General features: G+C 33.4%; 93 protein-coding genes (2 of these 93 cut by a window edge). 55 read left to right on the plus strand and 38 right to left on the minus strand.

Annotated elements, in window-relative coordinates; all coding sequences use genetic code 11:
* The 3 genes from ACXHHC_RS05110 to ligA form a co-directional block, all read right to left on the minus strand.
* Window positions 1-2,561 carry the beginning of an Ig-like domain-containing protein gene (locus ACXHHC_RS05110; protein ID WP_458228569.1) on the minus strand. 16,726 nt of this gene lie to the left of the window's left edge, so only the first 2,561 of its 19,287 coding nucleotides appear in the window; it begins with the start codon at window positions 2,559-2,561; its stop codon lies off the left edge, out of view.
* Between the two features lie 116 nt (window positions 2,562-2,677).
* On the minus strand, window positions 2,678-4,300 hold the full coding sequence (locus ACXHHC_RS05115) for a 7TM diverse intracellular signaling domain-containing protein (protein ID WP_458228570.1): 1,623 nt from the start codon (window positions 4,298-4,300) through the stop codon (window positions 2,678-2,680).
* Between the two features lie 9 nt (window positions 4,301-4,309).
* Window positions 4,310-6,295: an NAD-dependent DNA ligase LigA gene (gene ligA, locus ACXHHC_RS05120; RefSeq protein WP_458228571.1), complete on the minus strand. Its 1,986-nt coding sequence runs from the start codon at window positions 6,293-6,295 to the stop codon at window positions 4,310-4,312.
* Between the two features lie 105 nt (window positions 6,296-6,400).
* Between ligA and ACXHHC_RS05125 the strand changes: the two genes are divergently transcribed.
* The 3 genes from ACXHHC_RS05125 to ACXHHC_RS05135 all read left to right on the plus strand — a co-directional run bounded on the left by ACXHHC_RS05125 (window position 6,401) and on the right by ACXHHC_RS05135 (window position 9,103).
* Complete coding sequence (locus ACXHHC_RS05125; protein ID WP_458228572.1) at window positions 6,401-6,982, plus strand: Crp/Fnr family transcriptional regulator; 582 nt, start codon at window positions 6,401-6,403, stop codon at window positions 6,980-6,982.
* An 83-nt stretch (window positions 6,983-7,065) separates the two neighbouring features.
* Complete coding sequence (locus ACXHHC_RS05130; RefSeq protein ID WP_458228573.1) at window positions 7,066-7,560, plus strand: GlcG/HbpS family heme-binding protein; 495 nt, start codon at window positions 7,066-7,068, stop codon at window positions 7,558-7,560.
* 10 nt (window positions 7,561-7,570) lie between these two features.
* Window positions 7,571-9,103, plus strand: coding sequence for a Dabb family protein (locus ACXHHC_RS05135; RefSeq protein WP_458228574.1), 1,533 nt, complete (start codon window positions 7,571-7,573; stop codon window positions 9,101-9,103).
* A 61-nt stretch (window positions 9,104-9,164) separates the two neighbouring features.
* Here the strand turns inward: ACXHHC_RS05135 and ACXHHC_RS05140 are convergent, their stop codons facing one another.
* Entirely contained in the window at window positions 9,165-9,992 is an 828-nt protein-coding gene (locus ACXHHC_RS05140) for a hypothetical protein (RefSeq protein ID WP_458228575.1), read from the minus strand.
* A gap of 153 nt (window positions 9,993-10,145) precedes the next feature.
* Window positions 10,146-10,877: a helix-turn-helix domain-containing protein gene (locus ACXHHC_RS05145; RefSeq protein ID WP_458228576.1), complete on the minus strand. Its 732-nt coding sequence runs from the start codon at window positions 10,875-10,877 to the stop codon at window positions 10,146-10,148.
* Between the two features lie 210 nt (window positions 10,878-11,087).
* Here ACXHHC_RS05145 and ACXHHC_RS05150 point away from each other — a divergent pair, with 210 nt between their 5' ends.
* The 24 genes from ACXHHC_RS05150 (at window position 11,088) to ACXHHC_RS05265 (ending at window position 39,342) form a co-directional block, all read left to right on the plus strand.
* A complete protein-coding gene (locus ACXHHC_RS05150) occupies window positions 11,088-11,483 on the plus strand; it encodes a YbjN domain-containing protein (protein WP_458228577.1) in 396 nt (131 codons plus the stop codon).
* Window positions 11,484-11,610: 127 nt separating this feature from the next.
* On the plus strand, window positions 11,611-12,309 hold the full coding sequence (locus ACXHHC_RS05155) for a PspA/IM30 family protein (RefSeq protein ID WP_458228578.1): 699 nt from the start codon (window positions 11,611-11,613) through the stop codon (window positions 12,307-12,309).
* A 151-nt stretch (window positions 12,310-12,460) separates the two neighbouring features.
* Window positions 12,461-13,180, plus strand: a complete 720-nt coding sequence (locus ACXHHC_RS05160; protein ID WP_458228579.1) for a hypothetical protein — start codon at window positions 12,461-12,463, stop codon at window positions 13,178-13,180.
* 16 nt (window positions 13,181-13,196) lie between these two features.
* Window positions 13,197-15,293: a flotillin family protein gene (locus ACXHHC_RS05165; RefSeq protein ID WP_458228580.1), complete on the plus strand. Its 2,097-nt coding sequence runs from the start codon at window positions 13,197-13,199 to the stop codon at window positions 15,291-15,293.
* A 53-nt stretch (window positions 15,294-15,346) separates the two neighbouring features.
* Complete coding sequence (locus ACXHHC_RS05170; RefSeq protein WP_458228581.1) at window positions 15,347-15,931, plus strand: biotin/lipoyl-containing protein; 585 nt, start codon at window positions 15,347-15,349, stop codon at window positions 15,929-15,931.
* A gap of 25 nt (window positions 15,932-15,956) precedes the next feature.
* Window positions 15,957-16,433: a DUF2059 domain-containing protein gene (locus ACXHHC_RS05175; RefSeq protein ID WP_458228582.1), complete on the plus strand. Its 477-nt coding sequence runs from the start codon at window positions 15,957-15,959 to the stop codon at window positions 16,431-16,433.
* Window positions 16,434-16,581: 148 nt separating this feature from the next.
* Entirely contained in the window at window positions 16,582-19,521 is a 2,940-nt protein-coding gene (locus ACXHHC_RS05180; RefSeq protein WP_458228583.1) for a DUF2339 domain-containing protein, read from the plus strand.
* 86 nt (window positions 19,522-19,607) lie between these two features.
* Entirely contained in the window at window positions 19,608-24,425 is a 4,818-nt protein-coding gene (locus tag ACXHHC_RS05185; protein ID WP_458228584.1) for a DNA repair ATPase, read from the plus strand.
* The gene (locus ACXHHC_RS05190) at window positions 24,412-24,843 is read left to right on the plus strand and encodes a glycine-rich domain-containing protein (protein WP_458228585.1); all 432 of its coding nucleotides are present in this window, start codon (window positions 24,412-24,414) and stop codon (window positions 24,841-24,843) included. Before ACXHHC_RS05185 ends, ACXHHC_RS05190 begins: the two co-directional genes overlap by 14 nt.
* A gap of 8 nt (window positions 24,844-24,851) precedes the next feature.
* Complete coding sequence (locus ACXHHC_RS05195; RefSeq protein WP_458228586.1) at window positions 24,852-25,877, plus strand: hypothetical protein; 1,026 nt, start codon at window positions 24,852-24,854, stop codon at window positions 25,875-25,877.
* Window positions 25,878-25,900: 23 nt separating this feature from the next.
* Entirely contained in the window at window positions 25,901-26,452 is a 552-nt protein-coding gene (locus tag ACXHHC_RS05200) for a DUF4178 domain-containing protein (protein ID WP_458228587.1), read from the plus strand.
* 25 nt (window positions 26,453-26,477) lie between these two features.
* The gene (locus ACXHHC_RS05205) at window positions 26,478-27,269 is read left to right on the plus strand and encodes a hypothetical protein (protein WP_458228588.1); all 792 of its coding nucleotides are present in this window, start codon (window positions 26,478-26,480) and stop codon (window positions 27,267-27,269) included.
* 26 nt (window positions 27,270-27,295) lie between these two features.
* Window positions 27,296-28,165, plus strand: a complete 870-nt coding sequence (locus ACXHHC_RS05210; RefSeq protein ID WP_458228589.1) for a DUF350 domain-containing protein — start codon at window positions 27,296-27,298, stop codon at window positions 28,163-28,165.
* Between the two features lie 156 nt (window positions 28,166-28,321).
* Complete coding sequence (locus ACXHHC_RS05215) at window positions 28,322-29,869, plus strand: polyamine aminopropyltransferase (RefSeq protein ID WP_458228590.1); 1,548 nt, start codon at window positions 28,322-28,324, stop codon at window positions 29,867-29,869.
* Window positions 29,870-29,960: 91 nt separating this feature from the next.
* Window positions 29,961-30,248, plus strand: coding sequence for an S-adenosylmethionine decarboxylase family protein (locus ACXHHC_RS05220; protein ID WP_458228591.1), 288 nt, complete (start codon window positions 29,961-29,963; stop codon window positions 30,246-30,248).
* Window positions 30,245-30,961 carry a DUF3592 domain-containing protein gene (locus tag ACXHHC_RS05225; protein ID WP_458228592.1) on the plus strand — a complete coding sequence of 239 codons (717 nt, stop codon included), beginning with the start codon at window positions 30,245-30,247 and terminating at the stop codon, window positions 30,959-30,961. Before ACXHHC_RS05220 ends, ACXHHC_RS05225 begins: the two co-directional genes overlap by 4 nt.
* A 14-nt stretch (window positions 30,962-30,975) precedes the next feature.
* Window positions 30,976-31,737, plus strand: coding sequence for a DUF3592 domain-containing protein (locus ACXHHC_RS05230; protein ID WP_458228593.1), 762 nt, complete (start codon window positions 30,976-30,978; stop codon window positions 31,735-31,737).
* A complete protein-coding gene (locus ACXHHC_RS05235; protein ID WP_458228594.1) occupies window positions 31,734-32,507 on the plus strand; it encodes an ion transporter in 774 nt (257 codons plus the stop codon). Before ACXHHC_RS05230 ends, ACXHHC_RS05235 begins: the two co-directional genes overlap by 4 nt.
* The gene (locus ACXHHC_RS05240; RefSeq protein ID WP_458228595.1) at window positions 32,504-33,055 is read left to right on the plus strand and encodes a rhomboid family intramembrane serine protease; all 552 of its coding nucleotides are present in this window, start codon (window positions 32,504-32,506) and stop codon (window positions 33,053-33,055) included. Before ACXHHC_RS05235 ends, ACXHHC_RS05240 begins: the two co-directional genes overlap by 4 nt.
* 202 nt (window positions 33,056-33,257) lie before the next feature.
* Window positions 33,258-34,547: a glycoside hydrolase family 117 protein gene (locus ACXHHC_RS05245; RefSeq protein WP_458228596.1), complete on the plus strand. Its 1,290-nt coding sequence runs from the start codon at window positions 33,258-33,260 to the stop codon at window positions 34,545-34,547.
* Window positions 34,548-34,729: 182 nt separating this feature from the next.
* Window positions 34,730-36,316, plus strand: coding sequence for a peptide chain release factor 3 (locus tag ACXHHC_RS05250; RefSeq protein ID WP_458228597.1), 1,587 nt, complete (start codon window positions 34,730-34,732; stop codon window positions 36,314-36,316).
* Between the two features lie 111 nt (window positions 36,317-36,427).
* The gene (locus ACXHHC_RS05255; protein WP_458228598.1) at window positions 36,428-37,912 is read left to right on the plus strand and encodes a hypothetical protein; all 1,485 of its coding nucleotides are present in this window, start codon (window positions 36,428-36,430) and stop codon (window positions 37,910-37,912) included.
* A gap of 8 nt (window positions 37,913-37,920) precedes the next feature.
* Window positions 37,921-38,856, plus strand: coding sequence for a peptidylprolyl isomerase (locus ACXHHC_RS05260; RefSeq protein WP_458228599.1), 936 nt, complete (start codon window positions 37,921-37,923; stop codon window positions 38,854-38,856).
* Between the two features lie 81 nt (window positions 38,857-38,937).
* The gene (locus tag ACXHHC_RS05265; RefSeq protein WP_458228600.1) at window positions 38,938-39,342 is read left to right on the plus strand and encodes a hypothetical protein; all 405 of its coding nucleotides are present in this window, start codon (window positions 38,938-38,940) and stop codon (window positions 39,340-39,342) included.
* Window positions 39,343-39,540: 198 nt separating this feature from the next.
* On the opposite strand, the gene ACXHHC_RS05270 is transcribed toward ACXHHC_RS05265, so the two are convergent.
* The gene (locus ACXHHC_RS05270; protein WP_458228601.1) at window positions 39,541-40,368 is read right to left on the minus strand and encodes a hypothetical protein; all 828 of its coding nucleotides are present in this window, start codon (window positions 40,366-40,368) and stop codon (window positions 39,541-39,543) included.
* A 52-nt stretch (window positions 40,369-40,420) separates the two neighbouring features.
* On the opposite strand from ACXHHC_RS05270, the gene ACXHHC_RS05275 reads away from it, so the two are divergent.
* Both ACXHHC_RS05275 and ACXHHC_RS05280 read left to right on the plus strand, forming a co-directional pair.
* Window positions 40,421-40,852, plus strand: coding sequence for a thiol-disulfide oxidoreductase DCC family protein (locus tag ACXHHC_RS05275; protein WP_458228602.1), 432 nt, complete (start codon window positions 40,421-40,423; stop codon window positions 40,850-40,852).
* A 58-nt stretch (window positions 40,853-40,910) separates the two neighbouring features.
* Window positions 40,911-41,207, plus strand: coding sequence for a DUF6787 family protein (locus tag ACXHHC_RS05280; protein ID WP_458228603.1), 297 nt, complete (start codon window positions 40,911-40,913; stop codon window positions 41,205-41,207).
* Here the strand turns inward: ACXHHC_RS05280 and ACXHHC_RS05285 are convergent.
* On the minus strand, window positions 41,204-41,488 hold the full coding sequence (locus tag ACXHHC_RS05285) for a hypothetical protein (RefSeq protein ID WP_458228604.1): 285 nt from the start codon (window positions 41,486-41,488) through the stop codon (window positions 41,204-41,206). The genes ACXHHC_RS05280 and ACXHHC_RS05285 overlap by 4 nt on opposite strands.
* A gap of 20 nt (window positions 41,489-41,508) precedes the next feature.
* Here ACXHHC_RS05285 and ACXHHC_RS05290 point away from each other — a divergent pair, with 20 nt between their 5' ends.
* Together ACXHHC_RS05290 and ACXHHC_RS05295 are read left to right on the plus strand one after the other, a co-directional pair.
* Window positions 41,509-42,123 (plus strand): NUDIX hydrolase, encoded by a 615-nt coding sequence (locus ACXHHC_RS05290; RefSeq protein WP_458228605.1) that lies wholly within the window; start codon window positions 41,509-41,511, stop codon window positions 42,121-42,123.
* Between the two features lie 52 nt (window positions 42,124-42,175).
* Window positions 42,176-43,000: a lysophospholipid acyltransferase family protein gene (locus tag ACXHHC_RS05295; RefSeq protein WP_458228606.1), complete on the plus strand. Its 825-nt coding sequence runs from the start codon at window positions 42,176-42,178 to the stop codon at window positions 42,998-43,000.
* Between the two features lie 145 nt (window positions 43,001-43,145).
* Here ACXHHC_RS05295 and ACXHHC_RS05300 read toward each other — a convergent pair whose 3' ends face one another.
* The 8 genes from ACXHHC_RS05300 to ACXHHC_RS05335 form a co-directional block, all read right to left on the minus strand.
* Window positions 43,146-43,325: a hypothetical protein gene (locus ACXHHC_RS05300; protein WP_458228607.1), complete on the minus strand. Its 180-nt coding sequence runs from the start codon at window positions 43,323-43,325 to the stop codon at window positions 43,146-43,148.
* A 196-nt stretch (window positions 43,326-43,521) separates the two neighbouring features.
* Window positions 43,522-44,217: a hypothetical protein gene (locus tag ACXHHC_RS05305; RefSeq protein WP_458228608.1), complete on the minus strand. Its 696-nt coding sequence runs from the start codon at window positions 44,215-44,217 to the stop codon at window positions 43,522-43,524.
* Window positions 44,218-44,275: 58 nt separating this feature from the next.
* A complete protein-coding gene (locus ACXHHC_RS05310; protein WP_458228609.1) occupies window positions 44,276-46,099 on the minus strand; it encodes a hypothetical protein in 1,824 nt (607 codons plus the stop codon).
* A 6-nt stretch (window positions 46,100-46,105) separates the two neighbouring features.
* The gene (locus ACXHHC_RS05315) at window positions 46,106-47,863 is read right to left on the minus strand and encodes a RagB/SusD family nutrient uptake outer membrane protein (RefSeq protein WP_458228610.1); all 1,758 of its coding nucleotides are present in this window, start codon (window positions 47,861-47,863) and stop codon (window positions 46,106-46,108) included.
* A gap of 11 nt (window positions 47,864-47,874) precedes the next feature.
* Entirely contained in the window at window positions 47,875-50,952 is a 3,078-nt protein-coding gene (locus ACXHHC_RS05320) for a SusC/RagA family TonB-linked outer membrane protein (RefSeq protein ID WP_458228611.1), read from the minus strand.
* 369 nt (window positions 50,953-51,321) lie between these two features.
* A complete protein-coding gene (locus ACXHHC_RS05325; RefSeq protein WP_458228612.1) occupies window positions 51,322-55,455 on the minus strand; it encodes an ATP-binding protein in 4,134 nt (1,377 codons plus the stop codon).
* Between the two features lie 145 nt (window positions 55,456-55,600).
* Window positions 55,601-57,043 carry a sulfatase-like hydrolase/transferase gene (locus tag ACXHHC_RS05330; RefSeq protein ID WP_458228613.1) on the minus strand — a complete coding sequence of 481 codons (1,443 nt, stop codon included), beginning with the start codon at window positions 57,041-57,043 and terminating at the stop codon, window positions 55,601-55,603.
* A gap of 281 nt (window positions 57,044-57,324) precedes the next feature.
* Entirely contained in the window at window positions 57,325-59,343 is a 2,019-nt protein-coding gene (locus ACXHHC_RS05335) for a glycoside hydrolase family 127 protein (protein ID WP_458228614.1), read from the minus strand.
* 496 nt (window positions 59,344-59,839) lie between these two features.
* On the opposite strand from ACXHHC_RS05335, the gene ACXHHC_RS05340 reads away from it, so the two are divergent.
* Genes ACXHHC_RS05340 through ACXHHC_RS05355 form a run of 4 tightly spaced genes read left to right on the plus strand, consistent with a single transcriptional unit; the run spans window position 59,840 to window position 67,377 of the window.
* On the plus strand, window positions 59,840-62,956 hold the full coding sequence (locus tag ACXHHC_RS05340) for a SusC/RagA family TonB-linked outer membrane protein (RefSeq protein WP_458228615.1): 3,117 nt from the start codon (window positions 59,840-59,842) through the stop codon (window positions 62,954-62,956).
* Between the two features lie 12 nt (window positions 62,957-62,968).
* Window positions 62,969-64,813 carry a RagB/SusD family nutrient uptake outer membrane protein gene (locus ACXHHC_RS05345; protein WP_458228616.1) on the plus strand — a complete coding sequence of 615 codons (1,845 nt, stop codon included), beginning with the start codon at window positions 62,969-62,971 and terminating at the stop codon, window positions 64,811-64,813.
* A gap of 29 nt (window positions 64,814-64,842) precedes the next feature.
* Window positions 64,843-66,642, plus strand: coding sequence for a hypothetical protein (locus ACXHHC_RS05350; RefSeq protein WP_458228617.1), 1,800 nt, complete (start codon window positions 64,843-64,845; stop codon window positions 66,640-66,642).
* A gap of 51 nt (window positions 66,643-66,693) precedes the next feature.
* Complete coding sequence (locus tag ACXHHC_RS05355; RefSeq protein ID WP_458228618.1) at window positions 66,694-67,377, plus strand: hypothetical protein; 684 nt, start codon at window positions 66,694-66,696, stop codon at window positions 67,375-67,377.
* 79 nt (window positions 67,378-67,456) lie between these two features.
* On the opposite strand, the gene ACXHHC_RS05360 is transcribed toward ACXHHC_RS05355, so the two are convergent.
* On the minus strand, window positions 67,457-69,547 hold the full coding sequence (locus ACXHHC_RS05360; protein WP_458228619.1) for a S9 family peptidase: 2,091 nt from the start codon (window positions 69,545-69,547) through the stop codon (window positions 67,457-67,459).
* A 118-nt stretch (window positions 69,548-69,665) separates the two neighbouring features.
* Here ACXHHC_RS05360 and ACXHHC_RS05365 point away from each other — a divergent pair, with 118 nt between their 5' ends.
* The 3 genes from ACXHHC_RS05365 to ACXHHC_RS05375 all read left to right on the plus strand — a co-directional run bounded on the left by ACXHHC_RS05365 (window position 69,666) and on the right by ACXHHC_RS05375 (window position 71,691).
* Window positions 69,666-69,971 (plus strand): YbaB/EbfC family nucleoid-associated protein, encoded by a 306-nt coding sequence (locus tag ACXHHC_RS05365; protein ID WP_458228620.1) that lies wholly within the window; start codon window positions 69,666-69,668, stop codon window positions 69,969-69,971.
* 477 nt (window positions 69,972-70,448) lie between these two features.
* Complete coding sequence (locus ACXHHC_RS05370) at window positions 70,449-71,366, plus strand: arginase family protein (RefSeq protein ID WP_458228621.1); 918 nt, start codon at window positions 70,449-70,451, stop codon at window positions 71,364-71,366.
* A gap of 37 nt (window positions 71,367-71,403) precedes the next feature.
* A complete protein-coding gene (locus tag ACXHHC_RS05375; protein WP_458228622.1) occupies window positions 71,404-71,691 on the plus strand; it encodes a hypothetical protein in 288 nt (95 codons plus the stop codon).
* A gap of 56 nt (window positions 71,692-71,747) precedes the next feature.
* Here ACXHHC_RS05375 and folE read toward each other — a convergent pair whose 3' ends face one another.
* From folE to ACXHHC_RS05425, 10 genes are all read right to left on the minus strand, one after another.
* Window positions 71,748-72,413 carry a GTP cyclohydrolase I FolE gene (gene folE / locus ACXHHC_RS05380; protein WP_458229228.1) on the minus strand — a complete coding sequence of 222 codons (666 nt, stop codon included), beginning with the start codon at window positions 72,411-72,413 and terminating at the stop codon, window positions 71,748-71,750.
* A 46-nt stretch (window positions 72,414-72,459) separates the two neighbouring features.
* Entirely contained in the window at window positions 72,460-73,836 is a 1,377-nt protein-coding gene (gene hisS, locus ACXHHC_RS05385) for a histidine--tRNA ligase (protein WP_458228623.1), read from the minus strand.
* A 630-nt stretch (window positions 73,837-74,466) separates the two neighbouring features.
* Complete coding sequence (locus ACXHHC_RS05390) at window positions 74,467-75,129, minus strand: hypothetical protein (protein ID WP_458228624.1); 663 nt, start codon at window positions 75,127-75,129, stop codon at window positions 74,467-74,469.
* 266 nt (window positions 75,130-75,395) lie between these two features.
* Window positions 75,396-75,800 carry a hypothetical protein gene (locus ACXHHC_RS05395; RefSeq protein WP_458228625.1) on the minus strand — a complete coding sequence of 135 codons (405 nt, stop codon included), beginning with the start codon at window positions 75,798-75,800 and terminating at the stop codon, window positions 75,396-75,398.
* Between the two features lie 289 nt (window positions 75,801-76,089).
* Complete coding sequence (locus tag ACXHHC_RS05400; RefSeq protein WP_458228626.1) at window positions 76,090-77,055, minus strand: hypothetical protein; 966 nt, start codon at window positions 77,053-77,055, stop codon at window positions 76,090-76,092.
* Between the two features lie 332 nt (window positions 77,056-77,387).
* A complete protein-coding gene (locus ACXHHC_RS05405) occupies window positions 77,388-79,775 on the minus strand; it encodes a ribonucleoside-diphosphate reductase subunit alpha (RefSeq protein ID WP_458228627.1) in 2,388 nt (795 codons plus the stop codon).
* Between the two features lie 100 nt (window positions 79,776-79,875).
* Complete coding sequence (locus ACXHHC_RS05410) at window positions 79,876-80,847, minus strand: ribonucleotide-diphosphate reductase subunit beta (protein ID WP_458228628.1); 972 nt, start codon at window positions 80,845-80,847, stop codon at window positions 79,876-79,878.
* Window positions 80,848-81,110: 263 nt separating this feature from the next.
* Window positions 81,111-81,692, minus strand: a complete 582-nt coding sequence (locus ACXHHC_RS05415) for a DUF3109 family protein (RefSeq protein WP_458228629.1) — start codon at window positions 81,690-81,692, stop codon at window positions 81,111-81,113.
* 339 nt (window positions 81,693-82,031) lie between these two features.
* The gene (locus tag ACXHHC_RS05420; RefSeq protein WP_458228630.1) at window positions 82,032-82,781 is read right to left on the minus strand and encodes a uroporphyrinogen-III synthase; all 750 of its coding nucleotides are present in this window, start codon (window positions 82,779-82,781) and stop codon (window positions 82,032-82,034) included.
* 7 nt (window positions 82,782-82,788) lie between these two features.
* Window positions 82,789-83,397 carry a DUF4271 domain-containing protein gene (locus tag ACXHHC_RS05425; RefSeq protein WP_458229229.1) on the minus strand — a complete coding sequence of 203 codons (609 nt, stop codon included), beginning with the start codon at window positions 83,395-83,397 and terminating at the stop codon, window positions 82,789-82,791.
* Between the two features lie 131 nt (window positions 83,398-83,528).
* Here ACXHHC_RS05425 and ACXHHC_RS05430 point away from each other — a divergent pair, with 131 nt between their 5' ends.
* Genes ACXHHC_RS05430 through ACXHHC_RS05440 form a run of 3 tightly spaced genes read left to right on the plus strand, consistent with a single transcriptional unit; the run spans window position 83,529 to window position 86,056 of the window.
* Window positions 83,529-84,248 (plus strand): polyprenol monophosphomannose synthase, encoded by a 720-nt coding sequence (locus ACXHHC_RS05430; protein WP_458228631.1) that lies wholly within the window; start codon window positions 83,529-83,531, stop codon window positions 84,246-84,248.
* A 3-nt stretch (window positions 84,249-84,251) separates the two neighbouring features.
* Window positions 84,252-85,589, plus strand: a complete 1,338-nt coding sequence (locus tag ACXHHC_RS05435; RefSeq protein WP_458228632.1) for a dihydroorotase — start codon at window positions 84,252-84,254, stop codon at window positions 85,587-85,589.
* Window positions 85,590-85,591: 2 nt separating this feature from the next.
* On the plus strand, window positions 85,592-86,056 hold the full coding sequence (locus ACXHHC_RS05440) for a DUF4296 domain-containing protein (protein ID WP_458228633.1): 465 nt from the start codon (window positions 85,592-85,594) through the stop codon (window positions 86,054-86,056).
* 24 nt (window positions 86,057-86,080) lie between these two features.
* Here the strand turns inward: ACXHHC_RS05440 and ACXHHC_RS05445 are convergent, their stop codons facing one another.
* From ACXHHC_RS05445 to rseP, 6 genes are all read right to left on the minus strand, one after another.
* Window positions 86,081-86,464 (minus strand): DUF423 domain-containing protein, encoded by a 384-nt coding sequence (locus ACXHHC_RS05445; protein WP_458228634.1) that lies wholly within the window; start codon window positions 86,462-86,464, stop codon window positions 86,081-86,083.
* A gap of 3 nt (window positions 86,465-86,467) precedes the next feature.
* Window positions 86,468-87,163 (minus strand): tRNA1(Val) (adenine(37)-N6)-methyltransferase, encoded by a 696-nt coding sequence (locus ACXHHC_RS05450; RefSeq protein WP_458228635.1) that lies wholly within the window; start codon window positions 87,161-87,163, stop codon window positions 86,468-86,470.
* Window positions 87,164-87,352: 189 nt separating this feature from the next.
* A complete protein-coding gene (gene rimM, locus ACXHHC_RS05455) occupies window positions 87,353-87,880 on the minus strand; it encodes a ribosome maturation factor RimM (RefSeq protein WP_458228636.1) in 528 nt (175 codons plus the stop codon).
* A 19-nt stretch (window positions 87,881-87,899) separates the two neighbouring features.
* The gene (locus ACXHHC_RS05460; RefSeq protein ID WP_458228637.1) at window positions 87,900-88,445 is read right to left on the minus strand and encodes a 30S ribosomal protein S16; all 546 of its coding nucleotides are present in this window, start codon (window positions 88,443-88,445) and stop codon (window positions 87,900-87,902) included.
* Between the two features lie 89 nt (window positions 88,446-88,534).
* A complete protein-coding gene (locus ACXHHC_RS05465) occupies window positions 88,535-90,379 on the minus strand; it encodes a cation:proton antiporter (protein ID WP_458228638.1) in 1,845 nt (614 codons plus the stop codon).
* A 115-nt stretch (window positions 90,380-90,494) separates the two neighbouring features.
* Entirely contained in the window at window positions 90,495-91,892 is a 1,398-nt protein-coding gene (rseP, locus tag ACXHHC_RS05470; RefSeq protein ID WP_458228639.1) for an RIP metalloprotease RseP, read from the minus strand.
* Window positions 91,893-92,006: 114 nt separating this feature from the next.
* On the opposite strand from rseP, the gene ACXHHC_RS05475 reads away from it, so the two are divergent.
* Window positions 92,007-92,678: an SCO family protein gene (locus ACXHHC_RS05475; RefSeq protein WP_458228640.1), complete on the plus strand. Its 672-nt coding sequence runs from the start codon at window positions 92,007-92,009 to the stop codon at window positions 92,676-92,678.
* A 120-nt stretch (window positions 92,679-92,798) separates the two neighbouring features.
* Here the strand turns inward: ACXHHC_RS05475 and ACXHHC_RS05480 are convergent, their stop codons facing one another.
* The gene (locus ACXHHC_RS05480) at window positions 92,799-93,461 is read right to left on the minus strand and encodes an HD domain-containing protein (RefSeq protein ID WP_458228641.1); all 663 of its coding nucleotides are present in this window, start codon (window positions 93,459-93,461) and stop codon (window positions 92,799-92,801) included.
* Window positions 93,445-94,014 carry a 5-formyltetrahydrofolate cyclo-ligase gene (locus tag ACXHHC_RS05485; RefSeq protein ID WP_458228642.1) on the minus strand — a complete coding sequence of 190 codons (570 nt, stop codon included), beginning with the start codon at window positions 94,012-94,014 and terminating at the stop codon, window positions 93,445-93,447. The genes ACXHHC_RS05480 and ACXHHC_RS05485 overlap by 17 nt, the downstream gene beginning before the upstream one ends.
* A 64-nt stretch (window positions 94,015-94,078) precedes the next feature.
* Between ACXHHC_RS05485 and ACXHHC_RS05490 the strand changes: the two genes are divergently transcribed.
* Window positions 94,079-95,077, plus strand: a complete 999-nt coding sequence (locus ACXHHC_RS05490) for an NAD-dependent epimerase/dehydratase family protein (protein ID WP_458228643.1) — start codon at window positions 94,079-94,081, stop codon at window positions 95,075-95,077.
* Here ACXHHC_RS05490 and ACXHHC_RS05495 read toward each other — a convergent pair.
* Window positions 95,069-97,267, minus strand: coding sequence for an amino acid ABC transporter substrate-binding protein (locus ACXHHC_RS05495; protein WP_458228644.1), 2,199 nt, complete (start codon window positions 97,265-97,267; stop codon window positions 95,069-95,071). The genes ACXHHC_RS05490 and ACXHHC_RS05495 overlap by 9 nt on opposite strands.
* Before the next feature lie 377 nt (window positions 97,268-97,644).
* Window positions 97,645-99,177: a glutamine-hydrolyzing GMP synthase gene (guaA, locus tag ACXHHC_RS05500; RefSeq protein WP_458228645.1), complete on the minus strand. Its 1,533-nt coding sequence runs from the start codon at window positions 99,175-99,177 to the stop codon at window positions 97,645-97,647.
* Window positions 99,178-99,305: 128 nt separating this feature from the next.
* On the opposite strand from guaA, the gene nhaC reads away from it, so the two are divergent.
* Both nhaC and ACXHHC_RS05510 read left to right on the plus strand, forming a co-directional pair.
* Window positions 99,306-100,736 (plus strand): Na+/H+ antiporter NhaC, encoded by a 1,431-nt coding sequence (gene nhaC, locus ACXHHC_RS05505; protein ID WP_458228646.1) that lies wholly within the window; start codon window positions 99,306-99,308, stop codon window positions 100,734-100,736.
* Between the two features lie 67 nt (window positions 100,737-100,803).
* A complete protein-coding gene (locus tag ACXHHC_RS05510; RefSeq protein ID WP_458228647.1) occupies window positions 100,804-101,100 on the plus strand; it encodes a hypothetical protein in 297 nt (98 codons plus the stop codon).
* A gap of 1 nt (window position 101,101) precedes the next feature.
* Here ACXHHC_RS05510 and ACXHHC_RS05515 read toward each other — a convergent pair whose 3' ends face one another.
* Both ACXHHC_RS05515 and ACXHHC_RS05520 read right to left on the minus strand, forming a co-directional pair.
* The gene (locus ACXHHC_RS05515) at window positions 101,102-101,578 is read right to left on the minus strand and encodes a DUF2867 domain-containing protein (RefSeq protein WP_458228648.1); all 477 of its coding nucleotides are present in this window, start codon (window positions 101,576-101,578) and stop codon (window positions 101,102-101,104) included.
* A gap of 2 nt (window positions 101,579-101,580) precedes the next feature.
* Window positions 101,581-102,702 (minus strand): FAD-dependent monooxygenase, encoded by a 1,122-nt coding sequence (locus ACXHHC_RS05520; RefSeq protein ID WP_458228649.1) that lies wholly within the window; start codon window positions 102,700-102,702, stop codon window positions 101,581-101,583.
* An 82-nt stretch (window positions 102,703-102,784) separates the two neighbouring features.
* Between ACXHHC_RS05520 and ACXHHC_RS05525 the strand changes: the two genes are divergently transcribed.
* The 10 genes from ACXHHC_RS05525 to ACXHHC_RS05570 form a co-directional block, all read left to right on the plus strand.
* Window positions 102,785-103,435, plus strand: a complete 651-nt coding sequence (locus tag ACXHHC_RS05525; RefSeq protein WP_458228650.1) for a TetR/AcrR family transcriptional regulator — start codon at window positions 102,785-102,787, stop codon at window positions 103,433-103,435.
* 64 nt (window positions 103,436-103,499) lie between these two features.
* Complete coding sequence (gene thrS, locus ACXHHC_RS05530; RefSeq protein ID WP_458228651.1) at window positions 103,500-105,440, plus strand: threonine--tRNA ligase; 1,941 nt, start codon at window positions 103,500-103,502, stop codon at window positions 105,438-105,440.
* 93 nt (window positions 105,441-105,533) lie between these two features.
* A complete protein-coding gene (gene infC / locus ACXHHC_RS05535; protein WP_458229230.1) occupies window positions 105,534-106,052 on the plus strand; it encodes a translation initiation factor IF-3 in 519 nt (172 codons plus the stop codon).
* A gap of 125 nt (window positions 106,053-106,177) precedes the next feature.
* Entirely contained in the window at window positions 106,178-106,375 is a 198-nt protein-coding gene (rpmI, locus tag ACXHHC_RS05540) for a 50S ribosomal protein L35 (RefSeq protein WP_458228652.1), read from the plus strand.
* A gap of 151 nt (window positions 106,376-106,526) precedes the next feature.
* Complete coding sequence (gene rplT / locus ACXHHC_RS05545; protein ID WP_458228653.1) at window positions 106,527-106,871, plus strand: 50S ribosomal protein L20; 345 nt, start codon at window positions 106,527-106,529, stop codon at window positions 106,869-106,871.
* A gap of 500 nt (window positions 106,872-107,371) precedes the next feature.
* The gene (locus tag ACXHHC_RS05550; protein ID WP_458228654.1) at window positions 107,372-110,578 is read left to right on the plus strand and encodes a SusC/RagA family TonB-linked outer membrane protein; all 3,207 of its coding nucleotides are present in this window, start codon (window positions 107,372-107,374) and stop codon (window positions 110,576-110,578) included.
* A gap of 25 nt (window positions 110,579-110,603) precedes the next feature.
* Window positions 110,604-112,349 carry a RagB/SusD family nutrient uptake outer membrane protein gene (locus ACXHHC_RS05555; protein ID WP_458228655.1) on the plus strand — a complete coding sequence of 582 codons (1,746 nt, stop codon included), beginning with the start codon at window positions 110,604-110,606 and terminating at the stop codon, window positions 112,347-112,349.
* Window positions 112,350-112,590: 241 nt separating this feature from the next.
* On the plus strand, window positions 112,591-114,045 hold the full coding sequence (locus tag ACXHHC_RS05560; protein ID WP_458228656.1) for an NAD-dependent succinate-semialdehyde dehydrogenase: 1,455 nt from the start codon (window positions 112,591-112,593) through the stop codon (window positions 114,043-114,045).
* An 86-nt stretch (window positions 114,046-114,131) separates the two neighbouring features.
* Window positions 114,132-114,833: a TerC family protein gene (locus ACXHHC_RS05565; RefSeq protein WP_458228657.1), complete on the plus strand. Its 702-nt coding sequence runs from the start codon at window positions 114,132-114,134 to the stop codon at window positions 114,831-114,833.
* Window positions 114,834-114,852: 19 nt separating this feature from the next.
* Window positions 114,853-115,343: the 5' portion of a metal-dependent hydrolase gene (locus tag ACXHHC_RS05570; protein ID WP_458228658.1), read on the plus strand. 310 nt of this gene lie beyond the right edge of the window; the window shows 491 of its 801 coding nt (coding positions 1-491); the start codon lies at window positions 114,853-114,855; its stop codon lies off the right edge, out of view.

The raw sequence follows: 115,343 nt of genomic DNA on the forward strand, positions 1-115,343 counted from the left end.
GATCCCTCAAAACCTCTTCCTGCCAATAAAGTTACTTCTCTAGAGGGGCTTATTTTACGAATTTGATGATTCCCTTGGTCTGCCACATAGACATTTCCTGCAGCATCTGTAGCTACTGCCCTAGGATGATGAAATCTTGCAGTAGTTCCTCTGGCATTGGTATTGCCCGAGCTTCCTGATCCTGCAAAAGTACTTACAGTTACAGTTGCAGTTATCATGTTTAGGGTTAACCAATCAGGAAGGGTAGTTCCGGTTACCATTACTGCATACCCTTCAACATCTTCTGTGGTAATTGCATAACTGTAAGCCACTCCTTCATCAACTGTAGTAACAGGGCTTGAGGTAAAACTAGGAGCACTGTTGGATATGGTTGTAAAATTATAAGTAGTATCATCACTAATACCTTCAAAGCTATTACCCGAGGTATCTTCGATGGCTGTCGTAGCAACATTTATGGCATACATCGTTCCAAAATCCAAATCGCTGGTTGGATTGATGTAAAGTTTATTACCCACAATACTTATTGCTCCTGCGATTGGCGTGGTGGTGGCCTTTGCTGTACTGATATCATAAGTTTCCACATCCGCCCCTCCTGTAACATTTTTTAAAACAACAGTTCCTGTTCTTGCTACAATAGCTTCGTCAAAAGCCAAGACAATATCATCGTTTATAAAAATATCCGTAGCATTATCATTGGGTATAGAGTTGTCAACATCAAAAGTAGGTGCTGTAAAATCAATTGTGGTAAAATTAAAGATAGTTTCATCGTCAATCCCCGCAAAGGCATTGCCCGAGGTATCTTTGATGGCTGTCGTAGCAATTTGAATGGCATACTCATTATTACTCAACAACTCATAGGTTGGATTGATATAAAGTTTATCATCATCGATTCCCAATGCTCCTGCTGCGGGAGTGGTAGTAGCGGTTGCTGTGCTGATGTTATAGGTTTCAACATCAGCAGCTCCAGTGACATCTCTTAAAACAATAGCACCCGTTCCAGCTACAATAGCTTCGCTAAAACCTAGGACAATATCATTGGTTATAGAAGCACCTATAGCATTGTCTTGAGGAATAGAGTTTAAGGGCTTAAAAATTGGAAGAGTAATATCATTTACGGTAATGGTAAAACTCTGCGTACTTATCCCTCCATTGCCATCATTGGCTTCCAATACCACAGAATGATCACCAGCATTCCCTGAACTATCTCCTACAAGCTCGTAATTGGAAATTGTCTCTATTTTACGAATTTTATGATTGCTTTGATCGGCGACATAAATGTTGCCAAAAGCATCTATAGCCACTCCTCTAGGATTGTTAAAACTCGTGTTCGTCCCAGTTCCATTCGTACTTCCAATACTTCCTGTTCCTGCTAAAGTGGTCACATTTCCAGCCGTGTCTATTTTACGGATTTGATGGTTGCTCATATCGGCGACATAGATATTTCCAAAAGCATCTACAGCCAGCCCTCTAGGGGAGTTAAAACTTGCAGCAATACCCTTTCCATTTGCATTTCCAACACTTCCTGTTCCTGCTAAGGTGGTTACATTACCTGCCGTATCTATTTTACGAATATTATGGCTGTTTGCATCTGCTACATAAATGTTACCTGTAGCATCAATAGCAAGTGCTACGGGAGAATTAAAACTTGCATTTGTACCATTTCCATTCGCATTTCCAGCACTTCCTGTTCCTGCTAGAGTAGTCACCACTCCAGCAGGTGTTATTTTACGAATGCTATGGTTCCCTGTATCTGCTACATACACATTTCCTGCAGCATCTACAGCCACCCCATTAGGTCCCTTAAAACGAGCAGCAGTACCCGTACCATTTATATTTCCTGAGATCTCTAATCCTGCTAGAGTAGTCACCACTCCTGCGGGTGTTATTTTACAGATTCTATGATTACTTCTGTCTGCTACATAGATATTTCCTGCAGCATCTGCAGCCACCCCATAAGGATTGTTAAAATAAGCCTCAGCTCCTGTACCATTTGAAGATCCCTCAAAACCTCTTCCTGCCAATAAAGTTACTTCTCTAGAGGGGCTTATTTTACGAATTTGATGATTCCCTTGGTCTGCCACATAGACATTTCCTGCAGCATCTGTAGCTACTGCCCTAGGATGATGAAATCTTGCAGTAGTTCCTCTGGCATTGGTATTGCCCGAGCTTCCTGATCCTGCAAAAGTACTTACAGTTACAGTTGCAGTTATCATGTTTAGGGTTAACCAATCAGGAAGGGTAGTTCCGGTTACCATTACTGCATACCCTTCAACATCTTCTGTGGTAATTGCATAACTGTAAGCCACTCCTTCATCAACTGTAGTAACAGGGCTTGAGGTAAAACTAGGAGCACTGTTGGATATGGTTGTAAAATTATAAGTAGTATCATCACTAATACCTTCAAAGCTATTACCCGAGGTATCTTCGATGGCTGTCGTAGCAACATTTATGGCATTCTGAGTGAGTGTAGTGCTGTTTACCGTAACTTGAGAAAAAACTGAGTTTGCCCATAATACATAAAAAAGGAGTGCTGAAAGTTTTGAAAGTAGTTTAGTTGTCATAAAGTTGATTTTTACCAACTCCAAAACTAGGGTTCAACAACTAATTACAAAATTTTACAGGGGTTACAATTGGGGTTACAAAGGCATATTTACAGGGGTATACCCACTAAAAACTTCTATTCTCTATATTTTTTTAAATAATCGTCTAATAAAACATCTACTGGCACTTCTAGTTTTTTTCGCAAACGGTTACGAGAAGTTTTTATGGTGTTCACCTCAACCCCTCTTAAATCGGCAATCTCTTGGCGGGTTTTTCCAATAACAATCAACGTAGCTATTTCTATATCGGTTTTGGTGAGTTTAGGGTGTTTTTGCGTCAATCTTTCTTTAAAGCCCAGAGTATCTTTAAATGATTCTCTTATAGTCTTAATTCTTTGTTCCTCTTTAGCATTGGCTTGTATGCCTGAAATCACCTTATCTATTTCACTTTTTTTACCCTCTATTTTTTTTAATGATTTTGTTAATGCTTCTTTTTCTTCAATTCTAGTTACAGTTTCTAACTCTAATGACAAAACTTTATTTTTCTGATCTCCCAGCTCCCTAGAAAGCGACAATATTTGTTGCTGAACATTTCTTTGTACATAATGGTTTACGACGGTTTGAACTAATAGATAAATCAAAGACAGATAAGAGCCTATAAAAAAAGTCTGAATTATATACGATGCATGTAAAACATTATTCACCAAACAAAGCAATACAACAAATACACTTATCAATAACAATTTAGCATGTTTCTCTTTTTTATATACTGCTAAACCTAAAAACCAAAAACAAAATACAATTTGGGCTACTATAAAAAGTCTCATAAATGCTGCCCACTGGGTTACACGGTAAGTATTAAGTAACAAACACACAACAATTCCAACACTCTGGACAGTAATAAAAAACAAAAATGTTTTTTTATTAATTTGCTTCGGAATGAATTCTCTATAAAAAAGAAGAACACTTATACACACAACATGAATAGAAATATATCTTAATATTTGAACTATCGAAAATGGAATACTCGGGATAAAATCATACATAATACTCTGCTTAACAACAATGGTTCGCAGGTTAAATCCAATACAAATGAAAGCCATATAGATATATTTTCTCTCTTTGTGTAAAGCGTACAAATACCATTGATACAACATTAAAAACAAAAGAAATACAAAAGCTATATAATCGCTAATACTCTCCTCTTTTGCATGTTTTAACATCGCTTCTTCAACCAATAGTTTTGGTTTACGATTAATACCTCCCCCCCAATGGTGTTGGTTATTACTAATTAAAAAAGCAACCGTATTTTTTTTCTTTTTTGGAAGTTTTAAAACAAGAGGAGTACCTCTAGAAGAAGATTGCTGTATGTCTTTACTAAAAACACCAAACTCAGAATGATATTGATTGTTGATCCAAATTTCACAACCTCCTGTTATTCTTTCAATATCTAGATAATATTGATGATAAACATCAGGCAACTCAAAATGAAATACGATAGTCCCATAGCCTTTTGCGGGGTTCTTATTAAGTCCTCCTTTTGACCACAAAGCCAAAGGAAAATTAAGTTTTTGCGGCTTCGTTAAAACTGATATATCAAATTCATTACTTGCATTAAAAGGAAGTTGATTCCTAAAAAACTGAATATCACCATCTAGCTTTAAAACATCATGCTCTTTTAATTTTTGATTAAAATCTTTTTTTTGTGCTTGAACAGACACTAAAATTAAAAGAAAAAACAGGGTACTTATTTTTTTCATATCCATTGATTACAACATCCCTAAAAAATCATCTTCCGAAATAATCTCTACTCCCAAACTAGTTGCTTTCTCCAACTTGGCAGGCCCCATATTATCACCCGCAACTACATAAGTCGTCTTTTTAGATATAGAACCGCTAACTTTTCCTCCGTTATCCTCTATTAATTTCTTTAACTCGTTTCTAGACACTTGATGAAAAACTCCTGAAACGACAAAGATCTTCCCCACTAATTTATCTGTCAATCCTTCTTGAGAAGCTTCACTCATAGCCAACTGCACTCCGTAAGATTTTAGTCTATCTATCATTTGGATATTAGCCAATTCATCTTTAAAAGCAATCACACTTTCCGCAATCTTATCGCCAATTTCATCAACCGCAATTAGGGTCTCAAAATCAGCTGCAAACAACGCATCTATATTCTTAAAATGTTTGGCCAATTTTTTCGCTACAGTTTCACCCACAAAACGAATCCCTAAGGCATACAATACTTTTTCAAAAGGAATTTGTTTGGATGCTTCAATTCCAGCCACCATATTATTCGCTGACTTTTCGGCCATTCGCTCTAAAGGAATAATTTGCTCTGCTTTTAACTCGTACAAATCTGCATAATTCTGAATTAGCCCCTCTTTACACAACAACTCCACAGTCTCTGCTCCCAAACCATCAATATCCATGGCTTTTCTGCTTATATAATGAATAATTCTACCTGCCACTTGTGGAGGACAAGCTTGCTCATTTGGACAATAATGTTTTGCATCTCCTTCTCTCCTAACCAATTCAGTATTACATTCTGGACAATGGGCAGCGTATTGTGTGGGCTCAGAATTTTGAGGTCTTTTAGCTAAATCAACCCCTACAATTTTAGGAATAATCTCTCCTCCTTTTTCCACATACACTTCATCTCCTACTCGTATATCGTGCAACGCTATTTGATCTGCATTGTGCAAAGAAGCTCTTTTAACCGTAGTCCCTGCCAATTGTACAGGTTCTAAATTCGCTACAGGTGTAATAGCCCCCGTTCTTCCTACTTGATACGTAATTTCGTTTAATTTGGTAGCAACCTGCTCGGCCTTAAACTTGTAAGCTATTGCCCAACGTGGAGCTTTAGATGTATACCCTAATTCCTCTTGTTTTGCAATGGTATTTACTTTAATTACAATTCCATCTGTTTCATAAGGCAAGTCATGTCGAGCTGTATCCCAATAATTTACAAACGCCACAACCTCCTCTATGGAGTTGGCTACCTTTATAGTATCTGGCACTTTAAACCCAGCACTCCTTGCAGCCTCTAAAGACTCAGAATGCGTTTTAAAACTACTAGACAATACTTGATATAACAAACAATCCAAAGGTCTTTTAGCCACCTCTGCACTGTCTTGTAATTTTAAACTTCCACTAGCTGTATTTCTAGGGTTCTTATAGGTTTCTTCACCAGCCGCTATTCGCTCCTCATTCATTTTCTCAAAACCATCCAAAGGCAGAATAATCTCTCCCCTTATTTGAAAAACCTGTGGCATTCCAGCACCTATTTTTAAAGGTAAAGATTTAATGGTTTTAACATTCGTGGTAACATCATCCCCCTGTACACCATCACCACGAGTAACTGCTTTTACCAAAACTCCATTCTCGTAGGTTAAGTTGATAGAAGCTCCATCGTATTTTAGTTCACAAGTAAATTGCAAAGGCCCTTCAACTATTTTTAAGACTCTTTTCTCCCAATCTAGCAAATCTTCTTTGCTGTAAGAATTATCCAACGAGTACATTCTATCTTGATGCACCACTGTTTCAAAATTCTTTGTAACAGCTCCACCTACTTTCTGTGTAGGCGAATTTGCATCAAAAAATTCAGGATGAGCTTCTTCTAAAGCTTGCAATTCCTTCAACTTCATATCAAAATCATAATCCGAAATACTCGAATTGTCCAATACATAGTATTCATGATTCAACCTATGTAACTCTACTCTAAGGGATTCTATTTTTTCTTGGATGTTCATCTTCTACTTTTATCAGTCTTGTAAATTTAAAATTGTTTCGTAAAACTTTATCAACTTTTTATTTATTTTGCTAACATCAAATAGCCAACAGAATTCCTTTTAATTTTGAACTACGATTTACTAAAACAAAATTTCTTAAAAACCCTTCAAGTATCCAATACTGATTTGGATACCATCTGCTCTAAGTTCACCACCAAAACAATTAAAAAAGGAGATTTTTTACTAGAACAAGGTAGCATTTGCAAATTCGAAGGTTTTGTTCTAGAAGGTTGTTTTAGAATTTTTTCTATAGATAAAAAAGGAAAAGAGAACTCACTCTATTTTGCCGTTAAAGACTGGTGGTTGATGGATATTGATAGCTTTTTAAACCAAACACCATCGGAATTAAACATACAAGCTTTAGAGGATAGTACCATTTTAATTATAGACAAAACAGACAAAGAAAACCTTTACAACGAAGTACACGCTATAGAAAAACTCTTTAGAATTATGTCTCAAAAAGCAGTAGCCGCTTGGCAAAGAAGAGTCATTCGCAGCAAATGTTTTACTGCCAAAGAACGCTACTTCTACTTTATAGAAAAATACCCAGACATTGTCTGTAAACTTACCGACAGACAAATTTCTAGCTACCTAGGAATAACTCACGAATTCCTGTGTAAAATCAAAAAGCAAACCTCTAAAAAGTAGTTTCATTTCATCAAAGTTGAACAAGTTCAACTATTTTATGCTTTTCATTTTTGATTTTTGTTACAATAACAATTACATGTCAAATGAAAAATAATATATTAAAAACAAAAAGCATCTTATTTTTGGCGATTGCTTTGTTTGCTTTTACAGCAAATGCCCAAACCTCTAACGAAATGACCTTGAAAGAGGCAGAAAGTGCTATTGCCATAGCAAAAAAGAAAGCAAAAAAGTTGAAAGCACTGGTAAACATTGCGGTAGTAGATTCTGGAGCCAACTTAGTAGCATTTGTAAGAATGGATAAATCTTACTTAGGAAGTATAGACGTAGCTATTAAAAAAGCTAAAACAGCCAGATATTTTAATATAGACACGGGTAAATTAGGAGAATTAACACAACCTGGAGGTATTATCTACAACATTGAACTAACAAACGGAGGATTGGTTTCTTTTCCAGGAGGTATTCCAGTTAAAGATAAAAATGGTAATATTATAGGAGCTATTGGAGTAAGTGGCGGTACTATTGACCAAGACAGAGAAATTGCAACAGCTGCTGCAGAATCAATTGTAGAAAACAGATAAAATAACAACTATGAACTTTATTAAAAATAGCCTTATTGCTTGTGTTACCCTAATTTCCGGGATTTCTTTAGCACAATCATCAGAAGACCTAACATTATACAGAAAAGATTTTAAGGGATTGTCCGCAAAAAACACAGTGAGTATTACTAGCTATGTTAAAAACGGAACCAACTACATTTACACAGGAGGAGCAGGAGATTTAGACGTTTTTAGTATTGCTAAGGATGGAAAGTTAACTGCTGTAAGTACCCACAAACTATACAAAGAAAAAGGACCTGGTAGAGGTCTAGTAGCCGACAAAATTAACGGTACAGACTTCTTATTTGTAGGAAACAAACACGGTAACGCAGTAGAAGTACATAAAATCTTAGACAACGGATCGTTAGAACGTGTGTTCTTAGTAGAAGATACAGAAGAAACTCACTTAAACACCGTAATTACATTACAGGTAGTTCATATGAAAAAAGCTTCTTATTTATTTGTAGGTGGACTAGAAAGAAATGATCCAGGATTGACTTGTTTTAAAATCCACAACGATGGAAAATTAACACATGTACAATCTATGAAAGACTCCGAAGAATTACATACCGATGGAATTATTGGAATGTATGTTCACAAAATCAAAGGTAAAACGTATTTGTACACCGGTGGTTTTCAAGACAACGGAGTGAGTAGTTTTAGAGTGTATGAAAATGGAACCTTTAAAAACGTAAACAACATTCACGACAACACTAAAGACAGATATTTAACAGGAGCTTACCCTGTTACCGGTGCTACCTTTGGGGACGACCACTACATAATTGTTGGACACAGACACCATAAATACTATGGTTATGCTCCTAAATTCATCAAAAAGAAAGATTTTGTATACCATGGAGATGCTGTTAGTGTTTTTAAAGTAAACAAAAGAGGAAAATTAATTCCTCATTCAGTTTTAGTTGATGATGAAACTATGAAACTTTCTGGACAAACAAGAATAGAAGTTGTTTACAACAATGAAAACGAAGCAGTTATTGCTGTTGGTACAAGAGACGACCAAGCAATCCAATTATGTAAACTAGATAAAACAGGAACATTAACTCCAATTAACTATCTAGAAACAGGATTCTCTATCTATTATGGATTAAATGCAATTAAAATTGACAATACTAACTTGTTAGTAGCAGGATCACAACAATGGGGATTCCAAAAACTAGTAAGCTACCAAGTAGATACTAAAGACAAATCAAAAGAAGGAAAAGTAATTAAGCACGTAGTAAGCTTAAAGTTTAAAGAAGGAACGCCTAAAGAAAAAATAGACCATGCAATTGCTGTTTTTGAAGGCTTAAAAGACAAAGTTCCAACTATTGCTAAAATGGAAGGTGGATTAAACGACAGCACAGAGGGGCATGACAAAGGATTTAGTCATTGTTACACCATTACATTTAACGATGTTCACGGAAGAGAAACTTACTTATTTCATCCAGAACACTTAAAACTAGTTAGCATTGTTGGGCCTTTGTTAGCAGATGTTTTAGTTATGGATTACTATACAGAGAAATAAAAAACACTCTCTGTAAAATAAGAAAGAGCAACAGTTGTGTTGCTCTTTTTTTTGTTTTCTATTAATCCTCCACAGTACTTGGTGGTCTGTATTTAGCATCCACTTCTTCTGCCGGATCTGTTTTGTACTTTAAAAATTGCTGTAAACCCAAAGACGTGTGATAGAACATTAAGTAATCTATACAAGCATTTTTAGACCTACCCGCAATTGTAAATGTATACTCCTCTCCTTTGATTAGATTATAACTTGCTGGCCCTTTATCATGATGAATTTCCAAACCTGTCATAGCCCCCATAGTACGAGGCAATGTCCAGTTTTTCCCTCTTCCATAGAACTTAGCAAAACTTTTAAGCTCATCTGTAGTAAATGATGTTGCCGATGTAAAATTACCAGCCAGCTTTCCCCATATATCGTTACTGTGATCATCATGAAATTTTTCACCAATTGGAAAATGCTGCAACAACCTACCTACTAAATTATATTTTCCTGTTTTAGGACACACAAACTTAAATACCAATGGCGAACCAGGTGGTCCACTAGCAGTACCATTTCCTTCAAACTCTAAATAATCGTCGTTAACAGCCGGTGTCGTTGTTTGGTCAAAGTACTCGCTTTCTCCTTTTTTTCTTAAAACCCACTTACCCAAATCAGATTTTGTTATTTGTGGTTCAAACACAAGATAATCAGGACCATATTTAATACCATCAACAATTACGGTTCCCTCTCCTATAACAACCTTATCTTCTTCTGGTTCTTCTTTTTCCTCTTCTTGTACTTCATCATTTTCACTCACTATAGGATTTTCAGTATCTATGGGATCATTTTCAGAACAGGATGCCAAAATCAAAGTAAAAACAACTAAAAATCTTAATAGTTTTAAAATCTTCATTCTTTTCTAGTTTATTTTAGATTATTCGTTAAATATAATCCGCAACAACTTAGATACTGTAACAAAACCGCTTTACAATAGCTTTACAGTACGAATGTCTAATAAAAAAGAACCTAAACATTCCCTAGATTTCTTACTACAAACAAGGCAACATTATTCGCTTAACCTGTTCATAATCTGATTGATTTTATCCTCTATCCCAGATGAGAACTTTGGATACCTTTTTAAAACCACATCTGTTATTCTCCAAAAAAAGACTTCTTCAGCTACAGGAATTTCAATAGGAGCCACATTTACATGATCTGACTTAAAAACAAAACTTGTTTCGGTTCTGCTATACCTTCTAACAAACATAGCTCCCGCTCTCAGTACAATTAAAACCTCTCCTTTTTCCGCTTCATTCACCGCTATTTGTTTACCAATTACCACATCGTTTAAAAACAATCCTTCTTGATTTACAACCATTGTAAGATCTTGCACTTCAAAAGCCAACATTCTCTCCTCTGCTTTAATGGGTAATTTTAAGGTTGGTAAGTCGTCATAACTTTCATCTTTAGGAAAATTAGTTACAAAGCTATCTTTATTCAATTCTGCTACATAAGGCACTTTTACCAAATTACTCTTCATTACCTGATTCACATCGGTGGTTACCCCACCATCAAATCGTAGCAATTGATTGACAGTAATCTCTTTTGTTAGAATACTATCTATAGATATGCTAAAATAATTAGCAACTTTAATAATAGTATCTATTTTTGGCTCACTCCTACCCTCTTCATAAGCCCCTAGCGTAGCCCTCTTTAGATCAAACAAATCTGCAAAAGCTTGCTGACTCATCTTTTTAACCCCTCTAATCTTTTTAACATTTCTTCCAAAAAAAGACATATTTTGCTAATTTTATTTGCAAATTAATATTTATCATGTATATTTGTAAGGTAATCAAGACAAAAAACCAACAATATGATCCAAAAATAAAGCAAAAGAGCTCTAAAAGCAAATAAAATTAGCAAACAAAATTATAAATCTAAAAAAAATAACACTTCAATTTAAAAAGTGTTTTGTAATATTAAAAAGAAAAAATACAAGTCAATTTACATGGAAAATCATTTCGACAGAATTAAAAACTATCTTATTGAATTAAACTATACCATTTCTCACGAAGACCAAGAAGATGGAATTATTATGATCCAAAATCAAAGTGAGGGTATTAACAACATGATTTTGGGAATTGCTGACCCAATCTTAATTATTGAACAGTACATTTTTAAAATTAACAGTCCTAACGAAGACATTTTTAAACAATTACTTCAAAAAAACAGAGACATTGTACACGGAGCATTTGTGTTAGATGAATCTGGAGAAAAGGTAATTTTTAGAGACACTTTACAAATAGAAAATTTAGACTTAAACGAACTAGAAGCCTCTATTAATTCTTTAAGCTTGTTGTTAAGTGAATTTTCGGAAAACATTATAACATTTTCTAAAGCATAAACAATATAGGTTTTAGAATGCAGATATTAGAATCAATATCTCTTCTAGAATCTTTACACAAACATTAATAAAACATGAGATTTTCGAGACTTTAACGTCTAAACTCTCACTATTAAAAAAATACATTATGAATATTTTCAAAAGATTATTTAACGTAGGAAAAGCCGAAGCACATTCTGCAATTGACAAAATGGAAGACCCTATTAAAATGACAGAACAGGGTATTAGAGACATGAAAGGAGACTTAACCAAAGCTTTAGAAGGTTTAGCTCAAGTAAAAGCCATGTTGATACGTTCGCAAAATGACAAGGCTCAGTATGAAACAAAAGCCAAGGACTATCAGAACAAAGCCATGTTAATCTTACAAAAGGTTCAGAAAGGAGAATTACCTACCGAAGACGGAGATCGTTTGGCAAAAGAAGCTTTAATTAAAAAAGATGAAAACCAAGAGCATGTTAACAGAGCTAAAGTAGAAATAGATAAGTTTACCGATTCTGTTGCGCAATTAGAAAGAAACGTTAACAGCCTTAAAAGCAATATTAGCAAATGGGAAAACGAATTAAAAACCCTAAAGGCTAGAGTTAAGGTTTCTAATGCAACTAAAAACTTAAACAAACAAATGGCTGCTATTGACAGCTCTAGTACTGTTAACATGTTAGAAAAAATGAAGGAGAAAGTAGCACAAGAAGAAGCTTTAGCAGATGCCTATGGAGATATTGCTAACGAATCTAAAAGTGTAGACGATGAAATTGACAAAGTACTAGACAATACCAACGTAAGTGCCGACAACGATTTAGAAGCCTTAAAGAAACAAATGGGAATGTAACCCCATACGTTAAATAAGGGTTTAGTAACTTAAACCCTTATTTTTTTTCCTGAAAAAGTACTCCAAAAAACTAATACTAAAGCATGATGATATAAAACATTATTTCTCATATTTTGGTTGAAGAATCACGTTTTAAAAATTGCAATTATAAATGACACTCTACGATTTAGCTTTTTCACCCATAAATGCACCATTAACCTATTTTCTAATAGCCTTAACAGTCTATAGAATTATTACTACGCTACTAGGATTCGATTTTGATTTGGACGTAGATGTAGATGTGGATATGGACATTGATGTGGATGCCGATATAGAGGTAGATGCAGACACCTCTATAGATAGCACAGCTATTGATTTAGAAGAGATTTCTAATATTGAATTGAAAAACGAAACCGTTGTTAGAGACAAAAGAAAAGAATTAAAGTGGTGGCAAATAGTCTTGATTTATTTCAATTTTACAGAACTGCCCTTTATGTTCACTTTTACAACCTGGATCTTTTTCTGGTGGTTTATCACTTTAGTAGGAACCTACTTAACCTTTAGTTACGACAACGGCTTTGGATTTGTGGTCTTTTTAATTGCCATTATACCATCGCTTATTATCAATAAAATATTTACAACTCCCTTTAAAGCTTTCTTTAAAAAATTAAACCGAAAAGGAGATGCTCCTATAGATTTTATAGGAAGAAAAGCAATTCTAGATTCTAATATTTCTGGAGATAAAATGGGGCGAGCTAAAATAAAAATCGAATCAGATCCCTTATTGATTTATGTGAAATCTCTGAGTGGAGAAGAACTAAAAACAGGAACCGAAATTCTAATTATTAAACAAGATAAAAACAAAAAATACTATTACGTTCAACAAAATTAATTAACAAAAAATTATTATGATTCTAAATACGATAACACTCGCATTTACCGATATTTTTTCGGACCTAACAGGACTACTTATAGGGGCTCTTGCTGGAGCTTTTGTACTCTACATTATTATTATAGCAACATTCTACAAAAAAATACCACAAGGAGAAGCACTTGTAAAAACCGGAATGGGTGGAACCAAAGTTGCTTTTGACAAAGGTATGTATGTAGTACCTGTTTTTCATAAAGTAGAAATTATGGACATCTCCGTAAAGAAAATTGAAGTAGAGAGGTTATCAGAAGATGGGTTGATTTGTAAAGACAATATGCGTGCAGATATTAAAGTAGCCTTCTTTGTTAGAGTAAACAAATCTGTAGATGATATTATAGAAGTAGCACAAACTATTGGATGCGAAAGAGCTTCTGACGAAGATACTTTATACGAACTATTTGAAGCAAAATTCTCTGAGGCATTAAAAACCGTGGGTAAGAAATTTGAGTTTATAGAATTGTACGAAGCTCGTAGAGAGTTTAGAGATGAAATTATTAATATTATTGGTACAGACTTAAACGGATATACCCTAGAAGATTGTGCTATTGACTACCTAGAACAAACTCCAGTTTCTTTCTTAAAAGCAGACAATATTTTAGATGCAGAAGGAATTAAGAAAATTACAGAGTTAACGGCAGAACAAAACATGAAAGCCAACTTAATCATGCGTGAGGAGCAAAAAATAATCCGTAAGCAAGATGTAGAGGCTCGTGAAGCTATTTTAGAATTGGACAAGCAGTTGGCAGAAAAAGAAGAACAACAAAAGCGTGAAATTGCCAATATCAAAGCTAGAGAAGAAGCAGAAATCGCTAAAATTTCTGAGGAAGAACGATTAAAATCTGAATCTGCTAGAATTGCAACCGAAGAAAAAGTTAAAATAGCCGAAGAAAACAAAGACCGTCAAATTATAGTAGCTGCCAAAAACAAAGAACGTACAGATGCTGTAGAAACAGAAAGAGTTTTAAAAGACAAAGAATTAGAAGCTACAGAAAGAGAAAAAATTGTGGCTTTGGCAAACATAGACAAAGAAAAAGCGGTTGAAATAGAGAAAAAGAACATTCAGGATGTAATTCGTGAACGTGTGTCTCTAGAAAAAGGTGTGGTAGAAGAACAAGAAAACACAAAAGATATTGAAGCTTTTAAAACTGCCGACAGAAATAAAAAAGTTGCCATTACAATTGCCGAAGAAAATGCAGAAGCAGCATTGATTAAAACCATTAAGGCTGCAGAAGCACAAAAAGAAGCTGCCAAACAAAAAGCTGAAGAAATTAACATCGAAGCTCAAGCTCAAAAAGAAGCTTCTACCAAAGAAGCAGAAGCAAGAAAAATTATTGCAGATGCTCAGGCAAAAGAAGAAGCTACTATTGGATTGTCCGAAGCACAAGTATTACATGCAAAAGCAGAAGCACACGAACGCGAAGGACTGGTACAAGCTACTATTATTGAGAAAACAGCATTGGCAGAAGCAACTGGTATAGAAGCCAAAGCAGAAGCCGTTAAAAAGCAAGGATTGGCAGAAGCAGATGTAATAAAAGAAAAAGCCTTAGCAGATGCTGCCGGAATTGAGGAGAAAGCAGAAGCTATGAAGAAATTAAACGGTGTTGGTAAAGAACACGAAGAGTTTAAATTACGCTTAGACAAAGAATTACAAGTAGACTTAGCAGAGATCAACATTCAGAAAGAAATTGCAGATGCACAAGCAGCAGTAATTGCCGAAGCCTTAAAAGCTGCAAATATTGATATTGTAGGTGGAGAAACCATGTTCTTTGACCAGATTATTGGACAAATTACCAAGTCTAAAGGAATTGACAGATTGGTAAATCACTCTGAAAACATTACCGATGTAAAAGATGCCATTTTAGGTTCTAACGACGTAAAAGGGAATTTACTAGACAAAGTAAAAGGATTTGCAGAGCAATACGGAATTGGTTCTGAAGACATAAAGAACCTAACTATTTCTAGTTTGTTATTAAAGCTACACGGAGAAGCAGGCGATAACGATCAAAAAAACTTATTCTCTAATCTTTCTAACCTAGCGAAAGCACTAGGACTGGGAGATAAGAAGTTGGGGTAATTGATTAACAAATAATGAGGCATGTTTACATGCCTCATTAAAACTCAACTAAAATGTCATTTCTCAAAAAAATAATTTCAATATTTCAACCAACTCCTGAAGCTAGTTTAGCTGTTGGTAAAACCGCAAAAGAAGACGAATACAAGCTTTGTGAATGGTTAGTGCCTGACAACAGCTTTATTAAACAAGGGGATATATTAGTTGAAATTGAGAACAATAAAGCAACATTAGAGCTTGAATCTTATCATAGTGGACAAATTCAAATTAAAACTTTAAATAACACAATTATTCATCCTGGAGATCTTCTAGCAAAAATAACACTTGATGATAATAGCATAATTGAATTAACCGCTCCCTCTATGAGGACGACTTATGGTAGCGACACACCTGGACAATCAGACAAAAACACCACTGTGATATCCATGCCTCAATTAAGTAACAAGACTAAAGAATATAAAATTAGCAAATGGCTCGTTTCTTCAGATCAAACAATTCATCAAGGAGATATTCTTGCTGAGATTGAAACCGATAAAGCTACCATGGAATTTGAATCTTTTAGCTCTGGCACCATTGAAATAATTACAAAAGAAGGAACAACTGTAAAAGTTGGTGACATCATTGCCAAAATTCATCACTAATAAAACATTTTTTAAAAAAAATATCATGAAAAAACAAATTATACTAATCACAATCATAACTCTTTTCACTTTTAAAGCAAACGCACAAGATAAGAGTGAAGCTATTAAAGAATTGTTTGAAGTAATGCAAATAGAAAAAATGACTTCAAAAATTTTAGATAATATGTTACCTGCTATGCAACAACAAGGGAAACAATTATTTAAGGACGAAAAAAAACAAGACAAATACAACACGTATATGCAATTTGTGATGGAGGAAGCTAAAAAAACGACGGTATCATTAGCCAAAGATGACATGCCCGCCATCTATGCTAAACATTTTTCTGTAGAAGAAATTAAAGATTTAACCAACTTTTACAAGACTGCTACTGGAAAGAAAATGTTAGAAAAAACTCCAGAAATCACTAAGGACATGATGCAGATTATGATGCAAAAACAAATGCCACAATTTCAACAAAAGATTATGACTAAAATCCAGGAGTTGAAGAAGACAGAGGCATAATGAGCAGCTAATCTCTATAAAATATTAAAGCAGACTCCCCCCACAGAACAGCAATATAAAATTATTGTCCCCCTTAAGTCTTAAAAAGTTAAGAATATAGCTACGCATAGTAGCTATATCAAAACCGACAAAACTTCAACTAAGTTTTATGAAAAATCATGACGAAATAATTAAGAATCTCTTTAAGCGAATAGAAGAGTTAGAATACAGACACAAAAAAGAAATTCAAATCTTAAAAAATGAAATTAATGATTTGAAAAGTATCGATGGTGATAGTGTTACTCTTGATAACTCTATCCGTAAAGAGCAAGCGATTATTCCTGATGTTAAACCTAAAGAAGTAAAGAAGCCCTCTCACATTACAGAAAACACAATTAAAGCTACATATTCAGTAATTAAAAAAGAAGAATTAAAAACTGTAGCAGCCAAAAAGCCTTCATTTTTAAGTCTAAAGGTTAAAGAATTTTTAGCACCTTTAAATGAAGGACTAGAGCTATTCTTAGATGCATACTCAAAATACAAGAAAGAAGGAAAGTTACCTATCTTCTTAATGACTATAGCAGGTATTATTGCTATTTTATTTGGTTTTGGATATTTAATGCAACTCACATTTAACAACTTAGGTATCTATCAAACAATTGCAAAAATAGGTATTGGTTTTATTTCTTCTATTATACTAGCAACAATTGGTATTCGAATATCTGCAAAAGACAAAGCATTAAACGAATATGGATCATCTTTGATAAGTCTTAGCATAATTATTAACTATCTCATGATATATTTCATGTCTGATTTAGGTAATTTCCCTGTTTTGTCCTCTGGTATTATAGGTTTTGTACTTATCTGTTTAAACACCTTAATTTCTATATATTTATCTATAAGGTATAATTCTAAGGTAATATCCGTAATCTCATTGATAGGAGGTGCTTTTGCACCAATGTATTTAAACGCAATGGGAGATGGAGATCTTTACTACCTATATTTATGGCTTTTAGGACTAGGCTCTTTTTACACATCTACAAAACAACAATGGAAAGAACTAAACTACATTACATATGTAATTATTATTGGTTGTTTGGAATTTATGGTCTTTAAACACTCTACTAATTCTATTATTTACGCTGTTTACTACCATCTTTTTTCTTACTTATTTTTCTATATAGCATTGTTTGATAATTTTAAGCTAAAAAACAATCTTGAGAAATCTGACCTTATTATTTTAGCAAGTAGTTTAAGTATTTTCCTATACAACCTATACACTGCTTTCGAAAACAATCTTCCTACATTAGGAATTATATACACATCTAATGCAATCCTGTTTTCTGGATTTACAATAGTAAAATGGAAGAAGCTAAATAGTGATAACAAACTTACTTTATTCATTGTAATAGGAGCACTTATCGGCTTAGCTATTCCTTCTATTTTTGGACAAAAATTAATGGGCTTATTCTGGTCTATTGAAGCTCTAACTCTTGTCATATTTGGTTTTCGTTTTTCTTTATCTACCATTAGAAAAGAAGGATATATTTTACTTTGCATTGCCTTTTTCAAACTAATATACAGTAGTCTAGAAATAGTTAACAACTGGAATAATACATTATGGCATGCTGGCTTCTTAAACTACATAATTTTAGGAGCAGTATTAACATCTATGTGGTTTTTAGGCAAAAAACACTTCTCGACTCTTTTAAGTTTTGAAAGAAAATTATACCAATACACCCAAGAGATTGTTCCTTTATGGATTGGCTCTGTTTATTATATAGTAGGATACCATGTAATGAATGATTGGATATTTACTCTAGCTTTTATTCCTTTATTTGGCTTTATATTATGGAAAAAACACTTTAATACAAAAGCAACAGACATTTTTGGTTTGTTTAATTTATTAATCTACATAGGCTTCTTTTCTTTATCAATGTTAAATGCATATTCTTATCATTTTTCTGATCAAGATTTACCTACACAAATAGCAATAGTTCAATTTTTAGGAATACTTTGGCTCTTAAAATCTTTTTATAAAAAATTTAAAATCAACCATACCAAAACATTCAATTTAACAAAAGGTTTCAGAATAATTTTCTTTTGTATACTACCTTTAATAATAATTAGTACGGTTAAAAGAAATGCTTTTGATTTTATAGAATTAGGTTTTTGGGCAAGTAGTTTGGTTACGTATGTATTATTTAAAAAATTAAAATACCATGCATTAAAAATTGAATTTTACCTTCTATCTTCATTATCTCTTGCATTTTGTTTTTTAGAGAATGATCCTACAGGGTTTATTGGAGGTATCTTTTTTATTAGTTGTATTATATTCTCAGAAAAGGCTATCAACTATACTAAATTAAGTGAATCACAATTTAAAAACTATATTAATATACTTCCGTTCACATCGGTCTTATTGATAGGCTATTTAATTTTCTCACTAAAAAAGGAATATTTAGCATTGAGCTTTAGCATCCCTTCTTTATCATTAATCCTAATGGCTTTTTTTTATAATCAACTTGGGTTTATTAAAGAAAATTATAAAATAGCAATATCGCTTAGTCTTATTTCAAATCTGTTTGGACTGTTTTGTTTATTAATCTACGACTCTTCCATATCCTTGATTATTTCAATAATCAATATCAGTTTATGTGCTATTATACTCAACAATAGGAGAAAATGGTTTTCAAAACTTTATGGAAGAAAGTGGAATCAAATCATGGTTTTCCATCAAGGTCAATGCATTATTATCACAAGCTTAATTCTTGTATTTTTCAACATCGATTTAGATGGACCTATCACCTCTATATTGCTAGCAACTCACGCTGTTATTATACTATTTGTTGCCATGAAAAATCAAATTAAAATTTTAAATAAAATTTCCTTAGTGCTATTCGCCTCTACTCTCTTAAAAATTATTTTTAATGACATTAGCGACTTTAAAACCTTCGAAAAAATTATTGTTCTTATAATCATTGGTATCATTTTACTAAGTGCTTCATACGGATATGTTAAGCTATCTAAGTATTTCCAGAATACATTAAAAGAACCAGAATTAAATAACAGCTCTAAAGATTTATTAACAAATCAAGAACTGAAGTGACAAAAAAAATCAAAAATAAAATCTATTTAAAAGTGAATTATTCAAACATCTTGATTGTTAATTCAAACCTATAATACGGATCATCAATGCAAAACACTGCTATACAATTAGAAGGAGGAACCTACGAAATCATTCAAAATCGATTGCAAAAACACAAAACCGATTTGGTGGAGCGTTTACAAACCTTAAACCACAATAGAAAAGAGGTTTTTGGTGCTGTAGAAACCAAATTGATAGCGAATGATAGAATCAACACAGAAAACAGCTGTATTGCCAGAGACATTGTCTCTTTAGGTAACACATGCCTGCTTGGTTACAACGTACACTTTGGTTTGCGTTCGGAAATTAAGCTAGAAGATGTTTTTAGTGTTTATAAATTTAAAGACAATCGTTTTCAGCTACAAGACCTAAGTTTTATAAACCAAGAATTGTTTATAACCGATTTTAAAAACCTTTACAAATACTACCGAAATACTTTTTTCTCCAAGTTTATGCTAACGGAGCAATACCTATACATGGTATTTCAAATAGGAGAAAAGGTAAACGATATAAAAACGTTTAAATGGCTGGTAAAAAACAATCAGATAACGTACATAGACAACCGAAGCGATCATGAATACACCTTCCCTAGTCAACACGAGTTTAGATGGCAAGAGGTTAATTACGATAACTTTAGATATGGAGACCACCCACATGTATCTATTTTAGACAAGGTTTTTGTAGAAACCGTTGGTGGCGATTTAACCATTAAAATAGAAGACAATTCAGCATCGGGAAAAGGAATTTACAACGAACCTGTAACTCACAAAGATCAAACCTTAGAAGATGCACAGTTTAGATATGCCGATTTAGGAAACTTAACCGTTTTAGAAATTGTTCCCTACCAAGAAACAGCTCGTTACTTTGTCTACAATCACAAAGTACAAGAAGTAGCCAGAATTCAGAGTATAGAAGATACTGCGGTTTTACTACCAGACAGTCAGGGTCTAATATTTCCAGAAGGATATTACTTACAAACAGGAACTTTAAAGAAGTTTGACAAAGTAATTGACGATGTTAAATTTCAAAAGCGAGTAGCCTCTCCCAACGGAGAAGACTATTTGTATGTTTTTTACGAAGAAAAGGAAGGTGATTACGTGTTAATGCATTATAATATTATTGAACAAACCATTAGCACTCCTATTTTCTGTAACGGATTTACCATTTTAGAAAACGGGGAACTGTCTTATTTTAAGGCAGAATCGGAAGCTACCAAGCATCACGTTATTCAAATTTGGCAAACTCCATTCTCTAAAAACGTACAAGTAAATAACGAAAATAGCGACTCACTATTATTTAAAATAGGAAACAAGGATATTGTAAAAGCCATGGCAGAGTGCCAGGAAATTATCACCTTACTTAACAAAGAAGATAATTACGATGGTTTGTATGATGATATTTCTAAACAGTCTACCGATGTTTTAGATTCTTATTACTGGATAAATGAAGCCGAAACAAGCAACCTAGACCTTCCATTAAACGAACTAAAGTCTACAGCCAATGCTGCTATTGGAGAATTTGAAAAAGTTGTTCAATTAAAGAAAATAGCTTTTGAGGCTACCGAGAATTTAGAAAGAGAAATAGAAGCCCTTTTTAACAACATAAAACACAGCACTTTTAATTCTATTGATGATTTTGTTCAGTTGTTAACCAATCTTAGAGCATCGCAAGGAAATACCATTGCTTTAAAAGAAACACGTTACATTCATTTAGACAGATTGGATGAAATTACCGAACGTATTAAAGAACAAACCGACAGAATTTCTAGACGTTGTGTTACTTTTTTACTCGATGCAAAAGCCCTGATTACTTACCAACAAAGAATCACAGAAAAAGAAGCCATTCTTGCATCGTTACAAAAAGTAATTGATGGTAAATCTTTAGAAAAAGACATCAACCAAATAAGTAATGATTTAGAACTCTTAGTAGATATTGTAAACAATTTAGATATTGAAGACACCTCCCACTCTACTAAAATTATTGATAATATTTCGCTGTTGTTTGCAGAAATCAATCAATTAAAAGCTGGTGTTAAGAGAAAAGTACAAGAACTAAACGCAAGCGAAAGTAAAGCGGATTTTGTTGCGCAATTAAAATTGTTCGATCAAAGTATTATCAATTTTATAGACATTGCCAATACTCCAGAAAAGTGTGATGAATACTTAACAAAACTCTCTGTTCAACTAGAAGAGTTAGAAGGTAAGTTTGCAGATTTTGACGAATATATTACCGAAATCATCACCAAACGAGAGGAAGTTTACAGTGCTTTTGAAAACCGGAAAAACTCGCTTATTGAAGCTCGTAATAAAAAGGGATTGGCCTTACAAAGTGCAGCAGAGCGTATTTTAAAAAGTGTACATAAAAAAGCGGCTACATTTAAATCTGAAGAAGAGATACACGGATATTTTGCTTCTGATTTAATGGTAAGCAAACTTCATAATATTGTTGAGCAACTCCAAGAGTTAGAAGAAACAGGAAAAGCTGAAACGCTACAAACCAACCTTAAATCTGCCAAAGAAGAAGTTATTCGTAAGCTAAAAGATACGTTAGACTTATACGAAGATGGAGAGAATGTAATTAAGTTTGGAAGCCACAAATTTGGGGTTAACAAACAACCTTTAGACCTAAATATTGTAAACAAAAACGGGAAGTTATACTTCCACTTAACAGGTACCGATTTTTACGAATTGATAGAAAACAAAAGCCTAAACAACTCTAAAGAAATTTGGAATCAGGATTTAATTTCTGAAAACAACGAAGTTTACCGAGCAGAATACTTGGCTTATAAAACCTATCAGAAGTTTGGTTTGCAATATTTACTAAATCAATCTCCAGAAAATTTAACGGAAATTGTTAAAAAAGAAAGCAACGAAAACTATACCGAAGGTTACGTAAAAGGGGTACACGATTTAGATGCATCACTTATTCTTAAAAACTGGATTTATACAGAGAATGCTTTGCAATTATTACGCTTTACTCCTACTGTTCGTGCCAAAGCTCAGTTTTTTTGGTTTGAATTGGAAGAAGCCATCAAAACAGATTTGGCTCAAAAAATTAAAGCTACCGGAGCTATTTTAAATGTATTTCCTAACGCTACAGAATACGAAGTTTGCATAGAAACCATTTTACAATACCTACCAGAAGAAGACGAACAGATTGCTAACTACTTGTTCCACCAATTAAAAGAAAATGATGCATTTACAGTAAGTCAACAAGCGATTGATTTAAAGAGCGAATTCATTAGTTTTTTACAGAGCAATCAGGCTTGGAGCCATTTTGAACAAAGCCTGCACCAGTTCTCTATTTTACAAGATAAGATTTCTCTTTGCAGACAATGGTTACAAGCATACTGTACCAACCAAAACCAAGAAGCTAGTTTCTACACAGAAGAAACGTCTGCCTTGCTGTTATTTACACACAGTTTACCTAACACCAAAGCAAACCCGGTAATTACCATCAACAACCTAAAAGGAGATCATGCGGTTATAAAAGAAGGGATTTATACGTTTAACTACTTTAAGTTTGTAGAAAAGCTAAAAAGCTATCAAGAAAATACCATTCAACAATACAAAACTTTTAGAGAAGCTAAAAAACAAGTTATTAGTCAACAAAAGAAAGCGTTAAAGTTAAACGAATTCAAACCCAAAGTTTTATCATCTTTTGTAAGAAACAAGCTAATTGACCAAGTATACTTACCTCTATTTGGAGATAATTTATCCAAACAATTAGGAACTATAGGAGAGAATAAACGTACCGACAGAATGGGAATGTTATTATTAATTTCGCCTCCAGGTTACGGTAAAACAACGTTAATGGAATATATTTCCGAACGTTTGGGATTGATTTTTATGAAAATAAACGGACCTGCAATTGGTCACGAAATTACTTCTGTAGACCCAATGGCAGCTACCAATTCTGCTACCAAACAAGAATTAGAAAAACTAAATCTGGCTTTTGAAATGGGGAACAATGTAATGCTATATTTAGACGATATTCAACACTGCAACCCCGAATTCTTACAGAAGTTTATTTCATTGGCAGATGGTCAGCGAAAAATTGAGGGAGTCTACAATGGAGTTACCAAAACCTACGACTTTAAAGACAAAAAGTTCTGTGTGATAATGGCGGGGAATCCCTATACAGAAAGTGGAGATAAATTTAGAATTCCAGATATGTTAGCCAACCGTGCTGACATTTATAACTTAGGAGATGTAATTGGAGAAACTGCAGATTTGTTTAAATTAAGTTTAATTGAAAATGCACTAACCTCTAACAATACACTTAGACAGTTAAGTAGCAAGAGTTTTGAAGATATTTACACAATCATCAATCATATTGAACAAAACAGTTCTGATAGCTTAGACTTAAAAGGAAATCATACGCAACAAGAAATTAGCGATTACATTTCTGTATTAGAAAAGGTAATTACGTTAAGAAACACCGTAGTTAAAGTAAACGAACAGTATATTAAATCTGCTGCTATGGAAGATGCGTATCGTACCGAACCAAGTTTTAAACTACAAGGTTCGTATAGAGACATGGGGAAACTAACTGCAAAAGTAGTTCCAATTATGAACAACAAAGAATTAGACACCTTATTGCTAAGTCATTACGAGAGTGAGTCTCAAACCCTAACCTCTGCCGCAGAAGCAAACTTGTTAAAATATAAGGAAATGAACAATTCTTTGTCTAACGAAGAATTGGAGCGTTGGAAAGTAATTAAAGAGACATTTGTAAAAAACAACAAGTTAAAAGGTTTTGGAAACCAAAACGAAATGGCTCAAGTGTTACAGCAACTAATGGATTTTTCTGATAATTTAGAAGGAATTAAGAATGTTTTAAAAAATGGGTTTGAGAAAAATTAACACAGAAACAGATAATATAGACTGTATGTATAACTCTATACATACCAATATTCCTATTTATTTTAAAAAAATAGAAGCTATAACTAACGAGTACAACGTTTCTAAGGAGATTTTAACAAAGGAACTTCTTAAGTATTTAATAATTACCGCAAAAAGCCCCCAGACTACAAGTCCATCATATATAGTAGATTTAGCATGGCACGAACTCATTCTTTTCACACGGTATTATGAAAAATTTTGCACCAAAAATTTTGATAGATTTATTCATCACACACCAAGTGAAAATGAAAATCCTGAAATTTATGAATATACTTTAAAACAATATCAACTGTTATTCAACACAGCTCCAAAAGAGATTTGGTATAGAAATAATTCTTTTAATTTGAACGATATAAACTGTGGTGCCTGTCACAACTAAAAATTGGTATGTATTTAGAAAATAGAATTAGCGTAGATCCGTCTGAAATCACTAAGATTGAGAAAAAAGAACCTACTAAGGCTTTTAAAAGACTCTTATTTAAACTCACTAACGGAGTCATTGCTGACAAAAAAGAAGTAGAAACTTTTACCGCAATAAGTATATTACAACAATTAAATGCTGTATTTAGAGATTTAGGAATTAAAAATATTATTAGAATTACACACGATGAAATTGATTTCTATCATGACAAAGAAGGAAAAAAAGACGACTTAAAATTTGCCTTTGACAAGTATGAAATTGAGATAAATGAAGCAATGTCTATGCTGTTTGAAAAAATAGAACTTGCACTGGAACATAAAGACGAAAATTTTAAATACCTCATTGAAATCTCAATTAACAGAACCCATAAAATTGGAGATTATCCAATTGACATCAAAATATTTGGTTTGTTTAAAAAGAATTTTCATTCGTCAATAGGTCGGGAAGGGATTGAAAATGCAACTGAAGGACAAGTAGCCTTTGATGTATTTAAAAACAAAAAAAGCCAACAATTTGAAAGCTTTTGTGACGACATCATTTTTGAACTTAAAAAACAAGTTAAAATTGATCAAATATATTCCGATTTAAAAACCAAAATCGTTTTACCTAAAAAGAAATCAAGTTACAGAAAAGCAAGCTCTAGTGGTTCTGCTGTTGAAATTGACTACTTTGGGTTTGATAGCTACTTAATAGATCTATTTATTTGGTCTGAAATACTACATGTCAATTCTTTGAGCATTGAAAATATTTACTTTGAAAACGAACTGGGAGAAGAACTAGGCTACTCAGAAACAATAAACACAAATACTGATGCATTTGATGCGGAATCTGACACATATATAGACAGCCTTATACATGAAACAGATACGATTACTACTACAACAGACTCTAGTTGGGGAGATTGGTTCTCGTCAGATAGCGACTCTAGCACATGGAGTTCATGTAGCTCTTGCAGTTCATGTTCTAGTTGCTCATCATGTGGAGGAGATTAAAAAATTAAACAAAACATAAAATCATGGGAATATTCGACTTTTTTAAAAAGAAAGAAACAGAACGACACTTTGACCCACTGAATATCAAAGTATCGGACATAGAAAAAAATTATTTATTTGAATACAAATTAGAGACCTGGATGGTAACTGCCATGTTCGAATACGATTGGGGTGACAATTACTTTACTCGTGAATTTGTAGTGGTAAATGGAGACAAAAAAAGGTGTTTAGAAATAGAAGACGATGGCGGCCTAATTGTTACATGGTCCAAAGATCTTAAACTAAGAAAATTAGGAAGTCATGTTACCAATCATATAGACAGCAACAACGAACCTCCTAAAGAAATTGTGTACGAAGGTACACTGTACTATTTAGAAGAAAAATCTTCGGGTTATAGTAGAAATGTAGAAACGGACAATTGGGAAGAATTAATTTCTTTTGATTATGCAGATGAAGACGAAGAAAAAACACTTTGTATTGTCCAATATGGAGATCATGAATTTGAGGCATCTATAGGTAAAACCATTAAAGAAACCGATATTAGCAATATACTGCCTGCAGCACAAGAGAATTAATATCTTTGAACAAAACAAGAACACAATGAAAACAATCCATTTTCTAAGTTTTTTTCTAGCCACTTTTCTATTCATTTCCTGTGGCTCTGAGAGAAAAAAATATGTAAAATCTCCTATAGATAATATCATCACCCAATATATAGATGAACAAAACTACAGCGTGATTCTAGCCGACATGAATTATGATGAAAATCAAGATGCATATTTTCATAAATATAAAATTGTAGTTCCTAAAGGAACTGCAGAAAACGAAACGGACTTTAACATTACTACTTCCGACTGGAAAAAGGTTTCTCCTGTTGTGTTTGAACAGTACCAGAACGATTTGGGAATGACGATTCTTTCTAAAAAAGACGGTGTTTTAGACAAAAAATCTGCACCTGCAGGTTATGACAATTATGTGGGGAACAAAAAATACGGCCACTGGAAAACCGATTCTAGAGGGACTTCTTTTTGGGAATTCTACGGTCAATACGCTTTTATGCGCTCTTTATTTGGTTGGGGTTCTGGATACAGGTATTACAGGGATGATTATAGATACTACGGTTACTACAGAGGAAGAAGTAACTACTACGGTAGAAACAATTCTTTTGGTACAAGCACATATAAAAACAGCAACTCTACATGGTCTAGCAAACCTAGAACCTTTAAACAGCGAGTGCAAAGCAAAGTAAAAAGAAGTGCTGCTGCTCAAAAATCTAAAGGGTATTCCTCTACTAAAAGTTACGGAAATTCGAACCAAAAAACATACAGAAACAACGATAGATACAACAGTAGTTCTTCTTACAGATCTAGAAGTGGTGGCTATGGAAAATAATTAGATAAGACCTAAAAAGCATTAAAATGAACGAATATTTAGATTACACAGGGTGGTTACATTCAGGGGGATATATACTCGCTGGTTTGATTATTTTTATCATTGGAAAGATACTTTTTAAAGTTACACATCCATCTACCAATATTAAAAACGAGTTGGTAGAAAAAGACAATTTTGCTTTTATTATTTCCTATGTAGGATATTTTATAGGACTGTTAATTTCTATTGGCGGAAGTATTATTGGAGAAAGCTATGGCTTTTGGATAGACATAGAACATATTTTTATATACGGAATTATAGCTATTGTACTATTACAGATTTCTACTTTAATTGCAAACAAGTTAATACTACCTAAGTTCGATCTAAAAAAAGAAATTATTACCGATCAGAACGAAGGAACAGGAGTTATAGAAGCAACTATATACATAGTAAACGGACTTATTTTATATGGTGCCCTAATTGGAGAGTCTGTAACTTTATTAGAAGGAATTAGCACTTTTATTGCCTACTGGGCTATAGGTAATGTAATGCTTATTATTACTTCTAAAATTTATACTCTATGGGTAAATTACAATATTCACGATGAAATAGAAAAAGACAATGTGGCTGCAGGTATTGCTTTTGCCGGAGCTCTTTTAGCAATTGGAATTATTATTATGAATTCATTAATTGCTCCTTTTGAAGACTGGACAACAACTGTAACAGACGTTTCTGTACAAATGGTATTGGCTACAGTCCTATTGCCTGTAATGCGCTTTTTTGCTGATAAAATTCTATTACCCGGACAAAAACTAACAGATGAAATTGTACATCAAGAAAAACCGAATTTAGGAGCGGGATTGGTAGAAGCTTTTGCCTATGCTGGATCTGCAATTCTAATTTCTTGGTGTTTGTAATATCTGGTTCTCGACTCCGATCGAACACCTTAAACTATGGTCATCGAGCGGAGTCGAGATGTAGCAAGCAACAATTACAAACACTAAAAACCAATAGATAAAACTAATTAACTTTCAATGCATATAGCCTAAAGCTTATTGCCAATTGCAATAAAAATGAACTTCTTTAAAAAAAACTCGTTTGTACTAAAAGCCGCAATTTTCGCAACTGGTTTTGCAGGAATTGTAGCTGAGTATATTTTATCTACCCTTGCAACCTACTTTATTGGAAACTCTATATTCCAATGGACCATGATTGTATCTCTTATGCTATTCTGTATGGGGTTGGGTAGTAGATGGAGCAAAAGAATCCATAAAAACCTTATTCAGAATTTTCTTTTATTAGAGGTTTCACTTTCATTATTGGTTGCTTTTTCGTCTGTACTAGTATACACCCTAGCAGCTTTTACGGAACTATACACTGTAGTAATTTACCTATTAAGCATGCTTGTTGGTTTGTTAATTGGGTTAGAAATTCCTCTAGTGGTAAGAATTAATAAAGAGTACGAGGATCTAAAAAGCAACATCTCTTCTATTTTAGAGAAAGACTACTACGGAAGTCTACTAGGAGGTGTATTTTTTGCCTTTATAGGTCTTCCCATTTTAGGACTAACCTATACTCCTTTTGTTTTAGGGATTATCAACTTTTTAGTTGCCATCATAGTACTGTTCCGTTTTAAGGATAAAATACGAACCAAACAATACAAGCGTTTGCAAGGAGTTCTTGCTACTGTTTTTATCATACTAATCTCTGGGGTTTTGGTTACCAAACCTATCATTCAGTGGGGAGAACAAAAGAAATACAAAGACAAAATTATTTTCTCGGAACAAACCAAATACCAAAAAATTGTAATTACCGAATGGAAAAATGAACACTGGCTCTATTTAAATGGAAACCTACAATTCTGTTCTATTGATGAGAAAATGTATCACGAGCCTTTGGTTCACCCTATTATGAACCTTCATCAGCATCCGCAAAGAGTTCTAATACTTGGTGGTGGAGACGGTTGTGCAGTTCGTGAAATTTTAAAATACCCTTCTGTAGAAAAAATAGACTTGGTAGATTTAGATGCTAAAATGACTGAACTAGGAAAGAACCATCCTGTTTTATTAGACATTAACCAAGGTAGCTTAAACACAAAAAAAGTAAACATCTACAACCAAGATGCTTATATTTTCTTAGAGCAAAACACACTAGACTTTTACGATGTTATTATTGCCGATTTACCCGATCCTAGAAACATAGAACTAGGAAGGTTATACTCTAAAGAATTCTACACGCTTTGCAACAGAAAATTAAGACCTAACGGTTTTATTATTACCCAAGCAGGGAGTCCTTATTTTGCTACCAAAGCCTACGAATGTATTAACAAAACAATGACAGATGCTGGTTTTACCACCACCAAACTCCACAATCAGGTAATTTCCATGGGAGAATGGGGTTGGGTTTTAGGAAGTAAAAAAATTAAAGATGTAGCTACCTTAAAAGATAAATTACAGTCTTTAAGGTTTCATAAAACCAAATGGATTAACAACGAAGCAATGCAGTTAATTACCTCTTTTGGAAAAGATTTTTATAAAACAAAAGATAGTATAGAAGTAAACAGTGTGCACAACCCTGTATTGTACCAATACTATTTAAAAGGGAATTGGGACTTGTATTAACGTTTATTTGTTGACTAGTTTATGCGTGTATTCGTCTACACGATTCAACAAAAAACGAATAAACCATAAATACATACACAACGGAATGAAAATGGAATACAAAAAAACAGAAGCAAACATATACAACTACCAGTTTTGGACAGAAGTTACAAATCCTTCTGTTTTAAAAAACACCTACGATATCCTTTTAAAACAAGTAGGCTTCACCATTCTACAATTCAGCGAGCATCACTTTCCAGAACAAGGCTACACATGTTTTTGGTTGTTAGCAGAAAGTCATTTAGCCATACACACCTTTCCAGAAAGCGGTAAGAGTTACATAGAATTAAGTAGTTGTAATAAAGAAAAACTGGAGAATTTTAAAGCTCTTGTTATATGATAAATTCTAAGTTGCTACACAAAAGTTATGCTACAATACTTCTTAAATCTTTTGTATTCAGAATAGGTGTTGTTTTTACATTAGTAAGTTTATATTTTATAGTAACAAATATTCAATTTTACCATTTCACAAAAGAAATTTCATTATTATTTAGTTCAAAAAATACAAAAGCGAGTATCGTTGGTACTGAATTCTACTCAAGAAAAACCTTCACTACCTATTATATATTCGATGAAGACCCCAATCTTTACGTAAACACTACGTATTTTAAAAAGCCATTAAAAGAAGGTAGTCTTATTAATATCCTTTACAACCCTAATAATCCTAGTCACAACAAAGCTATTAATGGAAAAAACAATCCTAGTAGTATTTATTTCCTCCCCCTTGTCTCTTTACTTGTAGGTTGTATTTTATTATTAATCAGTACTAGCAGCATTGTTAAAATTCATTCCATACTAAAGAATGGTAGACTTACCAAAGCCACATTCATACAATACAGAAAAACTGATTACGATGGTTATTTAGAAACCAAATTTGAATACTTTGACCATCGTAAAAAACGCCATCTCTTAACTTTTGAAACCAATAAATTAAAAAGAATTACAGACGAAGAAGAAGAGCATCTAATTTACAACATGCTTAAACCTGAAAATGCTTTATTGGTAGATGCACTTCCTTTAGAATTAAGTCAGCATATCAAACAAAACTTCTAGCCTCAACAATCCCTATGCAAAAAGAAATCTATCAACAATTACCAACTATACAAAAGTTGTTAATATATCTTAAACCCACTACAATTTTCGGTATTATTTTTACCGTATTTGGTCTTGTATTTTGCTTTGTTTTCTTAAAAGGTTTCGACATCAATGAAATCGTAAAAATGAACGGAGAATTGAAAGAAACCAAAGGTGTAATTACCAATATATACGAAACCAATCTATCTGTTAACGAACGTTTAATTCTGGAATACGAATATAACTACGAGGTTAACAACGAAAAATACATTTGGAAATCATACAAGTATGAAACACAAGCGCAAATTGGTGATTCTATTTCTGTAGAATACAATATTGATGCTCCTGAATACAGTGTAATTAAAAATTACAATTATTTTAAAGGAGGTTTTGAACTGCTGTTTGTGTTAATTTTTCCTGTGGTAGGAATTGCAATCATCATCTTCCCTTTCCATAAAGGAAAAAAGCACTTAGCCATTATTAAAAATGGTATCCTAACCTATGGTACATTTTCTCACCAAGAGGCAACTATGGTACAAGTCAACGATCAAAGAGTCTACGCTTTGTTCTTTAAATACGAAGACAAATACAACAAAGAGCACATCGCAAAAGTAAAAACACACCTAACACATAGATTAAGAGATGATGAAAAAGAATTAATTATTTACAATAAGTTAGACACTACAAAGGCTTTACTGGTAGACGACCTATCTAGACCTTTGGCTAAATTTATTAAGAAAAACTGGGTAAGATGAAACAAAAAATTGGGAACTTTATAAATCACAATTCATATTTTATAAAATTTATATACGGATTAATTGTATGTAATGTCTGTGCTATTATTCTTCATTCTTATAGGAATTTAGAACAACAATATAGCTTCTATTTTAATGCTTTTGAAGTATTTACAGTTGCCATTTTTACTATTGAATATCTTTTAAGAATCTGGATTTCTGACATTACAAAAGAAAACAAAAGAGAGCGTATTAATTTTGCTTTTTCTACCCTAGGTATTATTGATTTGATTGCTATTATTCCGTTCTATTTACCTTTTATATTCCCCTTTGATTTAAGGATTATAAGAATTCTAAGATTGTTTAGACTTCTACGTATTTTTAAATTAAGTAGGTATTCTAAATCATTAAAAACCATTAGATATATTTTTAAAGAAGTTAAAGAAGAGCTTTCTATTACGGTCTTTGTTACTTTTGTTTTAATGGTGCTATCCTCTACCTTAATGTTCTACATAGAACACGATGAACAACCAGAACAATTTGCCAACATAGGCGATGCTTTTTGGTGGGCTATTGCAACCTTAACAACTGTAGGTTATGGAGATGTATACCCTATAACTCCTTGGGGTAAATTACTTAGCGGAATTATTGCGCTTATAGGTATCGGTTTTGTTGCCTTACCAACAGGTATCATTAGCTCTGCTTTTATTGATAAAATTCAAGAAGACAAGAAACTAAAAATTAATACCTGTAATTGCCCTCACTGTGGTAAAGAAATAAACAAATTATGATGAATTTAGACTACACCAAACAAATTTTTGGTTTTATTGCCATCCTATACCTAGTGTGGTTATTAGATATTTTCTTACCTCTTTCTCGTTTTGGAATCATTCCTAGAACGCAACGTGGAATTATTGGAATTGTAACATCTCCCTTTTTGCACGCAAACATACGTCACCTATTATCTAATACACTGCCTTTAATGGTGCTACTGGTTGTACTTTACTCCTTTTACCCTAAAAAAGCGATGGGAGTTATTCTAATATCTGTACTACTGGGTGGTCTTTTGGTCTGGATATTTGGTAGAAGTGCCAACCATATTGGTGCCAGTGGATTAATTTACGGTTTGGCAGCTTTTTTAATTGCAAACGGTATTATGGAGCAAAAATTCATTCCGCTACTTATTTCTATTGCCGTAGCCGTTATTTATGGCGGATTATTTTGGGGACTATTTCCATCTTACCGCACCTATATTTCTTGGGAGGCCCATTTATTTGGTGCTGTAGCTGGTGTGATTGCTGTTTATGTATTAAAAAATGTAAAAGAAGTAATAAGCTAACCTTCAACTTAAAATATATTTTCGGAAAAAAACAATTCAATTTCGGAAACGTTTCCTGTAGAAAAATACATTATGGAAACGTTTCCGATTTTGTTTTTCGCAAAACATATGGATTAAATAGAAAAAAAAGCTGAAATTTAGGTATAAAACAAAAAATCCAACCATTCATTTCACTTTAATTATTTAAAATTTTAAAAGAAACATGAAGTTATTTAGTAACATCAACAAAGTTATTTTAGCCTTAGCTATTTCAAGTTTAGGTATTTCTTGTCAGCAACAAACTAACGAGAAAGAAGTGGCTTTAGAACAAAAGGAAAGCAAACCTTTCCCTTATGCCTTGCCAAAGGAGAAACCAAATATTAAAATGAGTATCGCTACAGAGCGTATGTACGATTATCCTGCTCCTAGAGTTCAGGATAACGAACTATATTCCTTATTTAAATATACTAAATTAAAAGGGTTAGATTATAACGGTGGAGATGGTACAGTGTCTCGTAGAGATCCTACTAGGCCTATTAAAGTTGGAGATACTTACTATGTTTGGTATACAAAACGCCATACTATTGTACCTCCTATTGGTTGGAGCAATGCTGCCAAAGCTACGGACAAAATCCCTTCTACAGACTGGGATTTAGCTGAAGTATGGTATGCAACTTCTAAAGATGGTTTTAACTGGGAAGAGCAAGGTGTAGCCATTAAAAGACCAGAAAAGCCAAAATCAGGTTGGAGATCTGTTTGTACTCCAGAAATCTTAGTTTGGAAAGGAAAATACTATTTATACTACCAAGCATTTGACGAACCAAGTGGTTTAAAAGGAGATTTATGTCCTGTATCTATTTCATATGCAGATTCTCCAAACGGTCCTTGGACTCATGGTGGAGATGCAGTTATTCCTTTTGGAAAAGAAGGAGAATGGGATCACAAGGCAACACACGACCCTTTTCCAATTGTACATAACGGAAAAATTTATGTGTACTATAAATCTGCATTTAACAAATGGCCAGACAGAAGAAAAGAATATGTTGTAGGTCATGGTTTAGCAATGGCAGATGATCCATTAGGACCTTACACAAAACATCCATTGAATCCGGTAAACACTTCGGGACACGAAACAACTTATTTCCCATACAAAGAAGGTATCGCATCAATTATTTACAAAGATGGTAACGATAGGGAAACTGTACAATATGCAGCAGATGGTGTAAACTTTAAAATTATGTCTAAAATTTCTTTAGTTCCTATTGCAGGTGGACCTTATACTCCAGATGCATTTACAGATACTAAAGATGGTAGAGGAATTACTTGGGGATTCTCTCACTTTATAAATGCAGGAAGCAAAGGAAAACAATATTCAATCATCGCTAGGTTCGATTGTGACTTAAGTAGAGACTACGATGAGAAAGCCTATAAACAATCAGGGGTATGGCACAAACCAGACGTTTACTTTAAACAAGGTTTGGGTAACCTAAGACATCATCCGGAAGGAAGATAATTAAGTAGTTTTTTAACATTTATCTAAACAGGCATTCTGAATTATAGTAGGAATGCTTGTTTTTTTATGCCATAATTTTAAGCTTCTTTTCATTCCTTAAATTGTCTTAATCCCAGATTGCTAATTGCTAATTGAAAGTGTATCTTTGCCATCCTTAATTTATCGATTTTTAAATCAACCGAATGGCATTTTTAGAAGAAATTAAACGTAGACGTACTTTTGGAATTATCTCTCACCCCGATGCAGGTAAAACAACTTTAACAGAAAAACTCTTACTTTTTGGAGGAGCCATTAGTGAAGCAGGAGCAGTAAAGAGTAACAAAGTAAAAAAAGGAGCTACTTCGGATTTTATGGAAATTGAACGTCAGCGTGGTATTTCCGTTGCTACATCGGTATTGGCATTTAATTATAAAGATCGTAAAATTAACATTCTAGATACACCTGGTCACAAAGACTTTGCAGAAGATACTTTTAGAACGTTAACTGCTGTTGACTCAGTAATTGTAGTTATCGATGTTGCCAAAGGTGTAGAGCCTCAAACAGAAAAATTAGTAGAGGTATGTAGAATGCGTAAAATTCCTATGATTGTCTTTATTAACAAGCTAGACCGTGAAGGGAAAGATGCTTTTGATTTATTAGACGAAGTAGAGCAAAAACTAGGGTTAACTACCACTCCCCTTTCCTTTCCTATTGGTATGGGATACGACTTTCAGGGAATTTATAACATTTGGGATCGAAAAATTAATTTATTCTCTGGAGACAACAAACAAACCGTTTCTGCTGGGGTAGAGTTTACAGACATTAGCGTTCCCGAATTGGATGAAATGATTGGTGAAACTGCTGCAGATACTTTGAGAGAAGAAATTGAAATGGTAGAAGAAATCTATCCAACTTTTAACCAAGAAGAATATATTAAAGGAGATTTACAACCTGTATTTTTTGGATCTGCCTTAAACAATTTTGGTGTTAAAGAATTACTAGATTGTTTTATAGAAATTGCTCCAGATCCTCAACCTAAACAAGCTGAAGAACGTTTGATTGAGTCTACAGAAAATAAACTAACCGGATTTGTATTTAAAATACATGCCAATATGGACCCTAAGCACAGAGACCGTTTGGCCTTTGTGAAAATTGTATCGGGTACATTTAAAAGAAATGCTCCTTACTTACATGTAAGAAACGGTAAGAAAATGAAGTTCTCTAGCCCAAATGCATTTTTTGCAGAGAAAAAAGAAATCGTAGACGAATCGTACCCAGGAGACATTGTTGGTTTGCACGATACAGGTAACTTTAAAATTGGAGATACTTTAACCGAAGGAGAATTGATTAACTTTAAAGGAATTCCAAGTTTCTCTCCAGAACATTTCCGTTATGTAAACAATGCAGACCCGTTAAAAGCCAAACAGTTATACAAAGGACTAGATCAGTTAATGGACGAAGGTGTTGCTCAGTTATTTACTTTGGAACTAAATGGGCGTAAAATTATTGGAACCGTAGGAGCACTTCAGTACGAAGTAATTCAATACCGTTTAGAACACGAATACGGAGCTAAATGTACCTATGAAAACCTAAACATGCACAAAGTATGTTGGGTAGAAGAAGGTGATAATAAAGAAGAGTTTAAAGAATTTAAACGTGTTAAACAACGTTATTTGGCAAAGGACAAACAAGGTCAATTGGTCTTTTTAGCAGATTCTGCGTTTACCATACAAATGACTCAGGATAAATACAAATCGGTAAAACTACACTTTACTAGTGAGTTTAAATAAAATGTAATGTTTAAAAAGTTCCTTTTAAGTCTTGTTTTTTTTATTTCTTGTTCATTGCATGCGCAAGAAAAAAGCAATACTAACTTTCCTATATACTCCCTAAAGAATAAAGTGAGTATAAATTACATGCGACTTAAGGTTCCTTTGAATATTGGAAATGCTCACGATGAATCTATGGGATTGGCTGGTTTACATTATCTAATCCCCGTTAATCAAAAATTTTACGCAGGATTCAATACACATGCAGCCTTATTTGGAGATCAAGGAGGATTATTTACTTTAGGGATAGAGGCAGGAATTACTCAAAGTTTATATCACAATCTTTTTTTAAATGCCAGTATAAATATTGGTGGTGGAGGTGGTTATAGAGACTTAATCAATAAAGGTGGATACTATAACCCTAATATTGGTCTTTTATATAATTTTAATAAAGTTAGCTTAGGAGTTCAGTATAGTTATTTCGATTTTTACTCTGGACATATTAGAGACAATTCTCTTTCGTTTGTTTTACAAATTCCAACAGAGATAAAAATCTCTAAGTATCACCAGAAAAGTAAACTATATAAATATCCTACGAACTACAAAAGCACCAAAAAGAACTCGTTTAGTGTTAAACTAGATCAATACCTGCCTTTTGGGAAGACCAGAAAGGATAGAGAGCAAAACAGTGAATTACTTAGAAATACACTTTACTTAGTTGGTTTTGAGTATCAAAACTACATTAATGACAAGACTTTTTTCTTTGTTCATACAGATGCTGTTTACAGTGGTTTAGTAGCTGGTTTTATGGATGTTTTTGGTGGAATAGGCTATGAACCTATCCAAACTAAATATTTTAATATTTTCACCAAATTAGGTATTGGTGCTGCTGGTGGTAGAGTAAGAGCAGAAGGCGGTGCAACTATTTACCCGTCAGCAGGAATAGACTATCATATCTCTCAAAAAACGTCTGTATTTGCCCATGCTGGATATACAAAAGCTTTAGATGGATATTTTGAAGCCTATACTTTTGGTGGCGGAATAAAATTGAATTCTATTCCAAATGAATTTTATAGAACAAAACCTATCAATATAAAAACGAATAGTGTACGTTTAAGTATTCAGCATCAAACTTACTTTAATGTAAAACGAATTATTCGAACCCCTTTAAATCAATTACATCTTTTAGCATTACAAGTAAATTATAATATTTCTAAAAATGTTTATTTAATTGGACAAGCTGCTTTTGCTTACGAATCTGGATACGAAGGTACTCCCTACACTAAACACGATGGAGTCATTTATAGAAACTTTGAAGGCTCTGGAGGTTATGCTGATGGAATGGTAGGACTTGGTGTTTATTCCCCTATATTTGCAACTGAAAAATTCCAGCCTTTTGCTGAAATTTTAGTAGGTGCAGGTGGTGGTGCAGGAATAGATACAGGGGGTGGAATCCTCTCTAAAATTAAAATAGGTAGTTATTACAAACTTAATTCCTATTTATCTCTATTAGTGTCTGGAGGAAAAGTAGTTTCTCCTTTTGCTAATGTAAATTCTAATAATGTAAACATTGGTTTAAGCGTAGATTTCTCTACTCTTAAAACCGTTTTTAAATAAAAGAAAGAATGAACAACGGATTGTACGCAAAATTTAACACCTCTAAAGGTGCTATTTTAGTAAACCTAGAATTTGAAAAAACTCCTGGAACTGTAGGTAACTTTGTTGCTTTGGCAGAAGGAAACATGGAAAACGATGCTAAGCCTCAAGGAACTCCTTACTACAATGGTTTAAAATTCCACCGTGTTATTGCAGATTTTATGATTCAAGGAGGGTGTCCTCAAGGAACTGGAACAGGAAACCCTGGATATGCTTTTGATGATGAAATTGTAGCAGAATTAAAACACGATGCTCCTGGAAAGTTATCTATGGCAAACGCAGGACCTGGAACAAACGGTTCTCAGTTCTTTATTACACATGTGGCAACACCATGGTTAGATGGTAAACACACTGTTTTTGGTAGTGTTGTAGAAGGACAAGATATAGTAGATGCTATTGAACAAGAAGATATAATAGAATCTTTAGAAATTGTTCGTGTAGGTGAAGCTGCTGAAAAATTTAATGCAATTGAATCTTTTAGAACTTTTGAAGGTGCTAGAGAAGCTAGAATTAAAGAAGAAGCAGCAGCTAAAGAACAAGAATTAGAAAAATTAGCTGCTGGATACGACAAAACAGAAAGCGGTTTACGTTATAAAATTATTCAGGCTAGTGGATCTGGAGAGAAAGCAGCAAAAGGGAAAATGGTTTCTGTACACTACAAAGGACAATTACCTGATGGAACTGTTTTTGACTCTTCTTACAAAAGAAAAGAGCCAATTGAATTTGCTTTAGGAGTTGGACAAGTAATTTCTGGTTGGGATGAAGGAATTCAATTATTAGACGTAGGAGATAAAGCTCGTTTGGTAATCCCTTCTGATTTAGGATATGGTTCTCGTGGTGCAGGTGGAGTAATTCCTCCAAACGCAACCTTAATATTTGATGTTGAATTGGTAAAGGTTAAATAAGCCTTGCCTATCTAAATAACAAAAAACGTTCAGCTTTGAGTTGAACGTTTTTTTTACTTCTCTATTTTTAATACACTTACTATGGATGCTACAATAAAAAACTACATTTCTAACACCTTACATAAACTAGCTATTATTGAAGAGGCTGATATTGCTTATGAAAATGTGGAGCTATATCAATTTCAGAAAGCATATGAGAACGGGGTGCCCTTTAAAAAACAAAATGGAGAACGCTATGCAATTGCATTGCTAAATGCAATTACATTAGAAAGTGCTTCTAAAATTGCTAGAGAACTTAAAAAGAATAAAAACCTTAGCTTAAAAGGACTTACTCAGTTAGTAGACAGTCATCGTTTAAAATGTTATATAGAGGGTACGTCTCCATCGTATAATACTTGGAAAAGTGGAGATATTGGAGTTGTTTTCATCACCTATTCTGATGAAAAGAGAGAAATAATTCCTAATTTTATTAATGAGTCTATATAAGCTATTCGCTACGCTTCTACACTTATTCCTTTTAAACTAAAGCTTTGCAACAAGATACCTATTAAGATTATATTTTTAATAATATACTGACCGAGTAAGGTTAAACACATGGGGTGTGTAAATATTTTTTCAGAAAAAAAGCCATAGAAGTATTTCTTTCTATGACTTTAAATTTTAAAAAAAGTTTAATATCGTTGGTTAGAACAATCTAAACCTACCTCCTATTAACAAGGTTCCTTGCAAGAAAGTAAAGTCTTGAGAAGCAGTATCTGCTTTACTTTGTGTAGTTCTTATATCAGGCATATTTATGTATCCTCCTCTTAAATCTGTTTGGATAAAGAAATGCTTGTAGATTACAAAATTGAATCCGAATTGAGCATGAATTCCATACCCCGCCAAATGAAAGTCGTCGTGTCTTTCTTTACTTAATAAAGTAGAATTTGTCTTAGGTAACAAAGCCCCTGCTCCTATTCCCTCGGTTAAATTAATTCTAAAATTCTCGGTATGAATTCCTAAGTCTTCAGAAATATCATCAAACCTGTTGATAGATACATGTATGTAATTTAACCCATCCGTATGTTCAAACTGCAAAAAGTCTTGAGTTTGTTTGATAATATCATCAGTGTAAACATTATCAAAAATACCTCCCGTATTAATTTCTCCATTAATAGTTAATGCTTGGTCCTGTACAGTTACATATTTCATGTGATCTAACCCTAAAACAACACTATAGTTTTCGTGAAAAAAATATCCAATTGCCGCATTCGTTTGAGGTAGTGAAATATTAGCAGGGTTCAGGTATTTATTTACCGAAAAAGGAATTTGTTTATCCTTAGCTGCTACATCTTTTAATGTAAAATTATAATCGTCTCCTTTAAACGTAATATCTGATGCTGAATATTTAGCTCTATTCCATCCCCAATACGCATAAAACTTTCCTTTATTAGATAACTTACTGCTTTTTTCTTGACCTTTTACAGAAACCGATACTAGCAGCACTGCAATAAATACTTTAAAAAATTTCATGGACTTATTGATTATCTTTGTTAAAAAATTGGGGCAAATTTAACAAATCAAAATGGATAAGAACCTTAACACGATTAAAGAAATTGTAAAAAAACACCCTATTGTCTTTTTTGATGGAATTTGCAACCTATGCAATACCTCTATCCAGCTTATTATAAAAAATGACCGCAAAAACAAATTCCTTTTTACTCAACTTCAATCAGATAAGGTAAAAGAGTTTTTAAGACAGCAAGAAGAAGATTTTAGCAATACTGATTCTATTCTACTAGTTACACCTAAGAAGATATATACAAAGTCTAGTGCAGCTCTAAAAATTGCGAAAGATCTAAAAGGTTTTTATCCCTTACTTTATATCTTTTACATTATTCCAAAACCTATTAGAGATGTTATATACGATTTGATTGCTAAAAACAGATATAAGTGGTTTGGCAAAGAAGAAAGCTGTATGATACCTACTGCAACACTAAAAAATAAATTTTTATAAATTTCATTGGTTCTAATTCTTTAATATCTACTATTTTTGCCCACAAATCTAAATGTACATGGAGAAACTAAGACAACGTTGGGAATTAAAATCTAACTGGGGTATTTTAGCAATTATTGTTGCCTTTAGTATCAATGGATCTTTTGCAGCTTTTATTGTTAGGCCTATTTTAAAACTTATAGGAGTTTCTAAAGAAAACCTAAATATTGTCATTTATTACATCCTATACTTAGTGCCTGTATTTATTGTTTACCAATTTACACTTCCATATTCTGGTTGGTTGGTTGGCCAATATAAATTCTTTAAAAACATGCAACACAAAATGTTGGTTAGAATGAAAATGAAAAAAGATTAACTTTCTTTTTCTTCTTTTTCTTCTTTGTCAAAGAATATACTTAAAATCCAAGTAACCGTAAACGTTGGGAAAATGTCTGTAAAAGGCAATGCCTCTTCTACAAACCCTACAACAGCTGTATATTTAGAAATAGTATTCTTAAACACCTTGGTTATTAAATAAGCAGACAAAGGAGCCCATACAATATCTATATACTCTGCAACTCCTGGTATAAAGTACGATACTACTCCTACCAAATCTAACACTATACTTAATACTAATTTTTTATATTTAGACTTCATATTTCAAAAATATACAATAGGTGGAGTTTGAACAATTCATTTCTAAAATAGATTTATTAAAAAACGGTAAATTACCTGGGATTGACGCTCATAAGCTCTTAGCTCCCTTACAACGTCCTGTTTTTGACAAATATAACACTCCAGAAAATGCCAGATTAGCTGCAGTCCTAATTTTAATATACCCAGACGAAAAGAATAAAACATCCATTTTACTTACCAAGAGAGCTAGTTACAACGGAAAACACAGCAATCAAATTAGTTTTCCAGGAGGTAAAAAAGAAAAAGAAGATGCTAATTTACAAACAACTGCCATAAGAGAAACTCAAGAAGAAGTAGGTATAGAGAATGTTACTATGGTAAAGGAAATGACCAACATTTATATTCCTCCCAGTAACTTTAGTGTAAACCCCTATATGGGATTTATAAAGGAACCTCCAGCATTTTTACCCAACCACGAAGTTTCGCAAATTATTCAATTCCCTGTCGAAGAGCTACTCAATCCAAACACAGTAAATGTATTTGACAATAGCAGCCTAAAAAACATTCCCTGTTTTAATTATAATGGGCATATTATTTGGGGAGCAACTGCTATGATACTAAGCGAAGTAAAAGAACTGTTAAAAACTAGCTTTTAGGTATGAAATTATTGTAAATTTGCCACCGAACTAAGAAAACCAAACTAATTAAATGAGTTTATTTAAAAAGAATCCTTTTGGACAATTTCTTTTTTTGAAAAAGATAATCATTGCTGTTTTTGGAATTATTTCCTACCGCAGGTACAATGGTTTTAACAAACTCCAAATAGAAGGTTCTGAAATTTTAAAAGAACTACCTGATAGAAATGTATTGTTCATCTCTAACCATCAGACCTATTTTGCTGATGTTGCTGCTATGTATCATGTTTTTTTTGCCACACTAAATGGTAGAGAAAATTCTTTAAAAAGATGGACCTATTTACTACATCCAAAATTGAATTTGTATTATATAGCTGCTTTAGAAACGATGAAGGCAGGTTTATTACCAAAGATATTTGCTTATGTAGGTTCTATCTCTATAGAAAGAACTTGGAGAGCAGCAGGTCAGAATGTAAATAGACAGGTTAAAATGTCTGATATTACAAATATTAAAACAGCTTTAGATGATGGATGGGTAGTTACCTTTCCGCAAGGAACTACAAAGCCTTTTAACCCTATTAGAAGAGGAACTGCGCATATTATTAAAACATACAAACCTATTGTTGTACCTATTGTAATTGATGGGTTTAGACGCTCTTTTGACAAAAAAGGACTCTTAATTAAAAAAAGAGGAATTCTACAGTCTATGGTTATTAAACCACCTATGGAAATTGATTACGAAAACGAAGATGTAAACGATATTGTTAAAAAAATTGAATTTGCTATTGAACAACATCCTTCATTCTTAAAAGTTATTTCTGTAGAAGAATATGCAGAGCAAGAAAGAAAATTAAATAAGCAACGTGAATTTTGGAGCAATGCAGATGACGAAGCATAAAAATCTGTACCGTAAAATCTAATAAGGCATACATATATACAAAAAACAGGAATTTAATAAATTCCTGTTTTTTTTGTTTTTTAACACTTCTATTATTTAAAGAGAACCTTTTTTTTGTAAGCAATATTATCTAATTCAACCTCTACTAGGTAAAACTAAACTCATCAGATGGAATAAAACTGTATTGGTATATCTCTTTGCCTGTTACATCAAAAACAGACAGTTTACCTGATGAAAAATCCTTGTATATCTTAAACTTAAGCTCTTTTTGCTCTACAGGGTTTTGTACTACTACAAACACATCGTCTGTTGCTTCTGTAGACACTACAACATCACTCTCAGTCCCAGTTACTCTTAAAAGAAATACATCATTAGGTTTTTAAATCTAAAAGTACTAATCTTCTTCTTTTTGATAAAAAAACTGAAAAATTTAGAAGGATAAAACACTCATAAATAGCAATAAAAAAAGCAGCCCTAAGGCTGCTCAATTTTTGGTTTTTAGTTTTATTTATAATAATTGGTTAATTATAAATCTCTGTTTCTGTTACAACAACTTCACTTATTGCAGAAGCAACAGTAGTTACAACTGTTGTTGTTTTCTCGGTTACATCATCTACTGTAACAACCGTAGTAATTTCACCTGTAGTATTTGTTGCTGGTGTTACAGCTTCTGGAATTGAAACCTCTCCAGTCTCTTTGTCTTTAACTGTCGTAATTTTAGTAGTATTGGTAATTGTTAAACCTACACCAGCTACTGTTGCCAACGCATTCCCGTCTACATCTGTATTTGCAATTTCTAATAAATAATCTGTAGAAGTTTCAGTTAACGTAATCGTTCCTGTCTCTGCATTAGTTACCTCATCAGAAGAAGAAATAGTATAGCTTACTTTATACATTCCCTCAACAGCTGGATTTACGTCTTCGGCAGCAATATATGCAGATGATTCATCCAAAGAAGCAACATTAAAGTTTAAGGGTCTAGCGTCTTGTTCATAATGTATTACTAAATCTGTTTCCTTGTATATATTAATTGTACTAGGAACATTTACACTTGTGTATCCTGCCAATGTATTGTTAGCTGCAATTGGGTTTGAAACCTCTATGGTATATGCCGGAACTAACTTTACTTCCTTAAATTCTTTTTCATCAGAACTACTACAACTAACTATAGCAGCTATGATTGGTAAAAATTTTAAATATTTAATTATGTTTTTCATTTTTATATTTTTTAAAACACTTCCTCTTAAGTATATAAAGAGGAAGTATGTTATAAATCTATGGTCTATCGTTCACTATTAATAAATCAAAATTATCTAACCATAACTTTTGCACAATCGCATCGTCTTGACCGGTTTTAGTAACATTTACATCCATTCTTCCGGCATTAATAGTTGGTAAGTCCACCGCTGGTAAAGTTAATAGTACCCACTTCCCTTTTTCTACAGAAGAAATATCAAAATTAAAAGTAGCTTCTACTTTATCAGTAAAGTTATATTGGAAATTCGTCATATTAGTAGCAGGATCTATATATACCCAAACACTTGGTATATACTTACCTGGAGAAACTGGACTAATAGTTTTAAATGCAGATCCTTGTAGTCTTGCCAAATTCGGAATACCAGTAGCTGGTGTTTCAAATTTCAACGAACTATTTCCTTCATATGCTAAGTCTGTATCTCTCCAATAGTACAACGGTCCAGCTTCTTTATTAGCATTGTGTTGAGCCCAGAACAACCCTTGATTCATATTCGCTAGTTTGAACTGATTTCCTGAACCACCATATTCAGATTCATACCCTGTGTAATCATTAATATTCATAATTCCTTCATAATCTGCAAAAGATATAATTCTTGTAACAGGATCAAAACTAGCTAATGATCTTCCATCTACAGATAGAATTCCGTTTTCATCGTCTAAATTGTCGTCTGTATAAGAAACTGTGAAAGTATCAGTATTGTAAACTGGCTCAGCTAATTTTAATTCTATAACTGTTGCATCTCCATCTTTTAACGAAATAGATTCCACAGCTATGTCTTGGTCAAATCCGGCATCTGTATTAGTTACATGAACCGTAAACTTACCTTCCTGTCCTGCAAAACTTTCAACTTCACCGCTTACAGGGAAGCTAATAGTACCATTTCCACTTACTTTTAAACCAGACTTGTATTCAAATGGTTTGGTAGATGGCAATACTTTAATTTTTAACGGAATTAGTTTTGTAACATTTTTAACAGGTCCAACTGTATTCGTTCTTCTAGACTGAATTGTTGCTGTATAAAAATCATCTCCTTCAGTTAACTTATTATAAGTAATTTCAACAAGTTCTCCTCCACTAATTTCTGGTTTACCTCCTCCTAAAGTCCATCTTCTAGCATCAACTTCTCCTGCTGTAGATAAATCTTCAAATTGTAACTTTTCAGCTGCTTCAATAGAAATCTCTAACCAAGAATCTATATCTTCTTCACTAGGATTTTCATCGGCTGTTACATGTAAAATCTCTGAGTATGGATTTCCTTCATCCAAAATAGTTGGCCCTGTTGGGTCAGCTGGGTTGGTTATATAATTTTGTCTGTAAATTTTAAATTCAGGATTAGGATCTTCAAATACTTTTACTTTAAAAATAGTATCTACCACTTTACCCGTAAATTGCTTTTCCTCTCCATTAATTTCTTTAGAATAATTTACTTCTGTATTAAATGTTGTGGTTAGCTTTACATCATAAGTACCTGGCTCTGTAAACAAAACGTTTATTAAAGATTCTGATGATGTAGTTCCAGCATCTGGTATAATAAAAGAAGTGTAAATAGAATCTGTTTCTCCAAATTCTTTGTTTAAGAACCTCCCCGATGTTGGAATTTCCCAATTACGACTTTTTACTCCAAACGAAATATCGTAAAAAGCTAAATAATCATTTAGGTTGATGAATTTTTCACTAACTCTTTCTGTTTCGTCTGTTCCACTAGAGTACCATTTAAAACTGGCATAATCTCCTCCCATTTCAGAAGTATCCCCATACAGAGTAACATCTTCTGTTGAACAACTTGTTATAAAGCAAAATGCCAATAACAAGGATGCGAATATTTTTATATTAGTTTTCATATCTTTTTAATTTACATTTTGGTTGTATAATGACTCTTCATTAGGTAGCGGTAAATAAGAATGTAAAGACTCTAAATAATTTACAGCTGCTTCTCTAAATTCAACTTTAAGATTGTCTGTTTCATCTCCTACTCCTATCTGAATTCTTCTTCCATTTCCAGTTACCTCTTCTCCATCTGCATCTATATAAGAAAACGGATACTGTACCAGTTGATAGTCTCTAGCTGCTAAGTCTTGAAATCTTTGCTTTGCAACTCCCCATCTTCTTAAATCAATTGCTCTTTCTGCATATCCTTCTAATGCTAACTCCAAAGGTCTTTCGGTATACATTAAATGTTCCATTAAACTTGTTTGGTCGTACGTAATATCATTGTAAGTCCCAGAACCATCATCAGCACCTAAAAGCATTAATCCCCATCTATCTCTAATTGTGTTTATATAACCTAATGCTAAATCAATATCATTTTTTTGTATGTAACACTCTGCCAACATTAAATAAGCATCGGCCAATCTATACACTACAACATTCTTATTACTTTGCCACGGAGTTGATAATACTTGCTCTTCATGAGAAACAATGTCGTGATTGGTGAATTTCTTAAAAAATGAAAAAATTGCAGTCCCAAAACTAGTGTTCTTATAAGCTGGAGTTTGACCGTAATAAGTAGACTCCTCATCGTTAGCAACAGCAATCATCTGAGCACATCTTAATGGAACACTTTTTAATTCAGTTCCATTTTTAAAGTTTCTTGAATCGTTAAAATTAACTGGTTCTGAAGAATAAGCATGTGTAATCCATGCAGTAGGGTTAAAATACCCTGAACCACCTTGTCCTCCACCAAAATTGTTTGGAGCAGAATACCTTGCCCATCTAGTTGTATAGGCTTCTTCATCCCAACTATCTCCATTAGAATTCACCAATCTTTGATGAACATCAGTATAATTCAATTCAAAAATAGATTCAGAACTGTAATCTCCTGCATGTGTATTTATTAACTGAACATTTTCTCCTGTTAATAAACTAAACCCATAAGCCCCTTCAATCACATCTTTTAATAATGGAATCGCAGCATCGTATTCTTCTGTATACAAATAACTCTTTCCTAAAACCAAAGCAGCCAATCCTTTGTTTGCTCTTGCTTTCTCACTTTGTATAGCAGGTAAATTATCATACGCATAAGCTAAATCTTCTCTAAAGAAATCTAAAACTTCCTGTGAAGTTGAAACTGGTTTTGAGTGATCCTCAAAACTTACTGGAACTTCATCTCTAATAATAATCTCTCCATTATTGTATGATGAGTGTAAATAAAAATGCATTAAACCTCTTAAAAAACGAGCTTCTGCCATTTGCCTTGTCCAAGCATCCTGAGACTTTAAGTCGTCTGACAAACCATTTAAACTTCTTATTGTTTGATTTGCTCTAAAAATAACTCGGTACATTCCTCCCCACTGCTTGTGGTAATGTGTACTAACTACATTGGTAAACCTTTGAGCATGCCAAGCTAAATTAGACCCGTTTTGTCTTGTTCTTTGATTTGGAAAAGCCAAATCACTTCTTAAAGATTCGTTATCAAAAGCCCATATGTATTGGTTTAATAAACCATTATAAGTAGCTGTTAAAATTTTATCTGTCTCTTGTAAATCATGTCCAAACGATTCTAATGAAACTTCATTTGGATTGATTTCCTCTAAATAATCATCACAAGATTGTAATGAAATAGCCAACGTTAATGAGGCGAGGATGTATTTTATATATCTTTTCATTTTTTTTATCGTTAAAATTTCACATTAAGACCTAAAGTGTAAAGCTGAGCTACAGGGTATCTAGAATAATCTAACCCTCTTCGTTGAACAGACCCTCCTACTTCAGGATCATACCCTGAATACTTTGTAATTGTTAAAGGGTTTTGAGCTGTTAAGAATAACCTTAATGATGATAATCCTATTTGCTCACAAGACTTTTTAGGGAAATTATATCCTAAGGTTGCTAACTTTAATCTTATAAAATCTCCGTTCTCTACCCAATAATCAATGTTTGGTTGGTAATTATCGTTTCCAATTAAATTGTGCAATGGAATGTTTGAAGTATGATTATCCTGAGACCACATATGTAATAAATCTTTATGCCTTGATCTTGAATACGCTTCATACTTGTTTACGTTAAAAATTTCAGATCCAACAGAAGCATACCAGTTTGTAGATAAATCAAATCCTCTGTAAGTCCATCTAAAGTTCCATCCTAACTCAAAATCTGGTAATGCACTTCCTTTATAATGTCTATCTCCGTTGTCTATAACACCATTTTTGTTATAGTCTAAAATTTCTATATCTCCCATTCTTGCATCAGGTCTAATTTTTTGATATTCTGCCAAACGCTCTTCTGTATTAATCGCTCCATTCGTTCCAAATAAGAAAAATGCACCTGCTTCATAACCTTCTCCAAATACAGTAATAGGATTACTTCTTACATTAGAAGCAGTATTATATAATAATGCTTGCCCTGATGTATCTGTAACTTCATTTGAGTTTTTAGTAAATACTATGTTAGAAGTAAATTTACTTTTACCAATGTTAGTTCTGTACTTAAAGGCAACTTCAATACCTCTATTTTCCATTTCCCCAACGTTCAATATGGTAATTAAATCACCCCCATCGTAAGCACCCGAAGAACTTGGAGTTCTAACAGGAAATAACATATCCTCATTTGTTGAGTGGTAATAATCAACTGTTAGATTAAATTTATTCTTAAAGAATCCTAAATCAAATCCAATATTTCTTTCAATTTTAGTCTCCCATTTTAAAGCTTCGTTTGCAAAGTTATACTGAGCCGCTCCAAAGGTTAAAACATTGTCTGTTGGATCGAATAGCGCATTTGAAACACCTAATCTCAATGTACTTTGAGCAGCATAACGATTGCTAAATCTATCATTTCCTACAGTACCTCTACCCGCTCTAATTTTAAAACTGTTAATAGTATTCTTAATAGGACTCCAGAAATCTTCATCCGAAACATTCCATCCTAAAGTTACAGACGGGAAAGTACCCCACTGATTATCTTTACTAAATACTGTAGAAGCATCTCTCCTTACTAAGGCAGTAAATAAGTATTTCCCCTTAAAGTCATAACTAACTCTTCCTAAATAACTAAATATTTTAGAGTTGTAATAATTGTCTGATGCTGCAATAGGATTGATACTTGCTCCATCTAAAACTTCTATATTATTATTTAATACACCTTCTTTTCTAGCAGAGAATCCTTTATATCCTTCTTCTTTAATTGCTGTAATAACTTGTGCCCCTACATTATGGTTCCCAAACTTTTTTCTAAAGCTTAATCCTAAATCTGCAGACAATGTTTCTTGTCTTGAAGCAGATGCTTGAACATTACTCTTTGTAGGATCTGTTTCGGTAGGATCTCCATTTAAGAATACAATCGAATATTGTGGAGAAAACTGATCACGGTAGTTATCCGTAATTGCAGCTCCTATAGTCCCCATAATACTTAACTCTTTTGTTAACTGTCTTGTAATTCCTAAACTAGCATTAATTCTTTCTCTGGTTGAGTTGTCTTTTCTCTTTAACGCTTGTGCTAATAACTCCAATGGAGTTCTTACTCCACCATCACCCTGACTTCCTGTAGAGTAAACTACATCTTGACTAGGGTCTACAATTGGATACAAAGGAGAATATCTTTGCGCATTGGTAATTACGTTGTTTCCTGTTCTCTGTCTCTTTTCTGTTGTAAAAGCAATACTAGATCTAATTTTCCAATCGTCTTTATTATAGCTTGCAGAAATACGTCCATTAATTCTTTGGAAACCTGAGTTGATTAAAGTTCCTTCTTGATCGAAAAAACCTCCAACAGCATTAAAAGAAAAATCTTTAGTTCCTCCAGAAATATTTAATGTATGTTGATGCGTTTTGGCATTATCAACCAAAACATAATCATCAAATGTATTATCATTGTTTAACCACTCTGGGAATCTTGTAGGACCAATTCTAAAAGTAGAAGCTCCATTGTCAACCTGAGTTGTTCTGTAAAATAATTCTTCTCTAGCATTCATTAAAGGAATACCATCTCCAATGTGCTGAACACCATATGTAGAATTTAGGGTAATATTCATTTTCCCTTCTTTTCCTTGTTTGGTAGTTACCAAGATTACCCCTCCTGCTCCTTGAGTACCATAAATTGCGGCAGAAGCAGCATCTTTTAAAATATCAATCGTTTCAATCTCGTTTGGACTTAAACCTGGGTTCCCTGGTTGAGCAATTCCATCTACAACCCATAAAGGCTCATTAGACCCCAATAAAGAAGTAACTCCTCTAATTTGAATACTTGCTTGCTCTCCTGGCTCACCACTACTTGCAGTTACGTTAACTCCTGAAACTTGACCTTGAATAGCCGAAGCAACATCGGTAGTTACAAACTGTTCAATAGCTTCTGCTTTTACTTGCACAACTGCCCCAGTAACTTCTTTTTTCTTTTGTGTTCCATATCCTACAACTACTACCTCATCTAAGGCATCAGCTTCTACCTCTAAGGTTACATCTAAAGTTTTTCCTTTTACTGTTTTAGCGGTGGTTTTCATCCCTAAATAAGAGAACTGAATGATATCACCTTGTTTTGCTTTAATAGCGTACTGACCATCAAAGTCTGTTGTGGTTATTATTTTGGAACCTAATTTTTGAACTGTTACCCCAATTAAAGGCAAACCATCTTCGGCTCCTGTTACAACACCTGTAACCTGATTTTGTGCTTGAGCATTACCTGTAGTACAAATAAGCACCAAGAACATGAGAAAGGATACCTTCCTCCATAATTTTTTGGTTTTCATAATTTTCAATCTCTTCATTTAAATTAGTTTTTGTTTTTGTCAAACTCTTAAACTCAACTAGAGCCATTCTAAGATTTAAATCTTTTCAACGTAAGACTGAATTATCTACATAAAAAATAACGATTCATTATCTTATACACAACTACATCGCAAAGAGTTTAAGATTTCAACAAAAGCAAAGTTCTCAGATATTAAGAGCCATCGTATGTTTGCCTGTAAATTTTATGTGTGTGCAAGTAAAAAACAGTAAGACACAGCCTAACATAGATTAAACCTTTGCAAAAGAGCGCTAATTAGGAACTTAATTAGCTACATAAAAAAAGCCTTTAAAAGCTAATTTGCTTCTAAAGGCTTTTACATTATTTAAATACTGTATAAATGATTTAACTAATCGGTATTACTCCCCAATAGATTGTCTAATCCTTTATTTACATATTGACCAGGAGTTACATTGTATTTATCTTTAAACACTTTACTAAAGTGTGACCTACTTTTAAAACCTGTGGCTACAAAAACCTCATTAACAGTCATTTTCTCCCTTACCAAAAACTCTGCTGCTTTCTTTAACCTATAGTCTTTTAACAATTCAAACGGTGTCTTGTTGGTTAAAGCTTTTACTTTCTGATAAAAATGAGTTCTATTTAAGTACAAATGTTTCGCCAAATTATCAATATCCAAATCTTTATTGTCTAAATTTTCAGACATTAAATCGTATAACTTCTCTAAAAAGGCTATGTCTTTTTTAGATTCTTTTTTCTTTTCTAACTCTAAAGGAAAATCACTCTTAAATCGCTCTCTTAGCTGTGCTCTGTTCCTTAGTAAAGATTCTATAGTCGTAATTAATCTTTGTGAGTTAAAAGGCTTTTTAATATACGCATCTGCTCCTTCTTCTATTCCTTGTATTTGTTCGTCATTAGAAACACACGCAGTTAATAACACTACAGGAATATGACTTGTCTTTATATTTTCTTTAATAGACTTACAAAGTTCAAAACCATTTACCTCTGGCATTAAAACATCACTTAAAATTAAATCTGGCCAATCTTCTTTTAAAGCCTCTAAACATTCTGCTCCGTTTGCAAATGCTTTCACATTAAAAAACTTAGATAAAATCTCTGTTACAAAATTCCTCATATCTAAATTGTCCTCTGCATAAAAAATTCTTGCATTAGAGAAAGACTCATCTACCTTTAAAGCACTATAGTCAATTTCTACAGGAGTCTTTGGTTCTTCTTTTCTTTCGAATTCTTTTTCTAATTGTAAAATTCTCTCAAGTTCATCTTCCTTTACTTCTCCCTCGTGTATTACGGGTAAAATAATATGAATTGTAGTTCCTTCTCCTAGTTTACTTTCGGCATTTATATAACCGTAATGCATTTCTACCAATCTTTTTGTAAATGCCAACCCTATACCAGATCCTCCAATGTACTCCTCTGTCATTTTTTTAGATTGATAAAAACGTTCAAAAACATGTGGTAAATCTTCTGCATCTATTCCCTTACCAGTATCCTTAAACGTAAGTACCAAGTTGTTTCCGTTTACTCTGTAAGAAATACCTATTTGATCTCCTGATTTGGTATACTTAAAAGAGTTGCTCAATACATTGTTACATATTTTCTCTAATTTGTCCTTATCGGCAGAAACAAAAACACTTCTATCGTCTGTTCCATAAATTTTTAAACTTTTATCTTCCTTGTCTGATAAAAACTTAAAATCCACTGCCAAGTTTCTTAAAAACAAATCGAAATTAAACACTTCAAAATTCATTTTTAATTGCTGAGTATCTGACTTTTGAAAATCATGTACTTGGTCTATTAATTGAGAGATTCTCTTAGCTTGTCTTTGTACAATCGTTAATTTTTCCTCTACATTTATTTCCTCCCCTTTTTGAATTTTACTCATTACAAAATCTATAGGACCAGAAATTAGAGTAATCGGCGTTTTAATTTCATGTGTGATATTGGAAAAAAATCGAAGTTTAGACTCATTAACATCCTTTAAATTATCAAACTCTATTTGTTCAATTTCTATTTCATGATTTAATGACTGTATTTTTAAGAAAATTGAAAATACAAGGTAAATAATCAACAAACCAAAACCTATGTAAATTATATACGCAAAGCCCGATTTCCAAAAAGGTTTAGAGATGTTAATTTTTAATTCCTTGGGTTGAGTCCATTGGTTTAATGCATTAGAAGCCTTTACAACTAAGGTGTAATCTCCCGGCTGAAGTCCATTAAATTCAATTACGTTCTGTCCGTCCTTAAGCTCCACCCAATCTTCATTTAGCGGAACCATTTTATATTTTAAACTATGATTTTTAGTGTTTGAGTAATGCAATGGAATGGCCTCTATGGAAAATACATTCTCGTTATGCTTTAATTCTATAGCATTTAAATACGACAATTGCTTATTTAAAATCACCCTGTCTCCAATAGTATCACCAGCCTTAACCAACCTATTAAACAACCTAAATTCAGAAAAATCTAATACAGGTAAAGGTTCTTTTTTATCTACCTCCTCTGGCCTAAAGTAACAGAAAGACTCATTTCCAACAAAAACAAAAATACCGTTATCTAATTTCTGAGAAGTATAATAAAAGTCTTCAAAAGGCAAACCATCTTCTTTGGTAAAGCTTCTAAAAGAATGATTGTATACATTGAATTTATTCAACCCATTATTGGTCGATATCCAAAGGTTTCCTTTATCATCGTTTAATATACTCTTTACCACGTTGTTAGAAAGACCATCTTCTTCGGTAAAAGGAATAAACTTAGGAGTATTGGTATTGCTCTCCTCTACTTTACAAATCCCCCCTCCTTCTGTACCTATCCACAAGTCTCCATTGTCTAACCTAAGCACAGATGAAACAAAATTACTAGAAATAGTATTAGAACTCTTTTTATTAACCTTGTAGTTATTTACTTTAAAATCTTTTATAGGTCTATTGGAAGCTAGCTCTACTCTTATCAAACCTCTGGTTTTATCTCCAATCCATAAATAATGATACAAAGGATCTACATATAAATACTTAAACGTAGAGTAACTACCTATTTTCCTGTATGCACTGTTCTCTCTAAAGTCCTCTACATTACCAATGCTATTGTTTTTAATATTAACCTTAAAAATACCATCCGTAAAAGCAACCCATATGTTTCCATCTTTATCTTCTGTAATATCTCGTATCCCTCCTAAAAACTCTGGAGCTACTTTAATCTTCTCTATTCGCGCTCCATTATCCTTGGTCCTTCCAATGTATCTATTTAAATCTCCTGTAAACGTAAACCAAGAGTACCCTTTACTATCTCTATATATTAGTGTACTCTTTTCTTTTTCTTCTTTGTCAAAATTAAAATCTAAATAGTTAAACTGCTTCTTTTTAAAATCATACACTCTAAAATCGCCTCCAGAAACTCCTAAAGAAAAAACCGATTCAGATACTATAGATATATTTAAAAACTTTCGTTGTGCAGTCTTTACTTCTTTAAAAGGGTTTTTATCCAAGTCTATTAAAAAAACACCTTTATCAAAAGATCCTATCCACGAATACTTTGCATCAAAACCAACTAAAACACTTGTTCTTAACTTCTTACCACCATCACTAAAATAGGCAACTTCATATTCTTTTCCTTGAGAAAAAGCAGCTAAGTCCATAATCTTTAAAGCCCCTGAATTTAGTTCTCCCAACCAAAGATTGCCTTTAGAATCTATATTAGAAGTTGTAAATCTTAAATCTTCAAATTGTTTTTCATGAATTTTAAACGTACACTCTCCATTCTTAAACTCATAATCTACTATACGTACACCACCACTACTAGAACCAATTAATAATTTATTTTCTCCCAGACGTTCTATAAATGAGCTATTTATAAAGGGATCCATGTCAATTACTTTTACCTCTTTAGCAAGAGCATTGTATTGAAACATTTTGTAGGTTGTTGTAAAAAGATATACATCCTCGCTTATCGAAATTCCATCGATAATAAACTTACGTTTGGTAGGAAAGCCTAAAATATTGGCATTGTATTTTTCTTGAATTACAAAGTTTTGGTCAAAAACAATCAATTCATTGTTCTCTGTTCCACAAATAATGTCTTTGCTTTTGGGATGAATTCTAATACTGGTAATTGTAGGTTCTATTGTATTATTAATTCCATCAATGGTTTTTATCTTGGTAAACTTTTCTTGCTTAAAGTTATAAATCGTCAACCCCTTATCTGTTCCAATAATTAATTCTCCTCTATCGTTCTCGTTAATAGAACGAACCCTATTACTAGTTAATATATCTTTCTTGTAAGAGTTTTTATACTGCTTAATTCTAAAACCATCGTACTTATTCAATCCATCATAAGTACCAATCCAAACAAAACCTTTTGAATCTTTAAAGATAGAAGTAACCCCATTATGAGTTAAACCATTAGATATATTTAAAGCTTTGTAGTAGTGTAAATCTTCCTTTTGAGCAAAAGTAGTACCCAATAGAAAAAGGAATACGAAAATTAAATAGTAGTTTTTTTTCAAGTCTTCTAAATTTTAAACAAATATATTTCACATGCGTTAATATACTAAAGAATTCTCTTTATTTTACGCAACAAATCAATTATAATTACGTACAGAGACAAAAAGTGTACACACAAAAAAAGCAACCCTAAGGTTGCTTTAAATTTTAGTCCAATGAAAAAGTTTCGTTAAACCTTGGCATTTCTCGTTCTCGCCACAATTGTCCTTCTTCTTCTGCATGAAACCACAATGGTTCTACATGTGTAGCGGTCCACTTTTCTACCTTTTTTATCATCATTTTTAACCTCTCTGGATTTTCTGCACTTTTATCGTTCTCTTCGCTAATGTCATCTTTAATTTTAAACAACTTCCATGGTCTATTTCCAGTTCTTACTATTTTCCAATCATTGTACCTTGCACCTACATCACTTAAACCTGTTCTATGTCTAAGAATGTATAACATTTCGTCTTTATGAGGATTTGTTCCTTTTTTAAGATGAGGTAAAACATTTGTTCCTGCTAAGTCTTTTTGATTAGATGGAGTTACTTTAGCCAAAGCTGTAAAAGTTGGGTATAAATCTAAAGCCGATACCGGGTGATTAAATTTCTGATTTGGTTTGATTTGTTCTGGCCAATGGAAAAACATAGGCACTCTATGCCCTCCTTCATAAGCACTTCCTTTCCCTTCTTTTAAAGGATAGTTACTCGCTCCTTTTCCTAATTTCCCTCCATTGTCACTAAAGAATACAATAAGCGTGTTTTTAAATTGCTTGTTGGCTTTTAATGCCTTTACCAATTTACCAACCCCTCTATCTACCGCATAAACCATACCCGCATATGTCTTCCTCTTTTTATCTTTAATAGTTGAAAAGACATCCATATCCTCTTTTTTAGCTTGTAAAGGAACATGGGGAGCATTGTATGCCAAATACATAAAGAAAGGTTTGTTTTTCTTTGCTGCTTTGTTTACTATATTTACAGCTTCTCTAGACAAACCATCTGTTACATATTCCTTTTCGTCTACCTCCTTACCATTGTACTCCAACGGCTTTACGTAATCTCTTATTAATTTTACTTTGTTTTTCTTTTGTTTGGCATACTTAGGCTTGTACTGTTCTGGAAAATAGTCATGACCACCACCTAAGAAACCATAAAACTCATCATAACCTCTATTATTTGGATGAAACTGTTTGTCTGCTCCTAAATGCCACTTTCCTACTGCAGAAGTATAATACCCTGCCTCTTGCAACTCCTTACTAATAAACTTATGCTCTAATGGAATTCCCAAACCGCTATTTACCAAATCTTTAGGAATATTAAACTGTCCGCCCATTACATGTGCGTATTTTCCCGTCATAATACTTGTTCTACTTGGTCCACAAAATGGATGTGCTACATACCCGGCAGTCATAATAACTCCTGCATGAGCTAGCTGGTCTAAATTAGGTGTAAGAATATCTTTTGATCCGTTAAAACCTACATCATTGTATCCCAAGTCATCACACAGTATAACTAAAATATTGGGTCTTTTATCCTGAGCACACGCACCTGTTAACAGGAACATAGACAGTAGCATTATTCCTAATTTTGCTCTTAATATATTTCTCATTCTTAAATTAATTTTGGTTTTCTAACTTCTAATCCCTTCTGTACAACAATATTTCCAAGGCTTAAACCTACCTAAATACCAATGGCGAAAATTAATACTTCTTACAATTACCTCATCCGTAAATCTCAACCTTAAACAGTACTTTTTTTACATATAAAGCATATTTTACAAGAGAAAACATGCTTTTGGTACTTTTCTTATTTTTTTAAAAATTCATAAAAATCAAAAAACGTCTTAAAATGAATAAATCCACACAATAGACATGGTAAATTTTGTGCTGATTATTTCCACATAACTGGTAACCAAACAGACATTTCTGCTTTTCCTCTGTTTGCCCATGCAAAATAAGGCACCATTTGTAATTTTTTTGTTTCCCACGTAGGCTTAGAAACTTCTGTATACATTCCGGTTTTATGATCTTTACGTAATTTAAAATCTCCGCTAATAGTAGTAATCCCTCCTAAGAAATTAGGCTTATAAGTAGGTTTTAGTTTAGCATCTGTTGGATAGTACACATCTAAAACATCTGTTCCTTGTGGTAAATCTGGTGTTTCTACACAATACACTACAGGCCCTCTTTTTACTGCTACCTGATTACGTACTTCTTCTATTAAAGGATTCCCCTCTAACAACTTTACATCCATTGGCATTTGCAATGTAACCACATCGCCTTTTTTCCATTTTCTGTTTAATGTTAAATACACTCCTGCTGTAACCTTTTGAGCGACTTCTTTACCATTTACCTGAACCTTAGAACCCTTAGCCCATTCTGGAATTCTCAACTTAATATCAAAAGCCGATTTTTTACTTCTCTTAACAGTAAGTTTTACAGCTCCTTTCCATGGGTATTGACTTTCTTGAATTAATTCAATTTTAGAACCGTCCAACATTTTAGTTGTTAGTTTATTCCCACCGTAAAGATTTACAGCAACTCCATTATCTGTTAAACTATATGCCCATCCAGATAATTTAGCAATGGTACGCACCAAATTAGGAGGACAACAAAAACATGGAATATACGGCTGACGAACATCAAACTCTGTATCGTTACCAGGATCGTAACCATTGTGGCTTACTCTTAGTGGGTTGGCATAAAAATAATCCTTACCCTCTACACTAATTCCAGACAAAGCACTGTTAAACAAAACCAACTCCATGATATCTGCATATTTAGCTTCTCCATGTACTCCTAACATTCTATAACTAAACATAGAGTTACAAATATTAGCACAAGTCTCGTTATAAGCAGATAAATTTGGCATCATATACTCGTTAATAAAACCTTCGTGCACCATATCTACATGAGACGAAACCCCATGATGGGTTTGCCCTACTGCCCCAGTTACGTACATCTTTTTATCAACCACATTCATCCAAAGCCTGTCCAAAGCATCAATTAAAGCTTTTTCTCCTGTTTCCGCATAAACATCTGCTGCTCCTGCATAAAAATACAAAGCCAATACAGCATGCCCTTCTGCAGTTTTAGCTTTGCGTAAAGGAGTACGTTCTTGTACCATATCTCCTATAAACTTATAGCTAGAAACTTTGGTTGGTACTACTTTAGACTGTCCTCTTAAATTAATGAACAACTCCGCTAGTTTTAAATATCTTTCATCTTTTACAGTTCTATATAGTTCTACCAAGCCCATTATTTGTGTTTGGTTAAATCCAAAACGTTTTAAATCTCCCTTAGGCTCTGGCATAAACGTATTGTAAAGAAAATCTGCATTTTTAATAGCGATGTCTAAAAAATTAGTCTTTCCTGTTATTCTATTGTGAATACATGCACTGGTATATAAATGTCCAAAATTGTACATTTCGTGATGCTGTCTGTTTCCAAAACGGTCCATATCTTCTTTTGTTTGAACCATGGTATGTATATATCCGTCTGGTGCTTGTGCCTTACCAATAATGTCTATATATGCATCTAATTCTTTTAGAATTTTAGCATCTTTATTTTGAGCATAGATATACATAGAAGCTTCCATCCATTTGTAGAAATCCCCATCGTGCCATTTCATTCCTTTGTGCTTTCCTTCTTTTAGTCCCGCAGCAATTTTAAAATTATTTAAAGCATGTCCTGTATCTCCTGTAAGCAAGTCTCCCATATGAGGTACCATGGTTTGTTCTGCAACTTTAAATTTATCAGCCCAAAAACCTGTTGTCCACTGACAATCTCCAATGTTTACACTCTTAAATTTTACATTCGGACTTTTAGAATTATTCATAATTCCTTTGTCTTGAGCAAATGAAGCTATAAACAACATAAGTGCTAAAATTTCAATCCCTTTTTTTCTCATTATCTATAATTTATCTTGGTTTCTTTTCAATATAATATTGACACTTCTGTAGATCGTTTTTCACATAAAAATTAGTTAAAACTATCGAATCGTATCAAAAATACATATCTAAGACTTGTTTCTTATTGACTAGTTAAATTAAGGTCAAAATAATACTTATAGATGTTAATATACGTAAAAACCACTTCTTTAATTTCAAAAAAAAACTACACAAAATCAAAATAGTACTATTATAGGGCAAACAACGTAACAATACTACAATAAAAAACAGCTTATTTTGTAAAAACAACAATATTTTGCTTTTAAAAGCATGATTTTAATAATAGCCGATTTTATTAACCAAAACCTTAAAAACCAAACAAAAACAAGTTAAAACTTAAACCAACAAAAAATCTTTATTAAAAAGTCAAAAAAAACAGGCTGAAGTAAAGTAAAATTATCAATTCAAGACTTATTCAATACTGAATAAGACAAATTAATTTATAACTAACTAAATATGATAAATTATTTATTTTCAAAATTAAAACTCATAGCCAAAAGCTTTGTATTGGTTATGATTTTCTCATTAGTCAGTTTCTCATCATTTGCCCAAAAAAACAAAAATGTTTCCGGGGTTATTAAAGACGAGAACGGCGATCCTGTAATTGGTGCTACCATAGAAAAACTAGGTACAAAACTAATTACAACATCTGACTTTGATGGACAGTTTACTATTAAAGCTAAAGATGGAGACATTATTAAGTTTACATATATTGGAATGGAAACTGTTACCAAAACAGTAAAAGGACAAACGCTTAATATTTCTATGAAAACTGAAGCGAGTGCTTTAGATGAAGTAGTATTAATTGGATATGGAGCTGTTAAGAAAAAAGAATTAACTGGAGCCGTAGCAAGAGTTGAAGCTGAAGAGATTGAAAAAATTGTAACATCAGACCTAGGTTCTGCTATTCAAGGTTCTGTTTCTGGGGTAAACGTAGTTGCTCCTTCTACTCCTGGTGGTGAATCTCAAATTTTAATTCGTGGTATTACTTCTTTAGACGGAGACAACACTCCTTTATATGTAGTAGATGGAATTATTCAGGATGGAGATCCTAGAATTCCGCCAAGTGAAATTGCTTCTTTAGACATTCTTAAAGATGCGGCTTCTACAGCTATATATGGTGCACGTGGTGCTGCCGGAGTTATCTTAATTAGTACCAAACAAGGTAAAGTAGGTACCATGAAAGTTAGATTTAATGGAAGTTCTGCAATACAGTTTAGAAGACCTGCTGTTCCTTTAATGAACTCAACAGAGCAATTATACGCAGACATCATTAACTTTAGAAATACAACAGGTAACGATTTAGATGAGGATTACAGAAATGTAGTGTTACAAAACCCATCTAATTTACAGAACGAAACCAACCTTAACGAAATTATCTTTAACGACTACGCACATGTACACAACTACAATGCTAGTGTATCTGGAGGTACTAAGGAAATAACATACAATGTTACTTTAGGTATTTTCGATCAAAAAGGAATGCAATTAAACTCTGGCTACCAAAGATTTAACACACGTTCTAATACTACTTACACTAAAGACAAGTTAAAAGTTAGAACAAGTGTTGGTTTATCTGTAGACAGAAGAGATATTCCAAGAAACAACTTATTATCTCAATCTATTGTATACAGTCCATTACAAAATGGTTTAGATATTGACCAAAATGACGTATTAGAAGACGATGGAGAACAAGCAAACAGACTTACATGGGTTATTCAAAGTTTAAAAACCAAAGAATACACTAAAACATTAAGATCTAATGCTTCTCTTAATATTAGTTACGACATAAACAAGAACATTAGTGTTACAGCTAACTCTGGTATGACCTATACTACTACTAGAGGAAAATTAGACGTTCCTTACCAAGAAGTATTAAATGCATCTAACGGTAGAGCTTTAACACAACCAAACAATGCTTTTATAGAAGACAGAAGTAGCGAGAGAGTTAATTTCTATGCAGAAGTTGGTACCAACTTAAAAAAGGAATTCAACAATCATAAATTCAACTTAGGTTTATTCTTAACAACTGAAAAAACGACTTTTGAACAATTTAGAGCAAGAAAATTAGGAAACGTAAACCCAGATTTAAATGTTTTAAACAGTGCTACCGGAGAACAATTGGCATTTTCTGGAAACAGTCCTGCTGCTCCTGGAGTTGATTTTGAAGATACTCGTTTGAGTCAGATTTCACGTTTACAGTACAACTACAAAGGTAAATACAACTTAAGTACAAGTGTACGTTTTGATAGAACGTCTAAGTTTGCTTACGAAAACAACTTTGGAGTTTTCCCATCTGTAGCTTTTGCTTGGAATGTATCTGATGAGGATTTCTGGTCTGGTATGAAGAGTACAATCAACAACTTTAAAGTAAGAGTTTCTCAAGGTACTGTGGGTAACGACAGAATTGGTTCTTACTCATTTATTCCTACAATTACTCAGAACCTTAACACTATTGGTGCCGATGGTGCTAGTGGAGGAGAAATTTTACACTTAGGTGCTACTCAAACTCAGTTTAGAAATAAAGACTTAAAGTGGGAAACATCTGTACAAACAAACTTAGGGGTAGATTTAGCATTCTTAAAGAACAAAGTAACCTTAAGTGCTGAATACTACAACACCGATAAAAGAGATATGTTATTCCCAGTATTCTTACCAACTTCTGCTGGTGGAGGGAACAACGCAAGTATTATCTACAACATTGGTAACATGACCAATAAAGGGGTAGAATTAGCGGCTAAATTTAGACATAGAATTGGAAAGCTTTGGTTCCAAATGGCGGGTACTTTTGCCACGAACCAAAACAAGATTACTAAAATTAACGGTTTAAACGATTTCTTATTTACAAACGATCCAGGATTGGTAGGAAGAGCTCAAGATCAATCTATTGTTACTGGACATAAAGTAGGTAGAGAAGCAAGTGCATTCTACTTATGGAGAACAGACGGAATTATTGATACTGAGGAGAAATTAGCTGCTTATCAAAAAATTGATGGAAATGCTAGAATGGGAGATGTAAGATTTATCGATCAAAACAACGACGGACAGTTAAATGATGATGATAGAGTATACAGTGGTAGTGGTTTACCTAAATACGAAATTGGTTACAATGTAAACGCTACTTACAAAAACTTTGATTTCTCTATGAACTGGTACGCTGCATTAGGACAAGAAATTATGAACGGATTTAATGCTTGGGCATATGGGTTTGGTAGACATAAAGACTTGTTATATCAGTGGAGTGAAAACAACCCTGTTACCAACGTTCCTGCATTTAGAAACGACATGAGAAGACATAGAAACTACATTGGTTATAGTGACTTATGGGTAGAAGATGGTTCTTACTTAAGATTAAGACAAATAACTCTTGGTTATAGCTTACCTAAGAAGACAACTAAAAACCTTGGAATTGACAAATTAAGATTCTACATCAGTTCGCAAAACCCTTTAACATTTACTAAGTACTCTGGTTACAACCCAGAAGTTGGAGGAGGAATTGCTTCAAGAGGTTTAGATAAAGGTACCGGTCCAATATCTGTACAATATTTAGCTGGTGTTAATTTCAACTTTTAAGACTTAATTACAATGAAAAATACAATATTAAAATTCGCAATAATAGCGCTTTCTGTAGGAAGTATTACTTCTTGTAGTGAAGACTTTAAACGTGATTTGTTAGAGCAAGAAAACCCTAACGAACTTACTGCGGTAAGTTACTGGAGAGATTTAAAAGATACTCAAGCTGGTTTAAATGCAACGTACAAATCTATTTACGATCCAAACGTACTTAATATTAACCCAGAAATGTTACGATCAGACATGGGATATCCTACTTTGTTTAGGCCATTACCACCTGCTCCTTCTGAATTTTATGTACACACATATACAGAAACAACAAACGAGGTTAACGAAAAATGGCAAGATACATATGTAGGTATTTTTAGAGCCAATCAAGTAATCGAAGGGTTAGAAAAAATTCAAAATGAAAACAAAGTTGTAACCGAAGACGATATTGAAGAGTGGACATCGCAAATGGCACAAGCTCGTTTCTTTAGAGGTTTATTTCATTACTTTTTGTACACTACATATAACAATGAAAACCCTGGTAGTATTATCATAAGAGATCGTGTACCTAAAGAAGCTGCCGATTTTGAAATTGGTTTATCACCAGCTGCAGATGTATTGGCTTTTATTAGAGAAGACTTAGAATATGCATATGCAAACTTGTACAAAAAAGGAGAATACCCTGATGGTGACATTAGTAAAGTAACTTCTGGAGCTGCAGGTACTGTTCTTGGGAACTCTTATTTACAAGAGTTAAACTACGAGAAAGCAATGGAATATTACCAAGATGTTGTTGCAAATCATGGATACAGTATTGAGACTGATGTTAATAAAATGTTTACCAATGATGGTGAGTTTAACAATGAATCTATTCTTGAAGTAAACTACACTACAGATAATATTGACTTTAACTTTAGCCCATGGTCTGGTTTAACAGGTACTAACAACCTAAACTTCTTAACTAGAGGTAACGATCAAACAAGAACAGCACAAAGTCCTGCTTGGATTGCTTTTGCATACGTTTCTGAAGTAAAAGATCCTTTAGACCCAAGAAACAAATACACTTTTATAGATCCTATAGACGATTTAGAAAAAGAAGGGTTTAGAAATGTATCTCTTAGATGTTCTGCTATGATGGCTGTAATACAAGACGAACAAACATTGTATTACCAAGAACCTACGCACTTAGTTAGTGGACCTGCATTTAACGCAGCGCAATGGGGAGGTTTAGCATGGTGGAAAAAATATACAAATCATGATATTGTAAGTTCTGAAAACCAATTAGAAGGAGGATTTCAATACTCTGGTAAAAATATTACTGTACATAGACTATCTGAGGTTTACTTAAACATGGCAGAGTGTTTAATTAAATTAAACAGAACCTCAGAAGCTATAGAGTTAATAAACGAGATTAGAGCTCGTTGGGGACTAATATTATTAGGACCTTCTAACGGAGATACTTCTAGAACTTATGATGAAGAAACATACGATGCTGCTGCTTTAATGCAACACTTAATGAAAGTTGAAAAGCCATTAGAATTAGGTGCCGAAGGACACGCTATTAGATGGTTAGACTTCCAAAGATGGAAAGTTTCTGACAACTATGGATTTAAAGAGCGTTTAAGAGAACTGTCTCAAGAAGTATACTACGGAAGTAATTATGTGTATGTAGATGACAATGGAGATACTAGATCTAGAGGTAATGGTGCTTTTGTAATTGACGATCCTGCAAATGCATCTGATAAAGCAAATGCTATTTTAGACTTTGGATATGAGTACGATTTACCATTCCAAAATTATAGCGAAAGTGTACACGGATACTACCCTATCCCATCACTAGAATCTAACGCTAATAACAATATAGATTAAGGTTTAATTTTTAATTAAAACTCAACAAAATGAAAAAAATAATATTAAAAGTAATCTTATTAAACTTGTTGTTTTTAGCAAGTTGTAGCGAAGATTACGTAGACTACAATGCTCCAGATCAAGTATCTGATTTTACTTGGGTTGTTGGTTTAGATCAAAATAAATCAAGAGAAAATGCCCTAAAAATAAACATCAATACTCACTTGTCTTTTATAGACCTATCTTTAGGTTACCAAGAACACAAATGGGAAATTGAAGAGCACAACAGATTCTTAAAAGCTGGTTTTAAAAATCAGGATTCTCTTAAACCATACATTCTTAATGACAATACGGTTATAACAGATGCAAAAGCACATGTATTGTTTCAAAAACCAGGTATCAACACTGTACACTTGTACAATACTTACAACCAAGCTGTAAGTAGAAAAACAAGCTTAGGTACTTTAACTTCTAAGGAAGTAGACGGAGTACATGTAATTGATACGATCTTTGAAGTTGACGTGTATGGACACATTAAACCAACCTTTAAGATTCATACAAATTCTGGTGATGGAAGCGGAGAAGAATTGATAAACGTTGCTACAGACAATACAGTTACAGTGAACGAAACTATTGCTGGTGACATTTTTGAAGTACCTAGTACAGAAGTTTCTTTAGACGACAAATCTACTTGGCCTACTATTGAAGTTAATGTTGCAGGTTCTTTAATTTATGAAGATTTTACTCACATAGAAGCTTTAGGTAGATCTAACAACAGAAGATGGATTAACGAAAACTCTAACCCATCTACTTCTAATGGAGAAAAGCAAATAATTAAATTCTTTAGATTAGGTACGTTTGAAGCTGGAACCATTACCGCAAATAGAGTTAATAACGCTACAGAAATTCCTCCTACTGCAGAAGCAATAGCAAGTATTCCTTTAATGATTAAAGTAATTGCCTCTAACGAAAATCCTTTGGTTGTTAATGGACAAATCAGAGAGACTCAAGATGAAAAATTACGTATTCAATTAACAGGTGAGGTTGAAAACTTAACAGATAAAGAAGGTTTCTTTACTGTAAATGTTACCAACGGTGCTTTTGCACAACAAATTCCTGTTAAGAAAATTACTATTGATGCAGACAATCCTACATTTATAGAATTAGCATTAACTGCACCTATCTATAGTTCTGATAATATTACTATAGACTACGCAGGAGGTAATATACAATCTGTTGACGGAAGAACATTGGCAGATTTTTCTCAACCTGTAGTAAGCTTCTTAGGAGCTAGTATTTTAACTACCAATAGCTGGTCTGGTTACGAAGAAGGTAATACTTCTCATGCACATGGATATGTTGGTGTTGTAGCAGGACCTAATTCACATTTCTGGGTAGGTGGACCTCAAAACGGAGATGCAGGAAACCCACTTTGGTCTAGATCTACTATCTACAAATTTAGAGGTGACGGAAGTTTAAAATTCAACGTAGAAGGAGGATTCCCAAGAGGAAACCTACAAATGCACCAATACGGTTTAGGATTGGTAGACAAAGTTCCAGCGGGTACATACGAAATTTCGTACATGGTATACAAAGAAGCTGGGTGTGAGTTAGACCAGTTCCAAACATGGGCAGCCGTATCTGCTTTAAGTGGTGCTTGGGATATTAGTGGTGTTGCTACAGAAACTTGGACTAAAGTAACTAGACAGGTTGTATTAACTGCACCTATAGAAGCTAAAAGTAAGTTTACTTTAGTTTTCCCTAGAGGAACAAACCCTAATGCACAATCTGGTAAACACACAATGTACTTTGATGAATTCTCTATGATTCCTCTAGAAGTAAGACCCTAAGTATAAAACTCCACTGTTTGGTAAAACAGGCAGTGGATAAAACAAAATATCATGAAAAAATTAATTAAAAATATATCATTACTTTTCATAGCTATACTAAGTATGGCTTGTGAAAAAGAGTCTTTATTTGACAATGGAGATCCTAATATTTCATTAGTTCCTGTATATACTGCTTCGGTTGGAAATCCAACTTCTGGTAAAGCTTTTCAAGTTATAGAAACACCTTCTAAAATTAACTTATACAAGGCAACTACTGTTATTTATCATTACATAGGGTTTACGGTAACCGAAGTTCAGAGTACTTTTACTACCGAAGATTTTATACCTGCAGGAACAGACCCTGTGGCAGAACCTGCTACTCCTGGTAAGTTTAAATTTAACTATAGCTTTAGTGCAGACGATATTGTAACAGAAACTACTACAAGTACCAATACGGTTACAGAATCTACTACAATAGATTTTGAAGGGAATTCAACTGATATTGATGGAGTTGCTTTATCTGCAATTACAGGTACGTTAAACACATCTAACACCATAGTTTCTACTACTGTTAGACCTAAAACAGATTTAGATGTAACAACGGCTCAAGTAGTTACACAGGCAGCTACAAATCAGCTTCCAGAAATTTTAACAGAAATTATTGTAAACGATGACAATACAACTACTGTTATTGTAACCACTATTAAAACAGGTGCCTCTTCTGCAACCATTACAGAAGAAGAAGTATATAACTAATACCGTTATACATACTTAAAATTAAAAAGGCTATCCAATTTGGATAGCCTTTGTTTTTAGGACATTATTTATAAAAAACCTAACTCTTAATCTTCTCTAAATCTAATATAAACACATACTCTTTTGCAATCTCTTTTAAAGCATCAAACCTTCCCGATGCTCCTCCATGACCTGCTTCCATATTGGTATGTAAGTACAGTTGCTTATCATCTGTTTTTAAATCTCTTAATTTAGCCACATATTTTGCAGGTTCCCAATACTGCACCTGAGAATCGTGCAAACCTGTTGTAACCAACATATTAGGATACGCTTTTGCTTCTAAATTATCGTACGGAGAATACGACTTTATATAATCGTAATATTCTTTATCATTTGGATTTCCCCACTCGTCGTACTCCCCTGTTGTTAACGGAATACTCTCGTCTAACATGGTAGTAACTACATCTACAAATGGTACTGCAGAAATAATTCCATTAAATAATTCTGGGTTCATATTTGCTACAGCTCCCATTAAAAGCCCTCCTGCAGAACCTCCCATTGCATATAAATGATCTGGAGAAGTCATTTGATTCTCTACCAAGTGTTTGGCACAATCTACAAAATCGTTAAACGTATTTTTCTTGTTTAACAGCTTTCCATCCTCGTACCAAGGTCTTCCTAAATACTCCGACCCTCTAATATGAGCCAGTGCAAAAATAAAACCTCTGTCTAATAAACTTAAACGGGTGGTACTAAAGCTATCATCTACCGTATGCCCATAAGAACCATATGCATACATTAAAACAGGTGTGTGTTCGTTTACTACTGTATCTTTCCTGTGTACTATAGACAAAGCTACCTTTTTACCATCTCTGGCAGTTACCCATATTCTTTTACTGGTATAGTTGTTCTTGTCAAACTTACCACCTAAAACTTCCTGCTCCTTTTTAATTTCTTTTTCATGGCTAACCATGTTGAAATCTATTACAGAACTTGGAGTTGTCATAGAATTGTACCCGTAGCGTAACCAAGGAGTATCAAACTCTGGATTGCTAAGTACATAAGACGAGTACGTTTCTTCTCCAAATGGCAAGTGATAGTCTTCGCTACCATCCCAACGGATAATTCTAATTTTACTCAACCCTTCTTCTCGCTCTTCTAAGACTAAAAAATCTTTAAAAATAGATGCATCTTCTAACAAAACATCTTCTCTGTGCGGAATTACATCTTCCCAATTATCTGTAGTCGTAGCAGTTTCTGGAGTTTTCATCAACCTAAAATTGGTCGCCTTGTCTTTGTTTGTTAAAATGTAAAACGAATCTTGGTAGTGCATTACACTATATTCCAAATCGTCTGTTCTTTCCTGAAAAATTCTAAAAGCTCCTGTTGGATTATCAGCCTCTAAAATTTGATATTCTGTTTGTAACGTACTGTAAGAACCTATTACCAAATACTTCTTAGATTTTGTCTTACCAATGTATACATTGTAAGTTTCATCCGTTTCGTGATAAACCAAAACATCATCTGCTACAGAAGCTCCCAATTCATGACGGTATACTTTATCACTCCTAAGCGTAACCTCATCTTTTTGATTGTAAAATAAAGTCTTATCATCGTTTGCCCAGGTAGAAGAACCTGTTGTGTTTTCTATTACATCTTTAAACAACTCTCCTGTGGTTAAGTTCTTAAAGTAAACGGTATATTTTCTCCTACCGGTATTGTCTACACCATAAGCCAAAATATTATTATTAGACGCAATAGACAAACCTCCCACCTCGTAGTACTCATACCCCTCTGCAAGTACATTTACATCTAACAACACCTCTTCTTCTGCCTCTAAAGTCTCTTTCTTTCTAGTGTAAATAGGATATTGTTTTCCTATATCGTAACGAGTAATGTAGTAATAACCGTTTTTAAAATAAGGAACAGAACTATCGTCTTCTTTAATTCTAGATTTCATTTCCTGAAACAAATCTTCCTGAAATGTGTTGGTATGGGCAGTCTCTCCCTCATAGAATTCATTCTCGGCCTGTAAGTAATCTAACACCTCTTGTGTTTTTTCAGAAGGAGTTTCCTCGTTCTTTTCCTCATCAGAAAGACGTAACCAATAGTAATCATCTACCCTTACATCATTATGCATTACCATTTCTTTTGGAACTTTCTTCGCTTTTGGAACTTGTATCACCTTCATCCTATGATTTTTAATAAGAAAGCAAATTTAATAAATCCAACCGTGATAGATAAGTAAACAAAGAGAATTCATTTTTGGTCCATTTTTTTATATTGCACCAAAATTTTACGCAACAATTATGTTTGGAGATTTATCTAAAATGATGGGGCAATTACAAGATGCCCAAAAACAAGTAGAAGAAGCAAAACAAAAGTTAAACACTGTTTTAGTAGAAGGTAGTTCTGGAAACGGATTGGTAAATATAACCGTTACCGCTAATTACGAAGTAAAGAAAATAGATATTAACGAGCTGGTACTAGAAGACAAAGAAGCCGTAGAGGATTATTTAATTTTAGCCTTAAATGATGCTCTTAAGAAAGCAAGTGCTATCAACGAAAAAGAAGTGGCAGATGCCGCTAAAAAAGGACTTCCTTTTGGTTTGTAAATTTTTATTTAAAGTCGTCTTTTAAAGACGACTTTAAAACAATCTAATAACATAACATTCACATTACTTCTTCCCCTCTCCTAACCTATTTCCTTAACTACAAAGAAAACTAGTCAACAGATTAATATTTCTGATTTCGCATTCGCACAAGGTTATTTATTTTTTAAAAGCAGCTCATATTTAGTAGTAACTTAATTTTGAAAATTCAAAAAAAAAATTATTTTTGTTTCAAACAAAATTATAAAATGTTACGCTTTTTATGTTTTGGTTGTACTTATTCGAAGAGCATTAATAAGTACAATATGGCTGGATGCCATAACAAAATAAAAGAACTCTCTTCATTAAAATCTTTAACACACCACTCTTATCTTGATTGGTTTTACGAGAAATTATATCTCTCAAATTATACTAGAAAATTAGCACGGCTTTCATTTAATAGTGAAGAAAGCCTTTATTAAGATTTAAAAAAATTAGAATATGACAACTAACTACGCTGGAATTTCTGAGGAGTATGCTAAAAAAGAAACGGCAAACATTGTAATAGTACCTGTTTCGTACCATCAAACAAGCACTAACAATACAGGTATTGAAGCTTTTTTAGAAGCTTCTGCCAATATGGAGCTTTACGATATAGAAACAGACTCCCAAGTTTATAAAAAAGGAATATACTTAGCCCAAGACGTTGTAGAAAACACTTCGGCACAAGCCATGGTACAAGCGGTTTCTAACCAGGTAAAATCTTACCTAAACACCAACAAATTTGTAACGGTTGTAGCAAACCAAAGAAGCTCCTCTATAGGAACTATTAAAGCTTTTTACGATCATTTTGAAAACTTAACGGTATTGCAATTGGATGCACATGCCAATTTGCACAAAGAGTTTAAAGGGGAAAAGGTAAACAACCAATGTTCTATGTATCATGCTAGTCAGGCTACCAACCTAATTCAGGTAGGAATTAGAAGTATGGCTGCCATAGAAAAAACGGTGTTAGACCAAGACAAAGTATTCTTTGCACACGAAATGGCCGCAGACGATTACTGGATGGAAAATGCCATTGAAGCTCTAACAGACAATGTGTTAATTTCTTTAGATTTAGACAGCTTAGATCCTTCTATTATGCCCTCTGTAGACCAACCAGAGCAAGGAGGTTTATTTTGGTACGAAACCTTAGAGTTTTTACAAAAAGTATTTCAAGAAAAGAATGTAGTTGGTTTTGATATGGTAGGACTTGCTCCTATTGAAACAAACAAAGCCCCCAATGCTTTAGCTGCAAGATTGTTTTACAAAATGTTAAGCTATAAGTACGAACAAGACTACGACGACACAGAAATTGACGAAAATAGTTTTACAACCAAAGAGAACAAAATAGGAAAATTTAACGATCAAGATTTATAATAATTTAACACCCCACATTCATTTAAAAAGCATTTATATGAAAAGAATTATTATTGACCACACCAAGGTAACAAATGAGATTTTAGGCATAATTCTTGAGGAATATCCAGACGGATATACAGATAGAGATGTCTTAAAATTCACCAATCATAAAGGTGAATTAATTGAAGCTTTAGAGATTAAACTAAAAGAAGATATTTATCTAGTAAAAGTAGGAACTAAATTAGATAGAGCCATTGTACAACACAACGAGGACGAAAGTGATGATCCTTCTGATGAAAGCATTAAAGTTGAAGACGACGAAATGCTAACCGAAGAAGAATAAAACAAAACAAAAAGCCTAGCAAATGCTAGGCTTTTTGTTTTTATGATAGTACTAAATTAAAACTTAGTTTCTAATTTAATATAGTCTCTAAATTCTTTTTGCTTTTCTATGCTTTGAAAAGCTCCTCCAAACTCTGCAGTTACCGTAGAACTCTCTATGTCTTTAACACCTCTAGAGTTTACACACAAATGTTTTGCATCTATAATACATGCAACATCATCTGTTCCTAAAGCCTCTTGCAATGCTTTTACAATTTGTCTTGTTAAACGCTCTTGTACCTGTGGACGTTTTGCGTAATAATCTACAATACGATTCATTTTAGACAAACCAACCACTGTTCCTTTAGAGATATAAGCAACATGTGCTCTACCCACTATAGGTAATAAGTGATGCTCGCAAGTAGAATACACAACAATGTTTTTTTCTACCAACATTTCTGCATACTGATAGTTGTTTTCAAAAGTAGATAAGTTAGGTCTGTTTTCTGGCAACAAACCACCAAACAACTCTTTTACGAAAGCTTTAGCTACACGTTTAGGAGTTCCTCTTAAACTATCATCCGTTAAATCTAAGCCTAATGTTTCCATTATCTCTTTAACGTTTTCTTGAATTTTTTCTATCTTTTCATCTGGCGATAACTCAAATGCATCCTTGCGCATTGGTGTGCGGGTTACATCTCCTATGTGGTTATCTCCTAGTTCGTCAATATCGTCGTAATTCATTATGTCAATTTCTCGGGACATATTTCTAAATTTATAAGCTGCAAATTTACGAATTAATTACCACTTGTAATAATTCTTCTAACTTACATACTTGTTGTTCTCCTGATTTCATGTCTTTTAGCGTAAAAACACCTTGTTCCATCTCTTGTTCTCCTACCAATACCACAAAAGGAATCTCTCTTCTGTTGGCATAAGTCATCTGCTTTTTCATTTTTGCAGCACTCGGATACAATTCAGATTTTACTCCAGACACTCTTAATTCTCTTATTGCTTTGGTCGCATACAAAGCTTCATCATTACCAAAATTGATAAATAAAACATCTGGCCTTGGTAAATTCACCTTTTCAAATAAATTCAACTCCTCTAAAACCAAATAAATTCTATCCAATCCAAAAGAGATTCCTACTCCACTCATGTTCTTTAATCCAAAGATTCCAGTTAAATCGTCGTAACGACCTCCTCCTCCAATAGATCCCATTTTAACACCCTCTGGTGCAGCTACTTCAAAAATAGCTCCGGTGTAGTAGTTTAATCCTCTTGCCAAAGTTACATCTAAAGCTAGACTTGCAGACTGTAATCCTAATGCTTCTATATTATCTATAATGAATCTTAACTCTTCTACTCCCTTAGTTCCTTCTTCCGAAGAAGCTAACATGTCTGCCAACTGCGTTAATTTCTCTTGGTTTGTTCCAGTAAAATCAAATAAAGGTGCTACTTTCTCTATGGCCTCCTCTGCAATTCCTTTGGCAACCATCTCCTTGGTTACTCCTTCTTTTCCAATTTTATCTAACTTGTCTAAGGCTACTGTAAAGTCTATCAACTTATCGCTTGCTCCTATAATCTCTGCAATACCCGATAAGATTTTACGGTTGTTCATCTTAATGGTCACTCCGTTTAATCCCAATTGGGTAAAAACCGTATCGTACAATTGTATAAAATCTACCTCTTGCCATAGCGAATCACTTCCTACTACATCTGCATCGCATTGGTAGAATTCTCTAAAACGTCCTTTTTGTGGACGGTCTGCTCTCCAAACGGGTTGAATTTGATATCTCTTAAACGGAAATTCTATTTCGTTTTGGTGTTGCACTACATAACGTGCAAAAGGCACTGTTAAGTCGTAACGTAACGCTTTTTCCGAAATAGAAGAAGTTAGTTTCTGACTGTCTTTAGCCTCTAAAGCTTCTGCATTGGCTTTGTTTAAGTAATTTCCAGAATTTAAGATCTTAAAAATTAAGCGATCTCCTTCCTCACCATACTTACCCATTAAGGTATGTAGGTTCTCAAAAGAGGGAGTTTCTATGGGTTGAAACCCAAATGTTTTAAAAACATTCTTAATGGTAGAAAATATATAATCTCTTTTTGCTACTTCTACAGGAGAAAAATCTCTTGTTCCCTTAGGAACACTCGGTTTTTGTGCCATGCCTATTGCTTCATTTTTAGAAGCACAAATATAGGGAAACTGTTTAAGTATTTAACTATGGCTAGCTAAGCTATTTATAATTATTACAGATTGCTGTTTTAAACCTAAAAAATCTCAAGTTTAACAGTAAAAATTAAGATGTTCACTCATCCTCTAGCCCTCATTTGTAAAACCCATATTTTCTATTCCTGCTGCAACCAATTGAACTTATCATTCCCTCGTATGTAAAAGTGAAAATTACGCGTATCATACGCTTATGATGGTAACGATACGCGAAGATTCGCGCACCAGAGGAGAGGAGAGGAGGCAATGCTCTCGGATTACAAATCCGAGCTATCTGGTTTTACTTAACTAATAATTTTTCACATAAAACAATCCCCCAAACAATAATAACAGAAGTATTTCGGCTATTATAATTTTCCATAATTTATGTTCTCTCAAAGCATAGAACTCACAGATTAATGGTATTATAAGAAACAATAAAAATGCTAGATAAATCCCAAACCCTAAAGCTGAAGATTTATGTCCCAATACATAAACATAATGATAAGAATCTGCTAACAAGTAAAGTACAAATAACAATAGTACCCTAAGAGGGGTAATCTTTAAAACTCTCATAAAGTATAGTATTTATTGCCTGTAGTTTTTTTTATTTTTTAATATCATTTTTATGTCAGCCAATAAATAGGATGCAACAAGTCCAAAACATCCCAAAGCAAGAATGTATTGTCCATTCGGTATTATCATAAAAATATTAAGTCCGATTAAGAATAGACAAAATGGATATGCAAACAATCTTATTAGGATATTTTTTAAAGACCACTCCTTTTGAGGTTTCTTTTCCTCAACTTCTACGTCTAAAAATTCCAGAATTTCATCAAGTTGATTCTTTTTCTCAAACCTATAAACCATTCTAGCAAAGAAAACAATTATGGATATAAAAACTGCAATGAAAGTTATAATTGGCCACTTTTTAATAAAGTCAAAACCTGATATGTTTTCAGGAAAAATCAAATAAAGAAATCCGATTACAAAAATTCCAATGACAGTTTTCCCTATTGGATTTAGCTTATCCGTAATATTTGTTAGATGATTATTTGAATTAAACTCAAGTGTGAAAATTGGATAAAAAATCGCATTCCACATATGTTGTTTCCAAACTTTTATTTCATTTCTACCAACCTCTCCTTTAGACCTAAAGTCTTGGGAAAAGACATTCCATAAATGACTGAGAAATGTATTTTCTTTCCTCAATTCAATTAGTTTTTCAACATCTTTTTTAGTGACTTCCATTTGATTCAATCAAATTACTAGCAATGTGTTTGTATATAGTTTGTTACTTGTTTAAACACCTAATTTAGCAAATACATACCGAATAGAAAATTCATATAGTGCTCGTTTAAAACGAGTACTTTTACCATCTTTTCATATAATCCGAAAAGAAATTTTATGCGTAACATACGCTTATCATGGTAACGATATGCGAAGATTCGCGCACTAGAATGGAAAAAGGTAAGAAAACAATCAATGTATAATAAAAGTATTGTATATAATATATCTTAAGCTATTCTTGTGACGTCTTCTTTAATTAAGTAATTGTGATTTCCTATTTCTTTGAATTCAACGTCATCTCTTAAGTAAAAATAACAATACTTTTTATTTTGCTCTTTTTTAAAAATTTCATGTGTTTTAATTAATAACTCAGTAGAAAATGAATATGCTGCAACAAGCTTTTCTTTTTGATAACAACATAATACAGTAACTTTTTCAAACAGAAACTTTATACCTTTTTTAAGCTCATATAATATTCTTGTATCTTCATTAAAAGAAACTTTATCAATCTCAATAGCTATTGAATAATTATATTTCATATTATTCACACTCTCCTCTCCAAATTCATATTGATCAGCATAATCTTGACTAAACTTTGAGTTTACGATATTGATTGAAATATGTACTATCATTTTATTTTTTTAAATTATTATGGTTCTGATTTAAGGTACAAATCAAAGCTATCTGGGATTCGCTCACCAGAAGGGAGCTACAAACCGTTTTACTAGTAAGACAATTTCTATTTACAGTAGCAATGCTATCGGATTACAAATCCGAGCTATCTGGGTTATATGTTACATACTAACATTCCTTTCCAACGAGTACTTTTACCATCTTTTTCGTTTGTATGAGTGAATTTTTACGCGTAACGCACGCTTATTATGGTAACGATACGCGAAGATTCGCGCACCAGAGGGAGGGTTATGCGTTATTGTAGCTAGATTTATTAAGGATTTTCATTAATCTCTTTGCATTATTTATCTCATATACTTCCCAAAGAATTGAAACAATAAATAGACCAATTTGAACAGCTATTATCCAATATTGTTCTTTGAATTTTTCCCAAAGAGTTAATTTTTTTGATGATGCTTTGTATCGGTTATTAAACTCTTCTATAGAAATGTATAATTTATCTTCATTATCAACTGTTTTCAATACAACAGTTTCATTTTCAAGTGTAGCACTGTAAGAAATATTTTTATTATTGATTTCGTTGTAATAGATATTTTCAGCTCTTATACCAAATAAATTGAATATGTACGTAAAAGAGACAAAAAATATAAGTATCAATACTAAAATTGATGTTCGAGTTGCATACTTCTTTTTCTTTTTGATTTCTTTTTCACTTAATAGTACTTTTTTTTGAATTTTTGAAGTGTTTTCAATTCTATGAGAGAAAGATAACTGATTTTCTAATACATCAGATGCCATAAATTTATCTTCAGATTCAATCAAACCCTCAAATTGTATAAATTCATTTCTCCTAAATAAATCAAAGTCAAAAGTTGCAGTATCTAAATTATCAATTTTTATTTTTGGAGACAACCCCTCACTATACTCAGTTGGTTTGATATCAAGCCATTTGCATTTATCTGGTAGTTTAATTGAAATATCTTTCTCTGTCAATTTACTATTAATATCAATATCTCCATTATTAAGAATAGCTCCTTTGATATATATGATATTTTTGTTTATTGGCTGATCTTGATGTAATAATTTAATTTCTCTAAAGTTATTAGCAATATTATTTAGTAAATCAATTAAAGTTAGTTTGACATAAGTTATTTTTCCAGGATATTTTTTCCTTTTAAATAAGTCTATTGATAGAAAACCAAATACTATTGTAAGTAAAATTCCAACAATTCCAATTAGTGTACTTTTATCCATATTTTCTTTTTCAAATTTAGCGACAACAGATTACATGTTCTAAATCACTTCTCTTATACAACCAACAAAAGGTAAAAGAAAAGCAATTTTAAACTTTTTTATTCCTTATAAATTTACCAAAACATCTCCACTATCCCTAACAAATATCAAAACAGTTACAGCCATTTATTAACAATCTTTTCAATTATTAAGCACCATCTCGACTAGGCTCGATGACCAAATTAGAGTTACGGTGTTCGAGCTAAGTCGAGAACCTATTATATTAAAATTACACCTATAAAAAACGGCCACCCAAAAGGTAGCCGTTTCTTTACTATTGTATTTTCTGTTGTTTAAGATCCACACATTTCGCAGTCGTCTGGGTTTTCTTTAGACTGCAATAACATTGCCTTAAATTCTTCTGTACTCATTGGCTTGTCTGCTTCTTCTTTCTTTTTATCGTTAGAAAGGGTAAACTTAATTGCGTTTACAGCAGATTTTGTTCTTAAGTAGTACATTCCAGTTTTTAATCCAGACTTCCAAGCATAGAAGTGCATAGAGGTTAACTTAGAATAATCTGGGCTTTCCATAAATAAGTTTAAAGACTGAGATTGATCGATAAAGTATCCTCTCTGACGAGACATGTCAATAATATCTTTCATACTTAACTCCCAAACTGTTTTGTACAACTCTTTTAAGTCTGCTGGAATTCCTTCTATGTGCTGAATAGAACCGTTGGCTCTCATCAACTCTTCTTTTAATTCGTTATTCCACAATCCTAATTCTACCAAGTCTTCTAATAAGTGCTTGTTTACTACAATAAACTCACCAGACAATACTCTACGCGTATAAATGTTAGATGTATATGGCTCAAACGCTTCGTTGTTTCCTAAAATTTGAGATGTAGAAGCTGTTGGCATAGGAGCTACTAATAAAGAGTTACGCACTCCATTCTTCTTTACTTGATCTCTTAAAGTTGCCCAGTCCCAACGTCCGCTTAAATCTTTATCGTTTACTCCCCAAAGGTTAAATTGGAATTCTCCTTGAGACATTGGAGATCCTTCAAAACTAGAGTAAGCTCCTTTATTTGCTGCAATCTCCATAGAAGACTCTACTGCTGCAAAGTATAAGGTTTCAAAAATATCTTTGTTTAATTGTTTTGCTTCTTCAGATGTAAACGGTAAACGCAACATAATAAAGGCATCTGCCAATCCTTGTATTCCTAATCCTACCGGACGGTGTCTTACGTTAGAATTTTCTGCCTCTTTTACAGGATAGTAGTTTCTATCTATAACCGTATCTAAATTACGTGTTACTTTCTTTACTACTTTGTACAATGCATCGTGGTTAAAGAACTTTTTACCGTTTTCGTCTGTTTCTACAAACATTGGAATGGCAATAGAAGCCAAGTTACAAACGGCAACTTCGTCTTTAGCCGTGTACTCCATAATTTCTGTACACAAGTTAGAAGAACGAATTACTCCTAAGTTCTTTTGGTTAGATTTGCGGTTGGCAGCATCTTTATACAACATGTATGGGTTACCAGTCTCTATCTGAGCTTCTAATACTTTTTCCCACAATTCACGTGCTTTAATAGTCTTACGTCCTTTTCCTTCTGCTTCGTACTTTGTGTACAATGCTTCAAATTCTTCTCCGTACGTATCGTACAATCCAGGACATTCGTTAGGACACATTAAAGTCCATTCTGCGTTTTGCTCTACACGTTTCATAAATAAATCTGAAATCCATAAAGCCAAGAATAAATCTCTTGCACGCTTTTCTTCTGCTCCTGTGTTTTTTCTTAAATCTAAGAAATCGAATACATCTGCATGCCAAGGCTCAATATAAATAGCAAAAGAACCTTTACGCTTTCCTCCTCCTTGATCTACATAACGAGCCGTATCGTTGTACACTTTTAACATTGGAATAATTCCGTTAGAAGTACCGTTGGTTCCACGAATGTAAGAACCTGTAGCACGGATGTTATGAATAGACAATCCGATACCTCCTGCAGATTGAGAAATTTTAGCGGTTTGCTTTAATGTATCGTAAATACCATCAATACTATCGTCTTGCATTTGTAATAAGAAACAAGAAGACATTTGTGGCTTAGGTGTACCCGAGTTAAATAATGTTGGTGTTGCGTGCGTAAAGAATTTCTTACTCATTAAGTTGTAAGTTTCAATAGCCTCTTCAATATCATCTAAGTGAATACCTACTGCTACACGCATTAACATATGCTGTGGACGCTCTACAATTTGTCCGTTAATTTTTAATAAATAAGAACGCTCTAATGTTTTAAACCCAAAGAAATCGTAATTAAAATCTCTATCGTATACAATAGAAGAGTCTAACACAGCTGCATTGTCTTGTATCACCTTATAAACCTCATCAGACAATAACGGAGAATCTAAACCTGTACGTGGGTTTACATACTCGTACAACGCTTTCATGGTTGCAGAGAACGATTTTTGTGTATCCTTATGTAAGTTAGAAACAGAAATTCTTGCTGCTAATTTTGCGTAATCAGGATGCGATGTCGTCATGGTTGCAGCAATTTCTGCAGCTAAATTATCCAATTCTGAAGTGGTAACCCCATCGTACAATCCTTCTATAACTCGCATAGCAACCTTTACCGGATCTACAATTGGATTTAATCCATAACAAATTTTTCTAATTCTAGCCGTGATCTTGTCAAACATCACCGACTCTTTGTGTCCATCTCTTTTTATTACGTACATAAGCCTAGGTTTAAGTTAAATTAAAGGGTGAAGCATCCTAACAACATTGTGATACACAATGCCGCCAAAACACTACAGGTTTGTTTTATTATTGTTTTATCTAGAAATCAGCATCAAAACTAATCTCTCCAGTACCTCCAGATTTTACACCTGCTTTTTGGTAGTCCGATACTCTCTTTTCGAAGAAGTTTGTTTTTCCTTCTAGAGAAATCATGTCCATAAAGTCAAATGGGTTTGATGCATTGTATACCTTGTCACATTCAAATTCTACTAACAATCTGTCTGTTACAAACTCTAAGTACTGAGTCATTAACTTGGCATTCATCCCTATCAAACTAACAGGTAAAGATTCTGTTATAAATACTTTTTCTATATCTAATGCATCGGTGATAATCTCCTTAATACGGTCTTTTGGCACTTTGTTAACAATGTGTTTGTTGTGTAAGTGTACCGCAAAATCACAGTGCAATCCTTCGTCACGAGAAATTAACTCGTTAGAGAATGTTAATCCTGGTAATAAACCACGTTTTTTCATCCAGAAAATTGCACAGAAACTTCCAGAGAAGAAAATTCCCTCTACAGCTGCAAAAGCAATCAAACGCTCTGCAAAAGATTCTGATTCTATCCATTTTAAAGCCCAGTCTGCTTTTAATTTAATTGCAGGAAAGTGCTCTATCGCTTTAAATAATTTATTCTTCTCATCTTCATTCTTTACATAAGTATCTATTAATAAAGAATAAACTTCCGAGTGAATGTTTTCCATCATAATTTGGAAACCATAGAAAAACTTAGCTTCTGCATATTGTACTTCTGTTACAAAGTTCTCAGCTAAATTTTCGTTTACAATTCCATCAGAAGCAGCAAAGAATGCTAAAATATGTTTGATAAAATAACGCTCATCGTCATTTAATTTGTTTTCCCAATCTGTAATATCTTGATGTAAGTCTATCTCCTCTGCGGTCCAAATACTTGCTTCTTGTTTCTTATACCATTCCCAAATATCTTGGTGTTGAATAGGAAAAATTACGAATCTATTTGGATCTTCTTGTAAAATTGGTTCTACTTGAGACATATTTTATATTTTAATTTTCGCGGTTTAGTTCTAAGTGATAACAAAGATTGTAAAAATTTGTCTTGAATGAAAGAACTACTTTTCCACAAAACCCAAAAGTTCTTAACAATCAATTTACACACTATTAAAAAAAGCCAAATCACAAAACACTGATAAACAAACCTCTATATTTAGAACAATTCTACACAGAGAGGTTTCATTTTATTAAAAAAGCCTTGTAAACTAACAGCTTACAAGGCTTTTCAACATATTTTTAAAATCGTTTATTGATTCTTTACTTTTTTCCATTCTTCGGCAACCAGCTCTAATTCTCGATACCAATCTTCGCCAAATTTTAAGATTAAAGCGTTTTTTAAAAACTTATAAACGGGCATTTGCAGCTCTTTTCCTAAAGTACAGGCATCGTCGCAAATATCCCATTGATGGTAATTTACAGCTACAAAATTTGTCATTTGTTGGGTTCTTACCGGATACAAATGACAAGAGATTGGTTTTTTCCAATCTACCAAACCTTTATTATAACCTTGTTCTATTGCACAAGAAGCTGTTCCTTTTTCATCAAAGGTTACAAACGCACATTCTTTATGATTAACCAAAGCGGTTTCGTGTTCTCCAAAAGGAGACGTAGTATAAGTTCCTTGTGCTTCTATAGCCGCAATTCCTTCGGGTCTTAGCAAGTGTTTTACCTTAGGATAGACTTCGTTTAACTTTGCTATTTCTTCATCTAGTACCGGAGCACCAGCATCACCAGCCACACAGCACTCTCCTTTACATGCAGAAATATTACATACAAACTCGTTTTCTAAAATTTCTTCTGAAACTAACGTTTTACCTATTTGGAACATGTTTTTTATTAAAAGATTAAAAATTCCTGGTTGAAAGATTCTTTATACAATCAATGACTATATATCTTTCTAACTTAATTTTCTATTTGTTACTACAAAAATAAGTCATCAAACGGAGTCGAGATGCATTGTACGACTTATAATTGAAAGATTATTTACACAATTAATTACTTTAAGCCTTTTAAACTTAATTTTCTATTTCTGACTCCAAAAATAAGTCATCAACAGCCTGTGCTGAGCTTAGTCGAAGCATCGAGATGCATTTGCATCCTATAAATTGCTAACAAAAAAAGAGCCCCAAAAGGCTCTTTAATTTTATAACGGGTAAGAAATAAAAAATTATTTCTTATTTACTTGTTTAATGTATTTCTCAATAGCCATTGTCATAGAAGGATTTTCTGGAGACGGTGCAGAGATGTCTACTTTTAAACCTGCATCTGTAGCAGCTTTTACCGTAGAGTTACCATACACAGCTATTCTAGTATCGTTTTGTTCAAAATCTGGAAAGTTTTTAAACAGAGAATGAATTCCAGATGGGCTAAAGAATACTAAAACATCGTAGAACACATTTTTTAAGTCAGATAAATCACTTGTTACGGTTCTATATAAATCTACCCTTTTCCAGTGCAAACCTAAATCATCTAAAGAATTAGGAATTAAATCCTTTAACTTATCAGACGATGGCAATAAGAACTTTTCTCCTTTGTGCTTTTTAATTACTTCGCACAATTCTGGAAAAGATCTCTTTCCTACATAAATTTTACGCTTTCTATATACTACATACTTTTGTAAGTAATATGCTACTGCTTCTGATTGACAGAAGTACTTTAATTCATTCGGAACCTTGTATCTCATCTCCTCTGCAATTCTAAAGAAGTGATCCACAGCATTTCTACTTGTTAAAATAATAGCAGAATACTTTGATAAATCAATTTTCTGATTACGTACCTCTCTAACAGTTAAACCTTCTACATGAATGAAAGACCTAAAGTCTACTTTCACTTTTTGTTTTTCTGATAAAATGGTAAATGGAGATTGTTGATCGCTCTTAGGCTCTGGTTGTGAAACTAATATTGTCTTTACTTTCATCTTTTTCTTACACTAAATAACGTTTAAATAAATAAACAATCGGGACTAATTCTAGGCTGCAAAGATACAAAATTATATAATACAATTTACCCTCTAGCAGGTTTTTGTTATTCGCCAACATGAGTATACCCCTTACAACATAGCAAGTTATAAAGAAAAAAGCTACAATATTTAGAACTGTCCCTAGTTCTTTAATGTGTAAAAATGCGTAACTAATAGGAAAAAAAGAGATCAACAACACAGATGTTAAATAACTCGTTTCCATTACAAACGTTTGTTTATACCCGTCTTTTCTTCCCAAAAAGAAGAAAACAAACTCTGCAATTAGATACTTTATCAGCAAATATAAAAAAGCCACCAAAAGACTTTTAAAGTATGTTGTAAAGAAATGGTTAAAAATAAACTCCCTTTGGTACAAAATAGGCACCAACAATAAGTTTAAAACCGAAATATTAACTCCGTACAACAGCACTGTATATAAGGAAACCGTAGCAGTAGTGTCTACAGGATATCTATAATAGTATTTATTAGAAAAAAATACCATTAATAATAATTTTGTTCGCTTTAGGTCTATCCTACTCATTACAAACAGGAAAACCAAGGGCAACAACAACATCAATCCTACCTTGTTAAAATAAGCTAACTCTAATACTTCTAGCACTTTAAATCTCTTTGTAAAATATGGAACAAAACTTGCGGTAAAAGTAGGAATAAAAAAACGTAAATTTGGCAAAATAATTCCTTGGTATGAGTCAATCTTTGATTATTGTCCCTACACTTAATGAAGTAGAAAATGTAAAAGAAATTGTAGATGCGGTTTTTAACGTAGACCCTAACCTACATATTCTTATTGTTGATGACAATTCAACCGACGGTACTATTGAGATCGTTAAAGAACTTAAAGAAACAAATCCGAACCTGCATTTAGAAATTAGAACTTCTGACAGAGGTTTAGGAAAAGCCTATATTCACGGATTCCAGTGGGCTCTGCAAAGAGATTACGCACACATTTTAGAAATGGATGCAGATTTCTCTCACAACCCCAAAGACCTTCCTAGGCTGATTGAAGCTTGTGAAAATGGTGCCGATTTAGCAATTGGATCTAGGTATATAAACAACAAAATAAATGTAATAAACTGGGATTTTACGCGTTTACTACTTTCTTATTTTGCGTCTAAATATGTAAAAGTAATTACCGGTATTCCGGTATACGACACCACAGCAGGTTTTATTTGCTACCGTAGAAAAGTATTAGAAACCATAGACTTTAGCAATATTCGTTTTACAGGATATGCTTTTCAGATAGAAATGAAATTTAAAGCATGGCTGCATAAGTTTACTATTAAAGAAGTATCTATTATTTTTACAGACAGAACCAAGGGAACTTCAAAACTAGATAGCTCTATTATACACGAAGCTATTTTTGGAGTACTAAAAATGAAATTTAAAGGATTGCCAAAAAAATAAATTATGGGATGTACAGTTATCCAGAATGCCACAATTGTTAATGAAGGTAAAACATTTGAAAGAGATGTTTTAATTGAAAATGAAATTATAAAAACAATTGCCAAAGATATTAAAGTACCTAAGAGCGCTACCGTTATAGATGCCAAGGGTAAATATTTAATTCCAGGTGCCATAGACGATCAGGTGCACTTTAGAGAGCCAGGTTTAACGCAAAAAGCAAACATAGCTACAGAAAGTAGAGCAGCTGCTGCAGGTGGTATTACTACATTTATAGAAATGCCCAACACTGTTCCGCAAGCAACTACACAAGAATTGTTAGAAGATAAGTTTACCATTGCTTCTAAAGACTCTTATGTAAACTACTCTTTTATGTTTGGTGGAACCAACGATAACTTAGACGAGTTGTTAAAAACAGATCCTAAAAAAGTAGCGGGTATTAAATTATTCTTAGGTTCTTCTACAGGAAACATGTTGGTAGACAACCCAGAAGTTTTAGAAAAGATTTTCTCTTCTACTAGCATGGTTATCTCTACGCACTGCGAAGACGAACAAACTATAAAAGACAATCTGCAAGCCGCTATAGAGAAATACGGAGAAGACATTCCAATGGATCAACATCCTATTATTAGAAGTGATAAAGCTTGTTATATCTCTTCTTCTAAAGCAATAGAATTGGCGAAGAAAACAGGGGCAAGATTACACGTTTTTCACCTGTCTACAGCTATGGAGATGGAATTGTTTAGAAACGACATTCCGTTAAAAGATAAAAAGATTACCGCAGAGGTTTGTATTCACCACTTAGGTTTTGACAGTTCTATGTACAAAGAAAAGCAGACATTTATAAAATGGAATCCTGCCGTTAAAACAAAAGAAGATCAAAACGCTTTATGGGAAGCTTTGTTAGACGATAGAATTGATGTAATTGCAACAGACCACGCTCCTCACACCTTAGAAGAAAAATTAAACATCTATACCAAGGCACCAAGTGGTGGTCCATTGGTACAGCATGCAATTCCTGCCATGTTAAACTTTGTAGACCAAGGTAAGATTAGCATTGAAAAGGTAGTAGAAAAAATGTGTCACAACCCAGCAATTTTATTCGAAATTGAAAAACGTGGTTATATTAAAGAAGGATATTTTGCAGACTTGGTATTGATTGATCCAAAACAAAAATGGACCGTTAACAAAGAAAATATTTTATACAAATGTGGATGGAGCCCGTTTGAAGGAACTGAGTTTAACAACGCAATTACACATACCTTTGTAAATGGTAATTTAATTTACAACCAAGGAACATTTAATGATGAAATAAAAGGTAAACGAATCACTTTTAATAGATAATCATGAAAAAAGTATTTTACTTTTTAAGTCTTGCTGTGCTTGTAACCGCCTGTAATAGTAATACCATTATTAAAAAGCCAGAGAACCTGATTGCTAAAGATAAAATGGCTACTATTTTGGCAGACTCGTACATTGCTAAAGCTGCTAGAAACTCTAAGAATATAAATGGAGATAGAACCATTAACTATTTAAGTTATATCTACGAAAACCATCAAACAGATTCTGCATCGTTTCACGCTAGCTTAAAATACTACAGTGCAAATATTAGCTTACACGAGGAAATCTTAAAAAATGTAAAATCTAAATTAGAGTTACAATTAAAAGAGATCAGCGATTCTGTAAAAGTAAAAGACTCACTCGCAGAGGTACAATCTTATCAAGAATATAAAAAGCTAGAAGAACTAGATTCTTTAGCGAGTTTAAAACCTCTTGATGAGTTTGATGAAATAAAAAAAGAGAGAGATTAACACTCCAACAAAAGCGATTTTAACTTAGTTAGAATCGCTTTTTTGTTTTAAGGCATAAATTCCTAGTAACACCCAAGCAGCCAACAACAGCAAACCTCCAAACGGTGTTACAAACCAAAGAAACTTAGCAGGCACAACTCCAAGCGACAGCAAATAGATAGATCCAGAAAAACATAGAATCCCAGCCACTATCAAATTAGAAACTTTTACTTTCTGACTTTCTTTTATAAAAGGAATCGCAACCACAACTAACAATAACAAAGTATGAATTAGTTGATATCTAACTCCGGTCTCAAAACTATTCAATGCAGTTTCTGACAATACTTTTTTTAATCCATGAGCTCCAAAAGCTCCCAAACCAACTGAAATAGCTCCACTAAAGGCTGCTATAGTTATATACTTCTTCATAATTTACATTTTTAAATAAAATGATTTTGTTAATGCGATATATTCTTTGGTATAAACATGCCTATCAATTTCTATCACCAACTCAGTCTCTTTAAGTGTACAACTCTCTTTTACCAAATACAACAAGCTTCGTTTAAATGGCACATTCTCTCTTCCTTTTACTCTGGTTATTTTTTTAGGATACAAACCTTTAGATTTTGCCAAGGCTAAAAAATTGACTTCTTCTTTAAAGGGAACCACAAAAGAACAAGCTCCATTATCTGCTAGTAATTCACTTGTTTTCTCTAACAGGCTATTAAAATTTAACACTCCTACATGTCTTGCCAAAGTTCTTTCAGAATCTTTGTCTTTAAAAGTATCTGTATAGTACGGAGGATTCGAAACAATTAAATCGTACTTATGCTCACCCTCAAAGGCTATATAAGAGGCATTCGCTATGCTAATTCTATCAGCCCAAGGACTATTCTTAAAATTCAAACGAGCTTCTTTATATGCCTCCTGCTCTATCTCAACCCCGTGTAATTTGGCAACTGTATTTCTTTGTGCCAACATTAAGGCAATTACACCAGTACCAGTACCAACATCTAAAATGGTTTTGGCAGTATCTACAGGAGTCCAAGCTCCTAACAATACACCATCTGTCCCCACTTTCATGGCAGATTTTTCTTGTTGTATGGAAAATTGTTTGAAACGAAACATGCAACGAAAATACAAATGTTTGTTTATATTATGCTATTGGCAATAGGCTTTATGCTATAGGCTGTTCGCTCTTGACTGACAAACTACTAAAGTGTATGTAACACTCAATAAAACTGTTATAAAAAGTAAACCTTTAATAGTATATTGCATAGAGCTTAAAGCATATAGCCTCTACACTATTACGCTTTTTTAAGATAAGTACATCTCAATTAATCCTGGAGGAGTTTCTAGCACTAATTTTTTATTCTTTCTATCCACTTCTTTGATAAAATCATCGACCATTGGAATCAAAATCTCAACTTCGTTGTTTAAAATTTCAAATAAAGGTTGTGCAGTATTGTCGTTTACTCCTTTTAGAACACCAACAGTACCAAAATTAACATCCTCTACGGTAAAGTCTATAATTTCGTGGAAATAGAACTGATTTCCTTTTAATTTGGGTAAAAATTCAAGTGGTAAGTAAATTCCTGAATTCATAATAGCATCTGCATCTTGTTCTGTATCAACAGTCTCAAAACGCACACGCAACTGATTCCCCTTTTGAAGTAACCTTTCGGTAATAAAAAAAGGAATCAAATCTTTGCCGTATTCGACAAAGACTGATTCCAAATTTTGATAATGTGAAGGGTCGTCGGTATCTAACTTAATAACTACCTCTCCCTTAAAGCTGTATTTTCTTACGATTTTGCCTAAATAAAAACAATCTTCTTTACGCATCTAAATCGCAATTTAAAAATTACTCAGCAGCTTCTTCTGTTGCTTCTTCCTCAGTCGCTTCTTCACCTGCAGCAGCCTCTTCAGCAGCTTTTGCCTCAGCTAATAATGCTTCTTCTGCTTCTTTAGCAGCAGCAATACGAGCCTCGTTTACAGCTTTTTCAGCTTCTAATTGTTTCGCTTTTTCAGCAGCTTGCTCAGCACTTAATCCATCTTTTTTAGCTTGGATAGCAGCTTCTTTTGCAGTTAACCATGCTTGGAATTTCTCCTCTGCTTGCTCTTCTGTTAAAGCTCCTTTTTTTACTCCTCCTAATAAGTGCTTCTTTAATAAAGCTCCTTTAGTAGATAAAATTGTTTTAGCAGTATCTGTTGGTTGTGCACCGTTATCTAACCATTTTACAGCAGCATCAACATCTAAATCAATAGTTGCTGGGTTGTTGTTTGGATTGTAAGTTCCGATTTTCTCTAAGAATTTACCATCTCTTTTTGAACGTGAATCTGCAGCTACTACGTAGTAGAAAGGTTTTCCTTTTTTACCGTGTCTTTGTAATCTAATTTTTACTGGCATAATTATAAATATTTGTAGGTTCCCGACCTACGTTATCAATTTTGAGTGTGCAAATATACAATTATTATTTAGGTTAGCACAATCCTAATTTATTTTTTATTAAACTCATCCAATTCCTTTTTAGACAGCGGCTTACCTAAATAAACAAGTGTATAGCTTTTCCCTTTTTCTACTTTTACTTCGTCCGCAGCTATTACGTACAATTCTCCTGATGTATCTGCTATAAACAAGGGCACCTTGTTTTCCGATTCTGTTAGCATCTGATTCATTGCTACAAACGCTTCCTGACTAGCCACCTCTACTTCGTTTATAGTAGGGTACTCTCTTACTATTTCACTTAAAATAATAAAATCTTCTCGGGTTGATAAAAAGTTACCATCTTCGTCTAATCCATCCTTTAACTCGGTCTCAGAAACCACTCTATATGCCGTTTTCTCTGTAACTCTTTTTCTAAATTTATAGATGGCTTGTAAATTTACTTTTTTACTTCCTGTTAAAGCTAATAGATATCCTACATCTGTATATTCAATATCGTCGGCTACATTGTCTTTAAACACATCTACCTCCTCTGCATTTAACCCCATCTTTCTAGCCAATTCTATTTTATCTACGTTATTGTCTATTATAATTACCGACCTGTTTTTGTCGTATAAATACTTGGCTATGATTCTAGACACCTCAGAAGCTCCAACAATTAAAATCCCCTTAGAAGATCTTACATACACTCCTAAAATCTTAGCCATAAATCTAGCTGTAGTTGCATTTAGCAGTACGGTTCCCATTACAATTACAAAAACCAAAGGTGTTATATACTCTGCCCCTTCTTCTCCATTGGCTACCAGCTTTAATCCAAATAACGAAGCAATACCTGCAGCTACAATTCCTCTTGGACCTACCCAACTGATAAATACCTTTTCTGCAAATTGCAAACTAGATTTTCTGGTACTAATAAATACTCCTAAAGGTCGTATTACCAAAATAACCACTCCAAACAAAGCCAAAGTGTGCCAATTGTTTATCAAATCAAAATCTTCTACATTCATATTTGCAGAAAGAAGTATAAAGAGTATAGAGATTAACAGCACACTTAAGGATTCTTTAAAATCTAAAATCTCTTTAATGTAAGGAACATCTATATTCCCTAACACCATTCCCATTATTACCACAGACAATAATCCCGATTCGTGTGCAAAGGAATCTGACAATACAAACACCCCCAAGACATAAGCCAACGTAAATACATTTAGCAAGTATCTTGGTATCATTTTTTTCTTTAATACAAGCCTAAGAGCATGTGCAAAAGTGAATCCAAAAGTAACCCCAAACAACACAACTTTTCCAAATTCAACCAAAGCGGTCTGCGTATAATCACTGGTGTTTTCAATGCTTATAAATTCAAATACCAAAACGGCTACCAATGCTCCTACAGGATCTATTAAAATACCTTCCCATTTTAAAACAGCAGACACATCTCTTTTTAATCGTATGTTTCTTAAAATTGGAGCTATTACAGTAGGTCCAGTTACAATAATTAACGAAGAAAAAAGAAAAGATATAGACCAGCTTAATTGAAAAAAGTAATGCACTGCCACCCCAGCACCAACAAAAGTAACTATGGATCCAATAGTAATTAGCTTTACAATGGCAGACCCTACATTTAACACCTCTTTCCTTTTTAAAGTAAGTCCCCCTTCAAAAAGTATGATACTAATGGCTAAGGACACAAAATAGAACAAACTCTCTCCTGCAAACAAACCTCTCGATCCATTCCAAACAGGTTCTATCCATTTACTTCCATCACTTGTAATAAGCGTGGATACTGGCCCCACAACAATTCCTACTACAATTAATGGCAAAATTGCTGGTAATTTAAATTTCCAAGCCAACCACTGTGCTATAATCCCAAGAATAATTATTCCCGCAAGTTCTATCATACCTTATTTTTTACGAGCTTTAAGATAACAAAAAATCATGTTCCTAAATAAAAAAAAGAGGTGCTCTTCATCAAGAAAAGCACCTCTTTTTGTCATATTTTAAATCTAGTTCAGGTTAAAACCAACCTGAAACCAATTTCACCAAGTCATTACCGTTCGCAAAAGCTAACAATGATAACAACAATACAAAACCAGTAATCTGAGCATACTCTAATACTTTATCATTTGGTTTTCTTCTGGTAATCATTTCATACAAAGTAAACACTACATGTCCACCATCCAATGCCGGAATTGGTAATAAGTTCATAAACCCTAACATAATAGATAAGAAAGCTGTGTTCGCCCAAAATTTTTGCCAATCCCATTCTTCAGGAAAAATCTTAGCAATGGAAATAAATCCTCCCATACTTGAAGCCCCTTTTGAAGTAAAGACATACTTAAACTGAGCCATGTAGTCTTTTAAAGTCCAATAGGCTTTATCATACCCCTTTGATATGGACTCTACAAAAGTATAATTAACTTCATTTAACTCTCTCGGAGGTGAAGCAACTCTAAACCCTAACAATGACTTGGAAGGAGTAAGTGTAATATCCACATCTGTACCAGATCTTTCAACAACAAGAGATATAGAATCATATTTAATTTCCTCTTTTTTCTTGAAAAGATTTAAAAACCTTACAAATAAATTAGGTTTCTTTTTCACATACTTTTTGCTGTAGTCTGAGAAATGTGAGATAAAATCAGACCAGTAAACAATCTCTTTACCATTAAAGGACTTTAAAACATCTCCTTTTAACAATCCATATTTTTCTGCTGATGTATCTGGATATACACTATCAATAACAGGGTAATGGACAGGAACAATAGGTCCTCTTATCGCACCAGTCTCCCACATTAAGTCTGCAATATTCTCTGGAAAAACTATTTTTTCCACCACACCATCTGTATGTGCTACTTCTAAACTTCTGGCACCTCTTAAAAACAAGTTCACTCCAATCTTAGACAAATCGTCCAATTCTTCACCGTCCATTTTTAAGAACTTGTCTCCGTCTCTTAATCCATAGGTTTTAAACACACTATCAATTAAAATTCCGTCTTTGTAACTATCGTTGGTTAATTTTTTCTCTCCCCAAGTAGCAAAAATCATAATGTAGATTAGCAATCCTAGGATAAAGTTTACAATTACCCCTCCTAACATAATAATCAAACGTTGCCAAGCTGGCTTAGACCTAAACTCCCAAGGCTTTGGTTCTTGTTTCATTTGCTCGGTATCCATACTTTCGTCTATCATACCCGCAATTTTCACATACCCTCCTAAAGGAATCCAACCTATACCATATACTGTTTCTCCTATCTTTTTCTTAAACAAAGAAAACTTGTAATCAAAAAATAAATAAAATTTTTCAACCTTAGTTTTAAATAATTTTGCAGGAATAAAATGTCCTAATTCATGCAAGACAATCAACAACGATAAACTCAACAAAAATTGTCCTGCTATAATTAAATTCTCCATGTAAATCTCTAATTCTTTTTAAAGTCGAACAAATGTACAATTTTAATTATGTGTACTCGTTTGTTTTGACAAAGTTTCTAAAAAATGCTTTGTAACTTTGTCAAAATTTTCGACATGAATTCCAAATTCTTTGCCAAGTCTAAGTACACCTTTATTGCAATGGGTGCTTTGTCCGTAGTTATAATTTCTTATTTGTATTACCTGAACAACCAAGCAAAATCTTTGCCAATATATAATCCAATCGACATCAATCCTAGATTGGTAGACGAAAGCTTATTGAACAAGTCTAAGAATCATGTAATTGGCTCTTTTGAGCTAACGGATCAAAATGGTAAAAAGGTGACCGAAAAAAACTTTGAGGATAAAATATATGTAGCCGATTTCTTTTTTACACGATGCGGAACTATATGTCCCATTATGACCACCAACATGACCTATTTGCAAAATAAATTTAAAGATAACCCTAAGGTAAAGTTCTTATCGCATTCTGTAACTCCTGTTATGGACAGCGTTCCTGTTTTAAAAAGCTACGCTGAGGCTCACGGAGCTATTTCTGGCAAATGGCATATTACTACTGGCGATAAAAAGGTGATTTACAATTTGGCTCGTAAAAATTATTTTGCTGTGTTAGACGAAGGCGATGGTGGTGCTCAAGATTTTATACACACAGAACAATTTGTATTGATTGACACGCAAAAAAGAATACGAGGTTTTTATGATGGAACTCAAAAAAAAGAGGTAGATCAAGTAGTGAAAGATATTTTACTGCTTTTAGAAGCGCAATAAAATGAAATACCCCCTTACTACTCTTGGGCAATAAGAGGGATTTACTATGAAAAAGATAAGGGTTTTGACACCCCATTCGTAAGTTAAGTTACAAAAAAGAAACAATATTTCCAAACTAAGCTACTGTAAACCATCCCATTCTGCGTAAAAATTATCTAGAAACTCCTGCATAAACGCATGTCTTTTTTCTGCCAACGCTATTCCTGTTTTGGTATTCATCCTGTCTTTTAACAACAATAATTTCTCGTAAAAATGATTAATTGTTGGAGCTGTTGACTTTTTATACTCTTCTTTTGTCATCTGTAAATTGGGCTCAATTGCAGGATTGTATAGCGCTCTGTTTTTAAAACCACCGTAATTAAAGGTTCTGGCAATACCTATGGCTCCAATAGCATCTAATCTATCTGCATCCTGAACCACATCTAACTCAATAGACTTAAACAATTGTTTTTGATTTCCTCCTTTAAAAGAAATATTCTCTATTATTTTTATAACGGACTCTATAACATTTGTTGCTATGTTCTCGTTTTCTAAAAACGTTCTCGCCACCTTTGGACCAACAGTTTCATCTCCGTCATGAAATTTAGAATCTGCCACATCGTGCAACAAAGCTCCTAAAGCTACAACTAGCATGTTACAATCTTCCTTTTCTGCAATCAAAAGACTGATCTTATACACTCTTTCTGTATGAAACCAGTCGTGTCCTCCTTCGGCATTTTCTAACTGTTCTTTTACAAAAGAAATGGTTTTATCAATAATCGCTTCGTTAGTTCTTAAACTCATATACTTGGTTTGGGGTTACACAAAAATCTAATGGAATATCTTCTTTATATACATCCGTAATTTCTTTCTCAGCTTCAAAAAAAGACAAACCAATTTTTAGGACACCTGGCCTGCACTTTGCTAAAAAATCATCGTAAAAACCTTTACCGTAGCCCACTCTATTTCCTTTCTCATCAAAAGCCAATAGGGGAACAAAAACCACATCAATCATATTTTCTGGCACGGGCAAACCATTTGTTGGCTCTGGAATACCATAGGAATTAACCGCTAGGCTAGTATTCTCCGTTAGCAAAAAATGACTTAAAGTATTCGTATCAAAATTAGACTTAGAAACCACGACTTCCTTGGCTCTGGCAAATAGAATATGTAATACTTGCTCGGTATCAATTTCTTTTTGAGAAACAATACTTAAAAACAAATGATAGTAGGTTCCTTCCCACACATCTAATTTTAACAATTGATTGGCTATTGCTATACTCTTATCAGTAACGGAATCTAGACTTAGTTCTTTTCTTAATTCCTTGTACTTTCTTCTGAGTTCTTTTTTTATCATTCTAAAAAACTTTGAAAAGCAAAATTAACAATTAATATTACCCAAAATTGATTAATTTCACCACATGATATTAGTAACTGGAGGAACAGGTTTGGTAGGTGCTCACCTACTTTATAATTTGTGTAAAGAACACAGTAAAATAGTGGCTCTTTATAGGAACGAAACTCATCAGAAAAACACACTTGATATTTTTGAGCTATACGGAGACACCTCTAATTACCAGAATATTATTTGGAGAAAAGCTGACATAACAGATATTCCTTCTCTAGAAATTGCTTTTAAAGACATTAGCTATGTGTACCACGCAGCAGCCACTGTTTCTTTTAATCCAAAAGACGAGGCTCTTTTAAGGAAAGTAAACATAGAAGGAACGGCTAATATCGTAAACCTCTGCTTAGAATTTGGAATTAAAAAACTTTGCTTTGTAAGCTCTATTGCTACATTGTCTAAAACTCCTGGTATAAAAGTTATAGACGAAGAAGCAGACTGGAATCCTGAAGAAGCCCATAGTGATTACAGTATTACAAAATACGGAGCAGAAACAGAAGTATGGAGAGGAGCCCAAGAAGGGCTATCGGTTGTAATTGTTAATCCTGGAGTTATTTTTGGCTTTGGAATGTGGCATGTAAACACAGGAAGTTTATTTACCAAGATAAAAAAGAGTTTCCCTTTTTACACCAAAGGAACCACTGGCGTAGTAGCTGTAGAAGATGTGGTGAACGCTATGATTCTACTTATGAATAGTACGGTAGAAAACGAACGCTTTATTTTGGTAAATCAAAACATGAGCTTTAAAGATCTCTTTGCTTTAATTGCCACTAAATTAAACGTAAAAGCACCTCGTTTTTACGCTCCCAAATGGCTAACGGAGATTGCTTGGAGAATAAATAGTTTTATTTCCTTTATTACTTTCTACAAAGTAAATGGACAATTAAATAAATACGGAACCAGATCTTCTCATAGCACTAGTTACTACAACGGAATTAAAATAAAAAAGAGCGTAGCTTTTAACTACACTCCTTTTGATTCTTCTATTGAGCAGATTGCTAAGAAACTACTTTAATCGCACCACTCTTAACCCGTTTTCTTCTGTATTCTCTACTGTATTTATAAATACGGCTTGATTTCCACTGGATGGGAATCCATTTTTATAGTAATAAAACGCATGATTGAATCGTTGAGAAGCTCCTGCTGATGCGTTTTGAGTATTATTTAACACTCTAATAATAGCATCGTATGTAACGGCAAAACCTCTAAGTGCGTAATTACTTGGATATGCATTGTTTCGCTCTTTAAAACTTTCTTCAAAACTCTTATTTAGTAAACTTTCGTATTCTATTAAATCAGTAGCATAAGTATATTTTTGCTTGGCCAACTCTAAATAAGACAACTTATCTACAAAACTCAAACGTTCAAAAGATAAAATTCTAAATGTAGACTGCAAATCTTTGTCTTTAGACAACCCTTTTACAATTCCAAAAACATCGTTTGTAATTACGTTATTGTCACCTGCTATCAACACCCAGTTGGTTTGATTTGGTTTTACTTTATCTATTAAATCTTCTTGTCTAAAATACCCTCTAGACAATGCCAATACAGATATATTATCTTCTAACACCTCACCTATACTATCTTGCTTGGCCAAGGTCTTTTTGTATCTTTTTAAAGCACTTAAATTCTCTCCTATTATAATTAAATGCTCGTCTTTTCTATGTTCTTTTATAAAAGACAACATTTCTTCTTTAAGTACTGCTTTGCTTGCTGCCGTCTTTATTAGGTTGTAGTCTGTAAAACTCGATTGTTTTTTAGAATACACCGGATAATAAACAGGTGTACTAGGGAAGTTTGTCGCTACATACATCGCATTTCCGCTATACAAAGGCCCTACAATTACATCTGGTTCTAAAGCTCTTATTGCATCTATTTTTGCATGCAAAGAATCTACCGACTTTTGCGTATCTACAACGTCTAATTTTATCTGAACTCCTTGACGCTCTAAAGAATCAATCGCCATTTCGGCACCTAGGTAAAAATCAGATACAATACTAGGCAAACTATTAGACCTAGAGAACAGTTGAGACTCTGATAATGTATCGTTCTTTTTAAATTGGAAAGGCAACATTAACATTACAGACAAAGGCTTGTCTGTAATTATTGAATCTTTTAGTTCTTCTCCTTCATTAAACAAATAGAACTTTTTGTCAAATCCAATCAATAAATCTCCTCCATAAAACAATACAGAGTCTAATGATGGATTGATAGAGCTTAACGAATCCATAGAAATATTAAAACTCTCTAAAACCTGAAAAATACTATCTCTTTTAGGATTGTAACTAAAGGTAACTGGGCTACTCTTGTAGATTGGAGAAATATCGCTTTCTACAAAATTTATTTCCTCTGGCTTAAACGGAAGGTTAAGAACTGTCCCTACATCTATACTATCTATTACCACAGAACTATTTACACGCAATAATTCAGAAATAGCAAAACCATGCTCCTTAGCAATTCCATACAGGGTTTCTCCTTTAGCAACTACATGTATGTTTTTATTCAACCCTAACGCTTGTCTTGGAGTACCATAGCCTAAACTATCTTGCGTTACAATTTTTTCTTGCACAGGAATTACTATAGATTCTCCTTCTTTTAATCCATTTGCAGCCACACTAGGATTGGATTTTTTTATAGCTTCTACCGTTACGCTGTACAATCTAGAAATACCATACAATGTTTCTTGATGCTTAACTTGATGTATTTTATTTACAATGATCTTTTTCTCTACTACCGTATTAGCCTTTTGAGTTTTTACACCTGGTACTTTTAACTCTTGCCCAATTTTTAATCCTTCTTTGGCTAAAATAGGATTCATCTGAATTAAAGTAGCCATAGAAATTCCGTACTTTTTAGACAATCCATACAGTGTTTCTTTAGCCGCTACCTTATGGGTTGTTAACTCTTTTTTAGGAGGAACAGAAACCAAATCATCTCTGCTATCTGGTCTAAAATCTATAGGCTGTAAATTTCTTGGAACTTTTACTTTAGGTGTAGCTATAGGGATTCTTACAACGGTATTCTTTTTAACCTTTTTCCCTAAATCAGGATTTAATGCTACCAACTTGTCATAATCCACATTAAACTTCTTAGCAATCTTTTTTAAAGACTCCTTCTTTTCCGTTTTGTATTCTTTAACCTGTTGAGCAAAAATGGAAGTACTCACTAAAAAACACAGTAAGTAAAGTAACTTAAACACTTTCATAATTTTTGTTGCTGATTTGGATAAGCAATATTACAATATTATGGCTAATAATGAATCTTGACATTGGTTAAAAAACTCAAAAGTATTAACATTATTGTATGTGTAAATTTAACGATGAGAGGTTTACAAAAACAAAAAAGCCAATTCAGCAGAGCAACAACGTTAACCCGTGACCTGTTAAAAAGAAAAATTCGTTATATAAACTAAAATACTTAAAGACCTTTTTAAACATAGAATATCGTTATCAATCCATGTTTTCTAGAAGCAAAAAAATCGCCTAAGAAATGAATCCTAGACGATTTTAAAATATATTCTGATGATCATCGACATAAAACCGCATCATCGACTTCACGTATCAACAACTCAACGTAAAAATGTTATTCCCACTCAATAGTTGCAGGTGGTTTAGAGCTAATATCGTATACTACTCTGTTAACACCTTTAACATTATTGATAATTTTATTAGAAATCTCTTGTAAGAACTTGTATGGTAAATCTACCCAGTCGGCAGTCATACCATCTGTAGACTCAACTGCACGTAAAGCCACCGCTTTTTCGTACGTACGCTCGTCTCCCATTACTCCTACTGACTGTACTGGTAACAAAATTGCTCCTGCTTGCCAAACTGAATCGTACAAACCGTGTTCTTTTAATCCGTTGATAAAAATAGCATCAACCTCTTGTAACATTGCTACTTTCTCTGCAGTAATATCTCCTAAAATACGAATGGCCAATCCTGGTCCTGGGAAAGGGTGACGACCTAATAACTCAGGATCAATCCCCATAGATTTTCCAGCTCTACGAACCTCATCTTTAAAGATCATACGCAAAGGCTCAACAATCTTTAATTTCATAAAGTCTGGCAATCCTCCAACGTTGTGGTGCGATTTAATCGTTGCAGAAGGTCCTCCATCTGCAGATACAGATTCAATTACATCTGGATAAATGGTTCCTTGTGCCAACCATTTTACATCTTCTATTAAGTTTGCTTCTTGGTCAAACACATCAATAAATGCTTTCCCTATCGCTTTACGTTTTGCTTCTGGATCTGACAAACCTGCCAATTCATTTAAGAATCTTTCAGATGCATCTACTCCTTTTACGTTTAAGCCCATTCCTTCGTATTGTTTTAATACTCCGTTGAACTCATTCTTACGTAACAATCCGTTGTTTACAAAAACACAGTATAAATTCTTACCAATCGCTTTGTTTAATAAAACAGCAGCTACCGTAGAATCTACACCTCCAGACAATCCTAATACCACTTTATCGTTCCCTACTTTCGCTTTAATTTCTGCGACTGTAGCATCTACAAAGTTATCTGGTGTCCATTCCTGAGCTACATCTGCAACTCCTACTAAGAAATTCTTTAATATTTGTGTACCATCGGTTGAGTGGTATACTTCTGGATGAAATTGTATTGCATACGTGTCTTCCCCTTCAATTGCATAAGCAGCATTCTTTACATCGTGCGTGCTAGCAATACACTTATAGCTATCTGGTAAGTTTAAAATCGTATCAGAATGACTCATCCATACCTGACTTCCACTTTCAATACCATCAAATAAAGGAGAGGTATTGTCTACAAAAGATAAATTAGCTCTACCATACTCTCTTGTGTTAGATGCTCCTACTTCACCTCCAAAAAAATGAGCTAAGTATTGTGCACCGTAACAAATTCCCAATAATGGTTTTTTCCCTTTTACTTCTGACAGGTCTATTTTAGGTGCATTTTCTCCTCTTACAGAATGTGGAGACCCCGATAAAATAACCGCTTTGTAGTCAGCAAAATTGTATTTTTCGCTGTTATAAGGATGGATTTCACAATAAATGTTTAACTCTCTCACTCTACGCGCTATCAGCTGCGTAACCTGTGATCCAAAATCTAAAATCAGTACTTTTTGTTGCATGCGCAAAACTAAGCATTTAAGACGTAATAATAAAGCGTATTCTATGTATAATTAGCAGCTTTTATTCTTCTTAAATACTTTAATTTTATAGCTTAAATGGAATTACTCCTTTTATTTAAATTTACTGTATGACATCTAAGCAAAGCCTTTCGATAAACTTTAGCCAGTCTTTAGTACCAGTAATTACTCTTATTAGTCTATTGGCTTATAATATCTTTTTTGCAGATGGAGCCCTTTTAGGAGATTACTCCAATCAATACATTCTTGTTTTTTCTGCTTTGGTGGCACTAGTTATTGGAATTAAGTTACAAACTCCCATTAAAGTTGTATCTAAAGCAGTGTACGCAAATCTTAAAAGTGTTTTTATACCTATTCTAATTCTATTTTTAGTGGGTGCATTGGCCGGTAGCTGGTTAATTAGCGGAATTATTCCCATGATGGTACATTATGGATTGGATTTTCTGTCTGCCAGTTATTTTTTACCCTGTACGGTATTAATTGCGGCTTTGGTATCTGTGGTAACAGGGAGTTCTTGGACTACTTCTGCCACTGTGGGTATTGCGTTAATTGGAGTGGGTACTACTTTAGGCATCGACAAAGCTATTATAGCTGGTGCTGTAATCTCTGGTTCTTATTTTGGCGATAAAATATCACCTTTAAGCGATACTACTTATTTAGCTTCTGCTATTAGTGGAACTAATTTATACACCCATATCCGATATTTATCATTAACAACCATTCCTTCTTTGGTAATAACACTTATTGCTTTCTTTTTTTTAAGTCCCGAAGTAAACCTACAAGAAAACGCGCAAGTATTAGAAATACAAACGTCTATTTTAAAAACCTTTAAATTAAGTCCATGGCTACTAACGGTGCCCTTACTCGTAATTCTTCTTATTGTTTTTAAGGTAAAACCTTTACTATCCTTTGTCGTCGGAATTGGTTTGGCTTGTTTGTTCGCAGTTATTTTTCAAAATGATTTGATTCAATCCTTGACCAATTCTAGTTTAACAACCATTAAAACAGCTATTTTAACAGACATACAAATTACCACAGACAATGATTTACTAAATGAATTGTTTTCTTCTGGAGGGATGAAAGGAATGATTTGGACCGTTTTACTAATTGTAAGTGCCATGATTTTTGGCGGTGTTATGGATGGTATTGGAGCTTTGTCTACTATTACTAAAAATATTCTAGCTGCTTTTACCTCTGTATTTGGTTTATTTACTAGTACGGTAATTAGCTGTATTGGTTTAAACGTAGTAGCCTCTGACCAATATTTAGCCATAGCCATACCCGGAAAAATGTTTAAAAAGGCTTATGAAGATAAAAAACTAGCTCCAGAAAATTTAAGTAGAACGTTAGAAGATAGTGGTACCGTTACCTCAGTTTTAATTCCTTGGAATACTTGTGGTGCATATGAAACAAAGGTCTTGGGAGTATCTACCGGAGATTATTTTATGTATGCCATTTTTAATTATGTAAGCCCGTTAATGACTTTGCTTTTTGCAGGTTTGGGGTTGAAAATTCGTCAATTGAAAAGCTCTAGGCTGTAAGCTTCATGTATTCATTGAAAACACAACACACTAACTATCTAACAACTAAACTCTTAATTAATAATCAATGATGAATTTAATAAAAGTAGTTATTCTCATCTTTTTTACAGGACTTTACAGTTGTGAATTTAAAAACGAACGACATGAATATGCTGAAATGCTTATAGAAAAAGTTGAAGCCTTTAAAAAAATTAATAATCGACTACCAAAAGACGTAACTGAAATAGGACTAGTCGAAGAAATGGATAGCCCTGCTTTTTATCAAATAGAAACAGACTCAACCTACATGGTTTATTATGGATTAAGCCTCGGAGAGTCTAATACTTACAAGTCTTCAACAAAAGACTGGCACATAGGCGGTTAATTCAAACACTATATGCCTGCCCAACCATTCTCTTTACCACAAGTACATGAAAAGGTTTTATGACAGTCATATACACCTTCCCAAAAGTATTGTTATACTCAACCAAAGTCGTTACTTTAATATTATAGACTGCAGCACCTGTATTCGTAATTATGGCTCTAAAATTTAAATGTTTGTCATCAGCTCCTACAATCAACTCTTTTTCTGATTGCTGATAGGCTTTAAAGAAACTTACATACGCCTCCTCTTTATAATCTTCTGGAATTTCCGTTTTTAGCCCAAAGAAACCAACTATAAAGTTTCGCAGTCTAAATAAATAAGACACCCAAGCAGGAAAAGTTCCAAAAATCAACCTAGTTACTTCATCTATAGACTGCTTGTGATTGGTGGTGGAGAAAGTATCTGCAAAGTCTATGTTCGTAAAAAGACCTTTTGCATTTTCTGACAAGTAAACTGTTTCTTTTATTGATTTTTTCATCTCTATTCAGCTATTTTAAACAAAAAAGCTACCTGTTTCTTATTTACACTTGCTGGTACAAACCTTAAAAAAGTATTCCTAACAGCTCTTGCCCACTTATAGGGCAACTGTGATATTTTTCCCAAAGACCAACTTACATTCACCACTTTATGAGCCTTTTTAATTCTTTTCTGCTCGTATATTTTAAAAGCTTCTGTCACGGAATATTTTTCTAAACAAGATGCTAAAACATATGCATCTTCTATAGCCTGACAAGCTCCCTGTCCCAAATTTGGTGTGGTTGCATGAGCAGCATCCCCCAATAAACAAACGGTATCAACACTCCAATCATTAAAAGGTTTAATATCTTTCATTATAGCGGTGTGAATTTTATTAGGATCTGTTTTTTTAATAATATCTACACACAAGGGGTGATAACTAGCAAAATCTTTAGTATCTATTTTTTGTAATTCCTCTGATTCACTTTGTGTATTCTTTAAAGCATACCAATACACTTGCCCTTCTTTTATTTGCACAAAGCCAAAACGAGAAGCATTTCCCCAACATTCTGTAGCCATATGTGCGTAATCAGCAGGAAGTTTGTAACTCACCACACCTCGCCAGCATATCTGTTTTGCATTTCTTATTTCTTTAGGCTGAAATACCAGTTCTCTTACTTTAGAAAAAATCCCATCAGCTCCAATTATTACAGAAGTTGAAACAGTTTTCCCATTCGCAAAAACCAATTGTTTCCCATTCTCGTTTATTCCTACCAATTCATGATCTAAAAACAGTTCCTCTTCACTAAACTCAGCTACTAGAATTCGTTGTAAAACACCTCTATGTATTGCTATGTTTTGTGACTGATATCTTTCTTCAAATGCTACTAAACTATTTCTTGTGATTGCTTTTAACTGCTCATCTGTTATGGCTATTTCTGACACAACATTTCCTTTTGCCGTAATTTTAGCATCCAAACCCAATTGTTGATACACCTGCATGGCATTATTTGCCAAAATAATCCCCGCTCCTACCTCTTTAATTTCTTTAGCACGCTCAAAAATTCGTACATGAATCCCCTGTTGTTTTAGAGCTATTCCTAAAGTTAAACCTCCTATTCCTGCCCCTATTATATCTACAATCATCGTTACAAAATTAAAATTAGGTCAAATATACTAATTTTATAGAATTAGGTCATAATTACTAATTAATTATATTTGCAATTAGATGATGACAAAAACCAAACAAAAAATACTAGATACCTCTTTAGCACTTTTTAATGAATTTGGACTCTCCAAGGTTCCTTTGCGTAGAATTGCAACTCACATGGGTATTAGTCAAGGAAACCTAAACTATCACTTTAAAAAAAGAGAAGATATTATAGAAGGACTTTATTATCAGTTAGTCCTAAACATAAACCAAAGTATTGCCAATGTATCTTTTGAAAACTTTTCCATACATGGTCTTTATCAAATTAGCACATCTATCGCCTACGAGTTTTACAAATTCCGTTTCTTCTTATTAGATTTTACTCAAATAATGAGAGAACAAGAACAGATTAAACAACACTACAACCAGCTTTTATTACTTAGAAAATCACAAATGATTGGGTTGATAAACAGCCTTGTTGCCAAAGAATTAGTAAGACCCGAAGAATTGCCCAATGAGTATGAAAACTTATATACCAGAGTTCAAATTTTAAGTGATTTTTGGATGTCATCCTTAAGCATACAACAAAACACTATAGAAGAAAAGGAAGTGTACAACCACACTGCTTTAATTTTTGAAAACATATATCCCTATTTAACCGAAAAAGGTAAAATAGAATTCCTTGAAATTACTGCTAAAACAGACAAAGCAACTCTTAAAAAACTTTAAACTTTTTCACTTTTTAGCTATCAACTTAAAATGTATCTTTGCCCAGCAAAATATTTTTTATAAAATGATTAAGATTACTTTACCAGACGGAAGTATTAGAGAGTACGAACAAAATAGTACTCCTATGGATGTGGCTATGAGTATTAGCCAAGGGTTAGCTAGAAACGTGATTTCAGCAGATTTTAACGGAACCACCGTTGAAACCAAAACCCCATTAACCACCGATGGTAACTTAACCTTATTCACCTTTGATCAACCAGAAGGTAAAAAAGCATTTTGGCACTCATCTGCACACGTTTTAGCACAAGCCATTCAGAAATTATACCCTGGTGTAAAATTAACAATTGGACCAGCTATAGAAAATGGTTTTTACTACGATATTGATTTTAGTGAACACAAAGTTTCTGAAAACGATTTTCCTAAAATTGAACAAAAGTTCTTAGAACTAGCTAGAGGTAAACACGAATTTACTTTAAGAGAAGTTTCTAAAGCAGATGCATTGGCAAAATACAAAGAGGAAAACAATCCTTTTAAAGTTGAGTTGATTGAAAACTTAAATGACGGAGAAATTACTTTTTGCGATCACGATGATTTTACAGATTTATGTCGTGGAGGTCATATTCCTAATACTGGAATTTTAAAAGCCGTTAAAGTAATGAGTGCTGCAGGTGCTTATTGGAGAGGTGATGAAAAGAACCCTCAATTAACACGTATCTACGGAATTTCTTTCCCTAAAGCCAAGCTATTGAAAGAATACTTAGAGTTGTTGGAATTAGCAAAACAACGCGATCACCGTAAATTAGGAAAAGAGTTAGAATTGTTTACTTTTTCTCAAAAAGTAGGGCAAGGACTTCCTTTATGGTTGCCTAAAGGAGCTGCATTAAGAAGTAGATTAGAAGACTTTTTAAAGAAAGCACAAAAGAAAGCAGGATACGAAATGGTGATGACACCACATATTGGTCAGAAAGAATTATATGTTACCTCTGGTCACTATGAAAAATATGGAGAAGATAGTTTTCAACCTATCAAAACTCCAAAAATGGACGAGGAGTTCTTATTAAAACCAATGAACTGTCCTCATCACTGTGAAGTTTTTAACTACAAACCTTATTCTTACAAAGAATTACCAAAGCGTTATGCTGAGTTTGGTACCGTTTATAGATACGAACAAAGTGGAGAATTACACGGAATGACACGTGTACGTTGTTTTACACAAGACGATGCACACATTTTCTGTACACCAGACCAATTAGATCAAGAATTTAAAGATGTAATTGACTTGGTACTATATGTATTTGGTTCTTTAGGTTTTGAAGACTTTACAGCACAAGTATCTTTAAGAGATCCTGAAAACCCAGAAAAATACATTGGTTCTGATGAAAATTGGGACAAAGCAGAAAATGCAATTATAAATGCTGCTAAAGAAAAAGGGTTAAATTATGTTGTAGAAACCGGAGAAGCTGCATTTTACGGTCCTAAGTTAGACTTTATGGTAAAGGATGCCTTAGGTAGAAGTTGGCAGTTAGGTACAATTCAGGTAGACTACAACTTACCAGAACGTTTTGATTTAACTTACAAAGGATCTGACAACGCAGACCACAGACCAGTTATGATTCACCGTGCTCCTTTTGGTTCTATGGAACGTTTTATAGCTGTGTTATTAGAACATACTGGAGGTAACTTTCCTCTTTGGTTAATGCCAGAACAAGTTACTATCCTACCAATCAGTGAGAAATATCAGAAATATGCCGAAAAAGTTTCAGAATTGCTAGAAAATTCCGAAATTCGCACCCTCATTGACGACCGTAATGAAAAGACCGGTCGTAAGATTAGAGATGCCGAAGTTAGCAAGATACCTTACATGATTATTGTTGGAGAAAAAGAAGAAGGTGAAGAAAGTGTATCTGTAAGAAAACATGGAGAAGGAGATTTAGGAACATTCTCTTTGAATGATTTCATAGAATTGATTCAGAAAGAAGTAGCTAAAACTTTGGTTCAGTTTTAACAGCGTTTAATTTTCTTGCATTAAAAATGTAAGAACTAAAAATAGAAAGCCATAGCAATTAAAAGAAGAAGGTCTAGAGGACCAGCGAGAGTAATTAAAGAAAATCCACACAGAATTAATGGAGACATCCGTTACGTGGATGAAGTACGTTTAGTTGGTGAAAACGTTGAAGTAGGTGTATACCCTTTAGCAAAAGCCAAACAATTAGCACGTGATCAAGAATTAGATTTAGTAGAAATTTCTCCTAAAGCGGTTCCACCTGTTTGTAAAATTATTGACTACAAAAAGTTTTTATACGAACAAAAGAAACGTGATAAGGTTATAAAAGCGAAAGCTACTAAAGTAACTGTTAAAGAAATCCGTTTTGGTCCACAAACAGATGATCACGATTACGAGTTTAAAAAGAAACATGCAATCAAGTTCTTGCAAGATGGTGCAAAACTAAAAGCATACGTATTCTTTAAAGGTCGTTCTATTATCTTTAAAGACCAAGGGCAAATTTTATTATTAAAATTAGCTCAGGAACTAGAAGAGTATGGAAAGGTAGAACAAATGCCTAAATTAGAAGGGAAGCGTATGATTATGTTCATCGCGGCTAAAGTAAAAAAATAAGTTATAAGGTCACAATGTTTGTAAAGTCCATAAAGTTATTGTTTTGTAAGCACTTAACTTTATAACCTTACAACCTTCAACTTTACTACTTTTAAGTATATAAGCAAGGATTAAACTTACTAGAGATGCCTAAATTAAAAACAAAATCTAGTGCCAAGAAGAGATTCAAGGTTACTGGAAGTGGAAAATTAAAAAGAAAGCACGCTTTTAAGAGTCACATCTTAACAAAGAAGTCTAAAAAGCGTAAATTGAAGTTAACTCATGACGGATTGGTTCACAAGAACGATGAGTCTAACATCAAAAATCAGTTAAACTTAAAGTAATTTAAGTTTTTCAGGGAATATTAAATTATTAACCATGGAGTGGGCTTTTAAGAATTAATAATTACTTAATTACAAATTACGAATTTCATTCGTAATTGTTAATTGAAAATTCGTAATTAAAAATCGCCTTACTACAAAAAACATTGAAATTATGCCTAGATCAGTAAATTCAGTTGCCTCAAGAAGAAGAAGAAAAAAAATCTTGAAGCAAGCAAAAGGTTACTTTGGAAGACGTAAAAACGTTTATACAGTAGCAAAAAATGCGGTTGAGAAAGCAATGTCTTACTCATACCGAGATAGAAAAAACAAGAAAAGAACTTTCCGTGCTTTATGGATTCAACGTATTAACGCTGGAGCTCGTTTAAACGGAATGTCTTATTCAGTTTTCATGGGGAAAGTAAAAGCTAATAACATCGAATTAAACCGTAAGGTTTTAGCAGATTTAGCTATGAACCACCCAGAAGCTTTTAAGGCTATCGTCGAAAAAGTAAAATAATTAATTATTAAATAACAACCCTTGCTTTATATATAGAAGCCCTTTGCATTTGCAAAGGGCTTTTTTTATGCCCTCTCTCAAAATCTGATTTTGCTGAAATTTGAGTTTTCTTAGCTTCTAACCATAACTTGACTTAAAAGCCAATAAAACAACACTAAAATTGAACATTCATCATTGCAAACGAGTATCATTCAGCTATATACTCAATAAAAAAGCCCAAAAACCAAGCATTTATTAAACTTCTGACTGTTTTTATTCACTTTAACTACTTTTTAGCAATATCCGATACAGATATGTTAAATAAATACTGATAATACATCAATTCACCTGTTATTTTTGGAATACTTTAAATTTTCACGAAAGAAAATCAAAATTAATCCTTAAAAATTTCAAATTATAAGAATAAAATAAAACCACACTAACTATTTAAATCATAAAAAAGTCGTTTTATATGATATACGACAAAACCAAATTTTATTTAACTAATGAATTAAACAAATATGAAAAATTACATATTTAAGAGGAATGTATTCCTTGACTTGTTAAAGTCTGAAACAAGGCTTAAACTTTTGTTTTGCATATTTACATTAACTACTACATTAACATTCGCAAACAAACCTACCATAACACAAGACAATGCAAGAACAACAATTACAGGTGTTGTTTCCGATGAAAATGGTCCTTTATTAGGTGTAAGTGTTACCGTTAAAGGTAAAAGCGTTGGAACATTAACCGATTTTGAGGGTAATTATAGTCTTGATGTTGAAAATGCATCAAACGCAACTTTAGTATTCTCTTATATAGGATACAAAACAAAAGAGGTTGCTATTGGTGGTCAAAAAAATATCAACATAACTTTAGAAGGTGATATCTCATCATTAGAAGAGGTTGTTGTAACAGGATATACTTCTAGAAAAAGAGGTGATGTGACTGGATCGATTAGCCAGTTAAAATCTGAGGAAATTTCAAATACATCAAACAGTGATGTAGCAAAGTCTCTTGCAGGGAAAGTTTCAGGTTTAGTTGTTGCTGATAGAGGAGGTTACCCTGGTTCATCAGATGGTGATGATTTAACTTTATTAATTAGAGGGCAAGCTACAACAAATAACAACAGTCCCTTGATATTAATTGATGGAGTAACTGCATCAATATCTGCTTTTAGACAATTATCTCCACAAGATGTAGAAACAATGTCTGTATTAAAAGATGGTGCAGCAGCAATTTATGGAACAAGAGCAGCCAATGGAGTAATTTTAGTAACCACTAAAAGAGGACGCAAGGGAAAACCAAAGTTCAATCTTTCATCAAGATATACCATATCTCAGTTCACAAAATTCCCTAAACTAATGACTTCTGAGCAATATGCAATATACGAGAATGAAATTGCTGCGAACTCAGGAAATCCAGCTGTTTTTACTAATGAACAAATAGCAAATTACGCAAACGGAAATGATCCAATTAATTTTCCTAGTACAGACTGGGCAGACATTACCTTTGCAGATTCAGCACCTGAACAAAGACACTCTTTATCTATTTCAGGAGGTGGTGATCATGTAAATTACTTTGTTAGTGGTGATATTTTAACACAAGAAGGTATTTTTAAATCAGGAGATTTAAATTATAAACAATATCAAGTTCGATCTAATTTAGATATTAAATTACATGATAAATTTAAATTAGGTGTAGATTTAACTGCAATGGCAGGTGAAGGCAATGAACCTGGTGTACCTAGAGGTACAATATTTAAACACATATTTACCAATTTACCTACAGAAGTAGGTGTTTATCCAAATGGATTACCAGGATTTGGTGGTGAAGGAGGAAGAAACCCTGTTATTTTGTCAAGTACAGCAGCTGGTTTTACTAAGAGAAAAACTTTAAACCTAAGATCTCGTTTCACTTTTGATTGGAATTTAGATGCTGTTGTAAAAGGCTTAAAGGCTAAAGGGTTTTATGCCCTTACTCAAAACTCATTTGAACAAAAAGAGTGGGATACTCCTTGGACATATTATCAGCTTCAAGGTGAAGAATATATAGCCTCACAAGGTAATGATATCGGTACTGATAAAGTATTACGTGAAGCTTTTGATAAGGAAACTAACGAAATGGTTAATGCTACTTTGCACTACCAAACATCTATAAATGAAAATCATAACATTAATGCTTTTATCGGTTATGAACATTCAAGATTCAATGAAAGAGACTTTTTTGCTCAAAGGCAAGGTTTCTCATTAGATATAACTGAATTAAATTCTGGAGGTTCTGAAGATCAAAGAACAGGAGGAGAATCTCTTGAGTATGGGTTCTTAAGTTATTTTGGTTCTCTATCTTATAACTATGACAGTAAGTATTACCTAGATTTTACTTTACGTCGAGATGGATCAAGTAGATTTGCAGAAGGTTATAAATATGGTACTTTTCCAGGTGTAGCTGCTTCATGGGCAATAGGTAAAGAATCTTTCATGCAAGATATTGAATGGATAGATGCTTTAAAAATAAGAGGTTCTTGGTCAAGAATGGGTAATGATAGAATTCCCCATTTCAGATACATACAAAACTTTGAATTTGGGTTCCCATCAAGGAATCAAGGAGGTGATTGGTATAGACCTAACGGATACGTTGTAGGAACACCTGGAGTTCAGTTTGGTGGTTTTGGAAGTACAGGAGCTGCCAACCCAGATGTAACATGGGAAACTGCAAACATGTACAATGTAGGTGTTAACTTCTCTTTATTTAATAAAAAATTAACAGGAGATGTAAACTATTTCTTCCAGAGTAGAGCTGACATTCTTCAAACTGACAATAGTGTTCCTGACATTACTGGTTTAACTATTCCTAGTTTACCTGAGGACAATATTGCAGAAGCTGAAAATTACGGTGTAGAAATTGAATTAATGTGGCAAGACAAAATAGGAGAAGTAAATTATAATTTTGGTTTTAACTTTACTCAAGCTAAAAGTAAAATCATAAGTGTAAGTGAACCGGCTGGTATAGATCCAAATTTAAGTAGAGTTGGAAAACCTATCACAAGTTACGTAGTATATCCTACTAATGGAATTATTCAAAATCAAGATCAACTAGATAACAATCCAGTAAGAGATGGTGCAGCAATAGGAGATCCTTTCTATGTTGATGTAAATGAAGACGGAGTTATTGATACTGGTGACAGAGTAAGAACCGACTTTTCTGCAATACCTGAAATACAATATGGTATTTTTGGGGGAGCCTCTTACAAAAACTGGAACTTTAATTTCTTATTACAAGGTCAAGCAGCAGCAAAAACACTAGTTTTCTTTGATCAGTCTGGAGCGAAACCGGAATTCGTATATAACAACAGATGGACTCCTACAAATACAGGAGCAGCTTTTCCAAGAGCTTTTGCACAAGGAAGTAATGTAAGTGGTCAATTATCAACAGGTACAGGATCAGATGCTCAAATTAACAATGGATGGCAAGGTTCTGACATATATATTAAAGATGCTTCATTTGTAAGATTAAAAGAAATAGAAATAGGGTACACATTTAACAAAGATGTTCTAAAGTTTGGACAGCTTAAATTATTTGCAAGAGGTTTCAACATAGCAACTTTCTTCTCTGACATCTATGACCTTGGTTTAGATCCAGAAGCTGCAGGATATAACAACTTCAGAAACAGTACTTATCCACCTTTAAAGAGCTATTCAGTTGGATTAAACCTTAATTTCTAATTAATTAATTTAAAACGTAGAAAACATGAAAAAAATAAAATTTTCATTTTCAATACTAGCACTAACTACGGCTCTTACTTTTACTAGTTGTGAGGACGTAATTGAAACTGAGTCACAAACTGGTGTACCAGGTAACCTCCTTTTTGAAACTATTGATCGTGCTGAGGCTTTAATGATACCTACATATAATAGTACAGAAGGTTGGGCTGCCAGAAGAAATAACTTTTGGGCACAGAGAATCAATATAGAAGGTGCTTCTTTTGAAGCAAAATTCAATTTTCAAGACAGAAACCATGTCTACCAATTACGTGATGGAGGATGGACCTCTACCAACACTGGTGATGTATTCTCTGATAAATGGAGGAACTATTGGTCTTATATTCAAGAAGCAAGTTTTTTTATAGATGGTATAGAAGGTTCAACTGCTCAATCAGAGGATCCAGAAAAAGCAGAACTTCTAGTAGCTGAAGCTCGATTTTTAAGAGCAAATTTATATAGAAAATTAATCAACTATTTTGGAGGTGTACCAATATTTACTAAAGCCAATTCTTTAGATGGTAATTATTTATTCGAAAGAAGTACCTACAAGGAATGTGTAGAATATATTGTATCTGAGTTAGATGCTGTAGCTGAAATATTACCTGAAACAAGGCCAAATAGTGAATTTGGTCGTGCAACTAAGGTGGCAGCCCTAGCTGTAAAATCTAGAACATTACTATATGCTGCAAGTGATTTACACGATTCATCTTTGATGCCTCAAACTGAAAATAAAGAACTATTTTCTTATGATGTGTCTACTAAATGGCAAGATGCAGAGAATGCTGCTAAAGATGTTATCGATATAGTTGGTAACGATGCATTAATTCAAGTAACAAATGCTACTGAATATCAAAATTTATTTTTATCTCCTAATGATAATATGATATTTGCTAGACCATATACTGCTGGTTTGTATGAAGTAGGAATTGGAGGTTTTAGTGCTCTTAATTCATTACCTGATCAAGCACAAAGTCCTAATGGATACGGAGGTTGGGCACTATGTTCTCCAACCCATAATTTTGCATTAGAATTCAACTTTGCTGACGGTACTTCTACAGGAGGACTTACACCAGCATCTCCAAATGATAATAGAGAAATGCGTTATTACGCAAACCTTTTATATCAAGGAGCAAATTACAGAGGTAGAGAAGTTGATTACGCTTTAGTTGCTGATCCAGATAATGCTGATCCAGGAGTTGAAAATGGGTCTGATTCTCCTGCTGGTCTTGGAAACACACAACACTCATCAAAGACAGGTTACAATATCAGAAAGTTTCATGATGAAACTCTAAGTGCAACTAATGGAATTTCACCTGATAGACCTTATATATTATTTAGAGTTGCTGAGATTTATTTAAACTATGCGGAAGCTTTAGCAGAACAAGGAAAAGATGCCTTAGCTCTTGAATACTTAAACAAAGTTTCTTCTAGAGCTTTACAGCCTACTATAACAGCTAGTGGTGCTGATTTACTTGAGGCAGTTAAAAGAGAAAGAAGAGTAGAACTTTGCTTTGAGGGTCATAACTTCTTTGATGAAAGAAGGTGGCTAAATGAAAGTTATTTAGGATTTGATATAAAAGGTCTTACATGGACTAAAGCAAATGATGGTACTCTAAACTACACAGAGGGTACTGTAGTTACTAGACCATGGCTAGAAAAGATGTACTACCTACCTATTCCTCAATCGGAAAGAGAAAAATCTCCTACATTGATTCAGAATCCAGGGTATTAAAAATAATCTTTTTTAAGGTTAGGTTTTTTGATTGGTTTTAAGACACTAGGGAACTCCCCTAGTGTCTTTTCTTTTATATCAAAATAAGACTCATTTTGACTTTTAACAACCCTTTATCATCAATATTTAGCTAGTTTATAATAATGAGCTATCTTAGTTAGTCTTATATTAAAATTTATGCCTTTAAATTTTACAGACATCAAGAAACCTTAAATAAATAACTTTACAAGAAACGATTAAGATGAAAACACAAGACTTTGGATACAAAAAGCTTTACCTAGATGGGCAATTAGTAGATGCCACAAATGGAGAAAAGATAGATGTAATTTGTCCGGCAACAGGAGAAGCAATTGCTCAAGTAGCTAAAGCTAGTAAAGAAGATGCTGAAAAAGCCTTAGTAGCCGCTCAAAAAGGTTTTAAGTATTGGTCTAAACTTTCCTTAACAGAAAGAACTGAATGGATGCAAAAGTTACGTTCTGCAGTATTAGAAAAAGAGCACGAATTAAGAACCGCTATGGTTCACGAAATGGGGAAAACCTATGCAGGTGCTTATGAGGATGTAGAAGCATTAATAAATGCATTAGATTGGTATCCTAATGCCATGAAAAACTTGCGCGAAGAACAAATTCCAGACTATGAAAACACCCATACTCATAAAATGATCTCCAAACCTGCTGGAGTGGCTGTTGCCTATTTAGCTTGGAACTTTCCTTTGTTAAATGTTGGGTTTAAACTGGGGCCTGCATTGGCTGCCGGATGCTCTATTATTATAAAGCCTTCTACCATATCTCCTTTATCTACTTACATGATTGGAGAAATATTAGCAGATATTAACTTCCCTGCTGGTGTGGTTAATATAATAGCGGGTTCTAGTAGCGAGGTTGCAACTCCTATGACTACGAGTACCATTCCAGCTGTTTTAACCATGATTGGTTCTACTGCTACTGGAAAAAGAATTATTGCAGACAGCACCACCTCTATTAAAAAATTAGGGATGGAATTAGGAGGAAATGCACCGTTTATTGTTTTTGAAGATGCTGATTTTAACAAAGCTTTAGACTTAGCTATTGGCTTAAAGTTTGGAAATTCTGGACAAATATGTGTAGCTGCAAACCGTATTTTGGTTCATAAAAATATTTATGATAAATTTTTAGCGGCTTACATCAAAAGAGCGTCTGAACTTTCTATAGGATTTGGTACTAAAGAGAACCCTGATGTATTTATGGGACCTGTTGCAGGTTTGGCAGATAGAGATAGAATGTTCGACTTGGTAGAGGATGCAGTTAGCAAAGGTGCAAAATTAGAATACGGAGGTAAAATTCCAGAAGGATTCCCAGAAAAAGGTTATTGGATAGAACCTACCATTCTGTCTGGAATTACTCCTGAAATGGATTTATTTAGAAAAGAAACTTTTGGACCTGTTGCTGGTATTATGAGTTTTGAAACGGATGATGAAGTATTAGCCCTTGCAAATGATACAGAGTATGGATTAGCTTCTTATATATTTACCAATAATCACCAAAGAATAGAAAGATTTACCGAAGAACTTGAATTTGGAGAAATTCAAATTAACGGAGTTAAATACTCTATTTACTTACCTCACGGAGGAATAAAAAACAGTGGTATAGGACATGATTGTTCTCACTTAGCCTTAGACGACTACTTAGTTAAGAAAAGAGTCTCTACTGCATTGTAATTGATAAAAAACACACTTTAAATTCACCCTTTTAAGATCTAGTTAAGAGGGTTTTTTAATTACATTTGTTAAATACAAATAAAAAAATGTTACAAGAAATCATAGTTCCACTAGTATCATTAGTGTTTTTAGAAGTTGTTTTAGGAATTGATAATATTATATTTATTTCTATTTTAACAGATAAACTACCCGTAGAAAATAGAGATAAACTAAGGCTTATTGGACTAAGTTTAGCTGCAGTAATTAGAATTGGTCTACTAACCGTAATATCTTGGATCTTAAAATTAGACAACGATTTATTTACTATAGCAGGAATACACTTTAGCGGTAAAAGTATTATTTTACTATCTGGTGGGCTTTTTCTTTTGTATAAATCTAGTAAAGAAATATTTCATCATACAGAGCAAGAAAAAGAACAGGGTTCCATCAACATAAAAAAACCAACTTTTATGAATCTATTGATAGAAATCTTAGTACTAGATATTGTTTTTTCTATAGACTCTATTATTACAGCCGTGGGTATGGTAGAGAACTTATATGTAATGTATGCTGCTATTGTGGTAAGTGTAATGATAATGATTTTTGCTTCTAAACCTATTGTGAACTTTATCAATAAACATATTTCTTTTAAAATATTAGCCCTTTGTTTCTTAATGATGATTGGTGTCTCCTTAGTGGCAGAAGGATTACATTTTGAAATTCCTAAAGGTTATATCTATTTCTCTATGTTATTTGCTTTCTTAGTTGATTTGATTCAGATTAAGACGATTAAAGCAAAAAGCGAATAAACCATAACACACTGAGAAAATGGACATTATTTCTCACACACTTACTGGAACAGCTGTAGGAACTGTTTTAGCAACTATTTCCAACCAATCATGGAAAAGGAAAACTGCTATCATTCTTATGGGAAGTCTTGGTGGTGCTTTGCCTGATTTTGATGCACTTTCGTTGTGGTCAAAATTTGATACTACAATAGGTTCAATGCTTAGCTTGAAACATTCAGGTAGAGAAATCTATTTTGGAAAATTTTGGTACTCACACCATGCTGCTCTTCACTCAATCATAGCTCCTATTCTTCTGATTCTTATAGCAACAGTTATCACTGCAATCTTCAAAAAGGAATTTGGTATCAATAACGTTTGGAAAAATCTAAGAGTTAATAAATATTACCTTTCAGCATTCTTTTTTGGATTCCTATTCCATTTACTAGAAGACATGCCAACTCCAGCTAGTGTTTGGGGAGGTGTAAATCTGTTTTACCCTAGCTCCAATTATATTGGTGGATTTGGTAAAAT

The sequence above is a fragment of the Wenyingzhuangia sp. IMCC45574 genome (assembly GCF_054182685.1).

Coding starts and splice junctions, on each gene's coding strand:
- ACXHHC_RS05475 (WP_458228640.1), top strand. CDS start 92,007: ATGAATTCCAAATTCTTTGCCAAGTCTAAGTACACCTTTATTGCAATG.
- ACXHHC_RS05345 (WP_458228616.1), top strand. CDS start 62,969: ATGAAAAATACAATATTAAAATTCGCAATAATAGCGCTTTCTGTAGGA.
- ACXHHC_RS05155 (WP_458228578.1), top strand. CDS start 11,611: ATGAATATTTTCAAAAGATTATTTAACGTAGGAAAAGCCGAAGCACAT.
- ACXHHC_RS05200 (WP_458228587.1), top strand. CDS start 25,901: ATGGGAATATTCGACTTTTTTAAAAAGAAAGAAACAGAACGACACTTT.
- ACXHHC_RS05495 (WP_458228644.1), bottom strand. CDS start 97,267: ATGAAAGTGTTTAAGTTACTTTACTTACTGTGTTTTTTAGTGAGTACT.
- ACXHHC_RS05195 (WP_458228586.1), top strand. CDS start 24,852: ATGTATTTAGAAAATAGAATTAGCGTAGATCCGTCTGAAATCACTAAG.
- ACXHHC_RS05360 (WP_458228619.1), bottom strand. CDS start 69,547: ATGAAGGTGATACAAGTTCCAAAAGCGAAGAAAGTTCCAAAAGAAATG.
- ACXHHC_RS05490 (WP_458228643.1), top strand. CDS start 94,079: ATGATATTAGTAACTGGAGGAACAGGTTTGGTAGGTGCTCACCTACTT.
- ACXHHC_RS05250 (WP_458228597.1), top strand. CDS start 34,730: ATGGCATTTTTAGAAGAAATTAAACGTAGACGTACTTTTGGAATTATC.
- ACXHHC_RS05520 (WP_458228649.1), bottom strand. CDS start 102,702: ATGATTGTAGATATAATAGGGGCAGGAATAGGAGGTTTAACTTTAGGA.
- ACXHHC_RS05130 (WP_458228573.1), top strand. CDS start 7,066: ATGAAAAATAATATATTAAAAACAAAAAGCATCTTATTTTTGGCGATT.
- ACXHHC_RS05365 (WP_458228620.1), top strand. CDS start 69,666: ATGTTTGGAGATTTATCTAAAATGATGGGGCAATTACAAGATGCCCAA.
- ACXHHC_RS05355 (WP_458228618.1), top strand. CDS start 66,694: ATGAAAAAATTAATTAAAAATATATCATTACTTTTCATAGCTATACTA.
- ACXHHC_RS05445 (WP_458228634.1), bottom strand. CDS start 86,464: ATGAAGAAGTATATAACTATAGCAGCCTTTAGTGGAGCTATTTCAGTT.
- ACXHHC_RS05350 (WP_458228617.1), top strand. CDS start 64,843: ATGAAAAAAATAATATTAAAAGTAATCTTATTAAACTTGTTGTTTTTA.
- ACXHHC_RS05265 (WP_458228600.1), top strand. CDS start 38,938: ATGGATGCTACAATAAAAAACTACATTTCTAACACCTTACATAAACTA.
- guaA (WP_458228645.1), bottom strand. CDS start 99,177: ATGCAACAAAAAGTACTGATTTTAGATTTTGGATCACAGGTTACGCAG.
- ACXHHC_RS05425 (WP_458229229.1), bottom strand. CDS start 83,397: ATGTTGTTGTTGCCCTTGGTTTTCCTGTTTGTAATGAGTAGGATAGAC.
- ACXHHC_RS05175 (WP_458228582.1), top strand. CDS start 15,957: ATGAAAAAACAAATTATACTAATCACAATCATAACTCTTTTCACTTTT.
- ACXHHC_RS05215 (WP_458228590.1), top strand. CDS start 28,322: ATGAACTTCTTTAAAAAAAACTCGTTTGTACTAAAAGCCGCAATTTTC.
- ACXHHC_RS05400 (WP_458228626.1), bottom strand. CDS start 77,055: ATGGATAAAAGTACACTAATTGGAATTGTTGGAATTTTACTTACAATA.
- thrS (WP_458228651.1), top strand. CDS start 103,500: ATGATTAAGATTACTTTACCAGACGGAAGTATTAGAGAGTACGAACAA.
- ACXHHC_RS05550 (WP_458228654.1), top strand. CDS start 107,372: ATGAAAAATTACATATTTAAGAGGAATGTATTCCTTGACTTGTTAAAG.
- ACXHHC_RS05340 (WP_458228615.1), top strand. CDS start 59,840: ATGATAAATTATTTATTTTCAAAATTAAAACTCATAGCCAAAAGCTTT.
- ACXHHC_RS05395 (WP_458228625.1), bottom strand. CDS start 75,800: ATGATAGTACATATTTCAATCAATATCGTAAACTCAAAGTTTAGTCAA.
- ACXHHC_RS05420 (WP_458228630.1), bottom strand. CDS start 82,781: ATGAAAGTAAAGACAATATTAGTTTCACAACCAGAGCCTAAGAGCGAT.
- ACXHHC_RS05270 (WP_458228601.1), bottom strand. CDS start 40,368: ATGAAATTTTTTAAAGTATTTATTGCAGTGCTGCTAGTATCGGTTTCT.
- ACXHHC_RS05230 (WP_458228593.1), top strand. CDS start 30,976: ATGCAAAAAGAAATCTATCAACAATTACCAACTATACAAAAGTTGTTA.
- ACXHHC_RS05335 (WP_458228614.1), bottom strand. CDS start 59,343: ATGAGAAAAAAAGGGATTGAAATTTTAGCACTTATGTTGTTTATAGCT.
- ACXHHC_RS05310 (WP_458228609.1), bottom strand. CDS start 46,099: ATGAAAACTAATATAAAAATATTCGCATCCTTGTTATTGGCATTTTGC.
- ACXHHC_RS05280 (WP_458228603.1), top strand. CDS start 40,911: ATGGAGAAACTAAGACAACGTTGGGAATTAAAATCTAACTGGGGTATT.
- rpmI (WP_458228652.1), top strand. CDS start 106,178: ATGCCTAAATTAAAAACAAAATCTAGTGCCAAGAAGAGATTCAAGGTT.
- ACXHHC_RS05435 (WP_458228632.1), top strand. CDS start 84,252: ATGGGATGTACAGTTATCCAGAATGCCACAATTGTTAATGAAGGTAAA.
- ACXHHC_RS05555 (WP_458228655.1), top strand. CDS start 110,604: ATGAAAAAAATAAAATTTTCATTTTCAATACTAGCACTAACTACGGCT.
- ACXHHC_RS05320 (WP_458228611.1), bottom strand. CDS start 50,952: ATGAAGAGATTGAAAATTATGAAAACCAAAAAATTATGGAGGAAGGTA.
- ACXHHC_RS05525 (WP_458228650.1), top strand. CDS start 102,785: ATGATGACAAAAACCAAACAAAAAATACTAGATACCTCTTTAGCACTT.
- ACXHHC_RS05210 (WP_458228589.1), top strand. CDS start 27,296: ATGAACGAATATTTAGATTACACAGGGTGGTTACATTCAGGGGGATAT.
- ACXHHC_RS05115 (WP_458228570.1), bottom strand. CDS start 4,300: ATGAAAAAAATAAGTACCCTGTTTTTTCTTTTAATTTTAGTGTCTGTT.
- ACXHHC_RS05145 (WP_458228576.1), bottom strand. CDS start 10,877: ATGTCTTTTTTTGGAAGAAATGTTAAAAAGATTAGAGGGGTTAAAAAG.
- ACXHHC_RS05460 (WP_458228637.1), bottom strand. CDS start 88,445: ATGCCAGTAAAAATTAGATTACAAAGACACGGTAAAAAAGGAAAACCT.
- ACXHHC_RS05465 (WP_458228638.1), bottom strand. CDS start 90,379: ATGATAGAACTTGCGGGAATAATTATTCTTGGGATTATAGCACAGTGG.
- ACXHHC_RS05260 (WP_458228599.1), top strand. CDS start 37,921: ATGAACAACGGATTGTACGCAAAATTTAACACCTCTAAAGGTGCTATT.
- ACXHHC_RS05405 (WP_458228627.1), bottom strand. CDS start 79,775: ATGTACGTAATAAAAAGAGATGGACACAAAGAGTCGGTGATGTTTGAC.
- ACXHHC_RS05305 (WP_458228608.1), bottom strand. CDS start 44,217: ATGAAAAACATAATTAAATATTTAAAATTTTTACCAATCATAGCTGCT.
- ACXHHC_RS05565 (WP_458228657.1), top strand. CDS start 114,132: ATGTTACAAGAAATCATAGTTCCACTAGTATCATTAGTGTTTTTAGAA.
- ACXHHC_RS05375 (WP_458228622.1), top strand. CDS start 71,404: ATGAAAAGAATTATTATTGACCACACCAAGGTAACAAATGAGATTTTA.
- ACXHHC_RS05510 (WP_458228647.1), top strand. CDS start 100,804: ATGATGAATTTAATAAAAGTAGTTATTCTCATCTTTTTTACAGGACTT.
- rplT (WP_458228653.1), top strand. CDS start 106,527: ATGCCTAGATCAGTAAATTCAGTTGCCTCAAGAAGAAGAAGAAAAAAA.
- ACXHHC_RS05160 (WP_458228579.1), top strand. CDS start 12,461: ATGACACTCTACGATTTAGCTTTTTCACCCATAAATGCACCATTAACC.
- nhaC (WP_458228646.1), top strand. CDS start 99,306: ATGACATCTAAGCAAAGCCTTTCGATAAACTTTAGCCAGTCTTTAGTA.
- ACXHHC_RS05275 (WP_458228602.1), top strand. CDS start 40,421: ATGGATAAGAACCTTAACACGATTAAAGAAATTGTAAAAAAACACCCT.
- ACXHHC_RS05225 (WP_458228592.1), top strand. CDS start 30,245: ATGATAAATTCTAAGTTGCTACACAAAAGTTATGCTACAATACTTCTT.
- ACXHHC_RS05150 (WP_458228577.1), top strand. CDS start 11,088: ATGGAAAATCATTTCGACAGAATTAAAAACTATCTTATTGAATTAAAC.
- ACXHHC_RS05240 (WP_458228595.1), top strand. CDS start 32,504: ATGATGAATTTAGACTACACCAAACAAATTTTTGGTTTTATTGCCATC.
- ACXHHC_RS05220 (WP_458228591.1), top strand. CDS start 29,961: ATGGAATACAAAAAAACAGAAGCAAACATATACAACTACCAGTTTTGG.
- ACXHHC_RS05135 (WP_458228574.1), top strand. CDS start 7,571: ATGAACTTTATTAAAAATAGCCTTATTGCTTGTGTTACCCTAATTTCC.
- ACXHHC_RS05390 (WP_458228624.1), bottom strand. CDS start 75,129: ATGGAAGTCACTAAAAAAGATGTTGAAAAACTAATTGAATTGAGGAAA.
- ACXHHC_RS05515 (WP_458228648.1), bottom strand. CDS start 101,578: ATGAAAAAATCAATAAAAGAAACAGTTTACTTGTCAGAAAATGCAAAA.
- ACXHHC_RS05330 (WP_458228613.1), bottom strand. CDS start 57,043: ATGAGAAATATATTAAGAGCAAAATTAGGAATAATGCTACTGTCTATG.
- ACXHHC_RS05415 (WP_458228629.1), bottom strand. CDS start 81,692: ATGTTCCAAATAGGTAAAACGTTAGTTTCAGAAGAAATTTTAGAAAAC.
- ACXHHC_RS05235 (WP_458228594.1), top strand. CDS start 31,734: ATGAAACAAAAAATTGGGAACTTTATAAATCACAATTCATATTTTATA.
- ACXHHC_RS05410 (WP_458228628.1), bottom strand. CDS start 80,847: ATGTCTCAAGTAGAACCAATTTTACAAGAAGATCCAAATAGATTCGTA.
- ACXHHC_RS05140 (WP_458228575.1), bottom strand. CDS start 9,992: ATGAAGATTTTAAAACTATTAAGATTTTTAGTTGTTTTTACTTTGATT.
- ACXHHC_RS05370 (WP_458228621.1), top strand. CDS start 70,449: ATGACAACTAACTACGCTGGAATTTCTGAGGAGTATGCTAAAAAAGAA.
- rseP (WP_458228639.1), bottom strand. CDS start 91,892: ATGGAGAATTTAATTATAGCAGGACAATTTTTGTTGAGTTTATCGTTG.
- ACXHHC_RS05315 (WP_458228610.1), bottom strand. CDS start 47,863: ATGAAAAGATATATAAAATACATCCTCGCCTCATTAACGTTGGCTATT.
- rimM (WP_458228636.1), bottom strand. CDS start 87,880: ATGCGTAAAGAAGATTGTTTTTATTTAGGCAAAATCGTAAGAAAATAC.
- ACXHHC_RS05485 (WP_458228642.1), bottom strand. CDS start 94,014: ATGATAAAAAAAGAACTCAGAAGAAAGTACAAGGAATTAAGAAAAGAA.
- ACXHHC_RS05165 (WP_458228580.1), top strand. CDS start 13,197: ATGATTCTAAATACGATAACACTCGCATTTACCGATATTTTTTCGGAC.
- ACXHHC_RS05450 (WP_458228635.1), bottom strand. CDS start 87,163: ATGTTTCGTTTCAAACAATTTTCCATACAACAAGAAAAATCTGCCATG.
- ACXHHC_RS05245 (WP_458228596.1), top strand. CDS start 33,258: ATGAAGTTATTTAGTAACATCAACAAAGTTATTTTAGCCTTAGCTATT.
- ligA (WP_458228571.1), bottom strand. CDS start 6,295: ATGAACATCCAAGAAAAAATAGAATCCCTTAGAGTAGAGTTACATAGG.
- hisS (WP_458228623.1), bottom strand. CDS start 73,836: ATGGCACAAAAACCGAGTGTTCCTAAGGGAACAAGAGATTTTTCTCCT.
- ACXHHC_RS05480 (WP_458228641.1), bottom strand. CDS start 93,461: ATGAGTTTAAGAACTAACGAAGCGATTATTGATAAAACCATTTCTTTT.
- folE (WP_458229228.1), bottom strand. CDS start 72,413: ATGAATTACGACGATATTGACGAACTAGGAGATAACCACATAGGAGAT.
- ACXHHC_RS05170 (WP_458228581.1), top strand. CDS start 15,347: ATGTCATTTCTCAAAAAAATAATTTCAATATTTCAACCAACTCCTGAA.
- ACXHHC_RS05180 (WP_458228583.1), top strand. CDS start 16,582: ATGAAAAATCATGACGAAATAATTAAGAATCTCTTTAAGCGAATAGAA.
- ACXHHC_RS05440 (WP_458228633.1), top strand. CDS start 85,592: ATGAAAAAAGTATTTTACTTTTTAAGTCTTGCTGTGCTTGTAACCGCC.
- ACXHHC_RS05185 (WP_458228584.1), top strand. CDS start 19,608: ATGCAAAACACTGCTATACAATTAGAAGGAGGAACCTACGAAATCATT.
- ACXHHC_RS05295 (WP_458228606.1), top strand. CDS start 42,176: ATGAGTTTATTTAAAAAGAATCCTTTTGGACAATTTCTTTTTTTGAAA.
- ACXHHC_RS05560 (WP_458228656.1), top strand. CDS start 112,591: ATGAAAACACAAGACTTTGGATACAAAAAGCTTTACCTAGATGGGCAA.
- ACXHHC_RS05430 (WP_458228631.1), top strand. CDS start 83,529: ATGAGTCAATCTTTGATTATTGTCCCTACACTTAATGAAGTAGAAAAT.
- ACXHHC_RS05205 (WP_458228588.1), top strand. CDS start 26,478: ATGAAAACAATCCATTTTCTAAGTTTTTTTCTAGCCACTTTTCTATTC.
- ACXHHC_RS05285 (WP_458228604.1), bottom strand. CDS start 41,488: ATGAAGTCTAAATATAAAAAATTAGTATTAAGTATAGTGTTAGATTTG.